Origin of the sequence: Aquipuribacter sp. SD81, assembly GCF_037153975.1 — a bacterium.
Lineage (GTDB): Bacteria > Actinomycetota > Actinomycetes > Actinomycetales > JBBAYJ01 > Aquipuribacter.
Genome location: NZ_JBBAYJ010000011.1, coordinates 1 through 115,343 on the forward strand (window position 1 = coordinate 1; position 115,343 = coordinate 115,343).

Here is a 115,343-nt window from a genome sequence, read left to right on the forward strand (position 1 = left end):
GGCCCCCGCACCCGGCAGCGCCACGAGGCGGCCGGGGTCGGGCGCGCCCGCGGCGCCGGCGGCCTCGACGAGGACCGCGGCCCACGCCGTCATCGCGGCGTCCGCCGACGGCAGGGACGCCGCGGGCACGCCGAGGTCGCGGCCGCTCGCCTGCACGGGGCCGTGACGCCCCACGAGGGGGCTGTCGCGGTCCGTCGCGAGGACGAGCTCGACGCCGGTGAGGCGCTCGCGCAGCAGGGCCAGGTGGGCCACCTCGCCCGGGGTCCGCTGGGCCGCGGCGGCGAGGCCGGGAGGCGCCGGGTCGGCGTGGCCCGTCCCGTCGAGCAGCGTCTCGGCGAGCCCGGTGAGCAGGCCCGCGCCGCCGTCGAGGACGCCCGCGCGCCCCGCGCCGACGACGACCCGCTCGGCGCCGGTCCCGACGGCTTCGCCCACGAGCCGGCCCGCGCCCCGGCTGGTGCGTCGCAGGACGCCCGCGGCGTCACCCGCCGGCGCGTCGACGACGAGGTGCTCGCCGAGGGCGTGCGAGAGGTCGACGTACGCGCTCGCGCGCCCGCTCGGGTCGTCGGCCGCGGCCACGAGCAGGACGGCGGCCGGCACGGGCGCGCCGTCGGGTCCGGGCACAGTCACCTGCACCAGGGACCCGGGCAGCGCCGCCCGGACGGCCTCGACGACGCCGGCCCCGCCGTCGGACATCGGCACGAGCGTCACCGTGTCGTCGGGCGCGTGGCGGCGCCAGCCGTCCGCCATCGCGGCGGCGGCCTCGGGGGCGCTGAGGGTGCCGCGGAAGCTGTCGGGGGCCATCACCACGTGCACGCCCTGCAGTGTGCTGCACTGGTGCGCGTGACCAGCACGCCCACCGGCACCGCGCTGCCGACGACGCTGCCGACACCCGGGGTGCGGCGTGCGGACGGCCCGACCGCCCCCGGCTCGCTGCTGCTCCTCGGCCGGGGCCGCGACCTCGCGAGCGAGCGGGGCGTGGAGTGCCCGGGCGACCTGCCGGCCCCGTCCGACCCCGACCTGGTCGCGCGGGCGCAGCGGGCCCGCGCCGCCCTGGGCGACCGCGCGTTCGTGCTCGGGCACCACTACCAGCGCGACGAGGTCATCGCCTTCGCCGACGTCACCGGCGACTCCTTCAAGCTGGCCCGCGACGCCGCCGCGCGCCCGGAGGCGGAGTACGTCGTCTTCTGCGGCGTCCACTTCATGGCCGAGAGCGCCGACCTGCTCACCGCGCCGGGCCAGGCCGTGGTCCTGCCGGACCTCGCGGCGGGCTGCTCCATGGCCGACATGGCGGCGATCGGCCAGGTCGAGGACGCGTGGCGCGTGCTCGCCGACGCCGGCGTCGCCGACCGCACGGTCCCCGTCAGCTACATGAACTCCTCCGCGGCGATCAAGGCGTTCACGGGGCGCAACGGCGGCACCGTGTGCACGTCGAGCAACGCCGAGCAGGCGCTCCGCTGGGCGTTCGAGCAGACCGGCGCGGTCGAGTCCGAGGGCCCGGCCGCCGGCAAGGTGTTGTTCCTCCCCGATCAGCACCTCGGCCGCAACACCGCGGTCCTCGCGCTCGGGCTGTCGCTGGACGACTGCGTCGTCTACGACCCCTGGAAGCCCGGCGGCGGGCTCACGACCGAGCAGCTCGAGCGGGCCCGGATGATCCTGTGGCGCGGGCACTGCTCGGTGCACGGCCGCTTCAGCGCCGAGGCGGTCGACGCGTACCGGGAGCGCATCCCCGGCGTCAACGTGCTCGTGCACCCGGAGTGCCGGCACGAGGTCGTCACCCGCGCCGACGTCGTCGGCTCGACCGAGCTCATCATCCGCACCCTCGAGCGGGCCGAGCCCGGCTCGTCGTGGGTGGTCGGCACCGAGCTCAACCTCGTCAAGCGGCTCGCGGCGCAGCACCCGGACAAGCAGGTCCACTTCCTCGACCGCGACGTCTGCTACTGCTCGACGATGAACCGCATCGACCTGCCGCACCTCGTGTGGGCGCTGGAGTCCCTCGCCGACGGCCGGGTCGTCAACCGGGTCGTCGTCGACGACGAGACCGCGCACTGGGCCCGGGTCGGCCTCGACCGCATGCTCGCGCTGCCGGGACCGACCGCGAAGGACTGACCCCGGTCACGCGCACCCGCCGTCATGATCCTTGCGGGTACGGCACGCTCACCCCGCCGTGCGCGCGTCTCACGTCATGATCCATGCCGCGGCGACACGCGGGGCGCCCGTGCGCGCGCCTGACGTCATGATCCTTGCCGTGGCGACACGCCGGGCGGCCGTGCGCGCGCCTCACGTCATGATCCATGCCGCGGCGACACGCGGGGCACCCCAGTCCGTCAGCGCGGCGTCAGCGCCTCCAGCAGCAGCGCCTCGGCGACGCACGCCCGCGCGAACTCGCCGAGGTGCAGCGACTCGTCGATGCCGTGCGCACGCGAGTCCGGGTCCTCGACGCCCGTGACGAGCACGGTCGCGCCGGGCAGGACCCGGTCGAGGTCGGCGATGAACGGGATCGACCCGCCGACCCCGATGTCCACCGCGTCCCGTCCCCACGCCGTCGCGAGCGCCCACCGGGCCGCCGCGAAGGACGGCGAGGAGGTATCGGCGGCGAACCCGTGGCCCTGCTCCTCGGTGTCCACGAGCACCTCGGCCCCGCCCGCCGGCTGGGCGAGCAGGTGCGCGCGCAGCGCGTCGAAGGCCGCGGCCGGGTCCGCGCCGGGGGGCACGCGGACCGAGACCCGGGCGCGCGCGACCGGCTGCACGGTGTTCGACGCGGTCGCGACCGACGGCAGGTCGAGGCCGATGACCGTGACGGCCGGCCCCGCCCACACGCGGGCGGCGACGTCGCCGGGCCCGCCGGCGAGGTCGACGCCGTCGAGCACCCCCGCCTCGGCGCGGAACCGGTCCTCGGGGTAGGCCTGCTGCGCCGCGACCGCCTCGGCCGCGTGCGGCGGCAGGTCGCCGAGGCCGGGCACGGAGACCGAGCCGTCCGGACCGTGGAGCGAGGCGAGCAGCCGGACGAGCGTGACGGTCGGGTCCGGGACGGCGCCCCCGAACATGCCGGAGTGCAGCGCGTGGTCGAGCGTGCGCACCTCGACGCGGGCCTGCACGAGGCCGCGCAGCGTCGTGGTGAGGGCGGGCACGCCCACGGCGGCGTTGGTCGAGTCGGCCACCACGAGCACGTCGGCGCGCAGCAGCTCGGCGTGCTCGGCGAGGAAGGCGGAGAACGACGGCGAGCCGACCTCCTCCTCCCCCTCGACGAACACCGTGACCCCGACCCCGCCGTCGGGGCCGTGCGCGTCGAGGTGGGCCCGCACCGCGGCGAGGTGCGCGCAGACGCCCGCCTTGTCGTCGGCGGCGCCGCGCCCGTACAGGCGCTCGCCCCGCCGGGTCGGCTCGAACGCCGGGGACGTCCACTGCGACGCGTCTCCGGGCGGCTGCACGTCGTGGTGGGCGTACAGCAGGACGGTCGGCGCGCCGGGCGGCGCGGGCCGGCGCGCCACCAGCGCGGGGGCCCCGGGCGTGCCGTCCGGGCGGGGTGCGCTCAGCCGACGGACGTCCGGCAGGCCCGCCTCGCGCAGCAGCCGCTCGACGGCGTCGGCGGAGCGCTCGACGTGCGCCTGGTCGAAGGCGGCCGCCGACACCGACGGGATCCGCACGAGCGACTCCAGCGCGGCGACCGTCTGCTCCAGGCCCGCCTCGACCGTCTCGCGGGTGCGGCGGACCGCGTCGTCGTCGGGGACGGTCCAGGTCGCGCTCGGGCCGGGCTGCGAGGAGGTGTCGGGCACGGGTCCCGACCGTAGCGCCACCGGGCGGGGCTCCCGGCGGGATACCCTCGGCACCATGTTCGGCCGCGCCAGGACCCCCACCGAGGACACCCCGACCCCCGTCGCGGACCGGCCCGGCGCCAAGAACCGTCCGACCCCCAAACGCTCCGTCGCCGAGGCGGCCAACCGCCGACCGCTCGTGCCCGACGACCGCAAGGTCGCGCGGACGCGCGAGCGCGACCAGCGGCGGGCGGACCAGGCGAGGACGCTCGAGTCGTACCAGACCGAGGACCAGCGGTACCTGCCCGCGCGCGACCGCGGGCCCGTGCGGCGCTACGTGCGCGACCTCGTCGACCGCCGGCGCAACGTCGGGCAGTACTTCCTGCCCGTCGCGTTCCTCGTGCTGTTCCTCACCCTCGTGCCGGACCCGACGTTCCGGGTCGTCTCCGCCGTCACCATGTACGTGGTGCTCGGCGTGCTCGTGCTCGACTGCCTGCTCCTGGCGCGGACGGTCAAGACGGCCGTGGCCGAGCGGTTCGGCGAGGAGGCCGCCCAGGAGCGGGGGCTGCGCATGTACGCCGTCATGCGCGCGACCCAGATGCGGCGCATGCGCCGGCCGGTGGCCAAGGTCGGCCACGGGCAGCCGCCGCGCCCCTGACCGGTCCCCGACCGGCCCCTCATCGGCTCGCCGGCCCCGGTCCCCGCCCCGGTTCGCGGGACCGCAGACGCGTCGTGTGTGATCGACGCATGGACTACCGACACCTCGGCCGCAGCGGCCTCGTCATCAGCGAGATCATCTACGGCAACTGGCTCACGCACGGCTCCCAGGTCGAGAACGACGCCGCGACCGCGTGCGTCCGCGCCGCCCTGGCCGCCGGCATCACCACCTTCGACACCGCCGACGTCTACGCCAACACGGCGGCGGAGAGCGTCCTCGGCGACGCGCTGCAGGGCGAGCGCCGCGAGAGCCTCGAGATCTTCACGAAGGTCTACTGGCCGACCGGCCCCAAGGGCCACAACGACACCGGCCTCGGCCGCAAGCACGTCATGGAGTCGATCGACGGCTCGCTGCGACGGCTGCGCACCGACTACGTCGACCTGTACCAGGCGCACCGCTTCGACGTGACGACGCCGCTGGAGGAGACGATGAGCGCCTTCGCCGACGTCGTGCACTCCGGCAAGGCCCACTACATCGGCGTGAGCGAGTGGACCGCCGAGCAGATCCGGGCCGGCGCCGAGCTCGCCCGCGAGCTGCGCATCCCGTTCGTCTCCAGCCAGCCGCAGTACTCGATGCTGTGGCGGGTCATCGAGGACGAGGTCGTGCCGACCTCGCGCGAGCTCGGGCTCGGCCAGATCGTGTGGTCGCCCATCGCCCAGGGCGTGCTCACCGGCAAGTACGTGCCCGGCCAGCCGCTGCCCGAGGGCTCGCGCGCCACGGACGAGAAGGGCGGCGCGAACATGATCAAGCGGTTCATGCGCGACGAGGTCCTCGAGCGCGTGCAGCAGCTGCAGCCGGTCGCCGACGAGGTCGGGCTGTCCATGGCCCAGCTCGCCGTGGCGTGGGTGCTGCAGAACGACAACGTGTCCGGCGCCATCATCGGCGCGTCCCGCCCCGAGCAGGTCACGGAGAACGTGAAGGCCGCCGGCGTGCGGCTGCCGGCCGAGGTCATGGCGCGCATCGACGAGGTCCTCGGCGACGTCGTCGAGCGCGACCCCGCCCGCACCAAGGAGGGCATGCCGCGGGGGCGCAGCGTCGCCTCCTGACGGGTCCGACCCGGGGGACGTGGCGCGGGGCTCAGCCCTCGGCGGGGTGCAGGCTCATCGGCCCGTACACCACGTCGTCGCCGTGCAGCAGCGAGACGGCGTCGACGCCGGCGTCGAGGAGCTCGCGCCACGTCTCCCCCACCCAGGCCTCGGCCTCGGCCTGCGACGGGAACACCGCGCGCGGCAGGGAGGCGTCCTCGAGCACGGCGCCGCCCGTCGCCTCGTACCGCCACGACCAGGGACCCGGCTGAGCCGTCCGCTCCGTCATGCACCAACCCTAGGCAGAGCGTGACGGTCCGCCTCCCGACGCGCCCGGACAGCAGAGGACCGGGCGGGGCCTGCGCCCCGCCCGGTCCTCGGGCTCTCGTCCCCGGGCGCTGCCCGGGGGGAGGATCAGCCGTCCGTCGGCTCCATGGTGGCCATCGGGTCCTCGGTCATCATGCCCGGGTCCATGGTGTCCTCGACCGCCGGGTCGTCGACCGCGGGGTCCTCGGTGGTGGCCCCGTCGTCGGCGCAGCCGGCGAGAAGGGTGGCGCTGGCGAGCGCGGCGATGGCCACGCCGGAGATGGTCCTGCGCATGTTTCCTCCCGAAATGTGCGCGGGTTCCCCGGGCACGCCCGGGGTGCCGTCGGCGACGGCGGTGTGACGTTAGGGGCCTACCCACCCCTGCGCACGTCCACACCTCGTGACGAACCCGACATGTCAGGTGCTGGACGTCGGCCGCGACCCCGCGGGGGTCACGACGTCGCAGGTCAGCGGCCGTCGACAGCCCCCGCAGGCCCTGTGTCGGCACCGCGGCGACGCGCCGGGCACACTCTCGGACGTGACGAGCGCCACTCCCGCGGAGCCCCCGGACGACCTCGTCGAGGCGACGGGCCCCGACCTGCACGGCCTCGCCACGGGCGTGCGGCCTCCGTCCCGGGCGGCCGAGCAGCGCGCGCGGGCGCGCCTGGACACCCTGCTCCTGCCGCCCGACGGCCTCGGCTCGCTGCAGCGCCTGGCGCTGTGGTGGGCGGCCGTCAGGGACGACGAGACGGCGCCTCCCCCCGCCTCGGTCGAGGCGGTCGTGCTGGCGGCCGACCACGGCGTCGCCGTCCGGGGCGTGTCCGCGCTGCCGCTCGGGCACACGGCCGTCTCGGCGCGCGCCCTGCGCGACGGCCGGGCGGCGACCAGCGCCGTGGCCGGCCGTTGGGGCGTACCGGTGCGGCTCGTGGCGGTCGACGTGGCCGGTCCGCACGGACCGGAGGCCCGCCCGCTCGACAGCGGCGACGTCATGGACACCGGGCTGCTGTCGCGCTCGGTGGCCCTGGGCAGCGAGGTCGCGGACGAGCTCGTGGCCGCCGGCCGCGACCTCGTGGTGCTCGGCGACCTCGGCGTGGGGTCCACGACGACGGCCGCCGCCGCGGTCGGGGCCGTGCTCCGACGTCCCGTGCTCGACGTGGTCGGGCGCGGCAGCGGCGTCGACGACACCGCGTGGATGCGCAAGGCGGCCGCGGTGCGCGAGGGGCTGCGCCGTGCGCGGGCGCGCAGCCGCGACGTGACCACCGTGCTGCGGACGGTCGGCTCCCCCGACCTCGCCGCGGCGGTGGCGCTGCTGCTGCGCTGCAGCGCGGCCGGGCTGCCGGTCGTCCTCGACGGCCCGCTCGTGGTCGCCGCGGCCGTCCTCGCCAACCGCGTCTCGCCCACCGCCCGGCAGTGGTGGCTCGTCGCGGAGCGCACCGACGAGCCGTGCGTGCACCGCGCGCTGGAGACCTTCGCGATGACGCCCGTCCTCGACCTCGGGGTCCGCGCCGGCAGCGGGCTGGCCGGCCTGCTCGCCGTGCAGGCACTGGGCGCGGCGGTCGCCGTGCAGCACGGGACCGTCACGAGCGCCGAGGCCTGGCCCGCCGTCGAGACGCCCGAGGAGCCGGACGGGTACCCGGACCGGCAGCCGGATAGTCAGCCGGACGACGACGCGGACGGGCCCGAGGGGTCCACGACGGCCTAGCCGCGACTCGGAGCGGCGGCCGCAGGCGACCGCACGGTCGCCTCAGTCGCGCACGTGCGAGGGCACGAAGGGCGGGCGCTGCACCCGGCACACGAGCACGCGCCCGCGCACGTCGACGGCGACCTCGTCGCCCTCGCCGACGCCCGCGCCGGTGTCGAGGAGCGCGAGCGCGATGCCGGTCCTGGCGGTCGGCGAGTACGTCCCCGACGTCGTCGTCCCCACCCGCTCCCCCAGCGAGGGCGCGCCGCCGTCGCCGCTCGCGAGCCGGTGCACGGCCATGCCGGCCCGCGGCACACCGCGACCGGTCGCGAGCAGGCCGGTGGCGCGGCGGCGCGGACCCGCCGCCTTCTCCGCGGCGACCGCCTCGCGCCCGGTGAAGCGCTCCTTGCGCCAGCCGACGGCGAAGCCGAGGCCGGCCTGCACGGGGGTGACGTCCGGGCCGATGTCGTTGCCGTGCAGCGGGTAGCCCATCTCGGTGCGCAGCGTGTCCCGCGCCGCGAGCCCCGCGGGCAGCCCGCCCTCGGCGGCCACCGCCTCGCGCAGCCGCGCCCACAGCGCGGGTGCCCCCTCGGCCGGCACGAGCACCTCGTACCCGCGCTCGCCGGTGTACCCCGTGCGGCACACGACCGTGCGGTGGGCGCCGTCGACCGACGACCCCTCACCGGACGCCTCGTCGACCACGGTGAACGACATGTAGTCGTGGCCGTGCGGCAGCCCCGCCGCGGCGAGCACCGCGTCGGCGCGCGGGCCCTGCACCGCGAGCACGGCGACCTCCCGGTGCACGTCGACGACCTCGACGCCGGCGGGGGCGCCGTCGCGCAGCCGGCGCACCACCTCGGCGGCGTTGGCGGCGTTCGGCACGAGGACGAGGTCGTCGTCGGCGACGCGGTAGGCGATGAGGTCGTCGACGATGCCGCCGTCCTCGGCCAGGCACAGGGTGTACTGCGCCTGACCGGACCCCACCCGGTCCAGGGAGTTGCTCAGGACGGTGTCGACGTGGGCGACGGCCCCGGCGCCGCGCACGAGGACCGTGCCGAGGTGGGAGACGTCGAAGAGCCCGACCCGCTCGCGCACGGCGGCGTGCTCGGCGAGGGTGCCGGCGCCGTACTCCACGGGCATCGACCAGCCGCCGAACTCGGCCCGACGGGCGCCCGCCTCCTCGTGCAGCGCGTCCAGCGGCGAGCGGAGCAGGGCAGAAGAGGTGTCGGCCACCCGAGCACCGTAGTCTCGGCGCGCAGCCGGGCCCGTGCCGTCGCCCGCACCCGCTGGTGCCGCGTCGTGACGGGTCGTCGAGGACCACCCGGACGTCCCGCGCAGCGCGCGGGAGGAGAGGACGCTCGTGAGCCCCACCGCCACCCCGTCGGCCCAGCAGGGCACCACCAGGGACGCGCTCCCCGCCGTCACCGCGAGCACGAGGAAGCTGTCCGGCGTCACCGCCGACGCGGCCGTCGTCGGCATGGTGCAGGGACCCGACGGCGCCACCGTGGCGGTCGAGGACCTGCCCGAGGACAGCGTCCACGCCCTCGAGGCCGCCGCGGCCGCGCTCGACTTCACGGGCAAGGCGTCCACCACGCTGCGCCTGCCCGGCGTCGAGGGCCTCGAGGTCGACCAGGTCGTCCTCGTCGGCCTCGGCCGTCCGGACGGCGACGACGTGACCCCGGACACCCTGCGGCGGGCCGCGGGTGCCGCGCTGCGCGCGGTGAGCCGCGCGAGCACCGTCCTCGTCGTCCTCCCGACCGAGGAGGCGGAGCACGCGCGGGCCGTCACCGAGGGCGCGCTGCTGGGGGCCTACCGCTTCACCGCCTACAAGTCGGGCCTCGCGTCCGGCGCGACGACGGCCTCGCGGGACAAGGACGCGAAGGGCAAGGACGCCAAGGGCGCCGACGGCCGGGACGGCGTCACGGAGCTGCTCGTGCACGTCGGCGCGCGCCGCGACAAGGACGTGCGCGCCGCGGTGGAGCGCGGGCAGGTCGTCGCCGCGGCGGTCGCGCTCGCGCGCGACCTCGTCAACACGCCGCCGCTGGACCTGCACCCGGCCACGTTCGCCGACCGCGCCGAGCAGGCGGTGCGCTCGCTGCCGGTCAAGGTCCAGGTGCTCGACGAGAAGCAGCTCGCGCGCAAGGGCTACGGCGGGATCCTCGCCGTCGGGCAGGGCTCCTCGCGCCCGCCGCGGCTCGTCACCCTGTCGTACTCGCCGTCACGCGCGAAGGGCCACGTCGCCCTCGTCGGCAAGGGCATCACCTTCGACACCGGCGGCATCTCGCTCAAGCCGCCGGCGTCCATGCCCGGCATGAAGGCCGACATGAGCGGCGCCGCCGCCGTGCTGTCCACGGTCGTCGCCGCCGCGCGCCTCGGCCTGCCGGTCGCCGTGACGGGCTACCTCGCGCTCGCCGAGAACATGCCCGGCGGCGCCGCGCAGCGCCCGAGCGACGTCATCACGATGTACGGCGGGCGGACCGTGGAGGTCCTCAACACCGACGCGGAGGGCCGGCTCGTCATGGCCGACGCCATCGTGACGGCGCTCGAGCAGTCCCCGGACGCCGTCATCGACGTCGCCACCCTCACCGGCGCCCAGGTCGTCGCCCTCGGCAGCCGCGTGTCGGGCGTCATGGCCAACGACGACGCCCTGCGCAGCGAGGTCGTCGCCAACGCCGACGTCGCGGGCGAGGAGATGTGGCCCATGCCGCTGCCGGCGCACCTGCGCGCGACCATGGACTCCACGGTCGCCGACATCGCCAACATCTCCAGCAAGCGCGACGCGGGCATGCTGACGGCCGGCGTCTTCCTGCAGGAGTTCGTGCCGACCGGCGGCGAGCAGCACGTGCCGTGGGCGCACGTCGACATCGCGGGGCCGGCGTTCAACGAGGGCGGGCCGTTCGACCACGTCCACAAGGGCGGCACGGGCGCGGCGGTCGCCACGCTCGTGCGCCTGCTGGAGAACCGTTCGGTCTGAGGTGGTTGGATTGCCGACGACCGCCAGGAGCACAGCCGCCCCGCGGGGCGGGGAACCGGGAGAACGCAGTGGCTGAGGGCACGGGCCAGTCCGGCGAGTACGACGTCGTCATCCTCGGCGGGGGCAGCGGGGGCTACGCCTGCGCGCTGCGGGCCGCCGAGCTCGGCATGAACGTCGCGCTCGTCGAGAAGGACAAGCTCGGGGGCACCTGCCTGCACCGCGGCTGCATCCCGACGAAGGCGCTGCTGCACGCGGCCGAGGTCGCCGACAGCACGCGCGACTCCGAGCACTACGGCGTCAAGGCGACGCTCGAGGGCGTCGACGTGCCCGCGGTCACCAAGTACCGCGAGGGCGTGGTCGGCCGGCTGTACAAGGGCCTGCAGGGCCTCGTGAAGAGCCGGAAGATCACCTACGTGGAGGGCACGGGCCGCCTGGCCGACGCCCGCACGGTCGAGGTCGACGGCCAGCGGCTGACCGGGCGCCACGTGGTCCTCGCCACCGGCTCGTACGCGCGCACCCTGCCCGGGCTGGAGGTCGGCGGGCGCATCGTCACCAGCGACGGCGCGCTGGCCCTCGACCACGTCCCGGACAAGGTCGTCGTCCTCGGCGGCGGGGTCATCGGCGTCGAGTTCGCCAGCGTGTGGCGCTCCTTCGGCTCGGAGGTGATGATCGTCGAGGCCCTGCCGCGGCTCGTCGCGGCCGAGGACGAGGCCGTCTCCAAGGCGTTCGAGCGGGCGTACCGCAAGCGCGGGATCGCCTTCAAGACGGGCGTCAAGTTCACCGGCGCGACCCAGGACGACGACGGCGTCACCGTCTCGCTGGAGAACGGCGAGGAGCTGCGTGCCGACCTGCTGCTCGTCGCCGTCGGGCGCGGGCCGGTCACCGAGGGCCTCGGCTACGAGGAGGCCGGGATCACCGTCGACCGCGGCTTCGTGCCCACCGACGAGCGCCTGCGCACCGGGGTGGAGAACGTGTGGGCGGTGGGCGACATCGTCCCCGGCCTGCAGCTCGCGCACCGCGGCTTCGCCCACGGCATCTTCGTGGCCGAGGAGATCGCCGGGCTCAACCCGGCGCCCGTCGTCGACGTCAACGTCCCCCGCGTCACGTACTCCGAGCCCGAGGTCGCCAGCGTCGGCCTCACCGAGAAGCAGGCGAAGGAGAAGCTGGGCGAGGACCGGGTCGCCACCTACGAGTACAACCTCGGCGGCAACGGCAAGAGCCAGATCCTCGGCACCACGGGCTTCGTCAAGCTCGTCCGCGAGGTCGACGGGCCGGTCGTCGGCGTCCACGCCGTCGGCACGCGCATGGGCGAGCAGATCGGCGAGGGCCAGCTCATCGTCAACTGGGAGGCGTACCCCGAGGACGTCGCCTCCCTCGTCCACGCGCACCCGACCCAGAACGAGGCCATGGGCGAGGCGCACCTGGCGCTCGCCGGCAAGCCGTTGCACTCGCACTCCTGACGCACGCACCACGCGCACCAGCACCGCCCGCACCCGCACCACACACCCGTCACAGCCACACGGAGGACGACCAGTCATGGCGAACCCGGTCAACATGCCGCCCCTCGGCGAGAGCGTCACCGAGGGGACGGTCACGCGATGGCTCAAGCAGGTGGGCGACCGGGTCGAGCAGGACGAGCCGCTGGTCGAGATCGCGACCGACAAGGTCGACACCGAGATCCCCTCCCCCGTCGCGGGCGTGCTGCTGGAGATCTCGGTGCCCGAGGACGAGACGGCCGAGGTCGGCGCGCAGATCGCCGTCATCGGCGAGGAGTCCGAGGCCGGTGACGGCGGTGGTGACGGCGGGTCCGACGAGCCGCAGCAGTCCTCCGCGGACGAGGGCGGGCAGGACGACGCGGACGAGGGCGCCGGCGACGGCGGCCCCGGTGACGAGTCCGCCGGCCAGGACTCGGCCGACGAGCCGGCCGAGACGCCCAGCCAGGACGCCGACGCGCCCGCCGAGAAGCCGCACGCTGACACGAAGCAGTCCGACGGCGGCACGGAGATCGTCATGCCGGCGCTCGGCGAGAGCGTGACCGAGGGCACCATCACCCGCTGGCTCAAGTCCGAGGGCGACACGGTCGAGGTCGACGAGCCGATCGTCGAGGTCTCGACCGACAAGGTCGACACCGAGGTCCCGTCGCCGGTCGGCGGCACGGTGCTCCGCATCCTCGTGCAGGAGGACGAGACCGCCGAGGTCGGCGCCCCGCTCGTGGTGGTGGGTGACGCCTCGCAGGCCTCCGGCGGCTCCGACGGCGGGTCCGACGACGCGTCCGGCTCGTCCGACGGCGGGCAGGAGCCCACGCCGCCGGCCGACGCCGAGGACGCCGCGGCCGGGTCCGAGCCGACCGAGATGGCGGCCCCGACCGACACCTCAGGCACGGACGACCCGAGCCCCGAGCAGACCCCCGGCACCCCCGAGGCGAAGGAGCAGGCCGAGGACGCGGCCGGCGAGGGCGACCGCGGGCCCAGCGCGGAGGAGTCCGAGGCGGCGCAGTACACCTCCGCCGACCCGCAGGTGCCCTCGGGCGGTCAGGGCGACGGGCAGGGCGACGGGCAGGGCGGCGGGCAGGGCATGTCCGCCGTCGGCGACCAGAGCGGCTACATCACGCCGATCGTGCGCAAGCTCGCCGCCGACCGCGGCGTCGACCTCAGCAGCGTGACCGGCAGCGGCGTGGGTGGGCGTATCCGCCGTCAGGACGTGCTCGCCGCGGCCGAGGCCGCCGAGAAGGCCGCCCAGGCACCCGCCCCCGCGCAGGAGGCCCCCGCGGCCGCCGCGTCGCAGGCGCCCGCCCAGCAGGAGGCGACGCAGGGCGGCGCGGCCGCGAAGCAGCCGGCCGCGGTGTCCGCCAAGCGCGGCACGCGGGAGAAGATGAGCCGGCTGCGCAAGGTCATCGCGCAGCGCATGGTCGAGTCGCTGCAGGTGTCGGCCCAGCTCACGACCGTGGTCGAGGTCGACGTCACGCGGGTGGCCGCGCTCCGCGCCCGCGCCAAGGACGCCTTCGCCGAGCGGGAGGGCGTCAAGCTGTCGTTCCTGCCCTTCTTCGCGCTCGCGACCGTCGAGGCGCTCAAGCAGTACCCGGTGGTCAACGCGAGCATCGAGGGCGAGGAGGTCGTCTACCACGGCGCCGAGCACCTCGGCGTCGCGGTCGACACCGAGCGCGGCCTGCTCGTGCCCGTCATCAAGGACGCCGGCGACCTCAACATCGCCGGCATCGCGCGCAAGATCGCCGACCTCGCGGCCCGCACGCGCGACAACAAGGTGAGCCCCGACGAGCTCGGGGGCGGCACGTTCACGCTGACCAACACCGGCAGCCGCGGCGCGCTGTTCGACACGCCGATCCTCAACCAGCCGCAGGTGGGCATCCTCGGCACGGGCGCGGTCGTCAAGCGGCCGATGGTCGTCAAGGACGCCGACGGCAACGACTCGATCGCGATCCGGTCGATGGCGTACCTCGCGCTGTCCTACGACCACCGGATCGTCGACGGCGCCGACGCGGCGCGCTTCCTCACCGCGGTGAAGGAGCGCCTCGAGGCGGGCGCGTTCGAGTCCGACCTCGGGCTCTGACGGACCGGACGGCGAGAGGGAGGTGACCGGGTGAAGGTCGCTGTCACGGGTGCCTCCGGTCTCATCGGCTCGGCGCTGGTCCCGGCGCTGCGGACGTCGGGCCACGAGGTCGTCCGGCTCGTCCGGCGCGCGGCGCGGGCCGCCGACGAGGTGTCGTGGGACCCGGAGGCCGGCACGGTCGACCTCGCGGGCCTCGCCGGCACCGACGCGGTCGTCCACCTGGCCGGCGCCGGGGTCGGCGACAAGCGGTGGACCGCGGCGTACAAGGAGACGATCCTCCGCTCGCGCGTGGACGGGACCCGCACCGTCGTGCGCGCGGTGACGCAGCTCGACCCCGCCCCCCGGGTGCTCCTGTCCGGGTCGGCCGTCGGGTACTACGGCGACCGCGGCGAGGAGGTGCTTCTCGAGGGCGCGGCCCGTGGCGACGGCTTCCTCGCCGACGTCGTCGAGGCGTGGGAGGCGGAGACCGCCCCGGCGGCCGCCGCGGGCATCCGCACGGTGTGCCTGCGCACCGGGCTCGTGATGGCACCGGGCGGCGGTGCGTTCGGGCGGCTGCTGCCCATCCTCAAGGCCGGTGTCGGGGGCCCGATCGGCGACGGCCGGATGTGGTGGCCGTGGATCACGCTCGTCGACGAGGTGAGGGCGATCGAGTTCCTGCTCGACGCCGACGTGTCCGGGCCCGTCAACCTCGGCTCCCCGGAGCCGGCCCGCAACGTCGACGTGACGAAGGCCGTCGCGCGCGCCCTCGGCCGCCCGGCGGTCGTGCCCGTCCCGGGTGTCGCCCTCAAGGTCGTGCTCGGCGAGTTCGCCGACGACGTGACGTCGAGCCAGCGGATGGTGCCGCGGGTCCTCCTCGACGCCGGCTTCGACTTCGTGCACGCCGACCTCGACCACGCCGCCCGCTGGCTCGCGGAGCAGTAGCGGCACCAGCGACGGGCCTCATTCGCCGCCGTCCGGTCCCGCCCCGGTGGGAGCCGGGGCGGTCCGCACGTCGGCGAGCAGCCACCGGCCGCCGTCCTCGACGAGCCGCACCCGCACCCGCTCCGGGACGGCCGCGCCACCGCCCCACCGCGTGAGCAGGCCGACGTCCGCGACGTCGTCGGCCACCGGCACGACCGACGTCACCTCGAAGCGCACGTCGAGCGGCCCGCGACCGGTGAGCCGCTCGTCCGCGCCCGCGAAGGCCGTGCCGGGCACGTGCACGCGCGCGGCGGCGGCCGCGTCACCCCGGCGCAGCGCGGCCTCCCGTGCCCCGACGAGCCGGGTGACCCGCGCGTGCAGCGGCTCGGTGGCGGTGGGCCCGACCGGGCCGTCGGGTGACCGGGGCGCCGGGACGGCAGGCACCGGGGAGGGCGCGGCAGGGCCCGGGGGCGTCGCGACGAGGGCCGTGGGCGTCGTGGCGGGGGCCGGGTGCGGTGCGGCAGGCGCCGGGAGCGGGGCGGCGCGGGGCGCGTCACCGCCGACCGGCGGGAGCACCCCGGCGAGGCCCGCCGCGCACGCCGCGAGCGCCACGAGGGCGGCGGCGGTGAGAGCCGCCACCCGCCACCCCGTCCCGCGGCGCCGGCCACCCCCGCCCGGGGACCAGCCGTCGACGCGGGACGTGAGCGCCTCCTCCGCGGGGACCCCTCGGGCCGCGGCGGGGACGAGCCGGACGGGCCGGGCGGGTGCCGCGGCGCGGGCGCGACGGGCGACGTCGGCGGGCGCCGGCCGCCGCGCCGGGTCGGGGTCGAGCATCGCGAGGACGAGGTCGACGAGGCCGTCCGGGCACTCCGGTGCCAGCAGGCGCAGCGGCAGCCGGTCCCCCGCCACCGGCGGCGCCGCGCCCGTGAGCGCGAGCCACGCGACCGCCCCGAGGCCGTGGACGTCCGCCGGGCCGCTCGGCGGCCCGCCGGCCAGCACCTCCGGGGCTGCGTAGCCGGGGGTGCCCGGCACCGCCCCGCGCCGTCGGCCGCGCCGGGCGGCGGAGGCCGCGCCGAGGTCGGCGAGCACGGGCCGGCCGAGGTCGACGAAGAGGACGTTGCCGCCGCTCACGTCGCCGTGCACGACGTCCCGGCGGTGCAGGCCGGCGAGAGTGTCGGCGAGCGGGAGCAGCACCGTCACGACCTCCCCGGCCTCGAGCGGGCCGCGGGCCCGCACCTGGGACGCGAGCGAGCCGCCCACGGCGAGCTCGGTGACCACGGCGGGCGGGTCGGTGCCGACGCGGCGCAGCGCGAGCAGGTGGGGCAGGTCCACCTCCTGCAGCACCCGCGCCTCCGCGGGCCAGCGTCCGGACGAGGCGGTGGCGTCGCGCAGCAGCTTGACCGCGACGCGCTCGCCCGTCGCCTCGTCGGTGCCCGCCCACACCGAGCCGCTCGACCCCGAGCCGAGCCACGACGTCAGCCGCACGCCGGCGACGACCGAGCCGAGGGCGCCGCCGTCCCCCGCCTCGTCCTCGTCCCCGCGCGCGCCCGCGTCGCCCGCCGCGTGCCGGTGCGCGACCGGCCGTCCGCCCACCTGGTCCCCGTCCACCCCCCAAGCCCAGCACGGACGGCCGCTCCCCCGCGGGCGTCGTCCACAGGCCTGCGGCTACGGTGCTCGTCGTGCCCGCCGTGCCGTCCGAGCCCGACGCCGCCGTCGCGGCCGACGGCCCCCGCGCCGCCGGCCTGGCCGGGGCCTACGGTCCGGGCGCCGCCGTGCAGGACGCCCGCGCCGGCGGCCTCCCGGTGCAGGTGGACGTCGTCGTGGTCGGGGCGGGGCTCGCCGGTCTGGCGTGCGCGCGCGCCCTCATGGGCTCCGGCCTCGACGTGCACGTGCTCGAGGCCGCCCCCGTCGTGGGTGGCCGCGTCCGGACCGACGTGGTCGACGGCGTGCTCGTCGACCACGGCTTCCAGCTGCTCAACCCGACGTACCCCGTGCTGCCGTGGTTCCTCCACGTCGACGACCTCGGGCTGCAGCCGCTCCCGGCCGGCGTCGCGACGGCGCGGCCCGGCCGGCCCACCACCCTGCTCGCCGACCCGGTCCGCGAGCCGCGGGCCCTGCCGGGCATGCTCCGCTCGGGCCTGCTCGCCCCACGGGACGTGCTCGGTCTCGTGCGGCTCGTGGCGCGCGCGGTCCTGTCGCCGGTGAGGTCCCTCGCCTCGGCGCCGGACACCGGCTGGCACGCGGCCTTCGACGCCGCGGGCCTCACGGGACCGCTGCGGCGCGAGGCCGTCGAGCCCTTCCTCACCGGCACGCTCGCCGACGCGGAGGGCACGACGTCACGCCGGTACGTCGACCTGCTGCTGCGCTCGTTCGCGGCGTCCGCGCTGGGCCGCGCCCCCGGCCTGCCCCGCACCGGCATGCAGGCGCTGCCCGACACGGTCGCCGCCGCCCTGCCCGCGGGCACGGTCCGCACGGGCGTCCACGTGGACGCCGTCACCCCGACCGCCGACACGTGGCAGGTGCACGCGAGCGCCGACGGCGCCGAGCACGTCGTGCGCACCCGGTGCGTCGTGCTCGCGGGCCACGTGGCGGCGACCGCGTCGCTGCTGCAGCGCCCGGTGCCCGCCGAGCGCGCCCTCACGACCGTCTGGCACCTGACGCCGGAGCCGCTGCCGCTGGGCCGGCGGGGCCGCTACCTCCACGTGTCCGGGGACGGGTCGCACCGGCGCCGCCTCGGGGTCGTCAACACCGTCGCGCTGTCCCGCTCCGCCCCCACGTACCTCCCGCCCGGGCTGCGCGGGCGCTCGGACCTCGTGGCCACCACCGTCCTCGGGGTGCTCGGCGAGGACCGCCGCGCGGCCCTCGCGCACGTCCGGACCGGCGCGGCCCGCGTGCTGGGGGTCGCCCCGGAGGCGCTCGGTCCGGACGTCGCGGTCCACGAGATCCCGCACGCCCTGCCCCGGGCGACGCCGCCCCTGCCGCTGCGCCGGCCCGTCGACCTGACCGACGGCCGCTTCGTCGTGGGCGACTCCCGTGACACGCCGTCGATCCAAGGTGCGCTCGTGTCCGGACGGCGGGGGGCCACGGCGGTGCTGCGCCACCTCGGCCTGCACCCTCCCGGCTGACGGCCCGCGCCGGAGGCCGTCCGCGACCACCACCATCGCCTCGAACGCCACCACCACGACCACCACCACCCGGAGGACCGCCGTGCCCGCCGACGCCCCCACCATCGTCGCCACGTCCGGGGGCTGGGTCCCCGGCCACCGCTCGCGCGTCGCGTTCGGTCCCCTGCTGCACCACTGCGTGGAGCTCGCGGGCGTGACCGGGAGGGCCCCCCGCGTCACCGTCCTGCACACCGCCAACGGCGACCAGGCGCACTGGCTCGCGTGGGCGGCCGAGGCCGGCCGCGCGGCCGGCGTCGACCTCACGAACCTCACGCTGTTCTCCATGCCCAACGTCGACGACGTGCCCGGCCACCTGCACGCCGCCGACGTCGTGTGGGTCAACGGCGGGTCCGTCGTCAACCTGCTGGCGGTGTGGCGCGCCCACGGCCTCGACCGCACCTTCCGCGACGTGTGGCAGGCCGGGGTCGTGCTCGGCGGGGTGAGCGCGGGGTCGATCTGCTGGCACCGGGGCGGCACGACCGACTCCTTCGGTCCCGACCTCGACCCCGTCACCGACTCCCTCGCCCTGCTGCCGTACGACAACGGCGTCCACTACGACTCCGAGGCCCGCCGCCGCCCGCTCGTGCACCGCCTCGTCGCCGACGGCACCCTCGGCCGCACGTACTGCACCGACGACGGCGCCGGCCTCGTGTACCGCGGCACCGACCTCGTGGAGGCGGTCGTGGAGCGCGACGGCGCGGGCGCCTACGTCGTCGAGCGCGGCGCGGACGGCACCGCGGTCGAGGAGCGGCTCGACGTGCGCCGGCTGCCGCGGTGAGCCGGGCGACGACGCCGCCCGACACCCGCGCGGTCCCCGCCCCCGACGCCGCCGCCGCCGCGGCCGCCGCGGACCGCCTCGCCGCGCTCGCCACGCCCCCGGGCGCACTCGGTCGCCTCGGCGACCTCGCCGTGTGGTGGGCGGGGGTGCGGGGCCGGGCGACCCCGCCACCGCCGCGCCACGTGCACCTGCACGTGGTGGCGGGCGACCACGGCGTCGTCGCGCGCGGGGTGTCGGCCTTCCCGCCGACCGTGACGCCGCTCATGGTCCGTGCGTTCCTCGACGGCCGGGCGGCCGCCACCGTGCTCGCGCGCCGTCTCGGGGTGCACGTGCGCACCCACGACCTCGCCGTCGACGTCGACTGGCCCGACGGCACCGACCCGGCGCTGACCGCGCACAAGGTGCGCCGCGGCTCGGGCAGCATCGACACCGACGACGCCCTCACCCCGGCCGAGCTCGACGCCGCCCTCGCCGCCGGGGCCGACCTCGCCGACGACTCCGTCGACGCCGGCGCCGACCTGCTCGTGGTCGGCGACATGGGCATCGGCAACACGACCCCGGCCGCGGCGCTCGTCGCGGCCCTGCTCGGGCAGGACCCTGCGGGCCTGACCGGTCGCGGCACCGGCGTCGGCGACGACGCCCTCGCCCGCAAGCGCGAGGTGGTGACGACCGCGGTCGCACGCGCCCGCGACGCCCACGGCGAGGACCCGCGGGCCCTGCTCGGCGCGCTGGGTGGGGCCGACCTCGCCGCCATGGCCGGGATCTGCGCGCAGGCCGCGCGGCGGCGCACCCCCGTCCTGCTGGACGGCGTCGTCGTCACGGCGGCCGCGCTGGCGGCCGAGCGCGCGGCCCCGGGTACGGCGGCGTGGTTCGCCGCCGGGCACCGCTCGGCCGAGCCCGCGCACGCCCCTGCTCTCGACGCCCTGGGGCTGCAGCCCCTGCTCGACCTCGGCATGCGCCTCGGGGAGGGCAGCGGCGCCCTCGCGGCCCTGCCGCTGCTGGGGGCCGCCTCGGACCTGCTCGCCGAGACGGCGCTGCTCGCCGACCTGCTGCCGACCCCGGCGCAGTGACGGCGGCGGCGTGACGGCACCGGCCCGACGACCCCCGCGCGAGGTCCTCCTCGACGGCCTGCGGCTGTCGTTCGGCACCCTCACCGTGCTGCCCGTGCCCTCCCCGCGAACGGTCGACCGCGGCGCCGCCGCCGTCGCGATGCTCGCCTCGGTGCTTCCCGGAGCCGTCCTCGGTGCGGTCGCGGGCGGTACCGCCGTCGCCCTGGCCGGCGCCGGGGCGCCGCCGCTCGCCGCGGGCGCCGCCGCCGTGGCCGCGGGGGCGCTCGCCACGCGGGTGCTGCACCTGGACGGCCTCGCCGACACCGCCGACGGTCTCGCCGTGCACGGCCCCCCGGAGCGGGCGCTGGAGGTCATGCGACGCGGCGACGTCGGGCCCGCCGGGGCGAGTGCGCTGCTGCTCGTCCTGCTCGCGCAGGCGGCCGCCGTCGCCGCCGTCGTCGGGTCGGACGGGCCGTGGCCGACGCGGCTCGGCACCCTCGTCCTCGCGTGGGCGGTGTCGCGGGCGGTCCTGCCGCTGCTCACCGCGCGCGGCACGAGGCCCGCACGGGCCGGCGGCCTGGGCGCGGGCGTCCTCGGCAGCGTCCCGCGGTCGCTGGCCGGGCTGCCCCTGCTGCTCCTCGCCGTCGCCGGGGCAGCCCTGGCCCGCGGCGGCGCGGTCACCGCGGTCGTAGCCGTCGCGGGCGGGGCGCTCGCGGCGGCGCTCGTCGCCCTCGTCGCGTACCGGCGACTCGGCGGGCTGTCCGGCGACGTGCTCGGGGCCGGCGTCGAGGTGTCGCTCGCCACCGCGCTCACCGTGCTCGCCGCCGGGTAGCGGTCCCCACCGGCGGGCGCCCGGTCGGGCGGCGCCGGTCAGGCGACGGGCTCGGCGGCCCGCTCCTCGACGTGGCGCCCGTGCCCGGCCGCCGCGAGCTCACCGGGCGCGTCGGCGCGGCTCATGCGGTGCGGCCACCAGATGCGCCGGCCGATGTCGTAGCCGAGGGCCGGCACGAGCAGCGAGCGGACGACGAAGGTGTCGAGGAGCACGCCGAAGGCGACGATGAAGGCGATCTGCGCGAGGAACAGGATCGGCAGGACCCCGAGCGCCGCGAAGGTGGCCGCCAGGACGATCCCGGCGGACGTGATGACCCCGCCCGTCACCGCGAGGCCCGACAGGATGCCCGGCCTCGTGCCGATCCGCTCCGACTCCTCCCGCACCCGCGTCATGAGGAAGATCGAGTAGTCGATGCCGAGGGCCACGAGGAACACGAAGCCGAACAGCGGCACCGCCGGGTCCGCACCCGGGTAGTCGAGCACGTAGTCGAACACGAGCGCCGAGGCACCGAGCGTCGCGGCGAAGGACAGGATGTTCGCCGCGAGGATGAGGGCGGGCGCGACGAGGCTGCGCAGCAGGAGCGCGAGCACGACGAAGATGACGGCGAGGACCACCGGGATGATCCGGTAGAGGTCGGCGGTCGACACGTCGAGCACGTCGAGCTGCTGCGCGGTCTGCCCGCCGACGAGGGCGTCGACCGACACGGCGTCGAGATCGGCCCGCAGCCGCTCGACGGTGTCCTGGGCGGCGAGGGAGTCCGCGGGGTCGGCGAGCACGGCTTCGACCTGCACCAGGCCGTCGCTCACGAGCACCTCCCCCGGCTGCGTCGGGTCCGGGCCCGGTGCCCGCGTGAGGTCCGCCGAGGTCACGCCCGGCTCGGCGCGCACGACGTCGAGGACCGCGTCGGCGTCCACCTCGTCGGCCACCACGAGGGTCGGGGAGTCCGAGCCCGCCGGGAAGTGCTCGGCGAGCACCTCCTGGCCCTGCACCGACTCCACCTCGACGAGGAACACGTCGGACTGCGCGACGCCGTCGGCCTCCAGCAGCGGCAGGCACGCCGCGAGCACACCGAGGACCGCGACCGTGCCCAGCCACACGGCGCGGGGGCGCCGGCCGACGAGAGTGGCGACGCGCGCCCACACCCCGCGGCCCTCCGCGCCGGTCTCGCCCAGGTGCGGCTCGGCGGGCCAGAACACCCACCGGCCCGCCCCGAGCGGCTCACCGGCGGCGGCGCGGCGGGCCCGGCGGCGGCGCAGCCGGAGCGCCACGAGGACGACGAGCGCCACCGCCAGCGCCGCCCCGACGACCGCGGCGACCGCGACGGCGCCCGAGGGCGCCCCGGCCAGGCCGGCCAGGGCGGCGGGCACGCCCGCGCCCGCCCCGACCGCGAGCAGCACGACGAGCGGCCCCGGCAGGAGCAGCGCCGCGGGCAGGAACGTGAGCGCCGACAGCATCGCCATGACGATGCCGACGGACGCGACCGGGCCGAGGCCGCGGTTGCTGCCGAGGTCGGACAGCAGCAGGCACAGCAGGCCCAGCACGACCGTCGTGCCGGAGGCGAGGACCGGCTCGACGGCCCGGCGCCACGCGACGCGCATGGCGGTGTACCGGTCGTCGTGGCGACGCAGCTCCTCGCGGTAGCGCGCCACCAGCAGCAGCGCGTAGTCGGTCGCGGCCCCCACGACGAGGATGAAGAGGATGCCCTGCGACTGCCCGTTGAGGTCGACGAGCCCCTCCCGGGCCAGCAGGTAGACGACGACGCTGGCGGCCGCCAGGGCGAACACCGAGGAGAAGATGACGAGGAACGGCAGCGAGGGGCTGCGGTAGACGAGCAGGAGGATCACGAGGACGGCGGCCAGCGCGACCCCGAGGAGGATGCCGTCGATCTCGCCGAAGGCGGCCGCGAAGTCCGCGAGGGTTCCCGCGGGGCCCGCGACGTAGGAGGCCAGCCCGTCGGGCAGGGCCTCGTCCGCCTCGCGGACGGACTCCACGACGACGGTGAGCGCGGTCTCGCCGTCGGCCAGGGGCTCCTCGATCGCCGACGCGTCCACCGGGAGCAGGAGGAGGACGGCCTCGCCGTCCTCGGACGGGACCACCGCCACCGGGCCCTGGCCGGGCGGCCCGGCCGTCGCGGCGAGGAAGTCGCCCACCACGAGGTCGGGGAGGTCGTCGTCCGTGGTGCCGACGACGACGGGCGCGTCCGGCACCTGCTCGGCGAAGGTCGCCACGGCCTCGAGGTCCTCGGGGGTGAGCGGGCCGTCCTCCCGCTCCACCACGACGAAGGCGGGGAACGTGTCGCTGTCGGTGAAGCCCTCGGCGAGCTCGGTGACCCGGGTCGACTCGACCCCGTCGGGCAGGAACGCGGCGCTGTCGTTCTCCTGCACCTCGGCGAGCCGGCCCTGGAACGGGCCGCCCACCGCGGCCACGGCCAGCCACACGACGAGGAGGACGGCGGGCACGAGCCAGCGGGCGCGGGACGTGCCGTCGCCCGAGGTGCCCCGACCGGGCCCCGCCGGGTCGGACGGGACCTCGTCGTCGGCAACCGGTGCGGCACGGTGGGACGGCTCGTGGGACACGGGCTCCTCCTGGCGGTACTTCGTGTGCGAATGGTCAGCAGGCGTACGATATAGGGATGAGCCGTGGAGGGCACTCCGGACCGGTCGGCCGTACGGTCTGCCCGTGGTGAGCGCTCCCAGCACCCCGGCAGGCGACCGGGGCCCCGACGTCGTGCGCGACCCGGCCGGCGACGACGTGACCGCGTGGCCGACGGGCAGGCTGCTGTCGACGGCCGCCCGGGTGGTCGAGCACCGGTGGAACGAGGGTCTCGCCGCCTTCGGCCTCACGCACGCGGGCTTCGGCGTGCTCGCGCACCTCATGGCCGGTCCCATGTCGCAGCACGAGGTGGCAGGCCTCACGCGCGTGGAGGACCAGACCATGTCGCGGACGCTCGACCGCCTCGAGCGCGAGGGGCACGTGGAGCGCGTCCAGGACGTCCGTGACCGACGGCGCCGCCTGGTGTCGCTCACCCCGAGCGGCAGGGAGACGTTCGTGTCGGTCGCGGGCTCGGGCCTGGACCTGCGCCTGGTCGACGAGGAGGTCGCCCGCCACTGCGACCTCGACGCCTTCCGCGCCGCGCTCGTCGCGCTCGTGTCGGTGCTCGAGCGCCCCTGACCCCCGGTCCGCCGGGTCCGCCGGGTCCGCCGCACCGTCGCGTCCCGCACGGTGCGACCATGGGACGGTGAGCGCGAGCACCCTCGGCACGCCTGCGAGCACCGGTCACGTCGTCGTGGACCGCCTGACCGGCCACGTGCCGTACCTCGACGGCTGGCAGCGGCAGCGCGAGGAGCACGAGCGCGTGGTCGCCGGCGGGCCGGGGCGGCTGCTGCTGCTCGAGCACGAGGCCGTCTACACCGCGGGGAAGCGGACGAGCCCGCACGAGCGCCCGAGCGACGGCACGCCCGTCGTCGACGTCGACCGCGGCGGCAAGATCACGTGGCACGGCCCGGGCCAGCTGGTCGGCTACCCGCTCGTGCGGCTGCCCGAGCCCGTCGACGTCGTCGCCTACGTCCGTCGGCTCGAGGGCGCCCTCATCGCCGTCTGCGACGCGCTCGGGCTCGCGACCGAGCGGGTCGACGGCCGCTCGGGGGTGTGGGTCCGCGGCGACGGCGGCCTCGGGGCCGGCGGCCGGGACCGCAAGGTCGCGGCGATCGGCATCCGGGTCGCGCGCGGGGTGACGATGCACGGCTTCGCCCTCAACTGCGACTGCGACCTGTCGTGGGCGGCGCCGATCGTGCCGTGCGGCATCCCCGACGCGGGCGTCACGTCGCTGTCCGCCGAGCTCGGCCGGCCGGTGACGGTCCAGGACGTCCTGCCGCTCGTCGAGCGCGAGGTGCTGGCCGTGCTCCCCCACGCGCCCGCCGGGGCCGTCGCGCCTCAGCCGTAGCGGGCCAGCAGCACGTCGACCACGTGCCCGGCGAGAGCGGCCGCGTCCACCCGCTCGACGACGTCGACGTCGTAGAAGCCCTCCCCCGGCGGCCCGCCGTGGGCGCGGCGGTCGACGACCGTGGCGCCGCGCGCCGGTCCGTCGCCCACGTGGACCGCCACCGGCCGCCGCACGGACGTGGCCAGGTCGGGTCGCGCGAGCGCGGCCACGGCCCCGGCGTCGCCGAGCGTGCCCTCGGCGAGGCCCTGCTTCGCGGCGCTCGCGCGCAGCAGCCGCGCCGCGAGCCGGCACGCGCGGCCCCCGGCCGACTCCAGCCGGCGGACGTCGGCCTCGGCCACCCGCACCTCCTCGAACACCTCCAGGCCGTACATGACGACCCGGGCGCCGCTGCGCACGACCGTGTCGGCGGCGGCCGGGTCGTGGTGGACGTTGAACTCCGCGGCCGGGGTGATGTTGCCGCCCGTGCCGCCGCCACCCATGAAGTGGATGCGGTCCAGCGCCGCGACGGCCTCGGGGTGACGGCAGACGAGCTCCGCGACCGTCGTCTGCGGCCCCAGCGGCACGAGGACGAGGGGCGGGCCGCCGGTCGTGGCGAGGCGCGCGACGGCCTCGACGGCGTGCTCCGCCGAGACGGCGGGTCGCTCGAGGCCCTCGAGGTCGGCGGCGGCGGGCCGCAGCCCCATCAGCCCGTCCGCACCGTGCCAGCGCTCCCCCACCTCCACCGCCGGGCCGCTCGTCGGGTGGGGCTCACCGGCGTGGACGGGGACGCCGGTCGCACCCGCGACCGCGAGGACGGCGGTGGTGTTGGCGAGCACGTCGGGCAGGTCGGTGTTCCCGCCGACGCACGTGACCGCCCGCAGGTCCAGGCGCGGCTCGGCGACGGCGTACAGCAGGGCGAGGGCGTCGTCGACGCCGGTGTCGACGTCGAGCACGACGGGCAGCACCGACCGCGCCGTGGCTGCGGAGGCTGCGGAGGGTGCGGCCGTCGCGCTCACCGGACGTGCGGCAGGACGGCCTCGGCGACCTCGCGGACGTGGTCGAGGTCGTGCACGTCGAGGAACTGCACGTACACCCGCTCGCAGCCGATCCCGGCCCACCGCCGGAGCGTCGCGACCGCCTCGTCCGGCGCGCCGGCGACGCCGCCCGCGCGCAGCCCGTCCGGGTCCTTGCCGATGGCGGCGGCCCGTCGACGCACCGTCTCCTCGTCGGAGCCGACGCACACCGTCAGGGCCGCCGAGAACGTCATGGTCGCCGGGTCGCGGTCGACGGCCTCGCACGCGGCGCGCACCCGGTCGAACTGGGCCCGCGCGTCCTCGAGCGACGCGAACGGCAGGTTGAACTCGTCGGCGTAGCGGGCCGCGAGGCGCGGCGTCCGCGCCTTGCCGCCGCCACCGATGATCACGGGCAGCCGCTCCTGCGCCGGCTTGGGCAGGGCCGGGCTGTCGACGAGGCGGTAGTGCTCGCCCTCGTAGGAGAACGTCGCCCCGACGGGCGTGCGGAACAGGCCTGTCACGACCGCGAGCTGCTCCTCGTAGCGGTCGAAGCGCTCCCCGAGCGGCGGGAAGTCGAGGCCGTACGCCTCGTGCTCGCGCGCGAACCAGCCCGAGCCGAGCCCGAGCTCGACCCGGCCGCCGGACATCCGGTCGACCTGCGCGACGGAGATCGCGAGCGGCCCGGGGTGGCGGAAGGTCGCCGCCGTCACGAGAGTGCCGAGGCGGATGGTGCTCGTCTCGCGCGCGAGCCCGGCGAGCGTCACCCACGCGTCGGTGGGCCCGGGCAGGCCGTCGCCGTCGCCCATCGCGAGGTAGTGGTCGGAGCGGAAGAACGCGCCGTAGCCGCACTCCTCCGCGGTCCGGGCGACGGCGAGGAGGTCGTCGTAGGAGGCCCCCTGCTGGGGCTCGGTGAACACGCGCAGCTCCATGGCAGGGACCCTAGGCCCGGCCGGGCGCACGCCCACCGCGGGCGTACCGTTGTGGCGTGACAGTCGCTCCCGAAGGTCGCCGCATGCTGCGGGTCGAGGCGCGCAACGCCTCCGTCCCCATCGAGAAGAAGCCGTCGTGGATCAAGACCCGCGTGCGGACCGGGCCCGAGTACACGGCCCTGCAGAAGCTCGTGAAGGACGAGGGCCTGCACACCGTGTGCCAGGAGGCGGGCTGCCCCAACATCTTCGAGTGCTGGGAGGACCGCGAGGCGACGTTCCTCATCGGCGGCGGGCAGTGCACGCGGCGCTGCGACTTCTGCCAGATCGACACCGGCCGGCCCGAGCCGCTGGACCGCGACGAGCCGCGGCGCGTGGCCGAGAGCGTGCAGCGGATGGGCCTGCGCTACGCCACCGTCACCGGCGTCGCCCGTGACGACCAGCCCGACGGCGGCGCCTGGCTGTACGCGGAGACCATCCGGCAGATCCACGCCCTCAACGCCGACACCGGCGTGGAGATCCTCGTCCCGGACTTCAACGGGGTGCCCGAGCTGCTGCAGCAGGTCTTCGACGCCGCCCCCGAGGTGTTCGCCCACAACGTCGAGACGGTCCCGCGGATCTTCAAGCAGATCCGCCCGGCCTTCCGGTACGAGCGGTCCCTCGACGTCCTCACCCAGGGCCGCGACGCCGGGCTGGTGACGAAGTCGAACCTCATCCTCGGCATGGGCGAGACCCGCGAGGAGGTGTCGCAGGCGCTCGTCGACCTCCACGAGGCCGGCACCGACCTCATCACCATCACCCAGTACCTGCGCCCGACGCCGCGGCACCACCCCGTCGAGCGCTGGGTGAAGCCGGAGGAGTTCGTCGAGCTCGAGGCCGAGGCGCGCGAGGTCGGCTTCCTCGGCGTCATGTCCGGGCCGCTCGTGCGGTCCAGCTACCGCGCCGGGCGCCTGTACCGCGAGGCGGTCGCGGCGAAGGCGGAGCGCGCCGAGGTCGCCTGACCCGACCGTCGGCTCCCGACCCCGGGAACGGCTGACCACCGGGTGCTTGCGCGGACCCCGACCCCGGTGTTTACATGTGCGAACGTTCACGTCCGCAAACGCCAGGGGGACCCATGCACCGCTCCGTGCTCGCACCTGCCGCGCTCGCTGCGCTGTCGCTGCTCGTCGGGTCCGTCCCGGCCGCCTCGGCGGTCGGCGCCCCGAGCTCGTCGGAGGCGCCGGAGGTCGTCGTCGTGCTCGACAGCTCCGGCTCGATGGCCGAGGCCGACGCCGGCGGCGGCCAGACCCGGATGGACGCCGCGAAGCAGGCCGTCACCGAGCTCGCGCGGAGCACGCCGGAGGGCACCCGGCTCGGGCTGCGCACCTACGGCGACGGCGTCGACTCCGAGGCGCCCGGCTCCTGCGAGGACACGACGCTCCGCGTACCGGTGGGCCCGGTGGACGCCGACGCCGTCGCCGCCGAGGTCGCCGACCTCGCCCCGCGCGGTGACACGCCGATCGGCACGGCCCTGCTCGCCGCGGCGGAGGACTTCACCGGGGACGCCGCGCAGACCGTCGTGCTCGTCTCCGACGGCGAGCCCACGTGCGACCCCGACCCCTGCCCCGTCGCCGCGGACCTCGCCGCGCGTGGCATCGACCTGCGCATCGACGTCGTCGGGTTCCGCGTCGACGCCGAGGCGCGGGAGGTCCTGCAGTGCGTCGCCGACGCCGGGGGCGGCACCTACGTCGACGCCGCCGATGCCGCCGAGCTGAGCGCCGCGCTCGACACCAGCGCCCTGCGAGGGTTCCGGGTCTACCGCCCGGAGGGCACGCCGGTCGAGGGAGCGCTGGAGGCGACCGGGGCCCCGCTCGTCGAGGAGGGCCAGTACCTCGACGAGATCCGGTCCGACGAGCCCCGGTACTACACGGTGGAGGTCCCGCGCGGCTGGACGGTACGAGCCGGGGCGACCATCACCCGGGGTGACGACCCGCAGCGGCGCGGGGTGCGAGGCATGCTCGTCACCTCCGTCCTCGCACCCGGGGAGGAGCCGCAGTGCGCCTCCAGCATCGACTTCCCCGACAACGCCCGGGGCTCGGCGCCCCTGAGCGGGGGTGTCCTGTCCGGCCCCGACGCGCTGCGCGTCCAGGCGCCTGAGACGTGCCTCGCCGGCGGTCCCCTCCTGGTGCGGGTCGAGTGGACGGGTACCGACCAGCCTGTCGCGCTGCCGATGGAGCTCGTCATCAGCCTCGAACCCCCCGTGCGCGGTAGCGAGGGCCTCGGCGAGGCGGGCGACCGGACGACCGTGTTCCCCGAGCCACCGGCGGTGCCGGACCCGGTCGCGGTGGACGGCGGTCCGAGCTTCAACGACGCGACCGAGCTCCGGCCCGGGGCGTGGTCGGACTCGATGCGCCGGGGGGAGACCGTGTACTACCGGGTGCGGGTCGGCTGGGGGCAGCAGCTCGCGCTGCGCGTCGACTTCCCGAGGCAACCGCCGGACTCCGCGCTGCGGGACTCGCTCCGCGCGGGCACCTACGCCAACGTCCTCGTCTTCGACGAGAACCGCCTGCCGGCGTTCCCCGAGGGAACCAGGAGCAAGCGGTACACGGAGTTCCGCGACGGCGAGGCCCAGGACATGTACATCACGACGCACGCCGTGACGTGGGCCAACCGTCGCGAGCTCGACCTCTACGCCGTGCGCAACGTCAGCCGGGCCGGTGACTACCTCGTCATGCTGTCCCTCGACGGCGACTCGTCGTCCGTCGAGGACGAGGGGCTGGCGATCCCGTTCACGCTCGGCGTCGACCTCCTGGGGGAGGCCGAGCAGGGCCCGCAGTACGTGACCGACGGAGCCGCCGTGCCCGCCTCGGACCCGGCCGCCCCCTCGCCGGCGGCGTCCGAGGAGGCCGCGACCGCACCGTCGACCGGGGCGAGCCCGGAGGCCGTCGCCACCGCCGACGACGTGGCGCCGGCGTCCGGCCGTGCGCTCCCCGCGGTCGTCGTGGTGCTCGTCGGGCTCGCCGTCCTCCTCGTCGCCGTGCTGGCAGCGCTGGTGCTGTGGGGCCTGCGCAGGCGCGCGGGCCCGGACGGGCCCGCCGACCCAGGGCCCTGAGGGGTCAGCCCGCGAGGAGCACGCCGAGGGCGCTGAGCACGAGCAGCAGGAGACCGGCCGTCGCGCCGAGCACCGGCCGGTACCAGCGGGGAAGCCCGCGCCCGCTGTGCCCTGGGGCGCTCGACGGACCCGCCGTCGTCCGCGCGGGCGAGCGACCGGCCGTGGGCCCGTCCGCCTCCCAGCCGTCCGGCAGCGGCGGCAGGTGACGGAGGACGGCGACGGTCCCGTCCCCACCGGGCCGGACCCCGCCGTCCGTGGCCACGGCGGGGAGGGCCGAGCGTGCCGTGGCCGCGTCCGGCGGCCGGCGCTGCGGCGCCTCCTCGAGCAGGCCGCGGACGAGCTGCAGCAGCGGCCACGGCGCGGCGGCACCGTCGAGCGCGGCACGCAGGGAGGCGGCGGACGCGTCCGGCGGCGGGCGCTGCCCCGTCAGGAGCTCCACCGCCACCGCGCCGACGGTGTACAGGTCGGCCGCGGGCGCGGGGTCGGCCCCGGCGAGCACCTCCGGCGCGACGTAGCCGCGGGTGCCGACGACCTCGGCGGCCGTCGTGAGCCGGGGCAGGTCGGAGCGGACGGCGACGCCGAAGTCGGACAGGAGCAGGTGCGGCGGCCCGTCGCCGGTCGCCCGCAGCAGCAGGTTGCCGGGCGTGACGTCGCGGTGGACGACCCCGGCCGCGTGCACCGCCTGGAGCGCCTGGAGCAGCTGGTCGAGCAGGGTGACGACCAGGGGCGCGGGCAGGGCGCCGTAGTCGCCGACGAGGTCGGCGACCGACCCGCCGTCGACGAGGTCCATCGTGAAGAGCACCTGGTCGTCGTCCGCCGCCCAGCCGGTCGGCGTCAGCACGTGAGGGTGCCGAACGCGGGTGCCCTGCTCCGCGACGAAGCGGAGCAGCGCGTCGGCCCGCTGCAGCCGCAGCACCTTGGCCGCTGCGTAGCGGTGCTCGCGCTCGTCCCACACCCGCCACACCGCGCCCATGCCGCCGGAGCCGAGCAGGTCGACGACCCGGAACCGGCCGGCGAGCAGCCGCGGGCCGTTCGTGGCCGTCACGCGCGCGCGGCGGCGCGCAGGAGGTCGGCGAGGTCCGGCGCGTCCGGCTGGGCCGCGTCGGCCAGCCGCTGCAGCACCGGGCCGGGCGCGAGCTGCGCGAGCCGGCGGGCCAGCGGCGCGTCGTCCGTGCCGGCCTGCGTGAAGGCCGTCGTCTCGGAGCGGACGGTCTCCGCCTGCTGCAGCGCCGCGGCCGCGTCGAGGTCACCCGCCGCCACCCGCTCCCCCAGCACCATGAGCTGCTGCAGCCGGTTCGCGGCAGCGGGGTTCGCGATCTTCGCCCGTTGCGCGTTGCGCAGCTGCGACACCATGGCGGGCGACAGGCCCAGCAGCCGCGCGAGCGCCGCCTGCGAGACCTCCAGCCGCGTGCACAGCCCCTCGAACACCTCAGCCAGTGGTGCGCCGTACCAGTCGCGCTGCTGCTGCAGCACGCGCTCCCGCCCGGCGTCCACGCCGTCATCGTAGGCGGGTCGCGCCCGTATCCTGGCGGGCATGGCCCGCACGGACAGCACCGCCGCCGACCCCGCCAAGCAGGGCCGGCTCAAGCAGTTCCTCGCCGTCTACCGCCTGACGGTCCAGTACGACAAGGCGGCACCGCTGTGGGTCTTCGGCTCGGTCGCGCTCGTGCTGCTCGTCGGCATCGGCATCACGCTGCTCGTGTGGAACGGCAGCGTCCTCACGCTCGTGCTCGGCATCGTCACGTCGCTGCTGACCGCCCTCGTCGTCGGGCTCTTCGTGCTGACCCGCCGGGCCGACAAGGCGCTGTTCGCGCAGGTGGAGGGCCGGCAGGGCGGCACCGCGATCGTCATGCAGCAGCTGCGCCGCGGCTGGACCACCTCGCAGGAGCCCGTCGCCGCCGATCCGCGCACCGGTGACCTCGTGTTCCGGGCCGTCGGCCGCCCGGGCATCGTGCTGCTCGTCGAGGGCCCGCTGCCGCGCACGCTGCGCCTGGCCGAGGCCGAGCGCAAGCGCCACGCGCGCGTCGCCTCCGGCGTGCCCGTCCACGTCCTGCACGTCGGCACCGGCGAGGACCAGACGCCGCTGCGCAAGGTGTCGCGGCGGCTCCTGCGCCTGCCGCGCACCCTGACCGGCGCGGAGGTCAGCGCCGTCGTCAAGCGCATGCAGGCCCTCGGCGGACTCAAGGCGCCGGTGCCCAAGGGCATCGACCCCTACCGTGCGCGCGCCGACCGCCGGGCGATGCGCGGCCGCTGAGCCCGCGCTCCTCCTACCGCGCCCCGGTCGGGGGACGTCCCGCACGCCGTCGGCGACACGACCGTGCGCGTGGTCCCACGACGCGGCGGGGTCTGCCGGCCGGGGGACGTCGGGCACGCGTCTTGGCCGGGCCCCGGTGCGCGCCGTCCCACGACGCGGGGCGGGGACCCGTCCTCAGCGGCGGAGGACGACCGTCCCGGCGGCGCGGTCGTGGAGGCCGCGTGAGTCGGCGTCGAGGACCACGGCCGGGATGACGAGGACGAGCAGCGCGGTCCGGATGAGCGCGGCGACCGGCCCCGCCGGTCCGGCGCCGACGCGGGCGACGGTGAGCCCGGCCACGGCGTGACCGATCGAGAAGCCGATCGTGCCGACGAGCACCACCTGCACGACCGCGAACACGAGCAGCGGCCCGAAGGAGCCGAGCCCGTCGAGGAACGTCGTGGCGACGAGGACCGCGAGCAGCCAGTCGACGAGCAGGCCGACGGCGCGGCGGCCGATCGAGGCGACGGAGCCCGGACCGCTCGGCGGGAGTCCCAGGCGCTGTCCCGACCAGCCCTCCGGGGCGCCCTCCGTCACGTCCCCAGCCTACGAGCGCCGACCGGTCGGTCGTGGATCGCCCGGCTGTCGGGCACCCGGCCCCGCCGCTAGCGTCGCCGCAGCCGACGAGGAGGTCCACGATGGTCAGCAGCGAGCGGGCCGACGACGAGGCGGTGCGGGCCCGGGCGCTCGACCTGCTCGCGCGGCTGAGCCCGGCCGAGAAGGCAGGCCAGCTCACGCAGTACTTCTACTTCGGCGGCCTGTCCGACGCCGACGCCGGTGACGGCCCGCCACCGTCGCAGCAGGCCGCCGCGGTGGAGGCGGCGCTCGCGCGCGGGGAGGTCGGCTCGCTGCTGTTCGTCACCGACCCGGCCGAGACCAACCGGCTGCAGCGCCTCGCGGTGCAGGGCAACCGGCACGGCATCCCCGTGCTCTTCGGCTACGACGTCATCCACGGGCTGCGGACCGTCTTCCCCGTGCCCGTGGCGATGGCCGCGAGCTGGGACCCGGCCGCGGTCGAGGCCGGGCAGGCCGTCGCGGCGCGGGAGGCGCGTGCCGTCGGCATCCAGTGGACCTTCGCGCCGATGGTCGACATCGCCCGCGACCCGCGCTGGGGGCGCATCGTCGAGGGGGCCGGTGAGGACCCGCACCTCGGCGCCGCGATGGCGGCGGCGCAGGTGCGCGGCTTCCAGGGCGACGGCACCGACCTCGGCGCCGACAGCGGACGGGTCCTCGCGACGGCGAAGCACTTCGCCGCCTACGGCGCCGCTCTCGGCGGGCGCGACTACGAGGAGGCCGACGTCTCCGACGCCGCGCTGTGGAACGTCTACCTGCCGCCGTTCGAGGCCGCGGTCGCCGCGGGCGCGGGCAGCGTCATGACGGCGTACATGCCGCTGAACGGCATCCCCGCGACCGCCAACCGCTGGCTGCTGCGCGACGTGCTGCGCGGGGCCTGGGACTTCGACGGGTTCGTCGTGAGCGACGCGAACGCGGTGAAGAACCTGCAGACGCACGGCGTCGCGCTCGACCCCGCCGAGGCCGCCGCTCTCGCGCTCGGCGCGGGGTGCGACATGGAGATGGCGATGGCGGACGCCGCCTACGGCACGCTCGAGGAGTCGGTCGCGGCCGGCCGGGTCGACCTCGCCGACCTCGACGCCGCCGTCCTGCGCGTGCTCGAGGCGAAGGTCCGGCTCGGGCTGCTCGACAACCCCTACGTCGACGAGACGCGGGCCGCGGAGGTGCTCGCCGACCCCGCCCACCGCGCGGCCGCCCGCACCGCCGCGCAACGGTCCTTCGTGCTGCTGCGCAACGAGGGCGACCTGCTGCCGCTGCGCGCCGAGGACCTGCGGCGCGTGGCGGTGCTCGGGCCGCTCGCCGACTCCGCCCGCGACACCCTCGGCCCCTGGTGCTTCGACCACGACCTCGCCGAGACCGTCACGGTGCACGCCGGGCTCCGCGAGGCGCTGCGGGAGGCCGGCGTCGCGGTCGAGCACGCGCCCGGCGTCCGCCCGTACCTGCGGCCGACCCCCTCGATCTTCGACGCGCACGGCGGCAACCAGCCGACCGTCCCCGAGGACTTCGACGACGACGCCGAGCTCGAGCGGGCCGTCGACCTGGCCCGCGACGCCGGCGTCGCCGTCGTGGTCGTCGGCGAGTGGCAGAACCTCGTCGGCGAGCAGGCGTCCCGGTCGTCCCTCGACCTGCCCGGCCGCCAGCTCGAGCTGCTGCAGGCCGTCGTCGCGACCGGCACCCCGGTCGTGCTGCTCGTCATGAGCGGCCGGCCGGTCGACCTCCGCTGGGCGGTCGAGCACGTGCCGGCCATCGTGCAGGTCTGGTACCCCGGCAGCCAGGGCGGGGCCGCGGTCGCCGACCTGCTGCTGGGTGCGGTGCCACCCGGCGGCAGGTTGCCGTTCTCCTGGCCCCGGACGGTCGGGCACGCGCCCGTCATCGCCGGCCACCAGCCGTCCTTCGAGCCCGAGAACCAGGACGCGCGCTACTGGGACTCCCCCAGCACCCCGCTGTTCCCCTTCGGGCACGGCCTCGGCTACGCACCGGTGGAGTACGGCAGCCTCGCCGTCGGGCCCGCCGAGACGGCCGTGGGCGGGACCGTCACGGTGCAGGCGGTCGTGCGCAGCACCGGCTCGCGCACGACCGACGAGGTCGTGCAGGTGTACCTGCGTCAGCGGCACGGCTCGGCCTCGCTGCCGGTGCGCCGGCTCGTCGCCTTCGAGCGGGTGACGCTCGCCCCGGGCGAGGAGCGCAGGCTCGACTTCGAGGTCGGCCCCCGGCACCGGCGGCACTGGAACGCGGCCGTGCGGGACTGGGTGGAGGACGCGACGTCGTTCGACGTGCTGGTCGGCGGCAGCTCCGTGACGGCGCTCGAGGGGACGTTCCGGACGACCGCGACCTGAGCGCCCACGCCGCGTCGTCGCGTCACGCACTCGTCACGAGAGGCCCCCGCTCGTCACGTGCCCGAAACACATGGGACACGGGTGCGTCACGCCGCCTGTCTAGCGTGCCGGACGACGCGGTGGTCCGTAGCCTGCCACGCGGCCGGCGACCGTCCGCCACCTGCCCGAGCCCCTCAGCGACAGGAGACCTGATGTTCAGCTCGTCCGACGAGGTCCTGAAGTACATCGCGGAGGAGGGTGTCGAGTTCGTCGACGTCCGCTTCTGCGACCTGCCCGGCATCATGCAGCACTTCACGCTGCCGGCCGCCGCCTTCGACGCCTCGGCCTTCGAGGACGGCCAGATGTTCGACGGGTCGTCGATCCGCGGCTTCCAGGCGATCCACGAGTCCGACATGAAGCTCATCCCGGACCCGGCGACGGCCTACGTCGACCCCTACCGCGCGGCGAAGACGCTCGTCATCACGCACTCGATCGTCGACCCCTTCACCGGCGAGCCCTACAGCCGCGACCCGCGCCAGGTCGCGACCCGGGCCGAGGCGTACCTCAAGGGGACGGGCATCGCCGACACCGCGTTCTTCGGCCCCGAGGCCGAGTTCTACGTCTTCGACGACGTGCGCTTCGAGACGAAGCAGAACACCGGCTACTACGAGATCGACTCCGAGGAGGCCCAGTGGAACACGGGCCGCTCCGAGGAGGGCGGCAACCGCGGCTACAAGACGCGGTACAAGTCGGGCTACTTCCCGGTCTCCCCCACCGACCACCAGGCCGACCTGCGCGACGACATGGTCCGCACCCTGGGCCAGGTCGGCCTCGAGGTCGAGCGCGCCCACCACGAGGTCGGCGCCGCGGGCCAGGCGGAGATCAACTACAGGTTCAACACGCTGCTGCACGCCGCCGACGACGTCATGAAGTTCAAGTACGTCATCAAGAACACGGCGTGGAAGCACGGCAAGACCGCGACGTTCATGCCGAAGCCCGTGTTCGGCGACAACGGCTCGGGCATGCACTGCCACCAGTCGCTGTGGAAGGACGGCGAGCCGCTGTTCTTCGACGAGGCCGGCTACGGCGGGCTGTCGGACACCGCCCGCTGGTACATCGGCGGCATCCTCGCCCACGCGCCCGCGCTGCTCGCCTTCACCAACCCGACGGTCAACAGCTACCACCGTCTCGTGCCGGGCTTCGAGGCGCCGGTCAACCTCGTGTACTCCGCGCGCAACCGTTCCGCGGCGATCCGCGTGCCGATCACGGGCTCCTCGCCGAAGGCCAAGCGCATCGAGTTCCGCGCGCCGGACCCCTCGAGCAACCCGTACCTCGCGTTCGCAGCCATGCTCATGGCGGGCATCGACGGCATCAAGAACCGCATCGAGCCGCCCGCGCCGGTCGACAAGGACCTCTACGAGCTCCCCCCCGAGGAGCACGCCGACATCGCGCAGGTGCCGACCACGCTGCCCGAGGTGCTGAAGGCGCTGCAGGAGGACCACGAGTTCCTCACCGAGGGCGACGTGTTCACCCCCGACCTCATCGAGACGTGGGTCGACTGGAAGACGCAGAACGAGGTCCTGCCGATCCAGTCCCGCCCGCACCCGCACGAGTTCGAGCTGTACTACGACATCTGACGGTCCGACGGTCCCGCGCGAGCCGGGCGCTGCCTCCACGGCGGCGCCCGGCTCTCGCCGTCCGAGCGGGGTCAGGCGGGGACGCCCGCCCTCGACGCGGCGGCGGTCGCGGGAGCCCCGGTGCGCGGCCACGCCCACGCGTACCGCAGCACGAGCACGAGGAGGACGGCCTCGAGCGCGAAGCCGAGCCCGTAGAACCACACCCACGTCTCGCCCACCACGTTGAAGGCCGCGAACGGCAGCTGCAGGGCCGCGACGACGAGGTTCACCACCCGGCCGGCGCGGGCGGGCAGGGTGACCGACAGCACGACCATGAGGATCGGCAGCGCCATGAGGGCGAGCGCCGTCGTCGCCCACGTCTGGGTGATGGCGAGCTCCCAGACCCTGCCGTCGAGGATGTCCTCGACCGTGCCGGGCCGGTAGAAGGCGAGGATGTCGACGTAGACATAGAGGAGCATGACGCCGGTCCAGAGGGCGGCGAGGACCGCTCGGACGGGGACGCGCTGGTCGTCGAGGGCGCGGACGTCGGTCTGTCGTGTGCTCATGCGGGGCTCCCGGGTCGTGGTGGAGGTCGTACGGTCCACGGTGGACGGGCGCGGTCACCGGGGCATCGGTCCGGAGGTCGGTCCTCGCTCCGCCCGGGGCACGACCCGGGTCTCGTACTTTCGGCGGGTACGCCGACGGGTGCCGGTCCCTAGGCTCGCCGTCGTGGTCGACGTCCGGCGCGCGGTGCGGCAGACGCCGCGGCCTGCCGGTGCCGCGCCCGTCGGCCCGCTCGACCGTCTGCTGGCCGGCGGGTACGCGGTCGCGGTCCTCACCGAGGCCCTCCTCCGCCCGGACGTCGAGTGGCGGGTCCTCGTGACGACCGTCGCGCTCGCGGTCGCCCCCGCCCTGCTCGTGCGACGGACCCGCCCGCTGCTGGCCGCCTCTGTCGGGTGGGGCGCCACGGCGCTGCTGTCGCTCCTGCAGCTCGCGGCCGGCACCGGCGACCTCGGGCTGTGGTCCATGACGGCGGTCCTCCTCCTGCTCTTCTCGCTCGTGCGGTGGGGCTCCGGCCGGGAGACGGTTCTCGGGACGGCCGTCGTCGCCGGCGCGACCGCGCTCGGCATGTACGCCTCGGCGACGGGACCGACCGAGGTGGTGGGCGGCACCGTCCTGCTGCTGCTCGTCGCCGCCCTCGCGGTCGTGTTCCGCTACCGCGCCGAGGTGTGGGAGCGGCGCCGGCGCGAGGTCCGCGACGAGGAGCGGCTGCTGCTGGCCCGCGACCTGCACGACACCGTCGCGCACCACGTGTCCGCCATCGCCGTGCAGGCGCAGGCCGGCGGGGTGATCGCCGCCCAGCAGCCGGCGCGGGCGGCGGCGGTCCTCGCCGCGATCGAGGCGGAGGCCTCGCAGACGCTGGCGGAGATGCGCTCCATGGTGCGGGTGCTCCGCGACGAGGACGTCGCCGCGTACGCACCCGGGCCGGGCGTGCCCGACCTGCAGCGGCTCGCCCGCGCTGACGGCCTGCCTGCCGTCGAGGTGACGCTGGACGGACCGTTCACCGGCCTCCCCGGGCCCGTCGGGGCCACGCTGTACCGGCTCGCGCAGGAGTCCCTCACCAACGCCCGGCGGCACGCCCGCGACGCGACCCGTGTCCGCATCGACGTGCGCCGGGCGGGCGGCACCGTGCGGCTGCGCGTCCACGACGACGGTCGCGGCGACGCCACGCGGGCGCCCGCGCCCGGCTACGGGCTGCGGGGCATGGCCGAGCGTGCCCGGCTGCTCGGCGGCTCGCTCCACGCCGGGCCCTGTCCCGAGGGCGGCTGGGCGGTCGAGGCGGTCCTACCGGTGGACCAGCGACCGTGACGGTGCGCGTCGTCGTCGCCGACGACCAGGACCTCGTGCGCACGGGGCTCACGATGATCCTCGACGCCCAGCCCGACCTCGAGGTCGTGGGGCAGGCGGCGGACGGGCACGCGGCGCTCGAGCTCGCGGCCCGGCTGAGACCCGACGTGCTCCTGGTCGACATCCGCATGCCCGGGCTGGACGGCGTCGAGGTGACGCGACGGCTGGCGGGACCGGCCGTCGCCGAGCCGATGGCCGTGGTCGTCATCACGACCTTCGACCTCGACGCGTACGTGCTCGGGGCGCTGCGCGCCGGGGCGCGCGGCTTCCTGCTGAAGGACGCCGGGCCGGACCTGCTCGTGCAGGCGGTCCACGCGGCCGCGGCGGGCGACGCGCTCATCGCTCCGAACGTCACCCGCCGCCTGCTCGCGACCTTCGCCCGGCAGGCACGGGCGGCACCGGTGCAGCCCGTCGACCCGCTGACCGAGCGCGAGGAGGAGGTGCTCGCGCTGGTGGCGCGGGGCCGCACCAACGCCGAGATCGCCGCGGAGCTGTTCGTCGGGCTCAGCACCGTCAAGACCCACGTGGCCTCGCTCATGACCAAGCTCGGCGCGCGCAACCGCGTCGAGGTCGCGCTGTGGGCGTACGAGGCGAGGTCGGTCGGTCCGGACGGCTGAGGTGCCGTCCGGCCGGCACCGGACCGTGCCGCGCGACGGTCAGCCGTCCCCGGGCCGCTCGACCCCGAGGAACCGGCGCAGCACCGCCGCTCCCTCCGTTCGTACCTCGGTCTCGGGTCGGCGGAACGTCTCCGGCGTCACCGACACCCGCTGCTCCTCGACGCCCACGTCGCCGTCGCGGGTGTGCTGCACGATGCGGCGGCGACCGTCCTCGACGTACCCCACCTTGCGGCTCACGGCGGCCGAGGCCGCGTTCCCGACGACGTAGCCGGACTCGCAACGCCCGGCGTCGAGCTCGTCGAAGGCGAACCCCACCACGAGCCGACGCATGAGGGTGCCGGTCCCCAGGCCGTGGTGCGCCCGCCCGAGCCACGAGCCGGTGAGGACGGTTCGCGTGAGGGGGAAGCCGACGGCGTGGAGGTCCTGCATGCCGACGACCTGGCCGTCGCGCCGCACGACGAGGGCGAGCCGCCACTCGTGGGGCGCGATGGTCGCGCGCTGCGTCCACCACCACGCGAGCGAGGTCGAAGGGAAGCCGTCGGGCTCACCCGGCGCGAAAGGTGCCTCGTGCCACGCCGACAGGAACGGCATCGGCAGTCCTGGCGCCTGGATGCCGCCTCGTACGACCTCTACGAGCTCGGGCAGGTCGTCGTCGCGCAGCACCCGCAGCTCCACCGGGCCGCAAGCGATGCGCAACGCGTACGGCGGGAACACCTCCTCGAGCGTGAGCACGCCTCATCCTGCCCGCCGCCGTGCGCCTGTGCCGGCGTTGCCGTCGGCCACGAGGACTACGGTGCCGGGCATGGCGCCACCCTCCACGCCCTGGCGGACGCTCGACGGCGTCCCGACCGCGTGGTTCGGGGCGCCGTCGCTCGTGGCCGGCGCCGCGGCCGCGGCCGCGGTGACGGGCAGCCGGCCCGAGGCCGTGGTCGACGTCCGGGCCACCGGCGTCCGGGTGCGCCTGCCCGACGGCCCGGACGACGGCTCGGTGTCGGACGCCGTCCGGGGCGCCGGCCTCGAGCCGGACCCGTCGGTCCTGCAGCAGGTGCGGGTGGTGTGGGAGACCGCCGACACCGGCGCCCTGGTGGCGTTCTGGTCCGGCGTCCTCGGGTACGACGTGGCCGCCGACGTGCTCCGCGACCCGCTGCGTCGCGACCCCGACCTGCTCCTGCGGCCCGCGACGGAGCACCGCCCGCTGCGGGGACGGTTGCATCTCGACGTCGTGCGTCCCACCGCCGTCGTCGAGCGGGTGCGGCCTGGTTCGCCGGCCGGACCGTACGCCGTCCGCCACGCCGACCCCGACGGCAACGAGGTCGACCTCGTGGCGGGTGACCCGCTCGGCGACGACCCGGCCACCGCTGACTGGTGCACGGTCTTCAGCGCGATCGCCTGCTACCGCGTCAGGTCGACCGCCCAGCAGCAGGACCTGGCCGGGAACGTCGCCCGGCTCGCGCACGAGGCTGGCTTCCCGCTGCAGGTCGACCTGCGGCCGGGCCTCGTCGTGCTCGACAGCGGCAAGGACCGGTGGGAGGCGGACGCGCACGGGCTGCCGCTCGACTTCGTCGACCTCGCAGCGGGCCTGCAGACGACCGCCCGCGGATCCGGCGCGGCGGTCGAGCCGGACCTGCCGCGCTTCGCCCAGCTGTTCCTCGACGCCGTCGACGTCGTCGCCGTCCGTGCCTTCTGGCAGGCGGCGCTCCGCTACGAGCCGGACCGTCGGGAGGGCGTCACCGACCTGCACGACCCGCGAGGGCTCGGCCCGACGCTCGTCCTGCAGGACATGGACCCGGCGGAGACGGACCGGCGGAGGCAGCGCGACCGCGGCCACGTCGAGCTCCTCGTCCCGGCCGAGGCGGCCGAGGCCCGCGTGCGCGCCGCGCTGGAGTCAGGCGGACGGCTGCTGGCTCAGGGCGACGGGCGACGGCTCGTCGCCGACCCGGAGGGCAACGAGCTCGCGGTCGTCGAGGAGCCCTGAGGTGTTCGTCCTCTTCGGCGTCGGCGACTCGCGTGACGAGCTGGGCCCGGGCGCCACGCGCACCTGCCCGCGCTGCCACAACACGACGACGTGGACCCGGGTCCGGACGTCGCGTCGCCTGACGGTCTTCTTCGTGCCGGTGCTCCGCTGGAGGCGCCGCGAGCTCGAGGTCTGCGGCATCTGCGGGACCGCGACGGAGGTGGGGCCGGCGTGACGGCGAGGCGAGCGTGAGGCCCGAGCGCCTCCTCGCCGCGTGCGAGAGCGCCCTCCTCCGCCCGGAGCACGCGCACGTCGTCGCCCTCGGGGTGAGCGACGGCACGCGGCGCCTGGTGGCCGGCCCCGACCCGGACGCCACGGGCGACGTCTTCTCCGTCACCAAGTCGGTGACCGCGACCGCGGTGCGCGCCGCGCTCGCCGACGGCGTCCTCGCCTCGCTCGACGACCCGCTCACCGTCCTCGACCGCGCGCCGGGCGTCACCGTGCACCGGCTGCTGTGCATGCGGCAGGCGTGGCGCGAGGACCCCGACATGGACGCCCTCGCCGGCACGGCCGCGGACCCGCTGCCCGCGATCGGGGCGGCCCTGGCGTCCGGAACCGCGGCGGACGGCAGGCCGCGCTACGTCAACGCCGCGGCCCACCTGCTCGTGCGCGAGCTCGACGCGCGCACCGGGTCGGCTGCTGGCTACCTCTCACGGCGCGTCCTGGCACCGGCCGGCGTCGGCGAGCACGAGTGGGAGCGGGACGCGACCGGTGCCCCCTGGGGCCACGCCCACCTGCACCTCGGGATCGCCGACCTGCTGCTCCTCGGCGAGACGTGGGCAGCAGCACGGCCGGACCTGCACCCGGGCACCTGCGCGCTCGGGCCGCCGGTCGCACCGGAGCACCTCGCCTACGGCGGCGGGTTCTGGCACGGGGAGGACGTCCTGCTCGCCGCCGGATGGGGCGGGCAGTGCGTGCTCGTGCACCTGCCGACGGGCACGGTGCTCGCGGCGCTCACCCGCACCGGCTGGACGCGCGAGTCCGGCACCGACACGCTGCCGAGCGGCTGGGCGAGCGGACGGCGGCTGTTCGAGGAGCACGCCCTCCCGCTGCTGCGCGGGAGCCCGGCGGGCCACCGGCCCGCCGACGACGAAAGGGGCACGAGGTGACGGAGCAGGACGGCGAGCACCTGCTGCGTACCTACCTCGCCGCCGGCGACGCGAGGGACTGGGGCGCTCTCGACGACGTGCTCGCCGACGACGTCGTCACCCGCTCCCCCGGCGGCAGCGTGCTCCACGGGCGAGCGGCGGCGGTCGAGGCGTGGCGGGCCGGGCACGCCGGCCTGAGCCGGCTGCGGCACGACGTCCTCACCGTCGTCGCGGCCGGGGACCACGTCGCCGCCCGGGTCCTCGTGACCGGCCACCACACCGGCCGCTTCCTCGGCGTGGAGCCGACCGGCGCCCGGGTCGCGGTCGACCAGGCCGTTTTCGCCCGGATCGCGCTCGGCCGCGTCGCCGAGGTGTGGGAGGTCGTCGACACCGGCAGCGGCCTGCAGCAGCTGGGGGTGCTCGGCGCGCGCCCGCTCGCGCCCGGCCGGGACTGAGACGGTCGGAGCCGCCCCGCGCCGGTCGCCTCAGTGCGCCGGCTGCGCCTTGCGCCCGCCGCGGGCCCGCTTGATGCCCGTCACCACCGCGACGACCACCGCGCCCGCGACGGCTCCGAGCAGAGCAGAGCCGAGCGTGTTGGTCAGCCACGCGAGCACGCCGCCGACCGCGCCGGTCGCCTCGCGCACGGCCTCCTCCGCCGCGTGGACGAGGTCGTACGGCCCGGTGAGGCCGAGCTCGTCGAGTCCGACGAGCAGGATGTGCCCGCCCACCCACAGCATCGCGACGATGCCGACGGTCGCCAGGAACGCGAGCACGCGGGGCATGAGTGCGACGAGGCCGCGACCCACCCGCTGTGCCGCGGCGCTGTCGCGCTCGGCGAGCCGCAGGCCGATGTCGTCCATCTTCACGATGAGCGCCACCACGCCGTACACGAGCGCGGTGATGCCGACCGCGACGACGAGGAGGATGACGGCGCGGGACAGCAGCGGCTCGTCGGTCACCTCGTCGAGGGCGATCACCATGATCTCCGCGCTGAGGATGAAGTCGGTGCGGACGGCGCCCTTGACGACCGTCGCCTCGTGCTCGGGTCCGGCGGCCGCGGCGGGCGTCGCGGGCGCGTGCTCGTGGTGGGCGATCTTCTCCCAGATCTTCTCCGCGCCCTCGTACGAGAGGTAGAGCCCGCCGAGCATGAGGATGGGGGTGAGGAGCCAGGGCAGGAACTGGCTGAGCAGCAGCGCCACCGGCAGGATGACGAGCACCTTGTTGATGAGGGACCCGCGGGCGATCCTGCCGATGATCGGCAGCTCGCGCTGGGCGGCGAGGCCCTGCACGTAGCGCGGGGTGACGGCGGTGTCGTCGACCACGACGCCCGCGGCCTTGGCGCTCGCGCGCCCGGCGGCGGCACCCACGTCGTCGACCGACGCCGCGGCCAGCTTGGCCAGGGCGGCCACGTCGTCGAGCAGCGCCACCAGTCCACCCGGCACGGCGGTACCTCCCGGTCGTCGGTCTCGTGCGCGAGGAGCCTAGACGCACGCGCCCCCGTCACCGCACGGGTGACGGGGGCGCGTTGGCCGGAAGGCGGGTCAGAGGCCCTTGCGTCGCAGCAGCCCGCTCAGCAGGCCACCGCCGCGCGCCGAGCCGGTGGTGGTGGCGGGGCGACGACGCGTGCGCCGCGTGCCTCCGCTCGAGGCGGCGGGGCCGGCGGCCCGTCGTGCCGTGCCGAGAACCTGTCCGATGATGCCCATGTGCGCTCCTCGTGTCGGGGTCGTGGGACGGACGTACCCGCCTGCGGGGGCGTCCACACCTCATCCCCCCACGACGTCGAGGACACCGAGCGCGACGACCACGGCACCGAAGCCGAGCGCAGCGAGCGACTGCGCCACGCGTCGCGGCGCGGGCAGCCGGACCTCTCCCGTCGAGGGGTCGCGTACGAGCGACACCTCGTCGCCGGTCCGGTACGCCTCCGGACGGTGCCCGTCCGGGGTCAGCACCCGGCGCTCGCCGGTCGCCGGGTCGCGGTACTCGACGGTCACGGCGTGGAGCCGTCGACCGTCGCTGGACAGGCTCGACCTCTTCTCCTGCACCGAGACGACCGTGCCGCGCAGCGTCTCCCCGCCCCTCGGCAGCGCGGTCGTCCGGGCGAAGTGGACGCCCGCGGCCACCACGAGAAGGCCGCAGACCACGAGCACCACGGGACCACTCCCTCCGTGCGGGGACCGTCCGCGCGCTTCCGTCGTCGGTCCAGGTCCTGCGAGCCGGCGTGGGTCAGGTGAGCGACGGCGGGCCGTTCCGGGCCCGCTTGAGCTCGGAGAAGGCGCTGGTGCCGGCCAGCAGGCGCAGCCCGTCGAAGAGGTCGAGACCCTCCTGGCCGCGGGCGACCGGCGTCATGACGGGACCGAAGAACGCGCGGCCGTCGACCGAGACGACGGGCGAGCCGACGCTGTCGCCGACCGCGTCCTGACCGGCCTGGTGCGACTCGCGGACCGCGGCGTCCAGCGACTCGTCGTCCTGTGCGTCCGCGAGCCCGACGTCCAGGCCCGCCGCCGCGACCGACTCGGTGAGGACGTCCGTCGTCAGGCCGCGCCCGCCGTCGTGGGCCCGGGTCCCGAGCTCGGTGTACAGCCGTCCGACGGCCCCGGCGCCCTCGCGCCGCCCGGCGGCTGCGAGCACCCGAAGCGCCCGTCCCGCCTGCCCCATGGCCTCGCGGTACTGCTCGGGCACGTCCTGCCCCTCGTTGAGGATGCCCAGCGACATGACGTGCCAGCCGACGTCGAACCCGCGCGCCTCCGCCACGTCGACCAGCCAGCGCGAGGTCAACCACGTCCAGGGGCAGGACGGGTCGAACCACATCTCGACGCGCTCCGGTCCGTCGGTCGTGGTGGGCGCGTCGGTGCTCGGCGTCGACATGCCTCGACGCTACGCGCGGCGAGCGGGACCGGCACGATCGGGAAGCCGTCCCCCCCGGCTCAGGGGTTGTACAACAGCGCCAGCGTCGTCAGCGCACCGAGCACCCCGAGGACACCCGTGAGGCGGTCGACGCGCGCGGGACGGTGCCGCGCCGCCGCGACCGCGGCCCCGGCGAGCAGGAACGCGGGCACGAGCCACCAGCCCAGCACGCCGTGCTCCTCCCACGGCCAGTGGGACACGTTGCCGGTTCGCACCACCTGCGGGGTGAGGCCGACGACGGAGACGAGCGGCCCGACGACGGCGAGCAGCAGCGCGAGGATGGTCAGGGACCGCCGGCGGGAGCCGCCGGCGGGGGCCCGGTCGCGGGCCGCCGGGACCCCCGCCGCACGCACCACGGCCGCAGTCTCACCGCTCCCCCCGCTCCCGCACCATGGACCCAGGTCCCTCCCGTCGGCCCGGAATAGATTGACGCGTCAATCGTTCGGACGGGCGTGACGACCGCACGTGACGCCCGGACCGCCGTCCCCCTGCACCCGCTGCTGGCCAGCCGCTGGAGCACCCGCGCCTTCGACCCCGCCGCGGAGCTGACCGCGGGCCAGGTGACCGCGCTGCTGGAGGCCGCCCGGTGGTCGCCGAGCGCGTCGAACACGCAGCCGTGGCGCTTCGCGGTGGCCCTGCGCGGCACGCCCGGTCACGACGCGCTGCTCGGGACCCTGGCGCCGGGGAACCGCGCCTGGGCGGACACGGCGTCGGCGCTCGTCCTCGTCGCGGCCGTGACGACGGGCCCGGACGGCGCGGAGCGGCCGTGGGCCGTCTACGACGCGGGCCAGGCCGTCGCGCACCTCACCGTGCAGGCCGAGCACGAGGGCCTGGCGGTGCACCAGCTGGGCGGCTTCGACCGCGACGCTGCGGCGCGGCTCCTCCCGGCGGAGGCCGGCACCCCGCTCGTCGTGCTGGCCGTGGGTCGCCACGACGCCGCGCTGCAGCTCGCGGAGCCGTTCGCCTCGCGCGAGACCGCTCCCCGGACGCGGCTCCCGCTGGAGGAGATCGAGGTCCCCCTCACGACCGGGTCCGCGGCAGCGCACCGCGCCGCCTGAGGCACGGGTGGTGCGCCCGCCTCAAGTGCCGCAGTACGTGACGTAGTCGCCGGTGCCGTCGGGTGCGGGTGCCGCGTACCGCTCCCGGCCCGGCTGCTCCTCGAACGGTCGGCGCACCACCTCGAGCAGGGTCCGCACCGGGGCCAGGTCCCCCGCGGTGGCCGCCTCGAGCGCCTCCTCCACGAGGTGGTTGCGCGGGACGTACACCGGGTTGACGGCGTCGGCCCGCGCCGCCTCCGGTCCCAGCGCGCGCCAACGAGCCAGCCAGTCCCCCGTCGCCGGAGTCGCCGGCAGGAAGCCGCGGACCGGGCCGTCGTCCCCCCGCGCGGCGGCCCCGAGGGCGCGGAAGGCGCCGGTCAGGTCGCCGCGCCGCTCGTGCAGCAGGCCGAGGAAGCTCTCCCCCAGCTCCGCCGCCTGCGCCGGCTCGACGTCCGCGCCGAGCCCGAGCTTCGCTCGCACGCCCTCGGCCCACGCCGCGCGGTAGCGGTCGGCGAACACCTCGACGAGCTCCGTCACCTCGGCGACGGCCTGGTCCACGGCGGTCGCGTCCTCCGGGTCGCGGGCGATGAGCGGCAGCAGCGTCTCCGCGAGACGGGCGAGGTCCCACTGGGCGACCGCGGGCTGGTTGCCGTAGGCGTACCGGCCGCCGGTGTCGATGGAGCTGTAGACGGTCGCCGGGTCGTAGGCGTCGAGGAAGGCGCACGGGCCGTAGTCGATCGTCTCGCCCGACACCGTCATGTTGTCGGTGTTCATGACGCCGTGGACGAAGCCGACGAGCATCCACCGGGCGACGAGCGCGGCCTGGGCGGACACGACGGCGTCGAGCAGCGCGAGCGCCGGCCGCTCCGCCGCGGCGGCCGCCGGGTGGTGCCGGTCGACCGCGTGGTCGACGAGACGGCGCAGCAGGTCGAGGTCGCCCGTCGCGCGGGCGTACTGGAACGAGCCGACCCGCAGGTGGCTGCTCGCGACGCGGGCGAGCACGGCCCCGGGCAGCACGCGCTCGCGGCGCACCGTCCCGCCGGTCGCGACGACAGCGAGCGAGCGGGCGGTGGGGATGCCGAGGGCGTGCACCGCGGTGCTCACCACGTGCTCGCGCAGCATGGGCCCGACCGCGGCCAGACCGTCGCCGCCACGGGCGAACGGCGTGCGGCCGGACCCCTTGAGGTGCAGGTCGCGCGGGCGGCCGGAGCGGTCGGTCAGCTCGCCGAGGAGCAGCGCCCGGCCGTCGCCGAGGCGGGGCGACCAGCCACCGAACTGGTGGCCCGAGTACGCCTGCGCGACCGGCTGGCTCCCCTCGGGCACGACCGTCCCGGTGAGCAGGCCGAGGCCCGCTCCGCTCCGCAGCCACGCGGGGTCCAGGCCCACCTCCTGCGCCAGGTCGTCGTCGAGGGCGAGCAGCCGCGGCGCCGGCGGGGTGACGGCCCGCCACGGCACGGCCAGCTCCGGCAGCTCGCGCGCGAAACGGCTGCCGAGGGGCACGTCGAGGGTCGGGGCGCTCACACCTGCGGCAATACCCCGCGTCGCCGTCCCATTCCGTCCCGCCCCCCCACCGCCCGCCGGTCGGGTCGGAGTACACGGAACCGGTTGTGGCGGTGGGCCCGGTCGCACCACGCTGCCCACGTGCGTCGAGGGGAGCGGTCATGAGCTGGCTGTCGAAGGTGCTGCCGGGTCGCGGGCCCACCGCGCACCCAGGTGCCGTGGCGCTCGCCGCGGTCCTGCGGGAGGGCCTGGGCCAGCTGTCCCGACCGGACGAGCTCGCCGCGTGGGTCGTGACGGGCCACCCTCACGACGGGCTCACGACGGCGACCTCCGACCCGGCGTGGCCGGACTCGCTCGTACCGACCCTCGTCAGCACGGGGCAGACCTGGGTGAGCCCGGTGCCGGGCGTGCAGCGGCACGCGCTCGCCGACCTGCCGCCCGACGTCCTCGACCGGCTGCTCGACCTCGTCGAGACGGCCGCGGCCGCCGTCCCGTGGGCGGCCGGGCCGGGGCGGAGGGCCGGCCTGCCCGCGTGGACGGACGCGCTCGTGCCCGGCACGACGGTCCTCACCCGCGCGCTCCTGGTGGACGCCGGGAGCCTCGAGGACCTCGAGGTGCGGCGCGGGCTCGCCGCCGGCGCGACGCTGCGGGCGTACGCGCTCCCCGCGACCGTGCCGTCCTGGCAGCAGTCGCAGCACCGCGCGCTGCTCGGCCTCCCCGGTCTCGCCGGAGCCCTGGCGCGGCACGTCGAGGCGGTGAGGCCGGCGCTGGGTGCCGGCGACCCGCCCACGCGGCTGAGGCTGCTCGACCTCCTCGGCCTCGCCGACGACCGGACCCTCGCGACACTGGCCCCGGAGCTCGCGGCGGAGGCGACGAGCGGCAACGCCAGGGTGCGGACGGCCGCGCGGGCGCTGCTCGTGCGCGCGGCGGCGTGCGGACCGGAGCAGGTCGCGGCACTCGACGCCCTCGCCACGGACGGGACCCCGGCGGTGCGCGCCCACGCGTTCCTCCTGCTGCACGAGCTCGGGGACGACGAGGCGCGCCGCGGCGTGCGCGAGCGGGCCCTGGCCGACCGCGCCGCAGGCGTCCGCGAGCTCGTGGAGCGCTGGGACGCCGCCGCGGCGGATGCGGTCGAGCGCGGGTCCGAGGGACCGGGGACCGGCGGGAGCGTCGACCCGGCGGCCCTCGGCTGGTCCCCGCCCGTCCGCCAGGATCGTGGGGCGGAGTGGGCGGTGCCCCTCACCGCGGACGTCGAGCGCTGGGTCGACGACGTCCTCAGCAGGCTCGCCCAGCTCGACCAGCAGTACTCCGGCCGACGGACGCCGACCGTCGCCCCCGGGGACGCGCGTCGGCGGCGCGCACAGCTGCGGGCACACCTCGCGAGCACCGACGTGCGCAGCGGTGGTGCGCCCGCCACCGGTACCGACCCGTCGTGGCCGGTCGTCCACGCGGTCTCCCGCGCCACGCCGTCCGGGGTCCCGCTGGTCGCGGTCCTCAAGGCGCTCGACGTGCTCGGCGCGCTGCCGGCCGACGCCCGCGCCGCGGTGGCCGGCTCGTGGTCCGGCCCGGCGCGCGCCGTCGGGACCGCGGTGCAGCGCCTGCACGGCGCGGAGGGGCCGACGCTGCTGGAGGTCGCGGACGCGCTGGCCGTCATGGGGGTCGGCGCCGAGGTCGCCGGCCGCGCCTACGCCCTGAGGTGGCAGGGTCTCGGCGACGGCTGGCCCGAGGAGCACCTGCGCGGCTTCTTCGCCTGCTACGGCTCGACCGCCCTCGACCTGCTGGACGAGGACCGCGTGAGCTACGAGGTCGACCGGGCGCGCCTGCTCCGCGGGCTCGGCCTCGTCGAGCACCACCCGCGCGCCGTCCTCGAGCGGCTCGTCGCCCTCGCCGTCGGCACGCGCACGAGCGACCACGAGGCGGCGCAGGACGCGCTCGGGCGCGGTGCGACCGCTCGGGACCAGGCGGTCGCGGCGCTGCGTGAGCGCCGTGCCGGCGCCCGCCAGGCGGCCGCCCGCTGGTGCGCCCGCCTCGGTGACCCGAGCGCCGTCGACGCCCTGGAGGCGGCGTTCCGGACCGAGCGGGACGACCAGGTGCGCAGCGCACTGCTCGACGCGCTCGAACGGCTCGGCCGTCCCGCCCACCTCTACCTCGACCCGGCCTCGCTCGCCGCCGACGCGGACAAGGGGCTCCGCAAGGGGGTGCCGGCGTCGCTGGCGTGGGTGTGGTGGGACGGCCTGCCGCCGCTGCGCTGGGCCGCGGACGGCACCGAGCTGCCGCTGCCGGTCGTGCAGTGGCTCTGCCTGCAGGCGGTCAAGGCCCGCTCGCCCGAGCCCGGCGCGGTGCTGCGCCGCTACGGCGCGCTGCTCGAGGAGCGCTCCCGCGGCGCCTTCGCCGTCTCCCTGCTCCAGCAGTGGGTCGCGGAGGACACCCGCCCCGTCGACCCCGCCGACGCCGAGCAGGCCGCGCGGGCCGAGGCGGCCGGGCTGCACCGCGGCCTGCAGCAGTACCCCGGCTACTACCCGAACCACCCGATGCACGGGCGCAGCCTCGAGGAGGTCACCGCGTGGCTGCTCCCCGGGCACCTGCGCCGCCCGCGCGGGTCGGCGACCTCGAGCAAGGGCGTGCTCGCGGTCGTCGGGGCCACGGGCGACGAGCGGGTCGTGCCGGTCGTGCGCGCCTACCTCGCGGAGTGGTACGGCACCCGCGCCGCGCAGTGCAAGGCGCTGCTCGGCGTCCTCGCGTGGGTGCCCGCCCCGGCCGCCACCCAGCAGCTGCTGCAGGTGGCCGACCGCTTCCGCACCAAGGGGGTGCAGCAGGAGGCGGTGAGGCTCGCGCAGCAGGTCGCCGACGTCCGCGGCTGGACGACCGAGGAGCTCGCCGACCGCACCGTCCCGACGGCCGGCTTCGACGCGCGCGGCGAGCAGGTCCTGTCCTACGGCGAGCGCGCCTTCACCGCCGTCCTCGACGCCGACCTGACCGTGCGGCTCCGCACGGACGACGGCCGGACCGTCAAGGCCCTCCCGGCGCCCCGCAGCAGCGACGACGCCGAGGCCGCGGCCGCCAGCAAGCAGGCGCTCGCGGCCGCCCGCAAGGAGGTCAAGGGCGTCCTGCAGGCGCAGCGATCACGGCTGCAGCAGGCGCTGGTCAGCCAGCGCACGTGGGACGCCGACCTGTGGGCCGAGCACGTCGTCGCCCACCCCCTCGTCGGCCGGCTCGCCCAGGGCCTCGTGTGGGTGCTCGAACCACCGGGACCGGGGACGGCGGGGGACGGTGCACCGGCAGGGGCGGGGCCGCTCGTCGTCCGCCCCCTGCCGGACGGCAGCCTGACCGACGTCGACGACGAGGACGTCGAGGTGCCCGCCGGGTGGCGGGTGCGCCTCGCCCACGACGCCGTCGAGGGCCCGGAGGTCGCGGCACGCTGGCTCGAGCACCTCGCGGACTACGAGGTGACGCCGCCCTTCCCGCAGCTGGGCCGGCCCGTGCACCGCCCCGAGGACTCCGACACCGACGCCGTCACCGACGTCCGCGGCACGCTCGTCGCCTCGTCGTTCCGGCTCCGCGGTCGGGCCACCGCAGCGGGCTGGGCGCGCGGTGAGGTGGGCGACGGCGCGACGTGGACGGAGTACGTGCGCACCCTGCCGGGCTGGCGCGCCGAGCTGGAGCACTCCGGCCTGGTCGTGCCCGAGGAGGACCACCCCGTCGCGCTGCTCGCGCTCCGCTTCCGCGCCGTGGCGCCCGACGGGACGGTGGCGCCCACCGCCACCCCGCTCGGGAGCGTGCCCGCCGTCGTCTACTCCGAGTGCCTCACCGACGTGCGCGGCTTCGCGTCGCTCGGCGCCCACGACCCCGAGTGGCAGAAGGCGGCGGCGTGGTGACGGGCGGGGTGACAGGCGGAGCGGGGGACGGGAGCGACCCTGCGCTCGGCGTGCTCCGCGCGCCGGCGGAGGTCGTGCACGCCGAGGAGCTCGCGCGCCTCGCCGCGGCCGACACGGGTCCGCGTCCGCCCGGCTGGCGGCTGTCACCGCGCGCGGTGCGCGCGTTCGTCGTCGGCGACGAGCGGCTCGGGGTGCGCCGGAAGTTCTGGGGCGACGACCCTCTCGTCGACCGCTGCGTCGTCACGCTCATGAGCCAGCGCGGGCTGCTGCTCGTGGGCGAGCCCGGCACCGCCAAGTCCATGCTGTCGGAGCTGCTCGCTGCGGCGGTGTCCGGTCGCTCGGGTGTCGTCGTGCAGGGCAGCGCCGGCACGAGCGAGGAGAAGATCACCTACTCGTGGAACTACGCGCTCCTGCTCGCCGAGGGGCCGAGCGAGCGCTCGCTCGTGCCCGGCCCGGTGTACGAGGCGATGCGCGACGGGGTGCTGTGCCGCTTCGAGGAGATCACCCGGGTGCAGCCGGAGGTGCAGGACACCCTCATCGGACTGCTGAGCGACAAGGCCCTGCACGTGCCCGAGCTGGCCGGCGGTGACGCGGTCCTCTACGCCCGGCCCGGCTTCAACGTGCTCGCGACCGCGAACCTGCGCGACCGCGGCGTCCACGAGATGTCGAGCGCGCTCAAGCGACGCCTCGGCTTCGAGACGGTCCGGCCCGTACGGGACCGCGCCCTGGCCCGGCGCCTCGTCACCGAGCAGACCGACGCGCTGCTCGCCCGCGCCGAGGTGGACGTCCGGCTGCGGCCCGAGGTCGTCGACCTGCTCGTCACCGCCTTCCACGACCTGCGCGAGGGCATGACGGAGGACGGCACCGTCGTCGAGCGGCCGACCGCGGTCCTGTCCAGCGCCGAGGCGGTCGCCGTCGGGTACGCCGCGTGCCTGGACGCGTACTACCTCGGCGACGGCGAGGTCGACGGCGGGCACGTCGCCCGCCAGCTCGTGGGGACCGTCCTGAAGGACAACCCGGACGACGGCACCCGGCTGCGCCACTACCTCGACACGGTGGTGGCGGCCAGGGCGCGCCGGCAGCCGGTGTGGCGCCCCGCCCTCGACGCGCGTCGTGACCTCGACCGCTGAGGTCCGCCGCACGGCGGCGGACATGCTCGGTGAGGACCTCGTCGTCGTCCCGGTGCGGCACCACAGCCCGGGGTGCGCCCTGCAGGTGGGCCGCGCGGTGGAGCGGCTGCGACCGAGGGCGGTCCTCGTCGAGGGGCCGCGGTCCTTCACGGGCCTCGTCCCGCTGCTCACCGACCCCGCCACGGTGCCTCCCGTGGCGGTGTACGCGTGGGCGGCCGCCCCCGACGGCGTGACCCGGCACGGCGCCTACCACCCGTTCTGCGAGCACAGCCCCGAGCTCGTCGCCGTGCGGGCGGGTGCGGCGCTGGGCAGCGACGTCCGCTTCGTCGACCTCGACCCGACCGAGCAGTGGCTCCTCGACCGAGCGGGCCGCGGTGAGGCACCCGCGCCCGTCGACGAGCGCGCGGGGCGGCACGGCACCGGCCCGCGCGCGTCGGAGGGGCGGACCGGACCGCTGCAGGACGAGCGGCACCTGCGTCACAGCCGCTCGCTGTCGGCGCTGGCCGCCCGGCTCGGCTGCCGCGACCACGAGGAGCTGTGGGAGCACCTCTTCGAGGTCGACGCCCCGCACCTCGACCTCCGCCAGCACGTCGAGCGGGTCGTCGCCTACTGCCTGCTCGCGCGCACCGACAGCGACGGCGCCGCGCTGGAGCGCGATGGCACGCTCGCGCGGGAGGCGGAGATGGCGTGGCACGTCGCGCAGGCGCTCGACCGACCCGGCGACGGCCCCGTCCTCGCGGTGGTCGGCGGCTTCCACGGCGTCGTGCTGCCCGGGCTCGTGGCCGCCGTCCGCGGCGGCGCGCTCGCGCGACCGGCCGTGACCGTGCCCGCGGACGTCGTGGGCGGGCACGCCCTCGTCCGCTACTCCAGCGACCGCCTCGACCGCCTCCAGGGGTACGCCGCCGGCATGACGTCGCCGGCCTGGCACCGCCGCGTGTGGCGTGCGGTGCAGGAGGGGGCCGACGCGGGCGCCGCGCGGCGCGCGGTCGCCCTCGACGTCCTCCAGGACGTCGCCGACCTCGCGCAGCGGCAGTCCCGTCGCACCGTGCCGCTGCCGCTCGTGCAGGCGGGCTACGAGCAGGCGCTCGGCCTCGCGGCGCTGCGGGGGCGCGCCGGACCGGTCCGCGAGGACGTCGTCGACGCGTGCGGCAGCGCCTTCGTCTCTGGCGACGTCGACACCGACGGCGCCGGCGTGCTCGCCGCCCTGCGCTCGGTGCTCGTCGGCGACGACCTGGGCCGGGTGCCACCCGGGGCGGGCAGGCCGCCGCTGCTCGCCGACACCGAGGCGCGGGCCCGCGCGCTGCGCCTGCACGTCGACGACGTCGAGCGCCGGCGCGCGGACCTCGACGTGTACCGCCGCCCCGACCACCGCCGGACGAGCCGCTTCCTGCACGCGCTGGGCTTCCTCGGCGTCCCGTTCGCCGTCCGCCAGGCGGGCCCCGACTTCGTGCACGACGTCGACCTGCACCGCGTGCGCGAGCGGTGGGAGTACGCGTGGGGCGCGGCGACGGAGGCCGCGCTGGTCGAGCGGTCCGCATACGGCTCGACGCTCGCCGACGCCGTCCGGGCCCGCTTCGAGGAGCACGTCACGGAGACCGTCGCCGAACAGGCACCCGACGCGCTGCGCGGGGCCCGGACGCTCGTGCACGCGTGCGTGCTCGGCCTGCACGACGCGGTGCCCGACGTGCGCGCGCACGTGACCGCCGCGCTCGCGGCCGACCCGTCGTTCGCGTCGGTGGCCCGGGCCACCGCCACCCTCGCGGTGCTGCTGCGGGCCCGGGAGCCGCTGGAGGCCGACCGCGTGCCCGACCTGCAAGCGCTCGTGCGGGCCGCCGGCTCGCGCGCCCTCTACCTCGCGCGCGGTCTGGCCGCCGAGGAGCCCGCGGACACCGCGGCCGAGGAGGAGACCGCCGACGGGCTGGTGCGGCTGCGGGGCCTGCTGCTGGAGCCCGAGGCGGCGACGGCCCTCGACGAGGACGTGCTGTGGCAGGTCGTGGCCGCGGCGGCGGACGCCGTGGCGCAGCCGCTGCTGGCCGGTGCCGCGACAGGTCTCCTGCACGCCGCGGGGCGCCTGGCCCCGGGGGCCCTGGGGGCGCGGCTGGCCGGGCGCCTCGCCGGGGCCGGCGACCCCGCCGCCGCGGCGTCGTACCTGGTGGGCGTCCTCCGCACCGCGCGTGAGGCGGCCTGGCAGGACGACGACGTGGTCCGGGCCGTCGACGACCGGCTCGCCGAGTGGGACGACGTCACGTTCGTCGCGGCGCTGCCCCGGCTGCGGCTCGCCTTCACCGGGCTTACGCCGCGCGAGACCGACCGCGTCGCCGAGGCGGTCGCGGCCCGGCACGGTCGCGCCCGCCTGGACGTGTCGGTCGTCCGCGAGGTCACCGCCGAGGAGGCGGCCGGCGCGGCCGCGCTGAGCGCCGACGTCGTCGCCGCCCTCGACGCGCACGGCCTCGCGGGGTGGACGCGGTGAGCGACGCCGGACCCGCCCGGGTCGGTGCCCGGGGGCCGGCGGAGGCCGACGCCGAGGTCGAGCGGACGCTGCAGCGCTGGCGGCTCGTCCTCGGCCCGTACGCGGACCAGCGGCTGCCGCGCCTCGCGGCCGCGTCGACGGCGGAGCGCCTCGACGCGGCCCTGCACGCGCTGTACGGCCGCGAGCTGCACGGCCGCGGTGCACGCGGTGAGGGCGGCGCCGAGGAGGACGGGCCGCGCACCGGGTCGCTCGGCGGCTCCGCCCCCACGGTGGTGGCGTGGCTGGACGAGGTGCGCCAGCTCTTCCCGCAGCGCACCGCCGAGGTCGTCGAGGCCGACGCCCTGCAGCGCTACGGGCTCACCGAGCTCGTCACCGACCCGACCACCCTGGAGCGCCTCGAGCCGAGCCAGGAGCTGCTCGAGACGCTGCTCGCGCTGCGCGGGCACCTGTCGCCGGACGTCCTGCACCTCGTGCGCCGGGTCGTCGAGCACGTGGTGGAGGAGGTCCGACAGCGGCTGCAGAGCGAGGTGCGGCGCGCCCTCACGGGTCGCGCGAGCCGGACGAGCCACACGGTGCTGCCGAGCGCCGCGACCTTCGACGTGCACGGCACGATCCGCGCGAACCTGCACCGCTGGGACGCGGAGAACCGGCGCCTGCCCGTCGAGCGGCCGCTGTTCTTCGCCCGGAACGCCCGGCGCCTGCCGTGGGACGTCGTGCTGTGCGTCGACCAGTCCGGTTCCATGGCCTCCTCGGTCATCCACAGCGCCGTCATGGCGGGCATCCTCGCCGGGCTGCCGTCGCTGCGGGTGCGCCTCGTCGTCTTCGACACCGCCGTCGTCGACCTGTCCGACCGGGTGGAGGACCCGGTCGAGGTCCTCCTGTCGGTGCAGCTGGGCGGCGGCACCGACATCGCCGCCGCGGTCACGTACTGCGAGGGGCTGGTGGAGAACCCGACCCGGACGGTGCTGGTCCTCGTGACGGACTTCTGCGAGGGCGGCCCCGTCGGCCGGCTCGAGGCCGCCGTCGCCCGGCTCGCGGAGGCGCGGGTCACGATGATCGGCCTGGCGGCCCTGGACGGTCGGGCGGAGCCCGCGCACGACCGCACCGTCGCGGGTCGCCTCGCCGCCCGTGGCATGCGCATCGCGGCGCTGACGCCGGACGCCCTCGCCCGCTGGCTCGCGGAGGTCGTGTCGTGAGCGGGACCAGGGCCGCGGCCACCCTGGCCCGGCTCGACGACGAGGCGCTGGAGGTCCTCGCCAGCGCCGGTCTGCTGCGCCGTGCCCGCAAGGACCTGGCTCGCTCGCAGCCGCAGGTGCTGGAGGACGGCTCCGTGCTGCGGGCGGAGGTCGACGGGCACGAGGTCGTCGTGGGTGTCGCCGGGCCCGCCGCGGCCACGTGCTCGTGCCCCGCCGCGGGCACGTGCCAGCACGTGCTCGTCCTCGCGCTGCACGCCCGCACGGTGACCGCCGGCGAGTCGTCGGCGCGGCCCGGCGCCCCCTCGTCGGGCGGGACCGGCCGCGCCCCTACCGCCGCTCCCGACCCGCTCGGTCACCTGGCGGCGGTGCCGGTCGAGGACCTCCTCGCCCACGCAGGGCGCCCCGGCTACCGGTGGGCCCACGACGCCGTCGTCGACCTCGACCTCGCCGCGGACGTCCGGGTCCGTTCCGACCCCGACGGGTCGGTGACCGTGTCGCTGCTGCGGCCCCGGGCGACGCTGCGGTGGCTCGGCGGGCCCTGGCAGGAGGCCGTCGTCTCCCCCGCCGGGGGGCAGGCGGCCCGGTCGCGCGTCGCGGCGCTGCTCGCGGTACGGCGGGCCACCGGCGCCGACGTGCCGCCGCCGCCCGCCCCGGTCGCGCACCGCGGCGGCCCCGAGGACGACGCGGCCGGCCGGGGCGAGGTGGAGGCGCGCGAGCGGGCCCGGAGCGCAGCCGGCGACCTCCTGCTCGACTGCGTGGCGCTCGGTCTCGCCCACGTGGACGACGACGTCCGCGAACGGGCCGAGACCCTCGCCGTCTGGACGCAGACGGCCGGGTACCACCGGTTGTCCCGGGTGCTGCGGGCCGTCGCGGACCAGGTGGGCTCCCAGCTGCGGCGGCACGCCGCCGCGGACAGCGCTCGGCTGCTCGACACCCTCGCGACCGGTCACGCCCTCGTCGCGGCGCTGGTGGTCGCCGAGCAGGCGGCGCGTGACGGCGGGCCGGACGTGCCCGTCACGCTCACCGGCCGCGCCCGGGGGCGTTTCGTCGAGGTCGACCGGCTCGACGTCCTCGGCGTCGGCGGCGTCCCGTGGCGCTCCGCCACCGGCTTCGTCGGCCTCACCACCTACTGGTGGTCGCCGGCCCGACGGCAGGTGCTCTCGTGCACCGACGCCCGCCCGGAGACGTTGCGCGGCTTCGACCCGCGCGAGCGCTGGACCCAGCCCGGACCGTGGACCGGTCTCGTCTCCCCCGCCGCGGGCGCCGGCCGGCTGCTGCGCCTCACCGGGGCGCGCCTGTCCGACGACGGCCGGCTGTCCGCGGTCGAGTCGACCGTCGCGGCCGCCCTGCCGGCCCCGGCCGACCTGGCCGCCCTCGCCCTCGAGCCCTGCGAGCGGTGGGCCGACCTCCGCGCTGGGTCACCCCGCGCGACCCTGCTCGCGGACCCCGCCGCCGAGCAGCAGGTCGTGCTGGTGCGGCCCGCCGACGCCGGCGCGCCGGCGTTCGACCCGGCCCGCCAGGTGCTCGTGTGGCCGCTGGCCGACGCCGACGGCGACGTGCTCGGCGCCGAGGTGGCGTGGGGACCGTACGGGGCGGCGGCGGTCCGTCACCTCGAGGCGGTCGGTGCCTCCCTGGCGACCGGGACCCTCGTGTGGGCCCGGGTGCGCAGCCGCGCCGGGACCGCGGTCCTCGAGCCGGTCTCCACGTGGCCCGGGCCGGGCGGCGACGTCGAGTCCGTGCACCTGCCCACCTCCGGCTCGCCGAGCCGACCGTCGGGACGGTCTGGCCCGTCGGGTGACGCTCCGGGCCCGACGCCACGCGCTCGCGGGGCCGACGGGGCCGACGGGGCCGAGCCCGACGGGGCCGAGCCCGACGCCCCGGCCGTGCCCGCGGCCCTCGCCGCGCTGCGCGGGTGGAGCGTCGCGACGGCCGAGCGCGGCACCTCCCCCGCCGCGACCGCGCGGGCGTGGCAGGAGGTGGCACGGCTGCGCCGCCGCGCCGCGGACGCCGGCTGGACGGCGCTGCCCGACCCGACGCGCACCCCGGTGGGCGACGCGAGGGCAGCCGCCGCGGCCGTCCTGCGGACGCACGCGGTGCTGCTGCAGCACGAGCGGCTGCTCGGGCGCGCCGCGGGACTCTGACGCCGTCGACCCGCTCAGGACAGGTCGAGCGGGACGCGCTCCCCCGTGACCAGCCGCACCACGCCGACGTCGTGACGGTCCGTCCCGCCGCTCGCGTCGCTCCCGTCGCGGCCCGGGCGTCGCGTCACCCACCACACCGCCCCGCGTCCCACGACCGTCGCCGTGCCGTCGACCACGGTGACGGCGGTGTCCTCGTCCACGGCCAGCACCCGGTCGAGGTGCCCCGCGGTGACCGCCGCGACCGCCCGGCCGAGCGTCCCCCAGGCCCCCGCGTGCACGTCGATCCCGAACGGGACGAGCCCGAGGCCGTCGACGACCGACACGTGGTCGAGGTCCTCCGACGCGTCCTCCGGGCAGACCGGCACCCCGCCCTCCCGCCAGCCGCCGACGAGGGCGCGGTCGGCGGCGACGGCGGCACCGGCGGAGAAGCCCGCGTACGGCCGGTCGTGGTCCGCGAGCCAGTCGCGGACGCCCGCAGCGGCGGGCGCCAGCGCGGCGGCGTAGGCGGGCGTGAGGCCACCGCACACCAGCAGCGCGTCGGCGTCGGCGAGCGCGGCGACGTCGAGCCGGCCGCCCTCGGGCACGAGCACGGGCACCGGCTCGCAGGCGCCGGTGGCGCGCAGGACCGTCTCCCAGCGGGCGAACTGCGCGGGGCCGTCCCCTTCGTCGAGCACGACGCACGCGACGGTCGGCCGCCGGCCCCCCGCCTCGAGGAACGGGCCCCAGACCGCGTCGCGTGCGTCGTCGCGCCACCCGCCGCCGATCAGCTGCACGAGCACGCGGCACGCCCCTCTCCGGCCCGCGCGACCGGCGGGCGCCCGCCGCACGCTACAGCGGGCGGGTGTCCGAGGTGCCGCCTACCGTCTGCTGCATGACCGACGCACCCACCGACAACGGCAACGACGGAACCCCGAGCGGGGCCGAGAAGCCCGTCGAGGACTGGGCGACCGGCGACGAGCCGGCCACCGGGCCCCAGCTGTCCTACCTGCACACGCTGGCCCGCGAGGCCGGCCGCGACGTGCCCGACGACATCACCAAGGGACAGGCGTCGCAGATGATCGACGAGCTGCAGCAGCAGACCGGCCGAGGGGCGTAGGAGGCACCGTGCGGGACGAGGAGATCCTCGCCGAGATCCACCGCATCGTCGACGACGAGCACCGCACCCGCGAGGCCGCGCAGCGCGACGAGCTCACCCCGGAGCAGGAGCGGCAGGAGGTGCAGCGCCTCGAGGTCGCCCTCGACCGGTGCTGGGACCTGCTGCGACAGCGCCGCGCCCTGCGCTCGGCCGGTGAGGACCCCGACCGGGCCGAGACGCGCTCGGAGCAGGTCGTGGAGCACTACCGGCAGTGACCCCCAGCGCGCACGGCGGCGGAGCCGGTGACCCGTCGGGGTCCCGGCTCCCGCCCGTCGTCGGGCCCGGCGACCTGGCCGGCGTCGAGCCGCCGCCCGTCCTCGTCGACGTGCGCTGGTACCTGGACGGGCGCTCCGGCGCCGACGCCCACGCAGCGGGCCACCTGCCGGGAGCCGTGTTCCTCGACCTCGACCGCTGGCTCGCCGCGCCCGCCGGCGGCGGCGGCCGGCACCCGCTGCCGGACCCCGGGACCTTCACCGAGGGCCTCGCCGCGGCCGGGATCGGCGACGACGACCACGTCGTCGCCTACGACGACGCCGGCGGGGCGGTGGCCGCCCGGCTCGTCTGGCTGCTGCGGGTCACCGGCCGCTCGGCGGCGCTGCTGGACGGCGGGCTGCGTTCGTGGACCGGACCGCTGCAGTCGGGGTCCGTCGAACGGGCCCGCACGGCACCGCAGGTGAGGCCGTGGCCGCCGGCGGCCGTCGCCGACGCCGCGGCCGCCGCCGGCAGCGGCACCGTGCTGCTCGACGCCCGGGCATCCGAGCGGTACCGCGGTGACGTCGAGCCCGTGGACCCGCGCGCCGGTCACGTCCCCGGCGCCCGGAACCTGCCCGCGACGGACCTGCTCGACGACGACGGTCGGCTGCTGCCGGTCGAGCGACTCGCCGCCGCGTTCACGGGTGTCGGCGCCGGCGCCGACGCCGACGTCGTCGCCTCGTGCGGGTCCGGGGTCACCGCGTGCCTGCTCCTCGTGGCCCGTGAGCACGCCGGGCTGCCGCCGGGCAGGCTGTGGCCGGGCTCGTTCTCCGAGTGGTCCCGCGACCCGGCCAACCAGGTCGTCACCGGTCCCTCGCCCAGCGCCTGACACCGTTGGGAGGCCCCGTCCGTGGCTCGGCCCGGCGCCGTTCCGCGCTGCGGCCGACCGTGCCGTCAGGTGCCCGGCGAGTCCGGGCCCGTGGTGACGTCGGCGACCCGGGCGTCGACCGCCTCGAGCAGCTCGTCGGCGTCGACGACGACCGCGACCCCGTGGGCGCCCGCACCGATCGAGACCTCACCGGCCCCGGTGAGCGAGGCGTCCGCGACGACCGGCCACGCCCGCAGCGACCCCAGCGGCGTGATGGTGCCGCGCTCGTAGCCGGTCGCGTCCCGCGCGGCGGCGGCGTCCGGCATCGACAGCCGGTTGACGCCGAGCAGGCCGCGCAGGTCCGGCCACGAGATCTCCCGGTCGCCGGGCACCAGCACGAGCAGGAAGTCGTCGTCGCCCCGCCGGACGACCAGCGTCTTGACCACCGCCGCAGGCGTCACGCCGCGCGCCTCGGCGGCCTCGGCGAGGGAGCGGACCGGGCCGTGGCGGACGACGCGGTAGCGCAGCCCGAGCGCGGCCGCCGCCGCCAGGGCCCTCCGCTCGCCGTCACCCGGTCCGTCCGGCTGGTCCGCGGGCTCCGTCGTACCCGTCACCCGGTCCGTCACGGGGCCCGAGCGTAGGGAACCCCGCCGGTCCCGCGCACGCGGACCGGGGTCGAGCCTCGGCCGCAGCGACGTCCGTGTTCCCGTCCGCGTCCCTGTCCGCGTCTCTGTCCGTGAGGCCGCCGGGGATAGGTTCGCACTGTGACTGTTACTGCGACCGGTGACGTGGTGGGGACGGTCGCCGCGTTGTGGCGCTACCCGGTGAAGTCGACGTCGGCGGGCGAGCACGTGACCCGCGTCCACGTCTCGGCCCGCGGCCTCGACGGCGACCGGCTGTGGGCGGTCCGCGACGGCGACGGCGACGGCCGGCTCGGCAGCGGCAAGACGACACGACGCTTCCGCCGCACCGAGGGCCTGCTCGCCCTCGTGAGCAGCTACGACGGCGACGTGCCGGTGCTGCGGTTCCCGGACGGTCGCCGGCTCCGCGGCGACGACCCTGCCGTGCACGCGGCGCTGTCGGCGTACGCGGGGCGCGACGTGCGGCTCGCGGTGGAGGACGACGTGCCGCACGCCGACGAGGGTCCGGTGCACCTGGTCACCACCTCGACGCTCCGGCACCTCGACGCGGCGCACGGCGCCCCGGTCGACGCCCGCCACCTGCGGCCGAACCTGCTCCTCGACACCCCGGGCAGCGGCCTCGTCGAGCCGGGCTGGGTGGGGCGCCGCCTCGCGGTCGGCGTCGACCTCGTCGTGCAGGTGCGCGAGCCCATGCCCCGGTGCGTCATGGTGACGAGCGCCCAGGACCGTCTGGACGCCGACCCGGACCTGCTGCGCACCGTCACCGACGTGGCCGACGGCGAGGCCGGCGTCGTGCTCGACGTCGTGACCCCCGGTGAGGTCGCGGTCGGCGACGAGGTGCGCCTCGCCGACGGCTGAGCCCCCCCGACCCGCGCCCGTCAGGAGCGGTTCGCGTCCGGGACCCACGGACCCGAGCGCCGCTCGAGCCGGCCAGCGGGCCTCAGCGCTGCACGGGGACCGTCGCGGCCAGGGAGCGCCCCCACTCCCGGGCCCGGCCCAGCTCGCCGTCGGACAGCGGGCCCACCGTGCCCTCGACCGCGAAGGAGTGCGGGTGAGCGACGACCGAGCCGCCGAGCCGGCGCAGCCGCCTCGACGCCGCGTGCGAGGCGTGCCCCGGCAGGTCCGGGTGGCGGACGTGCGTGTCGAACGCGGCCACACGCGTGCCCGTGCGCAGCTCCCCGCTCCCGAGCCACTCGCGGATCCCCGGGCCGGTGGAGACGACGGGTCCCTGGCGCGCGGCGTCCGCGCGCGTGCCGGCCAAGCTCATGCCAAACGCGTGGGTCGGCCCGCCCACCACGAGCAGCTCGGTGTCCACCGCGTCCAGCGGCGGGGCGTGCCCCACCTCGACGACGAGGACGCCCTCCTCGGGTGGGCCGTCGGCGAGACCGCCCTCACGCAGGCCCTCGGCGACCGCCTCCGCCACGTGCTCCGTGCACCCGAACATCGACTCGTAGACCACCATGGCGCGCACCGAGCCCACCTCCGCGACGAGAACGGCCGGCACGGTCGCCCCGTCCGGTCCGATAGCCCATGGTCGTTCCGGCGGCGGCTGAGGTACCGGGACCTTCGTCCTCACGGGCCTGCCCGGCGCTCGAGCTGCTCGGCCGGCACCCACGCCTCCACGAGCGTCGGCTCCCCCTGGTCGTCGACGACGTACGCCACCCGGCCCTCCCACCCGACCGAGCGGCGCCACTCCACGAGCAGGCCGGGTGCGCGGGCGCCGCTCGGGTCGACGACCCAGCAGTGCCGGACAGGGCGCACCTCCTGCGCGGCCCGCGGCGCCTCGACCCGTTCCGCAGCCACGTGGGGTGGCGCCGGGGCGTCGGCGCCCGTCCGGCTGGCCAGCGACCGGGACGGCCGCGGGCCGCGTCGGTCGAGGCCTCCGGACATGCCGCCAGGATGGCACAGGCGTCGTACACGTGTTCGACCGAGACAAGAACGCAGACACACGTGGCGTCCGTCGACAGGAACGCAGACGTACGCGCCGCACGTCGACACGAACGCAGACACACGCGCCGTACGTCGACAGGAACGCAGACGTACGCGCCGCACGTCGACACGAACGCAGACGCACGCGCCGTCCGTCGACAGGAACGCAGACACACGCGCCGCACGTCCACACGAACGCAGACGTACGCGCGGTGCGACGTCAACCGGCCAGGAAGCTGAGGCGCACCCGACGGTCGGGGTTGTCGGCGTTGGTGTCGACGAGCACGACGCTCTGCCACGTGCCGAGCTGCGGCCGGCCGCCCAGGACCGGGACCGACAGCGACGGCGCGACGAAGGCGGGGAGCACGTGGTCGCGGCCGTGGCCGGGTGAGCCGTGGCGGTGCACCCAGCCGTCGTCGCGGGGCAGCAGGAGCTCCAGCGCCCGCTCGAGGTCCGGCTCGCTGCCCGCGCCGGTCTCGATCACCGCGACGCCTGCCGTCGCGTGCGGCACGAAGACGTGGACCAGCCCGTCCGACTCGTCCCCGGCCCGGCAGAACCGGACGACCTCGTCGGTCAGGTCGGTGACGACGCGCGACCCCGTCCGTACCTGCAGCAGCTCAGACCTCACTGTCGCGACGCTACCGAGACGTCACCCGACGGTCATCCGCTCGTCACCGAGGGGCGGCCGTTGTGTCCGGCACGTCGCCTACGCTTCCGCGCGGACCGGACGAACCCGGACCGAACCGTCACTCCCCCCATCTCCGACACCTCACGAGGGGACGCGCATGCGTCGCACAGCACTCCCGACGGCCCTGGCCGTCGCCCTGGCCGTCGGCACCGTCGCCACGGCCGCGACCACCACGGCCGCCGCCGCACCGGGCGGACCCGGGCGGGCCACCCCGGACCAGCTCGAGCTCACCGTGCTCGCCACGACCGACCTGCACGGGCGCGTGCAGGACTGGGACTACTTCCGCAACGCCCCGTACTCCGAGCGCTCCGGCGACGCGACGGGCCTCGCCCGGGTCGCCTCGGTCGTGGAGTCGGTCCGCGCGGAGCAGGGCGAGGACCGCGTCCTCGTCGTCGACAACGGCGACTTCCTCCAGGGCACGCCGCTCACGTACTTCTACGCCAAGCAGCAGCCGGTGACCGAGACCGGTCTCGAGCACCCGATGGCGGCGGCGTACGACGCGATCGGCTACGACGCCCAGGTGGTGGGCAACCACGAGTACAACTACGGCCTCGACCTGCTGCAGGCGTACGAGGACGACGTCGAGCACCCGGTGCTCGGCGCCAACGTCGTCGACGCGGAGACCGGCGAGCCGTACCACGCGCCGTACACCTTGAAGCGGGTGTCGGTTCGGGGCCACAAGCCGGTCACGGTCGGCATCATCGGCCTCACCACGCCCGGCTCGGCCATCTGGGACAAGGGCAACGTCGAGGGCCGGGTCGAGTTCCGCGACATGGTCGAGACGGCCCGCGAGTGGGTCCCCGTCGTCGACGCGCGCGCCGACGTCGTCGTCGTCCTGTCCCACGCCGGGGTCGGCGGGGGCTCGTCGTACGGCCCGGAGCTGCCGCCGGAGAACCCGTCCGACGTGGTCGCCCGCACGGTGCCCGGCATCGACATGATGGTCGTCGGGCACACCCACCGCGACGCGCCGTCGCAGGTCGTGGTCAACGAGGTGACCGGCGAGGAGGTCCTCCTCACGCAGCCGTACCGCTGGGGCGCGACCGTGTCCCGGGTCGACATCTCGCTGGAGAAGGTCCGCGGCCGCTGGGACGTCGTCGCGAAGGACGCGACCGCGATCCGCACGAAGGACTACCCCGAGCACCCCGCGGTCCTCGCGGCCACCGACGAGTACCACTCGACGGCCGTGGAGTACGTCAACCAGGTCGTCGCGACCTCGAGCGAGGAGCTGTCCGCGGTCACGAGCCGCTACGAGGACACCGCGATCCTCGACTTCATCCAGCAGGTGCAGACCGAGACCGTCGAGGCCGCGCTGGAGGGCACCCCGTACGCCGACACCCCGGTGCTGTCTATCGCCGCGCCGTTCAGCCGCGAGGCCGTGTTCCCCGCCGGCGAGGTGACGATCCGCGACATCGCGGGGCTGTACATCTACGACAACACGCTCGAGGCGGTCGAGATGACGGGCGCGCAGCTGCGGGACTACCTGGAGTACTCCGCCAGGTACTTCGAGCAGGTGCCGGCCACCGGTGACGTCGACCCGGAGTCGATCACCAACGCGGGTGGCACGCCGGACTACAACTACGACCAGCTCGCGGGCGTCGAGTACGACCTCGACGTGAGCCGTCCGGCCGGGCAGCGCGTCACGCGCCTCGTCCACCCCGACGGCACCCCGGTGGCCGACGACGACGTGTTCGTGGTGGCGGTGAACAACTACCGACGCTCCGGTGGCGGCAACTTCCCGCACGTCTCGACGGCCCCGGTCGTCTACAACGAGCAGCAGGAGATCCGTCAGCTCCTCATCGAGTGGGCGCAGGCGCGCGGGGTCATCGACCCGGCCGACTTCGCCGACGAGTCGTGGTGGCTCGTGCGCGACGGGCAGCGCCTGCTGCCCTGACCGGAGCCCCCGACAGGCGTGGGCCGGGCGGGTGAACCCGCCCGGCCCACGCCGCTGCCGTCCAGTGGCGGCGCGGCCGTGCCGATGAGCACCCCGTGAGCAGACGCCGCACGCCGGCGGAGGACCAGGTCGCGGACCTCCTCCGGACCGCCAAGGAGAGCCTCCGCCTGCCGGTGGCGTTCCTGTCGCGGCTCGACGGCACGACCCAGACCCTCGAGGTCGTCGAGTCCGACGTGCCGGTGCTGTTCCGCGAGAAGGTGACCCAGGTGCAGGCCACGAGCCTGTGCCAGCGCGTGCTGGACGGCGAGCTGCCGGCCGTCATGCCCGACGTCCTCGCCGAGCCCGCCGCGCGGGGCCTGCCCGCGACGAAGATCCCCCACATCCGCAGCTACCTGACCGTGCCGGTCCACCTCAGCGACGGCTCGCTGTACGGCACGTTCTGCGCCGCCGGCCTCAGCCGCCGCCCGGACCTGCTCGCCCGCGACCGCACGCTGCTCGACGTGCTCGCCCGCGCCGCCGCCCTCATCGTCGAGCCGGAGATGCGCGCGCAGCAGCAGCGCGACGACGTGCTCACACGGCTGGAGCCGGTGGAGCGTGCCGGCGGCCCGCGCGTGCTCCTGCAGCCGATCGTCGACATCGCGACCGGCCGGCGGGTCGGGGCGGAGGCGCTCAGCCGGTTCCCGGCGGAGTGGCAGCTCACCCCCGACGTCGTCTTCGCACAGGCGCACGGCGTGGGGCGCGGGCACCACCTGGAGCTGCTCGCGCTGCAGCGCGCCGCCGCGCACCTGGCGGCCGTGCCCGGCTACGTGTCGATGAACGTGTCCCCGGCGACGCTGCTCACCCCCGAGCTGCTCGCGCTGCTCGAGGGCATGCCGGTCGAGCGGGTGCTGCTGGAGCTGTCCGAGCACGACGCCGTGGAGGACTACGACGCCCTGCGGGCGGCGCTGCGCCCCCTGCGCCGGCGCGGCATGCGGCTGGCGGTCGACGACGTGGGCGCCGGCTTCTCCTCGCTGCGTCACATCGTCGTCACCGAGCCCGACGTCATCAAGCTCGACCGCAGCATCGTCGACGGGGTCTCCCGCGAGCCGGTGCTGCGCAGTCTCGTGCGCTCCCTCGTCGACTTCGCCGCCGGTCTCGGTGCCGTGGTCGTCGCCGAGGGCGTCGAGGTGGCCGAGGACGCCGCGGCCCTGCACGACCTGCGGGTCGGTTACGGGCAGGGCTGGTTCTGGGGCCGCGCGGTCCCGGCGGACCTGCTCGACGAGACCTACGCCACCGGGCGCGATGAGCCCGTCGCGGCGGCCCCGGCCGTCGAGCCGGCCGCGCTCGTGCCGCAGCAGACCCGCGCGGACAGCCCCGCCGCGGTCTGAGCCGCTACTGCCAGCCGAAGAAGACCCGCTCCACCACCGTGCGGGCGTGGCGCGCGGTGCGCAGCCAGTCGTCCTCCAGGTGCGAGGCCTCGCCGGGGCCGTAGCCCATGAGCCGAGCGGTGCCGTCGAGGTCGCGGCGGTCCGTCGGCAGGACGTCGGTCGGTCGGCCCCGCCACAGCGTGAGCGCGTCGCGCAGGCGCGACGCGGTGCGCCACGCGACCTCCAGCGTCCCCGCGTCGTCGGCGCCGACGAGGCCGGCGTCGCGGGCGGCGTACAGGGCGCCGGTCGTCGACGCGGTGCGCAGCGCCGCCACCTCGTGGGCGTGCTGCAGCTGCAGCAGCTGGACGGTCCACTCCACGTCGGCGAGGCCGCCGCGACCCAGCTTCACGTGCCGGCGCGCGTCGGTGCCGCGCGGCAGCCGCTCCGCCTCGACGCGCGCCTTGATGCGCCGGATCTCCATGACGGCCTCGGCGCTCGGCCCGCCCGGCGGGTACCGCAGGGGGTCGACGACCTCCTGGAAGCGCCCGGCGAGACCGGTGTCGCCGACGAGCGGGACCGCCCGCAGCAGCGCCTGGTGCTCCGAGGGCACCGACCAGCGCCCGTAGTACGACCGCACGGCGTCGATCGTGCGGACGAGCTCGCCCTGGCGGCCCTCGGGCCGCAGCCCGGCGTCGAGCTCGACCGCGGGCTCCCCGCTCGGGGAGCGCAGCAGCTGCCGTGCGCGTGTCACCACGTCGCGGGCGGCGGTGGTCGCGGCCTCGAGCTCGACGCCCTCGCGCGGCTCGTGCACGGCGACCACGTCGGCGTCGCTGCCGTAGCTGCTCTCGTGCCCGGCGAGGCGGCCGAGGCTGACGACGAGCAGACGGGTGGGCAGCCGGTCGAGGACGTCCTCGAGCGGGTCGTCCGCGCCGGCCTCCCCGCGCTGCTGCAGCCAGCCGCGGGCCGCCACGAGGACGGCGACCTCGACCGCCACGGCGGTGCTGGTGGCGAGCGCCCGGCCGACGGCGTCGCCGTCGAGCAGCCCGACGATGTCCCCGACCCCGGTGCGGACGATCTCCCGGCGCCGCACGGCCCGCACCGCCGTGACGGCCTCCTCGGCGTCGGCGTGGCGCCGGGCGACCGCGAGCACCTCCGCGCGCAGCGAGTCCTCCGTCGGAGGGCGCAGCCGCTCGTCGGAGTCCAGCAGCGCCGTCGTGCCGGGCGAGCGCTCCATGAGCTGCGCGACCAGCCGACCCGAGGCGAGGACCGCCGCGAAGCGCTCCGCGGCGCCCGCGGAGTCGCGCAGCATCTTGAGGTACCAGTGCGTGGTGCCGAGCTCGTCGGAGATGCGGCGGAAGGCGAGCAGCCCCGCGTCGGGGTCGGCGGCGTCGCCGAACATGCCGAGCATGGCCGGCAGCAGGGTGCGCTGGATGGCGGCGCGCCGGCTCACCCCGCCCGTCAGGGCCTCCATGTGGCGCAGCGCGCCCTTGGGGTCGCGGTACCCGAGCGCCTCGAGCCGGCTCGCGGCGGCGGCGCTCGTGAGGCGGACCTCGTCGGTGGACAGCGACGCGATCGCGGTGAGCAGCGGGCGGTAGAACAGCTTCTCGTGCAGCCGCGCCACGGCCCGGTTCACCTCGCGCCAGCGGGCGCGCAGGTCGTCGGCGTCCGCCCCCGGCCGCAGCACGAGCCGCGCGAGGCGCCGCCACCCGTCCGGACGGTCCGGCAGCACGTGGGTGCGGGCGAGGCGCTGCAGCTGCAGCCGGTGCTCGAGCACCCGCAGGAACCGGTAGGCGCGGTCGAGCTCCGCGCCGTCGTCCCGCCCGACGTAGCCGTGGGCGGTGAGCGCCTCCAGCGCGACGAGCGTGCCCGCGGCCCGCAGGCGGGAGTCGGTGCGGCCGTGGACGAGCTGGAGCATCTGCACGGAGAACTCGACGTCGCGCAGCCCGCCCCGGCCCAGCTTGAGCTGCCGGTCGGCCTCCTTCGCGGGGATGTGCTCGACGACGCGCTGCCGCATCGCGCGGGAGGCCTCGACGAACCCCTCCCGCTCCGTCACCTGCCACACCATCGGCCACACGGCCTCGCGCCAGCGCTCGCCGACCTCCGCGTCGCCCGCCGCGACGCGCGCCTTGAGCATCGCCTGGAACTCCCAGGGCTCCGCCCACCGCTCGTAGTAGGCGACGTGGCTGGCCACGGACCGCGTGAGCGGGCCGGCCTTGCCCTCGGGGCGCAGGGCGGCGTCGACCTGCCACAGCGACCCCTCCGCGGTGACGCCCCCGCACACCTGCCCGATGGCGGCGGCCAGCCGGGAGCCGACGGTCTGCGCCTGGGAGTCGTCGAGCGCCTCCGCCCCGTCGGCGGCCTCGGCCGGCTCGCACACGTAGAGGACGTCGACGTCGCTGATGTAGTTGAGCTCGCGCGCGCCGGTCTTGCCGAGCGCGACCACGGCGAGGCGCACCCGGTCCGCGCGCGGGACCTCGCGGGAGGCGAGGTCGTGCGCGGCCACGAGGGCCGCGTCGGCGAGGTCGGCGAGCGCCTCCCCCACCCGGGGCAGTGCCGCGGTGGCGTCCGCGGCGCACAGGTCTGTCGCCGCGACCGCGAGCAGCTGGTCCCGGTAGGCGGCCTTGAGCCGGTCGCGGGCCTCGTCGCCGGTGCGGTCCCGCACCGCCTCGAGCAGGAGCATGCGCCGCTCCTGCGCGCTCGTGGCGAGCCCGTCGACGGCTGCCAGGCGCCAGCTGTCCGGGTGGCGGACCACGTGGTCGGCGAGCGCGCGGCTCGCGCCGAGGACGCGCGCGAGCCGGCGCAGCGGCCCCGCGCCGTCGTCGTCGCCGGGCCCGCTCGACCCGCCGCCGGGGCCGCAGGGGCGCTCGCGGTCGTCGACGACGACGTCACGGAGCCGACCGCTGAGCTCGCCGTCGGCGACCTCGGCGAGGCGGACCATGCCGAGCAGGGCGAGGTCGGGGTCGGCGGTGTCGGCGAGGAGCTCGCCGAGCGCGACGGCACCCTCGTCGGAGCGCGCGAGGTCACCGAGCCGGGCGACAGCCTGGTCGACCTGCGTGAACCCCAGCCTCGTGACGCTCGCGCGCACGGACGACGCGCGCGCCTCGCCGGCCGTCACCGTCGCCGTCCGGACGGGCTCGCGCCCGCCCGCCGGTCCGTGTGCGCCGTGCGCGCCCGCCGCCTCACCGTCACAGCAGCGGCAGGTACCGGCGCCGCTCGAAGGGCGTGATCTCGCGGCGGTAGTCGTCCCACTCCTGCCGCTTGTTGCGCAGGAAGAAGTCAAACACGCCCTCGCCGAGGGTGTCCGCGACGAGCTCGGAGCCCTCCATGACCGCGACGGCCTCGGCGAGGCTGCCGGGCAGCGGCTCGATGCCGAGGGACCGGCGCTCGGAGTCGGTGAGGCCCCACACGTCGTCCTCGGCGCCCGGCGGCAGGTCCAGGTCCTTCTCCACGCCGTCGAGGCCTGCCTCGAGCATGACCGCGAAGGCGAGGTAGGGGTTCGTCGCGGGGTCCAGCGCGCGGTACTCCACGCGCGTGGACTGGCCCTTGCTCGGCTTGTACATGGGCACCCGGACCAGCGCGGAGCGGTTGTTGTGGCCCCAGCACACGTAGCTCGGCGCCTCGCTGCCGCCCCACAGCCGCTTGTAGGAGTTGACCCACTGGTTGGTGACGGCGGTGATCTCGCGCGCGTGGTGCAGCAGCCCCGCGATGAACGAGCGGCCGACCCCGGACAGCTGGTACTCCGCGCCGTCGGCGTGGAAGGCGTTGGACTCCCCGGAGAACAGCGACAGGTGGGTGTGCATGCCGGAGCCGGGCAGGCCCGCGAGCGGACGCGGCATGAAGGAGGCCTGCATCTGCTGGCTGAACGCGACCTCCTTCACCACGGTGCGGAAGGTCATGATGTTGTCGGCGGTGCTGAGCGCGTCCGCGTAGCGCAGGTCGATCTCGTTCTGGCCCGGCCCGTTCTCGTGGTGGGAGAACTCCACCGAGATGCCGAGCGCCTCCAGCATGGTGATGGCCTCGCGACGGAAGTCGTGGGCCACGCCCGCCGGCACGTGGTCGAAGTAGCCGGCCTGGTCCACGGGCACCGGCACGCCCTGGCTGTCGAGGTCCTTCTCGAAGAGGTAGAACTCGATCTCGGGGTGCGTGTAGAACGCGAAGCCCTTCTCGGCGGCCTTGGCCAGCGAGCGCTTGAGGACGTGGCGGGGGTCCTGCGGCGCCGGCTCGCCGTCGGGGGTGAGCACGTCGCAGAACATGCGCGCGGTGCCCTGCCGGCCGTCCGGCCCGCCGCGCCACGGCAGCACTGCGAACGTCGACGGGTCCGGCCGCACGAGCATGTCGGACTCCACGACGCGCGCGAGGCCCTCGATGGTCGAGCCGTCGAAGCCGATGCCCTCGGTGAAGGCGGCCTCGAGCTCGGCCGGCGCCACCGCGACCGACTTCAGCGAGCCGAGCACGTCGGTGAACCACAGGCGGACGAAGCGGACGTCGCGCTCCTCGACGGTGCGGAGGACGAACTCCTGCTGGCGGTCCATGCCAGAACCGTAGTAGGTCGCCTGACGCTGCGCCGTGGCCGCCACCCGCCGTCATCAGGCGCTGTGCCTCCGCCCCGGGAGGCAGCCGTACGCGGCACGTACTCTCGGGCCGTGGCAGCCGGGGGAACCGCAGCGGGACGCGTCCGGAGTCGGTGGGTGCTGCCCGCCGTCGTGCTCGTGACGGCTGCGCTCACGGTGGCGGCGGCCGGTGCCGCCTGGTGGTACCTCTGGTACCCGCACGACCGTCCGACGCTGCGCGCCGGGGAGTCGCTCGGCCTCGACGTCAGCAACCACCAGGGCCCGATCGACTGGCCCGCGGTCGCCGCCGACCCGGACGGTCTCGCCTTCGCCTACATCAAGTCGAGCGAGGGCGCGGACTGGGTGGACGCGAGCTTCGCCACCAACTGGGCCGGCGCGGAGGAGGCGGGGGTGCGGCGTGGCGCCTACCACTTCTTCACCCTCTGCACGCCGGGGCGCGAGCAGGCCGTCAACTTCCTCCGCACCGCGCCGCCGGACGCGTCCGCCCTGCCGCCGGCCATCGACCTCGAGCTCGCCGGCAACTGCAGCGCCCGCCCCGACGCCGCGGCGGTCGACGCCGAGCTCGACGCCTTCCTCACCGAGGTCGAAGCGGCGTGGGGCCGTGACGTCCTGCTCTACGTCGGGGAGGACTGGGAGGACCGCTACCCCGTGCTGGAGCGCTCCGAGCGACCGAGGTGGCTGGTGAGCCACGTCGGACGGCCGGCCCGGGACTGGACGGTCTGGCAGTTCCACTGGATGGGCCAGGTCGACGGCATCGAGGGCAGGGTCGAGGTGAACGTCGCCCGGCTCGAGGAGCTGACCGGCACGTAGCCGGGCGGTCGCTCGCCCCGTCGCCTCCCGCCGCGTGCGCCGTAGCCTGGGCGCGTGCCCCGCCTGCGTCTCGCCCTCGCCCAGGTCGACACCGTGGTGGGTGACCTGCCCGGCAACGCCGCCCGCCTCCGCGCGGCGGTCGCCGAGGCCGCGGCCGCCGACGCCGACCTGGTCGCCCTGCCGGAGATGGCGCTGACGGGCTACCCGGTCGAGGACCTCGCGCTGCGGCCGGCGTTCGTGAAGGCGTCCCGCGAAGCCGTGGAGGACCTCGCTCGGGCCGTCGCCGAGGACGGCCACGGCGACCTCGTCGTCGTGGTCGGCTACCTCGACCAGGACGTCGACGCCGCGGGTCAGGACCCGAACCGGACGGGGCGCTCGCCGCTGGCGAGCCAGAACTGCGCGGCCGTGCTGCACGGCGGCGAGGTGGTCGCGCGCTACGCGAAGAACCACCTGCCGAACTACGGCGTGTTCGACGAGCGGCGCATCTTCGTGCCCGGCACGCACGGGCAGCGGGTCAACGTGCGCGGCGTCGACGTCACGCTGCTCGTGTGCGAGGACCTGTGGCGCGACGGCGGCGTCACCGCCCAGCTGGCCGAGGCCGAGCACGACCCCGGCCTCGTGCTCGTCGTCAACGCGAGCCCCTACGAGCGCGGCAAGGACGACGTCCGCTTCGAGCTGTGCCGCTCCCGCGCGACGGAGACCGGGTGCGCGGTGGCGTACGTCAACGCGGTCGGCGGGCAGGACGAGCTCGTCTTCGACGGCGACTCCATGGTCGTCGGGCCCGACGGCGCGCTCCTCACCCGCGCCCCGCAGCTCGTCGAGCACACGCTGGTCGTCGACCTCGACCTGCCCGAGGGCGCCGACGAGGCGGGACCGGGTCGGCTGTACGACCGGGTGACGCTGCGCCCGGACCGACGCCCGACCGACGGCCCGGCCGTCGTGCCCGCCGCGGCGGAGCCGCTGCAGGAGTGCGAGGAGGTCTACCGCGCGCTCGTGCTCGGCCTGCGGGCGTACACGACCAAGAACGGGTTCTCCTCCGTCGTGCTGGGGCTGTCCGGCGGCATCGACTCCGCCCTCGTCGCCACCCTCGCCGTCGACGCGCTCGGCGCGGACGCCGTCCACACCGTCGCCATGCCGAGCCGGTACTCCTCGGGGCACTCCGTCGACGACGCCGCCGAGCTCGCCCGCCGGCAGGGCACGCGGCACCGCGTGGAGCCGATCGCCGACCTCGTCGCGCCGTTCGTCGACCAGCTCGGGCTCACGGGGCTGGCGGAGGAGAACGTGCAGTCCCGCGCGCGCGGCGTCGTGCTCATGGCGATCAGCAACGCCGAGGGCCACCTCGTGCTCGCGCCCGGCAACAAGAGCGAGCTGGCCACCGGCTACTCGACCATCTACGGCGACGCCGTCGGCGGCTTCGCGCCCATCAAGGACGTGCCGAAGACGCTCGTGTGGCGCCTCGCGCGCTGGCGCAACGAGGAGGCCCGCCGTCGCGGCGAGACCCCGCCCGTGCCCGAGGCGAGCATCGACAAGGCGCCGTCGGCGGAGCTCGCACCGGGCCAGCTCGACAGCGACTCGCTGCCGGACTACGAGGTGCTCGACGCCGTCGTCGACGGCTACGTCGTCGGCGACCTCGGCCGGGCCGACCTGGTGGCCCGCGGCGTGCCCGAGGAGGTCGTCGACCACGTCGTCCGCCTCGTCGACCGGGCGGAGTGGAAGCGCCGGCAGTACCCGCCGGGCCCCAAGATCAGCCCCAAGGCGTTCGGTCGGGACCGGCGGCTGCCCGTCACCACCCGTTGGCAGGAGCGCGGCTGACGCTCTGGGACCATGAGGCCATGGCCGCCCCTGCCGTCGTGCCCCCCGAACGCCCTGCTCACCAGCCCCGGCAGGTGCGGACCGTGCACCTGCAGCGGTGGAAGGACGAGGGCCGTCGTTGGGCGATGCTGACCGCCTACGACGCCATGACGGCGCGTGTGCTGGAGGAGGCCGGGATCCCCGTGCTCCTCGTCGGGGACTCCGCCGCCGGCGTCGTCTACGGCTACGACACGTCCCTGCCGGTGACGATGGAGGAGATGCTCCCGCTCGTCGGGGCCGTCGCCCGCTCGACCGTCCGCCCGCTCGTGGTCGCGGACCTGCCCTTCGGCAGCTTCGAGGCCTCCGACGCCCAGGCCGTGGAGTCCGCGGTGCGGCTCATGAAGGCCGGCGCCAACGCCGTCAAGCTCGAGGGCGGCGAGGCGCGCGCGTCGCGGGTGGCCGCCATCGTGACGGCCGGCATCCCCGTCATGGGCCACGTGGGGTTCACCGCGCAGGCGGAGAACGCCATCGGCGGGTACCGGGTGGCCGGGCGCGGCGAGGCCGCCGCCGAGCAGGTCGTCGCCGACGCCGTCGCGGTCGAGCGCGCGGGAGCCTTCTCCATGGTCGTGGAGATGGTGACGGCGCCGGTCGCCGCCCGGCTGCACGAGGCCGTCGGCGTGCCGACCATCGGCATCGGCTCCGGCCCGGACATGGACGCGCAGGTCCTGGTGTGGCAGGACATGGCCGGCCTCAACGACGACCGCCGCTTCAGCTTCGTCAAGCGCTACGCCGACCTGCGCGGCGAGCTGCGCCGCGCCGCCGAGGCGTACGCCGCCGACATCGAGGCCGGCACGTTCCCGGGTCCGGAGCACTCCTTCGAGCGGTGACGGCCGGGCGCTGCAGGGCCGGTCCAGCGGCGCCTGCCGCGACGCCACGTCCGTCATGATCCATGCCGCGCGAGGCGACACCGGCCCCGCACCCGCGACTCGCGTCATGATCCATGCCGCGCACGACGGAAGGTGCCCCGTACGCGCGACTCACGTCATGATCGATGCCGCGCGCGACGGCCGGCCGCACGGCCCCCGCGGCCCGCAGGGTCAGCTCCCGCCGCGGTCCCAGCGGTCGTCCTCGTCGTCCCAGCGCTCGTTGCGGGCGGCGGCCGTCTCCAGCGCCGCCGCGGCGGCCTCGCGCGTCGGGTAGGGCCCGATGAGGTCGGTGTAGTGCGACTGGCGGCCCTCCTCCACCTGCTTGGTGCGGGTGTTGAACCAGAACTCGGTCGCGTCGTCGGCCATGGGCAGGAGTGTGCTCCCGTCACCCCGCCGCGCCACCGGGGACGACCACGCCGTGCGCGGACGCCACCTCGCACCCGCAGCGGTGCTCGGCGGGCACGCGGGTGGAGACGCGAGACGGCCCGTGCCGGGAATTGAGCGGACCCGACTGAGGTTGGCTTGAGCATGACCCGCTCAAGTTCTACACTCGTCCTCGTTCCCGGACAGGCCGGGACGCAGCGCTACAGGAGGTCCGTCATGGCTCTCGGTCGCCCCTTCTTCACCGACATCGACCGCGTCTTCGAGGACATGACCCGCGGCATGGCCGCCCCGGTGGGGTTCGGCGCCGTGGACGCCGCCCTCGACGTCGACTCCGGTCGTCTCACCGCCCGCTTCGACCTGCCCGGCGTCGACCGCGACTCGCTCAGCGTGCGGGTCGCCGGTGACGCGCTCGTCGTGGAGGCGCTCCGCTCCCCCGTCGAGCTCGGCAGCCGCCACAAGGTGCTCGCCGCCGAGCGCAGCACCGGGCAGGTGCGGCGCGTGTTCCGCACCGGGCTCAACCTCGACGCCGACACCGTCACCGCCCGGTTCGAGGACGGGGTCCTCCTCGTCGAGGCCGGCACCCGCGCCCCCGGGCGCACCGTGCAGGTGAGCTTCGGCGGCAGCAGCGGCGGCGAGCAGCCGTCGATCGTCCAGGGCGAGCAGGCCACGCAGCAGGGCTGAGTCCACCGTGACGGAGGGGCGGGTCGCCACGACCCGCCCCTCCGCCGTGTGCGCACCTAGACTCCCCGCCATGGCCACGACGACCCAGCGCCCGCCACTGAGGCCGGGCCGCGTCAGCCCGAGGCGGTCCGTGCCGCCGCACATCCGACGACCCGAGTACGTCGACCGGCCCCGCGCGGCCCGCTGGACCGGCGGCGAGGTGAAGGACGCCGCGACCGTCGCGGCGATGCGGCGCGCGTGCACCCTCGCCGCCGACGCGCTGCAGGCGGTCGGGCGCGCGGTCGCCCCCGGCGTCACCACCGAGGAGCTCGACGCGGTCGGGCACGACTACCTCGTCGAGCGCGGCGCGTACCCCTCGACGCTCGGCTACCCCGGCCACGGCTCGCCGGCGTTCCCGAAGTCCCTGTGCACGAGCGTCAACGAGGTCGTGTGCCACGGCATCCCGGACGACACCGTCCTGCTCGACGGCGACATCGTGAACGTCGACATCACCGCCTACCTCGAGACCGACGGCATCGCCGTCCACGGCGACACGAACGCGACGTTCCTCGTCGGCGGCGAGGACGCGGTGAGCGAGGACGTCCGGCTGCTCGTCGAGCGCACGCGCGAGGCGACGCTGCGCGGCATCCGCGCCGCCCAGCCGGGACGTCGGCTCAACGTCGTCGGCCGCGTCATCGAGAAGTACGCGACACGCTTCGGCTACGGCGACGTCGCCGCCTTCACCGGCCACGGCATCGGCGAGGCGTTCCACTCCGGCATCGTCGTGCCGCACTACGACGCCGCCCCCGAGCACGACACCGTCATCGAGCCGGGCATGACCTTCACCGTCGAGCCGATGCTCACCCTCGGCGCCTCCGAGCACCGGATGTGGGACGACGGCTGGACCGCCGTCACCGTCGACGGGTCGTGGACGGCGCAGTTCGAGCACACCGTCCTCGTCACCGAGCACGGCCCTGAGCTGCTCACCGTCCCCAGCGACGGCAACCCCCCCGGAGGCCTGCTGTGACTGCCCGCAAGGACCCCAGGCTCGCGGTCGGCGTCGACATCGGCGGGTCCGGCATCAAGGCCGCCGTCGTCGACGTGGACGCCGGTGAGCTCGTCGCGGACCGCGTCCGCCACAAGACGCCCGAGGGCGGCAAGCCGGACGACGTCGCCGAGGTCGCGGCCACCGTCCTCGCCGAGGTGCTGCAGGCCGGCCCGGAGCCGACCACCGGGGAGACGGTCGGGGTCGGCTTCCCCGCCGTCGTCCAGCACGGCGTCACCCGCACCGCGGCCAACGTCCACGAGGACTGGGTCGACGCGCCTGCCGCGGAGCTGTTGACGAAGGCCCTCGGGCGCCGCGCGGTCGTCGCGAACGATGCGGACGTCGCCGGGCTCGCCGAGGTGCGCTTCGGCGCCGGGCGCGACGTGCCCGGCGTCGTGGTCGTCACGACCCTCGGGACCGGGATCGGCAGCGCGCTGTTCGTCGACGGCACGCTCGTGCCGAACACCGAGTTCGGCCACCTGGAGATCGACGGCGAGGACGCGGAGAAGCGTGCGGCCGACAGCGCCCGCGAGCGCGAGGACCTGTCGTGGAAGGACTGGGCGAAGCGCCTGCAGCGCTACTACACGCTGCTGGAGCTGCTGCTGCAGCCCGACCTCGTCGTGGTCGGCGGCGGCGTGAGCAAGAAGCACGACAAGTTCCTGCCGCTGCTCGACCTGCGCGCGCCCATCGTGCCCGCGCAGCTGCGCAACGAGGCGGGCATCATCGGCGCCGCCGTCATGGCCGCCGAGCTGGACGCCGCGGGACCGACCGCGGGCACCCCTGCGAAGGAGACCGCGTGAGCGAGCAGCCGAACCCCGGTCCGGGCCACATCCGCGTCACCATGCCCGACAAGCTCGCAGGCGGCGACTACGCCGACTTCGTGCGCGTGTGGCACGGCAAGGACATCTTCACCCTCGACTTCGCCGCGCTCGTGGGCCCGATGGGCGCGGACGGCACCACGGCGCGGGTCGTGTCCCGGGTGCGGATCCCGCCTAGCCAGGTCTTCGAGATCATGAAGGCGCTCGAGCGCTCCCTCACCGCGTGGGAGAAGGAGCACGGCTCCCCGGGCTGAGGTGCACCGGACGGCGTTGACGCACCCGTCCGGGGGCGGCTGCGCGTCGACGCTCACGTCGCGTGCCGACGTGCCGATCCGGAACCCGGGTCATCGACGCGCCGTGCCAACGGCGCGCCCGGGAGGAGCAGGCGTGGACGTGACGGCGGGTGCGGCGCGAGCCGTCTCAGGCGTCCCCCGCCAGGCCGAGGGGCCGGTCGACCCGCGCAACCCGCCGGTCGACCCGCCGGTCGACGGCGCGGTCGAGCGCCGCCGCCTGGAGGAGGCGTACGCGCTGACCGGCCTCGCGTGGTGGGAGTGGGAGACCGAGACGGGCCGGCTCAGCTGGTCGGAGGGCATGCGCCGCCTGGCCGGGCTCGACCACCTCGAGCGCCCGCCCACCATCGACGACTGGGCGCCCCTGCTCGACCCGGTCGACCAGGCGCGCTCCGCGGAGCTGGAGCACGCGGCCCTCACCGAGGGCACCCCCTACCGCCACGTCTTCCGCATCCGCACCCCCGCCGGCGAGCTGCGCCACCTGCAGTCGTGGACCGGTCCGCTGCGCGACGGGTCCGGCCGCGTCGTCGGTCTGCGCGGGGCCACGCTCGACGTCTCCGAGCGGGAGAGCGCCCAGCGCGCGCTCGCCGCGAGCGAGGAGCACTTCCGGGTGGTCTTCGAGGGGGCGCCGCACGGCATGGCGATGATCTGGCTGCGGGAGCCCGACGTCGGGCGGCTGCTTCGTGCCAACGACGCCTTCGCCCGGCTCATCGGCTACGAGCGGTCCGACCAGCTCGCCGGCATGACGCTGTCCGACTGGACGCCCGACAGCGAGCGCGCGGTGTCCGACGCCCGGCTGCGGGCCATGGTGGGCGGGCGCTCCCCCGGCAGCGCCTACGCCCGGGAGTACCTGCGCCGGGACGGCACGACCGTCCACGCGTGGGTGACGACGGCCGTCGTGCGCGGCGAGGACGGCGCACCGGAGTTCGCCATCGCGCACTGCATCGACGACACGGCCCGGCGCCGGCACGAGCTGGAGCTCGAGCGGCTCGCCCACACCGACACCCTCACCGGGCTCGCCAACCGCGTGGTGGTCGACAAGGCGCTGAGCCACGACCGCGACCCGGGCCGACCCTCGGTGAGCGGGCTGCTGCTGCTCGACCTCGACCGCTTCAAGGTCATCAACGACTCGCAGGGCCACCCCGTGGGCGACGCGCTGCTCGTGCAGGTGGCCCGGCGGCTGCGCCGCGCGGTGGCGCCGCAGCACACCGTCGCGCGCCTCGGCGGGGACGAGTTCGTCGTCGTCGTCCACGGCGACGACCGCTGCGTCCCGACCGCGGTGGCCGAGCGGCTGCTGCACGCGCTGCGCGAGCCGTTCGACCTGCCCGGCGGCGAGCGCGTGACCGTCACGACGAGCGTCGGGGTCGCCCTGCCGCTGGAACGGGCCGACGGCCCCGCCACCGAGGACCTCCTCACCCGCGCCGACGTCGCGCTCTACGCCGCCAAGGACGTGGGTCGCAACCGGGTCGCGGTGTACGACGACGGCATGCGCGAGGCCAACGAGCGCAAGCTGCGCACGGAGGCGCACCTGCGCGCCGCGCTGCGCGAGGACCGTCTGGAGGTGCACCTGCAGCCCGTCGTCGACCTCGCGAGCGGCCGCACGGTGAGCGCGGAGGCCCTCGTCCGCGTCCACGACGACACCGGCGCGCCGCTGCCCGCCGGCGACGTCGTCGGCGTCGCGGAGGACACGGGCCTCGTCGTGCCCCTCGACCTCGCCGTGCTGCACGAGGTGGCCCGGCTGCTCGCGGTCGACGAGTCCCGTCGCGCCGAGGGCGCCGAGCCGCTGCTGCCCGACCGCGTCGCGGTCAACGTCTCCGCCCGCACCATCGAGGACCCCGACTTCGTCGAGCACGTGCGTCGCACGCTGGCCCGGGCGGCGGTCCCGGCCGGCCGGTTGTCGGTGGAGCTCACCGAGACCTCGCTGCTGCACGACAGCGGCACCGTCGAGCAGGCCGTCGAGGCGCTCGTGGGGCTCGGGGTGAGCGTGGGGCTCGACGACTTCGGCACCGGCTACTCCGCCCTCGCCTACCTCCCCCGCTTCCCGCTGTCCTTCCTCAAGATCGACATGTCGTTCGTGCGACGGCTCGGCACGACCCGCCGCTCCGACGCCGTCGTCGCCGCCATCGTCGAGCTCGCGCACGCCCACGAGCTCACCGTCGTCGCCGAGGGCGTCGAGACCGCCGAGCAGGCCGCGGCGCTGCGCGCGATGGGCTGCGAGTCGGGCCAGGGCTGGCTGTTCGGCCGGCCCGCGCCGGTGCGCGCGGCAGGACCGGCGCCGTGGGGGCAGGACGCGACCGGCTCCTAGGGTGGGGCGGTGACCGACAGCGCCAGCCGCACCCCCGTCCCGGCCGACGGCCAGCCGCACGCCCTGCCCGCCGACAACCCGTTCGCCGCACCGAGCCCGCTGCCCTACGGCCTGCCGCCGTTCGACGTCATCCGCCCCGAGCACATGGCCCCGGCGCTCGAGGCGGGCATGGCCGAGCAGCGAGCGCAGTGGGAGGCCGTCGCGACCGACCCGGCGCCGCCGTCGTTCGCGAACACCGTCGAGGCGCTGGAGCGCAGCGGCGCGCTGCTCGACCGCACCCGGGCCGTCGTCTCCGCGCTGTCGAGCGCGCACGCCACCCCCGAGGTGCGCGCCGTCGACGAGCAGTTCGCCTCGCGCCTGTCCGAGCACCACGACGCGCTCGTGCTGGACGCCCGCCTGTGGCAGCGGCTGCGCACCGTCCACGCCGCGCGCGGCACCGCCGGGCTCGCACCGGAGCAGCACCGGCTCGTCGAGCGCTACCACCTCGACTTCGAACGCGCCGGGGCCGGGCTGGAGGAGGCGTCGAAGCAGCGGCTGCGCGCGCTCAACACCGAGCTGGCGACCCTCGCCCAGCGCTTCAAGACCCTCGTGCAGGACGCGTCGAACGACGCCGCCGTCCACGTCACGGACGAGGCACGGCTCGCCGGCCTCGGCGAGGCCGGGCGCGCCTCCGCCCGCCTCGCCGCGCGGGAGCGCGGCCTGGACGGCTGGCTGCTCACGCTCGTGCTGCCGACCCCGCAGCCGGCGCTCGCGGTCCTGGAGGACCGCGGGCTGCGTCGCGAGCTGCTCGAGGCGGCGACGGGTCGCGGCCTCTCCGGCGACACCGACACCCGACCCGTCCTCACGCGGATGGCGGCGCTGCGGGCCGAGCGGGCCGCGCTGCTCGGCGCGGACAGCCACGCCCGTCACGTGCTCGCCGACCAGACCGCCGGCTCCCCCGAGGCCGTCGAGCAGGTGCTGCTGGGCATGACCGGCCCCGCGGCGCGCAACGCCGCGGCGGAGGCCGCCGAGCTGGAGGCCGCCATGGCCGCCGCGGGCGCCGAGGGACCGCTGGAGGCGTGGGACCACGCGTTCTGGACCGAGCGCGTGCGCCGGGAGCGCTTCCGCGTCGACGCCGACGACCTGCGTCCCTACCTGGAGCTGGACCGGGTGCTGCGCGACGGCGTGCTCCGCGCGGCCACCGACCTGTACGGGGTGCGCTTCACCGAGCGCCCCGACCTGCCCGGCTACCACCCGGACGTGCGCGTGTTCGAGGTGCACGACACCGACGGCAGCGGTCTGGGCCTGTTCGTGTGCGACTGGTTCGCGCGCGACACCAAGCGCGGCGGGGCGTGGATGACGACCTTCGTCGACCAGTCCGACCTGCTGGGCGAGCGCCCCGTCGTGACGGTGTGCCTCAACGTGCCCCGCCCGCCCGACGGGCAGCCGGCGCTGCTGAGCCCCGGCGAGGTGGACACGGCCTTCCACGAGTTCGGCCACGCACTGCACGGGCTGTTCTCCGCCGTCACCTACCCGCGCTTCTCCGGCACGTCGGTGCCGCGCGACTTCGTGGAGTTCCCCTCGCAGGTCAACGAGATGTGGGCGTGGCACCCGGAGGTGCTGCCGCACTACGCGGTGCACCACGAGACGGGCGAGCCCCTGCCTGCGGACCTGGTGGCCCGGCTGCAGAACGCGCTCGGCTACGGCGAGGGCTTCCGCACCACCGAGTACCTCGCGGCCACGGTGCTCGACCTCGCGTGGCACTCGCTGCCGGCGGGCGAGCAGGTGGCGGCGGCGGACGTCGAGCGCTTCGAGGCCGACGTGCTCGCCCGGTACGGCCTGGACGTGCCGAGCGTGCCGCCGCGCTACCGCTCGACGTACTTCGCGCACGTGTTCGCGGGCGGCTACAGCGCCGGCTACTACGGCTACATCTGGAGCGAGGTGCTCGACGCCGAGCTCGTCGACTGGTTCGGCGAGAACGGCGGCCTCGTCCGCGCGCTCGGCGACCGGTTCCGCGAGGAGCTGCTGTCGCGCGGCGGGTCGGTCGACCCGATGGCCGCCTTCGAGTCGCTGCGTGGTCGCCCGCCCGCCCCGGAGCCGCTGCTGCGCCGGCGCGGCCTGCTGCCCGCCGCCTGAGCGCGCGCGGCATGGGCTTCGAGCCGTTCGGCGACACGCGTCCCGCCGACACGCCCTGGCCGTCGCTGGTGTGGCCGGTGCCGGCGGGCACCGTGCTCGGCGACGGCCGGGTCGAGCTCTCGGCGCTCGACCCGGACCGCGACGCCGCGGAGCTGCACGCCGCGCTCGACGACGACCGCGTGTGGCGGCACCTCGCCGGGCGCGCGGCCGACCCCGCAGGGCTCGCCGCGGTCCTGCGCGAGCGCCGGGACCACCTGGGCTGGCACCAGTGGTGCGTCCGCTCGGCGGTCACCGGGCAGGTGCTCGGCACCACGTCCTACCTGGAGGTGTCCGTGCCCGACGCGCGTCTGGAGGTCGGCGCCACCGCCTACGCCCCGGCCGTCTGGGGCACGGCGGTCAACCCGGCGTGCAAGCTGCTCGTGCTCGGCCACGCCTTCGAGGTGCTGCGCGCGGGGCGCGTGCAGCTGAAGACGGACGTGCGCAACGAGCGGTCCCAGCGCGCGATCGAGCGGCTCGGCGCCCGTCCCGAGGGGCTCCTGCGGCGCTACCAGCGGCGCGCCGACGGCACGGTGCGTGACACCGCACTCTTCTCCGTGACCGCAGAGGAGTGGCCCGCCGTCCGGGAGGGCCTGCGCCGCCGTCTCGCCTGAGCGCGGCCGTGTGCGGCCCGGCGCCGCGGACGGCAGGGTGCCAGGGTGCAGCTGCTGACCTCCGGTGCCCCGTGGCCTCTCCTGCCGAGCATCGTCGGTCTCGTCGTCGCGGCGGTCGTCATCGTCGTCACCGGCACGCGCATCACCGCGGTCGCCGACGAGATCGCCGACCGGACCGGCGTCGGGGAGGCGCTCGCGGGGGCGGTGCTGCTGGGGGCGGTGACGAGCCTGCCCGGGCTCACGACCATCGCGGTCGGCGGGCTCGCGGGCGACGCGCAGTTCGCCTTCGCCAACCCCATCGGCGGCATCCTCATCCAGACGGTGTGGCTCGCGATCGCCGACCTCTACTACCGCAGGGTCAACCTCGAGCACGCCGCGGCCTCCAGCGAGAACATCATGCAGGCGCTCGTGCTCGTGGGGCTCCTCACGCTGCCGGTCATCGCCTTCTCGACCCCCGAGGTCGCCGTCCTCGGCGTCCACCCGACGACCTTCGCCATCCCCCTGCTGTACGTGGGCGGGCTCGTGCTCGTGCGCGAGCAGCGCAACGACCCGATGTGGGAGCCGGTCCAGACCGACGAGACGGTCCGCGACGAGCCGCAGGAGGGCACCGACCAGAGCAACCGGCGCCTCGCGATGTCATTCGTCGTGCTCGCGGCGAGCATGGCCGTCGCGGGCTGGGTCGTCGGTCGGGCCGGGCTCGGGGTGGTGGAGGCGACCGGCGCCTCCGGCAGCCTCGTCGGCTCGACCGTCACCACGGCGGTGTCGTCGATGCCGGAGCTCGTCACGCTCATCGCCGCGGTGCGGATGCGCGCCCTCGCGCTCGGGGTCGGCGACATCGTCGGCGGCAACGTGTTCGACGCCCTGCAGGTCGCCGTCGCCGACGCCTTCTACCGGGACGGCTCGCTGTACGCCGACGTCGGCCCGACGGGGCTGCTGCTCACCGCGGCGGGGCTGCTCATGAGCGTCCTGCTCGCCGCGGGTCTGCTGCTGCGCGGCCGGCGCGGCATCGGCTTCGAGGGGGTCGGCATCCCGCTGGTGTGGGTCGCGGCGATCGTCGGCGTCGCGGTCCTGCAGTAGCCCTCGCTAGCCTCGGGCATGCCCGACGCCGCGCGTGTCCCGAAGAAGCGGTACGAGAAGGAGCTCCTGCGCCTGCAGGCGGAGCTCGTCACGATGCAGGAGTGGGTGCGCGCGACCGGTGAGCGGCTCGTCGTGGTGTTCGAGGGACGCGACGCCGCCGGCAAGGGCAGCACCATCAAGCGGGTCACGCAGTACCTCAACCCGCGGGTCGCGCGCATCGTGGCGCTGCCCGCGCCGACGGAGCGCCAGCGCGGTCAGTGGTACTTCCAGCGCTACGTCGAGCACCTGCCCGCGGCCGGGGAGGTCGTGCTCTTCGACCGGTCCTGGTACAACCGCGCCGGCGTCGAGCGGGTCATGGGGTTCTGCACGCCGGAAGAGCACCGGCGCTTCCTCCACCAGTGCCCCATCTTCGAGCGCCTGCTCGTGGAGGACGGGATCATGCTGCGCAAGTACTGGTTCTCCGTCAGCGACGGCGAGCAGGAGGCGCGCTTCCGCTCGCGCCTGGAGGACCCCATGCGCCGCTGGAAGCTGTCGCCGATGGACCTGGAGTCGATCAGCCGCTGGGAGGACTACTCCCGGGCCAAGGACGAGATGATGGTCCACACGGACATCCCCGAGGCGCCCTGGTGGGTGGTCGACAGCGACGACAAGCGCCGGGCGCGGCTCAACATGATCGCGCACCTGCTGTCGACGGTGCCGTACGACGCGAGCGCCGCTCCCCCGCCGCTCGTGCTGCCGGAGCGGCCGCCGTCGCGCGGGTACGAGCGCCCGCCCCGCGACACGCAGAACTACGTGCCGGACCACGCGGCGACGCTGCTGGCGTGAGGAGTCACGCCAGCAGCGTCGGCACCTCGTAGGCGGGCAGCCGACGATCACGTGTGACCAGCACCAACCCCTCGATCGCCGCCTGGGCGACGAGCATTCGGTCGAAGGGGTCACGGTGGTGATGGGGAAGACCGGCGACGGCACGCACGTGCTCCGGCTCGACGCCCAGCAGGGCGAAGCCCATGGCGACGGCGGCGTCACCGGGGTCCTCCGGCGGAGACAGGCGACCGAGCCCCTGCTCGATGGCGATCTCCCACAGCGAGGCCATGCTCACGAGGACGTCGTTGGCCGGGTCCGCGAGCGCCGTCCGCGCGCTGCTCTCGACCGGTTCGTCCGTGAGCAGCCACAGCAGCACGTGCGTGTCGAGGAGGTACCTCACTGCTCGTCGAAGTGCTCGGTGAGGTCGTCCTCCCACCCGTCACGGAACACCTCTGCGGCACGCCACCGCCCGAACACGCGGGGAGCCGTCCTGTCCGGTACGGCCACGAGCCGCGCCCGAGGTCGCCCGTTCTTGGCGATGACTATGTCCTCGCCGGCCGCCGCGCGCTCGACGAGGTCCGACAGCCGCGTCTTGGCCTCGTAGAGGTTGACCTGCGTGCTCACCGGACAAGGGTGCGACCTCTTGACCAGGTTGGTCAAGCAGGGGCGCCGTCAGCGGGTTGGGGACGAGCCGGCCTGTAAGCCGGGGACAGTTCCCGCAGTTCTCTGACCTGCCCGATCAGCGCTCGCTTCCGCTCTGACCTGCACTTATGCCGTTGGTCAGCGTTGAGTGCCGTTGGTCGCAAACGATGATCCTGCGGACTATCTGCGGACTGACCGCGGACCGCACAGCGTCACACCAGACCCGTGGAAGGGACCAACCATGAACGTAAACACCACAACCGCCGAACCGCTCGTCGTCACCGACGGCGCGCCGGACGACCTGACCATCGACGACGACACCCTGACGGTCGAGCAGATCGCCGAGCTGCCCGACGTGCAGCAGGTCGTCGTCGTGCGTGACCCGTCCCGGCCGGCAGGCCTGCACTCCGGCACGGTCGAGGGCTGGCGTCGGGTCGCGGTGCTGCGGGTGCCGGACCAGGCGACCGCCGACCGGCTCCTCGTGGGGCTCGCAAACGACGGCGGGGTCCTCGTGCCCCGGCCGCTGCTGGGGTGCCCGTCGTGGTGCGACCGCACGCCGGGCCACGGCTGGGACGACATCCTGTACGGCGAGGGCGAGGGCGGCGCGCTCGTCGTGGAGCGCACTCACGAGGGGAGGGTGCTCGCCGAGCCGTGGGCGCGGGTCGAGCTGCACCGGACCGACCGCTGGGAGGTCGCGCAGCAGCCGCAAGAGCGGGTGCTGTACGGCTCGCGAGTGCTGGTGACCGACATCGGCCTCGACGGGCAGGGCTACCTTCACGACCCGGCCCACATCGAGCACCTGGGTGCCGCCGTGTCCGAGGCGTCGCGGCTGCTGGCGCAGGGCCGCGAGCACGGCGACCCGCTGCCAGGCCCCGGCAACGAGGGTCCGCGGCTCGGCGAGCGTGTCGTCGTCGACGAGAGGGTGCCGTCCGGCTACGTCGCGGTGAGCGACGTCGGGGGCCGCCCGGTGGCTGTGGTGTCGGGTCGGGACTCGCGTCCCACGCACGCGCGCCTGTTGCGGGCGGCCGGTTGGGAGCCCGGCGAGGACGGGTGGGGGCCGGCCCGGCAGGAGTAGCGTCCGGCGCACCCTTCCCTGCCAAACGGCACGAACCGCCCCGTTCGCCAGACAGGCGAGCGGGGCGGTTCTAGGTTTCGGGGATGCAAGCTGACTCGCGGTTCTCTATCCGCGTTACCAAGATCGAATCAAGGTCCGAGATCGCCGAGCTGGCAAAGTTCGCGAGCCTCGCCCGCTACGACTTCGAGCTGACGCCCCCGCTCGCCGACAGTGATGTCGTCACCTTCTCCGCCAAGTTCGTGACTCCTGCCGACGAGGACCACACGCGAGGACTCGTGCACGACCTCACGCGACTCGTCGCGCTCGAGTCGATGACTTCCGGCCGCGCAGTGCAGGACGTTGTGGCCCAGCTCGTGGACAATCTCAAGCGGTGGGATGCGCCGCTGGATCGGCCCTTCTCTGACGGTCCGGGCATCGGCGAAGCCGATGGGCCTGCAGCTGGGGCCTCTTGACGCCCCCTATGGACGCATTTTTTCGAGAACTTCGAGCCACTAGCACAGTCGGACTGCAGTACCTCGGCTTATGCATGACGTTGACCGTTCCGGACATCTGCGGCGCCCTAACCGCCACGAACGGGAGAGCCAGTAAGGACCGGTACATCAGGTGGGTTGAGGAACGTCTCCATGGTTATGCCGATTGGGCAAGCGACCTATACAGCTTCCGTTGCTCACTGTTGCATCAAGGGAAGGCAATGCCCATGCACGGCCCACGCCTGCTCTTCGTCGAACGAGACGTGGCTAAGGGGTACGGCCACTTCCATATGATCACAATCGAGCAAGACGCTGGCAAGCCTGCGGCGCGGATAGTTGACGTGCCTCTGTTCATCGAAGATATGTGCAATGCCGCGGAGGTGTGGCTTTCCGAGGTACGTGACACCGAGCCCTTCGTGACGAACTACACCACCTTTGCGCGTCGGCACCCCGAGGGCGTGCCGCCATTCGTTGTCGGGGGTCCCGTTTTTGGCTAAATCTAGCCAACGATGAACTCCACCACGCCGCCCGTCACCCGCACACCCTGCACAACCCCCTCCCGAGTCTCGTCGTCGAAGAGCACGCAGACGGGCATGGAGGGTGGCAGTGCAGACAGGACAGTTAGGACCCAGGCGACCGTCCCCTGACGCTCAAGGTCATCTCGACTCATAGACCAACACCCCAAGCCGCACCCAGCGCCGCGATCTCACGCTCAGCGCGCAGTGCCTCCCTCACGACCCGGCCGGCCAGCTCGGTGCCGTCAGTCTGGACGTTCACGTTGCGGTTGATCGTCACCGCCCCGCCCACACCAACGGCGGTCGCCGGGGTGGTCGGGATGACCGTCTCCGGCTTGCCCGTGCCGTTGTAGGTGAAGCCCGGCAGCAGCGGGCCACCCGCGTCCCGTACGTGCGGGTTGAGGAGGCTTCCGCGCTCCGGCACGACACCGCCCCGAGCGAGACCAAGGTGCAGGTGGTCGTCGTGGTCGGTCCGGCCGCCGATCTCCCGGTAGTAGACCTGCCGGAAGCTCGCCATCTTGAGGACCGTCGGAAGGATGCCGCGGACGAAGGCGTTCTCGATCGAGTTCGCCCCGCCCGGGCCGTAGTTCACGTCGATGGCGCGGTTTCGGTAGTGCAGCGACGTCGGGGAGTGCGCGCCAGGGGTGACACCACCGAACGCGGGATGCCCCGAGACGCGAGCACCCTTGGACTGCAGCCACTTGCCGATCGACACGAGGTCGCCGCCGGCCGGGACGTTCGCCGCGAGCCACTTCGTCACCGCCGCGTAGGCGGCGCCCATCGTGGCCTGCGCGCCCGTGCTCAGTGGCGTGCGGAACGGGTCGGTGGAGTACGGCTTCGGGACGCTGCTCGCGGTGGTGAAGCCACCCGCGATGACCCCGCCCGTCGCGTACGCCTCGTACACCTCGGGGATGGGCCGCCCGGACCGCGCGGCGGCGTTGGCCCGGGCCACATAGTCCGTGCCGACGGCCTTCGTCCACTCCGGGCGCATGACGGCCTCACCGCCGGACAGGTCCAGCCGGCCGCCCGTCGCGCTGTAGAACTGATGCACGTCCCGGCCAGGTGACCAGCCCGGCATGACACCGCCCGTGGCGTAGCCGTTGGCCCGCTTGGTGTCGTCAAACCGGATAGGCGTCTTGCCGACCGCGGACAGCACCGGGTTGACGCCGGACACGAGGGCAATCCCGTACTTGTCGGCGATGCGGCGGACCTCTTCCGCGCCGATGCCCAGCTCCTCGGCGATGCCCTCAGCGGTGTTCTTGGCGCCCTTGCGGCCCAGGCGCTCCATGACCTCGAGCTCGGCGACAACACCCTCACGGCCGAACTGTGCGTCGGCGATGAGCAGGTCGGCCATGCGCTGGAACTCGGCGTCGGTGGCGTCGGCCATGTCGGCGGTGATCTGTGCGCCCTCGGCGCCCATGTCGGCGAGGATGCCGGCGACCTCGAGGCCGCCGCGCTCGGTGACGGTGACGAGGTTCGCGCGCCACTGCTCCTGGTCGGCGATCTGCTGCTCGAGCATGTCGGCGTACTCGGTGAGGGTGAGGCTGACGCCCTCGTAGTAGTCCTGCCATGAGTCCTCGGCGTCCTCGGTCGCGGCGGCTGTCGCCTCGGCGGCCTGCCGCTCGGCCTCCTCCTTATCGGCGAGGAGCTGCTGGTAGGCGCTCAGCGGCTCGACGAACGCCTCGGCGATGCCGGCCATGCTGCGTCGCCACTCCTCGAGGCGGTCTGCCGCGGTGTCGGCCTGCTCGCCGGAGTCCGCGATGGCGCCCGTCATGGGGTCGATCGCGCCAGCCGCGCCCGCGGCGGCCTCGGTCATGGCGTCGATGCCGCCGCGAGCCTCGTAGTACTCGGCGGCGGCCTTGCTGACGGTGCCGGCGGCGACCTCCTCGGCGGCGGCCAGGCGGCGGGTCTGCTCCTGCGCGTCGCCGAGGGCAGCGGACTGCTGACCGAGGACGTCCCGCAGCCGCTCAAGGTCAGCCTCAGTCTGGTTGTTCATGCCGGAGGTCGCCATCTGCGCCTCATTCAGCGCGGCGTTGGCCTCCGACATGCGGTTGATCCGCTCGGTGACGTCCTCGTACGCCTGGCCGCCCTCGGTGATGGCGGTGACGAGGTCGGACGTGCTGACGCCGAGCCGTTCGGCGGCCTCGAGCGCCCCGCGGTCCTCCAACGCCTTGGCGGCGACGGTGCGGGAGGCGTCGGTGACCGCGCCAGTTAGCTCGTCGAGGCTGCTGGCGTAGTCGTCCACGGCCTGCTTCTGGTCGACCCAGGAGTCGATGAGGACGTACCCGACGGTGCTCAGTCCGGCCAGCGCGAGACCGATAGGCCCGGCCGCACGCCCGGCAGCCCGCAGACCGCCAGCGGCGGCGTGACCCGCGGGACCCATCTTGGCGAGGCTCACGACGCCGGCCTCGAGCCGCGGAATGGTGATGAGCAGCCCGCCGCCGAGCAGCCCGACCCCGGCCGTGACGAGGCCCACGGCGGTGACGGCCTGCTGGGCGCCGTCGGGCATGTCCCCGAAAACGTTCACGAGGGTGGTGGCGTCCTGCGTGGCCTCGCGCAGCGGGCCGTTGCTGGCCTCGCCGAGACCGATGAGGGAGGTCTCCACGGAGCCCAGGAACTCCTCGGCGTCCCCGCGCAGGTTGTCCATCTTGGCGGCGGCCTGCTCGGCGGCGAACCCCTGGTCGTCCACGGCGCGGGTCCACGTGGCGATGCCCTCAGCGCCCTGCTGGTAGATCACTGACGCGGCACGAACGGCGTCCGAGCCGAAGATGGTCGCCAGAGCACTGTTGCGCTGCTCCGGCGTCAGGTCGGCCAGGGAGTCGCGCAGGTTGCCCGCGAACGCCTCGAGCCCGACGAACTCCCCGCCAGCGTCGTAGGCGCTGATGCCGAGCTCGTTCATCAGGTCTCGGGCCTCGGCGCTCTGCGGGGTGAGGCGCTGCAGCATGCTCTTGAACGACGTGCCCGCGTCGGAACCGAGCAGCCCGGCGGACGCGAAGGCGGTCAGCGCGCCGGTCGTCTCCTCGATCGTGAGGCCGGTCTGTTCGGCGACGAGGCCGGACTGCCCGAGCGCCTGCCCGAGGTCGGACACGTCGCCCTGCGCCTTGCCGGCGCCCGCGGCGAGCAGGTCCGCCACGTGCGTGACGTCCTGCCCCTCGAGCTTGAACTGCGTGAGGGCGGTGGCGGCGATGCCGGCGGCGTCGGCGACCTCGAGCCCACCAGCCGACGCCAGGGCGAGGGCGCCGTCGAGCCCACCGTCGAGGATGTCCGCGGCCGAGACACCGGCCTTGCTCAGTTCGGTGATGCCCGCGGCGGCCTCCGTCGCGCTGAACGCGGTGTCGGCGCCGGCCTGGATGGCGGCCTCGCGGAGGTCGTCCAGCGTCTTCCCGGTCGCGCCGGTCGCGGCACGCACCTGCGACATCTCGGCGTCGAAACGGGAGAACGCGACCGCAGTGGCAGTCAGGCCGGCGCCGGCCGCGAGGCCCACGCCCAGGAACGCCTTGCCGGTGTCGGTCCACGCCTTCTCGTTGTCGTGCGCGTGCTGCGCCAGCCGGGACATAGCACCGCGAGAGCGCTTCTCGGCGTCCTCGGTCTTCTTGCCGACGTCCTCGGTGGACTTCTCGGCGGTCCGCATCGCGCGGACGTACTCGCTGACGTTCGCCATCAGGCGGATGAGCACGGTCCTGTCGGCCATCTACTTGTCCTCTCCTCGGAAGGCGGCCTCAGCACGCCTCAACTTGTTGGCGTGCGGTGCGGGGGTGGCCGCGTACCGCAGCTCGTCCAGCAGGACCGCCATGGCCTCCATGAGCCCGCAGGCGGCATCGCCGTCGTACGTCTCGGCGACGCGCCGGCCCATGTCGCGCAACGCGCCGGCCATGACGGACTTCTCGCGCTGCGACAGGCCCGCGGCGGCGCGCACCACGGCCCGGCCGGCGTCGTCCACGGCGCTCATGCGGTGCCTCGGCTCGTTCGGGCTCGGTCGAGGGCGCCGGACCAGCCCGGGCTGCGCTGCAGGATCGCGTAGACCTGGGGCCAGTCGCCCGGGTCGACCCCGTGCTCGGCGAGCCATGCGGCGCGGGCGCGCATCCGGTCGGCGTAGGCCCCCGGGGACTCCTGCACGCCACGCGGCGCGCAGAGGTGGGCCGGGAGGACGAGGAGCCCGCCTGCGGGTGTCGTGACGGTTCTACGCCGTGCCACGGGCCGCACCTCCCCAGCGGGCGGCGTGCCCTCGTCGTGAGCGGGCACGCATCGGGCTGACGACCCCGCCGTCCTCGTCGGGCAGGTCGAGCTGCGACAGCAGCCGGCCCAGCGCGAGGCGGTGCTGGCGGACCTCGGCGAGGGCGGGGTGCACGCGCGGTTGTCCGGTGCTGCCGCGGACGGTCGTGCCGTCCTGCTCAACCGAACGGCGCAACGCGTCGATCTCGTCGAGCAGTCGGCAGCACTCCGCCAGCAGCTCGGCCTCGGCGTCGCTGAGGTCGAACGTGCCGAGCGTCGTCGCCCAGAACCGCCGGCCACGAGCCCCGAGGGCCGCCGGGGCGCGGCGTGGGGCGCTCACGGGGCCACCCCGGGAAACCGGGCGCAGGCAGGTCGCGGGCTGCGAGCGACCTCACCAGCGGTTCGAAGTGATGGGGTCGCTTGGCCCCCTCGCCCGGGGTGGTGGGCGCGACCGGCCGGCGCAGCCGAGGTCTCGGCGGTGCGAGAGCTCACGCTCGCTCGGCTTCGTGTCCGTGGTCCACGGTCCCCGTCGTGCGTGCCGTGGGCGGTGACGTTGACGCCGGTCCGGTCGCGGGTGCTCATGGTGGTGTCCTTCCGTCGCTCAGCGGTGGGAGTGGAAGCGCTCGCGCCAGGCGGCGGCGCGAGCCTCGAGGCTGCGGGCGAGGCGCTGCGGTGCCCCGGGGTCTTCGGGGTTGGCGAACTCCTCGCGCCAGTGCCGGGCGCCTGCGCGGCTGCGGTGGGTGTTGGCGTCGCGCGCGTACTGCTCGACGGCGCCGTTGGTCGCCTGCACCTGCGCGGGCGTGGCGACCCGCGGCAGCGCCTCGGGGTGCTGGGCCTGCCAGAGCATCGCCTCGAGTGACAGCCAGTCCTCGGGCCACGGCGCCGGGCGTGCGGGTCGAACGGTCCCGTCTGCGTCCTCGACCTTCAATCCGTAGCGGTGCGCCACGAGGTCGGGCCACGCGGCGAGCGGGTCGCCGAGGTACAGCGTGGCCTGCCGGAGGTCAGCGCCGGTCGTGTCGGCCGCCTTGTACAGCTGCTGGCCGCTGACTCGCACGCGGCGGTACTCCTCGTGCAGGCGGGCCAGGTGCTGCCACTGCTCGACCTTGCCGTGAGAGATGGCCGCCTCGGCGTCACTGACACCGGCGAGGCTCCGGGTCGCTTCGCTCACTCGCTCGAGGACGTCGGTGAGCTGGGCGTCGACGTAGCCGAACAGGACCCCCGACTCGATCGCGTCGCGCAGCGCCTGACCGACTGCACTGGACAGGGTGGAGCGCTGGCGGGTGACGGCGGCCACGACCGCGGTGCGGGCCTCGTACTCCGCGATCTTCGCCCGGGCGGCGCTGACAAGCGCCTCGACGTCGACCGGGCGCCCGGACGCGATGGCCTCCTGCACCACCTCGTCGGACGCGACGACGACCGGGTCCACGCCTCCGGCGCCGAGGCCGGGCTGCCGCGGTCCGAGGGCTACGAGGGCGGCAGCGGCGGCCTGGTAGTCCCCCACGCCCGCGAGTGCGTCGGCGACGGGCGTGTCGGTCTGGGCGTAGAACGTCCGCAGGGTGGGGTCCTGGCCGTGGAAGTCCAGGGCGGCCCGCAGCTCGGTGGGGTTCACCGGACGCCGCTGCGTGCGTCGCCGGCTGGTGCTGCTCGTGGCGGGCTCGGTCGTCGTGGTCATGGGCGGGTCTCCTGCTCTGTCTGGCGCCGGAGGGCGGCGAGTCGCTTGCGGGCGGTACGGGATCGGTTACGGCGGCGCATGCGGGCGCGGTGTCGGTGGCGGGGCCACTGCCCGCCATCGCGGCGGACGTAGCCGGCCGGGGGCACGAACAGGTCGAGGTCGCTCACGCGCTCCTCCTCGTGGTGGCGGGCTGAGCCGTGCGGTCGCGGCCGCCCCACACGCCGGCCCGCTCGCGGTTGGTCGCGGCGTACTCGTGGCAGGCGGCGGTGTGGGGGCAGTAGCCGCACGCCTCAGCGGCCTGCTGGCGGTCCTCGTGGTCCTCGCTCGTCCAGAGGTCTGCGTCGGTGCCCTGGCACGGCGGGCGGTGGTCCTGGCACGCGTCGAGCAAGGCAGCGAGCAGAGGCACGGCAGCGGGACGGAGGCCCAGACCGCCCGCGGGGCTGGGGGCGCGGCTCACGCGGCCTCACCACCGAAGAGGTCGTACGGCGGGTCCTCGGTTTCGCTGGTTTCGCTGGTTTCGCTGTCCTCGGGGGGCGGAGGGAGGTAGCGGGACCAGGCGTCCTCGAAGTCCTCTCGGCGGTAGCCCTTGCGGTTGATCGCCTTGATCTGGTGGCTACCGATGTCGTACTTCCGGAGACGTTGGGCTAGCCCTCGTCCGTCGAGGCTCTTGCCTCTCAGGTCGTCCCAGGGACTCTCCTCAAGGGCGTGAAGAGCGCTCAGCAGCTCGTCGGTGCCCATCCAGTCGGCGTCCTGCTCGGTGAAGACACCGCGGAGGTCTCGGAGCAGTCGGACGTTGAGGCTGACTGCCTCTCCGTCCCCCCGGGACTGCGAAACCAGCGAAACCGCCGAAACCCTGGCGCGCTCCGGCCAGTCCCCGCCGGCCGCGTCGGCGACCGCGAGCAGCGCCTCCCATACGTCTGCGGCGCGGTCCTCGATGCCCGTGGGCATGTCGGGCCAGGCGTCGGTCAGCGACGGGGTCTTGGCCTGCATCCAGGCCGCCAGCCGCAACTGAAGGTCGGTCCCGGTCTGCGCGTGCAGCCGGTGCCGGAACGGTTCGACCCGCTCGCCCGGTGCCCGGCGCCTCATGCGGATGACGACCGAGCGGGACATGATCGTGTCAGGCAGGTCGTCTAGGCCGGCCATCGCGACGGGGGCGTAGGCGGGGAAGGTGTCGACCTCCACGGCCTTGCCCTTGACCACGCAACGGTGGGCCTGCGCGCCGCGACGGTGCCCGGCGTTGATGAACCCGCGCAGGTCCTCGTGGTCCTTCGCGGCTCGAGGACCGAAGATCGTGTCGGCCTCGTCGAGCAGGATGGTCGGCACCCCGTCGTCGCCGCTGACGAGTCGGAACAGGGCCGCGGTCGAGCTGTTGAGGCTGAACAGGGCGCGGGGCACCAGGAGCTCGAGCACCTCCAGCACGCGGGTCTTTCCCGACCCCGGCTCAGGGCTCAGCACCGCCAGGCGGGGGGTCGACTCAAAGGCGCTGAGGGCGTGGACGTGCGCGGCCCACAAAGTCACCGCGGTGGCGCACTCGGGCGAGGGGAAGGCGACAAAGCGACGCAGGTACGTCTCCACGTCGGTCAGGAGGTCTGCACCATTCACGCGACCACCTCGGCCCGACGCCAGGAGTACGCGACCTCGGCCGCGATCTGTGCCGCAGTCTTCGGGGCCGGCTTGTGCGCGTAGGACCGCGCATCGGCCACCGCGGACCGCTGCCGGGCGAGGTAATCCTCTAGCCACTGCGGACTCGGCAGGGGCGCCACGGTGACACCGGACACCGCGCAGGCGTCCGCGTAGCCGTCGAGCCATCCCCAGCGGTACAGCGGCTCGGAACGGACCTCGTCGGGGGTGTCCACGGCGGTTGCCTCGCCGAAGGTGCGCGGGTACGTCACTGGCGCACCTCCCGCGGCGAAGCGGCAGACCAACAGCAGACGGTGGGACCAGCCGCCGCCGCGCGGATAACCTCGGCGCCGGCCCAGCCACAGCCGTCCTGCGCCGCGCACAGCTCGCGCAGGTGGTCGCGCTCGAGGTCGTGGGGGACGACCACCAGGCCGCTGCGTGCGTCCACAACCGAATGGCGGTCGTCGCGCGTAAGGTAAGGATTGACGTAGCCGCTCGCCCGCTGTTCCGTCCTCGACGCCTCACGGTCGGTCCCCGTGGGGCGTCGGTCGTTGCCGGGCATCAGGCAGGCACCGCCGCCTCGGCGCGCTCTCGCTCGATCAGCCAGGCGTCTACTGCCTCGCGGCGGTACAGCCGACGCTTGCCGAGCCTGACGCTTGGCGGGGCCACGCCCCGGTGCACCCAGTAGTGAAGCGTCGCCTCAGGGATGCGCAGGTGCTCGGCAACCTCCGGCGTCGTCATGATCTCCGGCTCATCTGCGGCCATCTCGACTCCCGTTCGCGTCGGTCGCTGCGGGTTGCCCCACAGTTGGTGTTGACAGCGTGCCTTGCCAGTTGGCAAGGTGTCCTCGTCAGGGGTCGTCGATGTGTTGGCGAGGTTGATGGGGTTGCCAGAGCGTGAAGTGACGTGGCGTTGGTCGAGCAACTTCGTGCAGCTCGGCGGTGGCGACACCTTCGTGCCAGATTCGGCTCACCTTGTTGGCCGCGCCCTCGACGGCTCGCCGGACCTAGAGGCGCGCTTCGAGGTACGTCAGGGCGTCCCGGAGTGCGTGGACTTCCGCCTTCGCGCACAGCCCGGCGGTCGGGCAGTGAGGAGCTCAGACTTGCGGCTCTTCAACCTTCATGGCTTCACGCTGAACGCCTTCATGCCCGCCGCGAGGCGACGTAGCCGCGAGCACAACGGCACAGCCGCCCCACCCGAGCGGGGAACCCCGGAGTGGCACGCGGCCTGGTCTGACTTCGACCGCGCGCAACATGCCGCAAAGACGCGAGACCGTTCGGACGAGCTCGCCGAGGTCGCTCGGGTCTACCGCGCCAATGTCACCGGCAACCCGACTGCCGAGGTTGAGCGGGAGATGCACTACACCCGGCGTACCGCGGCTCGCCGGGTACAAGAGGCCCGCAAAGCCGGCCTTCTGCCACCCACGACTCCGGGCAAGAAGAAGGGGTGACCGCATGAGCAGCATCGCCAAGCGCCCGGACGGCCGGTGGCGCGCTCGCTATCGCGGCCCCGACGGCAGGGAGCGCGCCCGGCACTTCGACCGCAAGGTCGACGCCACACGTTGGCTCGACGAGGCCACGGCGGGCATCGTCACGGGGCAGTGGGTCGATCCCCGCGCCGGCCGCCAGACGTTCCGGCAGTACGCCGAGCAGTGGCGCGCGGCGCAGGTGCACCGGCCCTCGAGCGCGGCCCACGTCGAGACCATGCTGCGGCGCCACGTTTACCCGGTCCTCGGCGACCTGCCGCTGTCCTCCGTCGTGCCGAGCACGGTGCAGGCGTGGGTCAAGGGCCTGGTGCTGGCGCCGAGCACGGTGCAGGTGGTCCACGGCATCGTGGCCGGAGTCTTCCGCGCGGCTGTGCGGGACCGACGCATCGCGTCCAATCCGTGCGAGGGCACGCGCCTGCCCAAGCGCGAGCGGCACCGCGTCGACCCGCTGACTGTCGAGCAGGTCGCCGCGCTTGCCGAGGCAGCCGCACCGCAGTGGCGTGCGTGCGTCGTCCTCGGAGCGGGTGCAGGGCTGCGCAACGGTGAGGCGCTGGGACTGACGGTCGACCGGGTCGACTTCCTGCGTCGCTCGCTGCTGGTCGACCGCCAACTCGTCACAGTGCCGGGTACTCCACCGCGGCTCGGCCCGCCCAAGACGGCCGCCAGCGTGCGCACCGTGCCGCTGCCCTCAGTCGTCCTCGACGAGCTCGCCCGGCACGTCGAGCGCCACGGCACCGGACCTGACGGGCTGCTCTTTGTCGGCGCGCAGCGGCAGGCAATGACCCGCACCGCGTTCGGCAACCTCTGGCGTCCGCTCGTGGCCCGTTCAGGGCTGCCGGACGGCACGAGGTTCCACGACCTTCGCCACCACTACGCCTCACTGCTCATCCGTCACGGGGAGAGCGTCAAGACGGTCCAGGCACGGCTCGGGCACGCCTCGGCGGCCGAGACGTTGGACACCTACAGCCACCTCTGGCCGGACAGCGACGACCGGACACGAGACGCCGTACAGGGCGCCCTCGGTGCGGCCCTGGCCGGAGATCTTGCGGACCAGGCGCGGACTAGGGAGGTGGTGCAGACCTGAAAGCGCAGGTCAGGTGCCGTTTAGGGGACGAGCCGGCCTGTAAGCCGGGTTCTGTACCGGTGCTCGCGCACCGGCGGCGACCATCCATCTAGGACCGCCGTCGCCGACGGTCTCGTGCGGTCTACCCGGACGCTCGGGCGGGCCGCCCTCGGACGCGTCCTGTCTGACCTTGCTCCAGGTGGGGTTTGCCTAGCCGCACCGGTCACCCGGCACGCTGGTGGTCTCTTGCACCACCCTTTCACCCTTACCGCCGTCCCGGTCTCCCGGTCCGGCGGCGGTCTTCTCTCTGTGGCACTGTCCCGCGGGTCACCCCGGGTGGGCGTTACCCACCACCTCGCCCTGCGGAGCCCGGACTTTCCTCGGCGGGCCCGGAGGCCCGACGCGGTCGCCCGGCCGGCTCGTCCGGCGCCAGCGTAGTGCGCCGCGGACGGGGGACGGGCCGCTGTCGGTCGGCCCGTCCCCCCTTTCCTCGGCTCGCGGGGTCAGTCCGCGAGGTCGATGACGCCCCGCACCGCGGCGGTCGAGCGGGCGATGGTCGCGATCGCGTCGTCGTCGCCGCGCAGCTGCTTCTCGGCGATGACGTCGGCCTGGCGCATCCACCGGCCGGCGGCCCTGAGGTCGCCGGCGTCTGCGGCGTCCTGCGCGCGCCCGACCCGCTCGGTGAGCCGGTCAGCGGCGCGGGAGTCGAGGCGGCCGTCGGACACGCGGGCCCCGACCAGCTCGAGGACGTCGGTGTACCAGGCCGGGTCCTGGGCGAAGCCGTCGTGGAGGTACCCGGCCTCGACCGCGTCCGCCGTGGCGTCGACGACCATGTCGACGTAGTCCGCCTCCGACGGGTACCAGTCGGCGAGCGTCGCGTCGTCGACCGGGACCGAGCTGCCGTCGAGGAAGCAGAACCCGGGCCCGCTGTTGAGCCCGGAGTTCAGGCGGACCGGCACGTCCTGCTGAGCGAGCCGGATGCCGCCGAGACCGAGGCCCAGCTCGTCGCGCGCGACGGTCCCGCCGCTCAGCACGATCGGCTCCGCCGACGGCGGGGCGACACCGTCCGCGACCCAGGCCGCGACGTGGTCGTAGATCGTCGACTGGACCATGTGCTGCGGGATGCGCGAGCCCGACGGATTGTCGCACGTCTGCGGCGTGCCGGGGTAGCCACCGGGAGCGGTGCCGATGTCACGGATGCGAAGCCGGCCGTAGTCGGTGATGAGCTTCCAGTCCCCGTGCGAGGCGCCGGAGACCTCCCACGTGCGCAGCACGTCGCTGTCGGGCTGCCGCTGCGCGGCGCCGATGAGGTTGATGGCCACGTCCGTCTCGCTGTTGATCTTGAAGACGGGCGTGTCGAGGTCGGTCCGCATGAGGCCGCCACCGCCGTGCAGCACCACCGCGTCGACGACGTCGGCGAGCGGGTCGACGGAGTTGACGTAGCCGTGGAGGCGACCCGCGGACTGCGAGTGTCCGGTGGCGACGACCCGCTCGGCCTCCAGCGGGCCGAGCGGCGCGGTCCCGGCCGGGTCGCGGACCGCCTGCACGGCCTGGGAGAAGATGTCCCACGACAGCGTGTCGTCCATGACGGTGCCGCCGTCGGTGACGTCGAGGTCGCCGTACCGCTCCGGGCTCCAGGCGCGCAGGCCTGTCGCGGAGTGGACGCCCGCACGCTGCGCCGAGACGCCGACCCACGCGTAGCCCTCACGGACGAGGTGCTCGTGGGTCTGGAACCAGTCGACCTCCTGGTCCCACTGGTTCGACACGTTGTACCACTCGGCGATCACGGTGCCGTTGAAGTCCTCGGCGTCCACGGGCCGCCGCACGGTGATCCGGGTCGTGTACTCGTGCCCGGTGCTCAGGACCGTGGCGTCGGTGGTGGCGTCGACGCGGTAGCGCGTCGCCTCTCCCGACACGAAGTACTCCTCCTCGACGTAGCCGTGGCCGGCGAGGTCGTAGTCGGTGGCGAGGAAGGTGTAGCCGTGGCCGGGGTCGCCGACCTCCGTGGTCCACGGCACCGGCCCGCTGACCTCGGGGTCGGGCACGGCGGCGGAGGCCGGGGCCGGGACGGCCAGCACGGCGAGGGTCGTGGCGGCCGCGGCGACGACGGCGGCGGCGGTGCGGGAACGTCCCGGTCTCGGGGTGCGGGGCGTCAGGGTCTGCTGCATCGGGGCACATCCTCGGTCGGCGGTGACGGTCGGACGGCCGGTCCCGGGGCATCGGTGAACGGGCCGGTCGGACCGTAGTGCCGAATCCGGACTTTTGTCGAGACATGCGACAAAAGATGGACACGAGTCCCAGGGCATCAGCGCACCCGACGCCGAGCGCGCTAGTGGACGACCTCGAGACCGACGACGCAGCCCACGATGCCGAGCAGCAGCAGGACCTTCACGACCGAGAACGCCTCCGCGCCGGTCGACATCGCCCAGCCGACCGTGAGGGCGGCGCCGATCCCGACCCACACCGCGTAGGCGGTGCCGACCGGCAGACCGCGCATGGCGAACGCGAGCCCGGCCATGCTGAACGCGAGAGCGGCCCCGAAGACGACGGTCGGACCGAGACGGGTGAAGCCCTCGGTGCGCGAGAGCGCGGTGGCCCAGACCGCCTCGAGGACGCCGGACGCGATGAGAACGAGCCAGTGCACGGGTGTCTCCTCTGTGCCGTCGTGTCGCTGGCCGGGTACGGCACCCTCGTCCGGAGACCTCGTGCGGTCCTGGTAGGACGTTCTCAAGGTGCCCGGGCCCCGGGCAAGCCCGGCGGCGGTGACCCTCGTCTCCGACCGACCGTCGGCGACTCAGAACAGGGTCGGTGCCGCGTCCGGCGGCACGTGCAGGCCGACGCCGTCGACCTCGGCCCCACCGTCCGGCCAGTGCCGGGTCGTCGTGAGGCTGCCGGGCGCGAACCGCAGCCGCCCCAGCGCCTGCTCGCCGGCGTCGAGCAGCCGGCGGACGACCGAGCGGATCGGCGTCATGTGGCACACGACCGCCACCGTGCCGCCCTCGTGCTCGCGCAGCAGGTCCGTGAGCGCGTCGGCGACCCGGGCCTCCAGGTCGCGCATGGACTCACCGCCCGGCGGGCGCACCCCCGGGTCGCCGAGCCACCGCCCGAACAGCTCGCCGTCGCCGCGGGCCGCGACCTCGGCGGCCGTGAGGCCGTCCCACGCGCCGAAGGCCATCTCCGCCCAGCGCTCGTCGACGCTCGGGCGCGGCCAGCCCAGCCGCTCGCGCAGGAGCTGCTCGGTCTGCACCGCCCGCAGCAGGGGCGAGGTGACGACGGCGTCGACGCGGAGCCCCGACAGGTACGGCACCGCGCCGACGGCGTCGAGCCGGCCGACGTCGGTGAGCGGCGCGTCGTCGCCTCGCACGCCGGAGAAGCGGCGCTCCTGCGTGAGCCGGGTCCGCCCGTGGCGCACGAGCAGCACCGTGGTCGCCGGACCGAGGTCCGGCTGGCTCGCGCCCTGCGGCACGGCCAGGTCGGGCGCGCTCCCGCCGCGGCCCGGCGAGGGGTCCGGCGCCGGGTCGACGGCGCCGACGGGGTCCGTCGGGTCGTCGGGCGAGGCCGGGTGCGGGTCGGCCGCGAGCGCGGCGATCGCGTCCTCGACGGGCCGCTCCCGGCCGTCCATCGCCTCGTTGGCGAGCCGGTCCGCGGCGGCGTTCTGCGCCCGCGGCACCCACGTGTACCGGACCCGGGAGCGGTCGAAGGCGGCGCTCGCCTGCGCGGCGATCCCGGCGAGCCGCCGGTCCTTGATCTTCCACCGGCCCGACATCTGCTCGACGACGAGCTTGGAGTCCATCCGGACCTCCACCGTCGCCGCCGGGTCGACGGCGTGCGCGAGCCTGAGCCCGGCCACCAGGCCCGAGTACTCCGCGACGTTGTTGGTCGTCCGCCCGCAGCGCTCCCCCGCCCGGGCGAGCACGTCGCCGTCCGCGTCGCGCACGAGCGCGCCGAAGCCCGCCGGTCCCGGGTTGCCGCGCGAGCCGCCGTCGGCCTCGACGACCAGCCGGCGCCCGCTCACGCCGTGGTGTCCGCGCGCACGAGGATGCGCTCGCACTCCGGGCAGCGCAGCAGCTCGTCGGCCGGCTTCGAGGTGAGGGCGTGCAGGTCCGACGGGGACAGCGGCATGCGGCAGCCGTCGCAGCGGCCCTCCACGAGCGGCGCGGCACCGCTCCCGAGGCGGTCGCGCAGCCGCTCGTACACCTTGACCACCTGCTCGGGCATGCCGGTCGCCGCGGCGCGGCGGTCGTCGCGCAGCGCCTCCTCCTGCGAGGCGAGGTCCGCGAGACGGCCATCGCGTGCGACGACGACGTCCGCCAGCTCGGCCTCGGTGCTCGCGAGCCGGGCCTCGGTGGCCTCCAGCAGCGTCGACTGCTCCTCGCGGCGCTCCATGACCTCCAGCTCGGCGTCCTCCAGGTCCGACTGCCGGCGCGCGAGCGACGTGAGCTCGTGCTGCAGCCCGACGAGGTCCTTGGAGCTGCCCTGGCCGGCCTCGAGGCGGGCGCGGTCGCGGTCGGCGCGCGCACGCACCGCCTGCACGTCGCCCTCGACGCGGGCCACCTCGCGGTCGAGGTCGGACACCTTGGTGCGCAGCAGCACGACGTCGTCGCGCAGCGTCCGCAGCAGCGCCTCCAGCTCCTGCGCGCGCGCCGCCTCGGGCAGCGTCGTCCGGGAGTGCGCGAGCTGGTCCAGGCGGGTGTCGAGCGCCTGCACCTCCAGGAGCCGCAGCTGGACGGTGGGGTCGACGGTCACCACGGTGTGCTCCTCGCTGTGCTGCTGTGGGTGGTGTGCGTGCGGCTCGACGCCGCGGGCGGTCGTCAGGCGCGCGACGTCCACGGGTCCGTCACGGTACGGGACACCGCCACGTCCAGGCGCTCCCCGGTCGGGTCGAGGGCCGCGAGCACCCGCTCGCGCGCCCCGATGAGGAACGGCCACTCGCTCGCCCAGTGCGGCACGTCGACCAGCCACGGCCCGCCGACCTCCATGGCGTCGGCGACGGGGTGGTGCCGCAGGTCGGCGGTGACGAGCACGTCGGCGCCGGCGGCGCGGGCCGCCCCGATGAGGGAGTCCCCCGCCCCGCCGCACACGGCGACGCGCTCCACCTGCGCGTGCACCGGTCCGGCGATGCGCACCCCGCCGTTGGTCCGCGGCAGGACGCGGGCGACGTGCTCGGCGAAGGCCTGCAGGCTCATCGCCGACGGCAGCTGTCCCACCCGGCCGAGCCCCTCGGCCCCCTCGGGCGGCACGGTCGTGAGCAGCTGGAACGCGGGCTCCTCGTAGGGGTGGCTCGCGCGCAGCGCCGCGACGACGGCCCGGGCGGCCGCGGCCGGCACCACGACCTCGAGCCGGTCCTCGGCGACCTCGCTGCGGCTCCCGACCTCGCCGGTGCTCGGCTGCGCACCGGGCTGCGGCTCGAAGGTGCCCGTCCCGCCGGACCACCAGCCGCAGCGCTCGTAGTCGCCGATGCGGCCCGCGCCGGCGGCGGCGAGGGCGTCGAGGACGCGGTCGCGGTGCTCGGCCGGCACCTGGGTGACGAGCAGGTGCACGGGCTCCCCGCCGCGCGGGCTCAGCGCGCTCAGGCCCTGCAGCCCGATGACGCGCGCCAGCGCGTCGCTCACGCCCGGCACGGCGGTGTCGGCGTTGGTGTGCGCGGTGAACAACGCGCACCCGCCGCGCACGAGCCGGTGCAGCAGGCGCCCGCGGAAGGAGTCGGTGCCGACCCCGTGCACGCCGCGCAGGAACAGCGGGTGGTGGGCCACGAGCGCCTGCACGCCGCTGTCGAGCGCCTCCGTCACCACGGCGTCGGTGACGTCGACGCTCAGCAGCACCGACGACACCTCGTCGTCGAGGTCACCGCACACCAGGCCGACGGCGTCCCAGTCCTCGGCGAGGTGCCGGGGGTAGGTGGCGTCGAGCACGGTGACGAGGTCGCGCAGGGTGACCGTCATGCGACCGGAGGCTAGTGCGTCACGGGGCGCCCGCGGCAGGGCGCCGGGCCGACGGCGCAGGGTGGGCCCGGCCGGGCTCGAACCGACGACACCCGCGGTGTAAGCGCGGTGCTCTGACCAACTGAGCTACAGGCCCTGCTGCCGGAAGGGTAACCGGGTCCTACAGCGCGGCGACGGCCTCGCGGTACGCGCCGAGGTCGCGGGCCGCACCCGGTCCCTGCACGACGGACCAGCGGAGGACGCCGTCGCCGTCCACGAGGAAGCTGCCGCGCGTCGCGAAGCCGAGCGTCGGCAGGAAGACGCCGTAGCGCGTCGCGACCTCGCCGTGCGGCCAGAAGTCGCTGAGCAGCGGGAAGCGGTAGCCCTCGGCGTCGCCCCAGGCGCGCAGCGCGTGGACGGGGTCGCACGAGACCCCGACGACCTGCACGCCCTCGTCGGTGAACGACGACAGGTCGTCGCGCAGCGCGCACAGCTCCCCGGTGCACGTGCCGGAGAACGCGAACGGGTAGAACACGAGCAGCACGGCCCGCGTGCCGTCGCCCAGCAGGTCGGGCAGGTCGATCGTCTGCCCGTGCTGGTCGGTGAGGGACAGCGCGGGAGCGGGCTCCCCGAGGCTCGGGACGGTCCCGGCGAGCGGCAGTCCGATGTCGGGACCGGCGCTCACCGCCGCCCCTTCGGGCTCGCCAGCCGCGTCCCCGACCAGTCGGGTGACGCGCTGATGCTCGAGGTCGCGTGCAGGCCGGCGGTCGGCGCGGACTCCTCGATGTCGCCCGGCTCGACGTGGTCCGGGCGGCCCGCCTTGGGCGTGAACAGCCACACGACCCCGCCGTCGCCGAGGTTGGTGAGCGCGTCGACGAGCGTGTCGACGAGGTCGCCGTCGCCGTCGCGGTACCAGACGAGGACGACGTCGGCGACCTCGATGGAGTCCTCGTCCTCGATGGGCTCGCCGGTCGCCTGCTCGACGGCGGCGCGCAGGTCCTCGTCGACGTCGTCGTCCCAGCCGTACTCCTGGACGACCTGGCCCGCGGTGACGCCCAGCCGCCGCGCCAGGTCCGTGTCCGCCGGTCGGTCGGCGGTGGCAGACATCTGGTTCGTGCTCCCTCGTCCACGGCCCCCAGGCCCCTGGTCCGGCGCGGGTCCGCGCCGGTCGATGTAGTCCACAGCACCTGCCACGACCCGCGCAAGCGAACCGGGCCGGACCGACCCCCGGACCCTCGTGTTGGACGGTGCTGCCCGAAGGGCCAGGATGGGACCGGTACGGCACGGGCGACCCCCGGGCCGCCCCCGACGACGAGGGCCCGCACCGGGTCCGGAGACGACGCTGTGGAGGAACCCGTGGCTGACGACGCCGCACCGATGCTCGACGGCCTGCTGGCCCAGCTGCCGGACGTCGACCCCGAGGAGACCGCGGAGTGGCGCGCGTCCCTCGCGGCCGCGGTCGAGGCCGGCGGCAAGGAGCGCGCGCGCTACCTCATGCTGCAGCTGCTCCACGCCGCCCGCGAGCAGCACCTCGGCGTGCCGAGCCTCACGGCGACGGACTACGTCAACACCATCCCGCCGGAGAGCGAGCCCATGTTCCCCGGCGACGAGGAGACCGAGCGGCGCTACCGGCGCTGGATCCGGTGGAACGCCGCCGTCATGGTGCACCGCGCGCAGGCGCCCGGGATCGGCGTCGGCGGCCACATCTCGACGTACGCGTCGTCGGCGACCCTGTACGAGGTCGGGTTCAACCACTTCTGGAAGGGCCGCGACCACGAGGCCGGCGGCGACAACGTCTTCATCCAGGGCCACGCCTCACCCGGCGTGTACGCCCGCGCCTACCTCGAGGGCCGGCTGAGCGAGGAGCAGCTCGACGGCTTCCGGCAGGAGAAGTCCTCGCCGGTCGGCGGGACCTCCAGCTACCCGCACCCGCGGCTCATGCCGCAGTTCTGGGAGTTCCCCACCGTCTCCATGGGGCTCGGCCCGCTCAACGCGATCTACCAGGCGAGCTTCGACAAGTACCTGCACGCCCGGGGCATCAAGGACACCTCGCAGCAGCACACGTGGGCCTTCCTCGGCGACGGCGAGATGGACGAGCCGGAGAGCCGCGGCCTGCTCCAGGTGGCCGCGTCGGAGGGCCTGGACAACCTCACCTTCGTCATCAACTGCAACCTGCAGCGCCTCGACGGGCCGGTCCGCGGCAACGGCAAGATCATCCAGGAGCTCGAGTCGTTCTTCCGCGGAGCCGGCTGGAACGTCATCAAGGTCGTGTGGGGTCGTGACTGGGACCCGCTGCTCGCCAAGGACCGCGACGGCTCGCTCGTCCGGCTCATGAACGACACCCTCGACGGCGACTACCAGACCTACCGCGCGGAGAACGGCGCCTTCATCCGCGAGCACTTCTTCAACCGCGACCCGCGCACGAAGAAGCTCGTCGAGGGCATGAGCGACGCCGACATCTGGCACCTGCGCCGCGGCGGGCACGACTACCGCAAGGTCTACGCCGCGTACAAGGCAGCCACCGAGCACGACGGCCGCCCGACCGTCATCCTCGCCAAGACGGTCAAGGGCTGGGGCCTCGGCACGAACTTCGCCGGGCGCAACGCGACCCACCAGATGAAGAAGCTTGCGCTGGACGACCTCAAGAACTTCCGCGACGGGCTGCGCATCCCGGTCTCCGACGAGCAGCTGGAGAAGGACCCGTACCACCCGCCGTACTACCGGCCCGAGGACGGCGACGAGACGCTGGAGTACCTGCGCGAGCGCCGCCGCGTGCTCGGCGGCGGCCTGCCGAGCCGCAAGGGCTCGCGGGGGCCCATGAAGCTGCCGGCCGACGACGCCTACGCGGTCGCCAAGCGCGGCTCCGGCAAGCAGAACGTCGCCACGACGATGGGCTTCGTCCGCCTGCTGCGCGACCTCATGCGCGACAAGGAGTTCGGCCGCCGCGTCGTGCCGATCATCCCCGACGAGGCGCGCACGTTCGGGATGGACTCCTTCTTCCCGACGGCGAAGATCTACAACCCGAAGGGCCAGAAGTACGTCTCCGTCGACCGCGACCTCATGCTGTCGTACAAGGAGGCGAAGGACGGCCAGATCCTCCACGTCGGCATCAACGAGGCCGGCTCGCTCGGCGCCTTCACCGCCGCCGGGTCGTCGTACTCCACGCACGGCGAGCCGATGGTGCCGGTCTACATCTTCTACTCGATGTTCGGGTTCCAGCGCACCGGCGACTCCATGTGGGCCGCGGCCGACCAGCTGGCGCGTGGGTTCTTCCTCGGCGCGACCGCCGGGCGCACGACGCTGACCGGCGAGGGCCTGCAGCACGCCGACGGGCACTCCCCGCTGCTCGCCTCGACGAACCCCGCGGTCGTCTCCTACGACCCGGCCTACGTCTACGAGATCGGCCACATCGTCAAGGACGGTCTCGAGCGCATGTACGGCGACCGCGGCCCGGACGGGCGCGGCGAGGACGTCATGTACTACCTGACCGTGTACAACGAGCCGTACGTGCAGCCGGCCGAGCCCGAGGGCCTGGACGTCGAGGGCGTGCTCAAGGGCATGTACCGGCTGCGGGAGGGCTCCGGCGACGGCCCGCGAGTGCAGCTGCTCGCCTCGGGCGTCGCGGTGCCGTGGGCGCTGGAGGCCGCCGACCTGCTCCGCGAGGACTGGGGCGTCGTGGCCGACGTGTGGTCGGTGACGAGCTGGTCGGAGCTGCGCCGGGACGGCCTCGACGCCGACGCGGCCGCCTTCGCCGACCCGTCGGCGGAGCGGCGCACGCCGTACGTCACGCAGCGCCTGCAGGACGCCCCGGGTCCCGTCGTCGCGGTGACCGACTACATGCGGGCGGTACCGGACCAGATCGCGCAGTACGTGCCGGACCCGACGCGCTTCGTCTCGCTCGGCACGGACGGCTTCGGCTTCTCCGACACGCGCGCCGCCGCCCGGCGCTTCTTCAAGGTCGACGGCCCGAGCATCGCCGCCCGTGCGCTCGCCTCGCTCGCCGCGCGCGGCGAGGTCGACGGCGACGCCGCGGCCAAGGCGCACGAGAAGTACGCGCTCGACGACGTCACCGCCGGCAGCACCGGCAACGCGGGCGGCGACGCCTAGAGCCGTGCCTCGTCGCGGTCGTGGGACGCCGCGCACCGTCTCCCCCGGCGGGAGCGTGCGCGAGGTCCCACGACCGGGTCGGCCCGCTGCGTCGTGGGACCCCGCGCACCCGGTTCCGGCCGGGTGGGTGCGCGGGGTCCCACGACCGCTCGCGCCACGGGCTCGGACACGACTCGGCCGCGCCCCCCGGAGGGGCCGCGGCCGACGTGCGTGCGGGCGTCAGGGCCGGCGGGCGCGCTCCGCGGCCGTGATGGCCCGCTCGAGGTCGCGGCGCATGGCCGCGACGCCGGTGGCGTCGGGGTGCGCGCCCAGCGCGTCGAGGTGACGGCGGGCCTCGGCGAGGCGGTGGGCGTCGACCGCGGCCGACACCATCTCCCGGCCCGCACCGAGCGGGTGCTCGGTGGGGCGCCAGTGGCCCATGCCGAGGGACAGCGCGCCGTCGTCGTCGCCGGCCTCGCGCAGCAGCACGAGCCCGTGGGTGAGCGCCGTGCCCGACGGGTCCCGCTCGGCGGCGACGCCGAGGCGGCGCAGGGCCGCCTCGCGGTCGTCGGCCAGGGACAGCCGGGCGAGCTCGACCAGCGGGTACCACGACCGGGAGTCGTGGGCGAGCTCCTCCGCGAGCGCCCACACCGCGTCGGCCTGGGCCCTCTCGGGGTCGCCCCCGGCGTGCCCCTCCGCCGCGCGGCGACGCACGACGTTCGCCATCTCCGCGAAGCGGACCTCGTCGTTCGGGTCCTCCTTGAGCAGCGCGTGCAGGCGCTCCTCGTCGACGGACTCGTGCACGGTCGAGACGTGCTCACTCGTCGTCCCGACGTCCTTCGCGGGCACCTCGGCCCGGTCACGGCGTCGGAGCAGGCGGTTCCGCCAGCTACCCAGCGCAGCCACGCATCACTCCCCTCGTGGTCGTGCCGCCACAGTATCCGAGGGGTCGGTCACGGGCTCGCGGCCGCACGCCGCAGGCGACGGCAGGGCGTCCGGCACCCGCGCGGGCGGGCTACCGTGACGGCCATGGCGACGGCGCAGCGCGAGGTGCCGGCCCTGCTCAGCGAGGACTCGCTGCGGGCGCTGGAGTGGGCCGCCTCCGCCATCTCCGCCCGCGCCACCGCGCGGATGGACACCGAGCTGCCGTGGTTCCCCTCGCTGCCGCCGGAGGCGCGCGCCTCGGTCGGGCTCGTCGCGCAGTCCGGCGTGGCGGGGTTCGTGCGCTGGTGCCGCGACGGCGCGCCGGTCGGGCCGACGCTGCGCGGCATCGACCTGTTCGGGGCGGCGCCGCGGGAGCTCACTCGCCTCATCACCCTGCACCAGACCGTCACGCTGGTCCGGACCGCGATCGACACCTCCGAGCAGCTGCTCGAGGACACCATCGCGGGCGAGGAACTGACCCGCGCCCGGGAGCTGCTGCTGCGCTACGCGCGGGAGGTCGCCTTCGCCGCCGCCGAGGTCTACGCCCGCGCGGCGGAGAACCGCGGCGCGTGGGACGCCCGGCTGGAGGCCCTCGTCGTCGACGCGCTCGTGCGCGGCGAGGCCGACGACGGCCTCGCCTCCCAGGCCTCCGCGCTCTCGTGGCCGGTGGAGGCGCCGACGACCGTCGTCGTCGCGCCGGGCGACCCGCCGGCGCCCGCGCACCTGCTGCGCCGTGCGGCCCGCGCCCACGGCGTCGAGCTGCTCGTCGGCCAGCAGGCCGACCGCCTCGTCCTCGTGCTCGGCGGCGACGCCGACCCGATGACGGTCGCCACGGACCTGTGCGAGCACCTGGGCGAGGGGCCCGTCGTCGTCGGCCCCACCCGTCCCGGCCTGCCGAGCGCACCGCGCTCGGCCCGGGCCGCGCTGGCCGGCACGACGGGCGCGCGCGCGTGGCCCGGTGCGCCCCGGCCCGTGCTCGCCTCGGCCCTGCTCCCGGAGCGGGTCCTCGCCGGTGACGTCGCGGCGCGGCGCGCGCTCGTCGACCTCGTCCACGCGCCGCTGGTCGCCGCGGGCAAGGACCTCGTCGACACGGTCCAGGCCTACGTCGACTGCGGCGGCGGGCTAGAGGCGACGGCCCGCGCCCTGTTCGTGCACGCCAACACCGTCCGCTACCGCCTGCAGCGCGTCGAGCAGGTGACCGGCCTGCTCGCGACGGACCCGCGTGAGCGGTGGACCCTGCAGATGGCGCTGGCGCTCGGCCGCCTCGCGGCGCCGCCCCGGCGACCGGGGCCCGGCTGAGCGCCGATCAGCCGGGGCCGGGGCGTTTGTAGGGTTCCTACAGACAACCCACGGGTTTGTCGTGCCCGCCGTCCTGCCGGTGCACCGACGGCGTGCGCCAGTGTGACGACGTGCTCATCGTCGTCTGCCCCGGGCAGGGCTCCCAGAGCCCCGGCTTCCTCTCCCCCTGGCTCGAGCTGCCGGGCTTCGAGGACCGGCTGCGCTGGCTGTCCGCCGTCGCCGGCGTCGACCTCGTCGCCCACGGCACGACGTCGGACGCCGACACCATCCGCGACACCGCCGTCGCGCAGCCGCTCATCGTGGGCGCGGGCCTCGTGTCGCTCCTCGAGCTCTTCCCCCACCCCTCCGACGCGTTCCGGCTGACGGCCGCGGGCGCCGGGCACTCCGTCGGCGAGATCACCGCTGCCGCCGGCGCCGGGGTCATGACGGCGGAGCAGGCGATGGTCTTCGTGCGCGAGCGGGGCCGGGCGATGGCCGAGGCGAGCGCCGTGCGCCCCACGGGGATGAGCGCCGTGCTCGGCGGCGACGCCGAGGACGTCGCCGAGGTGCTGCGGCGCCACGGCCTCACGCCCGCCAACATGAACGGTGCCGGGCAGGTCGTGGCCGCCGGCACCCTCGAGCAGCTGCAGGCCCTGCGCGACGACCCGCCCGCCAAGGCGCGCGTCGTGCCGCTGCAGGTGGCCGGCGCCTTCCACACCGAGCACATGGCGCCCGCCGTCGGGGTGCTCCAGCAGTACGCCCGCGCGATCACCACCCACGACCCGCGGAGCCGGCTCGTGTCCAACGCCGACGGCACCGTCGTGCACGACGGCCGGGTCGTGCTGGAGCGGCTCGTCGCCCAGGTCGCGCGGCCCGTGCGCTGGGACCTGTGCATGGAGACCTTCCGTGACCTCGGTGTCACCGGCGTCGTCGAGATCCCGCCGGCGGGCACGCTGTCGAACCTCGCCAAGCGGGCGCTGCCCGGCGTCGAGGTGGTCGCCCTCAAGACCCCCGACGACCTGCCCGCGGCCCGCGCGCTCGTCGCCGAGCACGGCGGGCAGACCAGCCCGCTCGCCGTCAGCCCCACGTGGCGGCTCGTCGTGAGCCCGGCCAAGGGCCTCGTCACCATCGGCGACCACCCCGAGGGCGCGACGGTCGGCCCCGGCAGCGTCGTCGCGCGCGTCGAGGGTCTCCGCGACTCCTACGAGGTCACCGCCCCGCACGGCGGCACGGTCGTGGAGTGGATCGTGCACGACGGCGACCCCGTCTCCCCCGGCCAGCCGCTCGTGCGGCTGCACCCGGTCGGCAGCGCGGGCGGGGGCATGGCGTGAGCGGGACAGCGAGCACCCCGGTGAGCACGCCGGTGAGCAGCCCCGGCCGGCTGGCACCGCCCGTCGGCGCCGCGCACGCGCGCATCCTCGGCATCGGCGCGTACCGCCCGGAGCGCGTCATCACCAACGAGGAGGTGTGCACGTGGATCGAGTCCTCCGACGAGTGGATCCGCGAGCGCAGCGGCATCGTGGAGCGCCGGTGGGCCCGGCCTGACGAGAGCGTCGTCGACATGTCGCTCGCCGCGTCGCTCGAGGCGCTGCAGCGCGCGGGCGTGGCCCCCGCCGACGTCGACGCCGTGATCTGCGCGACCGTCACGTGGCCGTACGCGACGCCGTCGGCCGCCGCGGTCCTCACCGAGCGGCTCGGCGCGACCCCCGCCGCCGCCTTCGACGTGTCCGCGGCGTGCGCGGGCTTCTGCCACGCCGTGGCGCTCGCCAACGACATGGTCCGCGGCGGCAGCGCCCGCCACGTGCTCGTGGTCGGCGTGGAGAAGCTCTCCGACTGGACCGACCGCCACGACCGGGGCACCGCGTTCCTGTTCGGCGACGGGGCGGGCGCGGTCCTCGTCGGCCCGTCCGACCGGCCGGGCATCGGTCCCACCGTGTGGGGCTCCGACGGCGCGCAGTGGGAGGTCATCTCCCAGCGGACGGCGTGGACGGACATGCGCAGCGAGGACGGCGCCCGGGTCGACGGCGAGTGGCCGGCGCTCGTCATGGCCGGGCAGACGGTCTTCCGCTGGGCCGTGTGGCAGATGGCGCCCGTCGCGCAGAAGGCGCTGGACGCCGCGGGCGTGAGCATCGACGACGTCGACGTGTTCGTGCCGCACCAGGCGAACGTCCGCATCATCGACGCGATGGTGAAGCAGCTCGGCCTGCCCGCCCACGTGCCCGTCGCCCGCGACATCGTCACCAGCGGCAACACCTCCAGCGCGAGCGTCCCGCTCGCCCTGCACCGCCTCGTCGACGAGGGCGTCGCCAGGAGCGGCGACCTCGCGCTCCTCATCGGCTTCGGCGCCGGCCTGGTCTACGCCGCGCAGGTCGTCGAGGTCCCCTAGGCAGCACCACCCGCACCACCCGGCACGAACCCGCACGTTCCCGCACGTACCCGCACCTCAACCCACGCACGTCCAACAGGAGGAACCCCCATGGCAAGCGAGCAGGAGATCCTGAGCGGCCTCGCCGAGATCGTCAACGAGGAGACGGGCCTGCCCACGGACGCCGTCGAGATGGACAAGTCGTTCACCGACGACCTCGACATCGACTCGCTGTCGATGATGACGATCGTCGTGAACGCGGAGGAGAAGTTCGGCATCCGCATCCCGGACGAGGACGTCAAGAACCTCGCGACGGTGCGCGACGCCGTCAGCTACATCTCCCAGGCGCAGGGCTGACCGAGCGTCCCGGCGGGCCGGGGACCCCGTGTCCCCGGCCCGTGCCCGCCCCCTCCCCCACCCCCAGGAGCAGACGATGAGCCCCACCCCCGTCAGCGTGGTCGTCACCGGTCTCGGCGCCACGACCCCCATCGGCGGCGACGTGCCGAGCACGTGGGAGGCCGCGCTCAAGGGGACCTCGGGCGCCGCGACCTTCACGGGGCCGTGGGTCGACGACTTCGAGCTGCCCGTCACCTTCGGTGCGCAGGTCGCCGTGCCGCCCTCGGACGTGCTGGAGAAGGTCCAGCTGCGCCGGCTCGACCCGAGCTCGCAGTACGGCCTCATCGCCGCTCGCGAGGCGTGGGCCGACGCCGGCAGCCCCGACGTCGAGCGGACGCGGCTCGGCGTGTGCATGGCCAGCGGCATCGGCGGGCTGTGGACGCTGCTCGACAACTGGGACGCGATGAAGGAGAAGGGCCCGCGCCGGGTCTTCCCGCTCGCGATCCCCATGCTCATGCCGAACGCACCGGCCGCGACGGTGAGCCTCGAGCTCGGCGCCCGCGCCGGCGCGCACACTCCCGTCAGCGCGTGCGCGTCCGGCGCCGAGGCCATCGCGATGGGGCTGCAGATGATCCGCAGCGGCCGCGCCGACGTCGTCGTGTGCGGCGGTACCGAGGCGGTCGTCCACCCGCTGCCCATCGCCGCGTTCGCCGCGATGCAGGCGCTGTCGACCCGCAACGACGACCCCGAGCGCGCCTCGCGCCCCTACGACACCGGCCGCGACGGCTTCGTGCTCGGCGAGGGCGCGGGTGCCGTCGTGCTGGAGTCCGAGGAGCACGCCCGCGCCCGCGGCGCGACGGTCCACGCCCGGCTGCTCGGCGCCGGCATGTCCTCCGACGCGCACCACATCGCCGCGCCCGAGCCCGAGGGCATGGGCGCCGCGCGCGCCGTCGAGCTGGCGTTGGCGGACTCCGGCCTGCAGCCGGGCGACCTCGACCACGTCAACGCCCACGCGACGTCGACGCCGGTCGGCGACACCGCCGAGGCCCGCGCCATCCGCCTCGCGCTCGGCTCGGCCGCCGACTCCGTCGCGGTGTCCGGCACGAAGTCGATGACCGGGCACCTGCTGGGCGCCGCCGGGGCAGTCGAGGCCGTCCTCGCCGTGCTCGCGGTCCGGGAGCGCCTCGCCCCGCCGACGATCAACATCACCGACCTCGACCCCGAGGTCGACCTCGACGTGGTCCGCGACGAGCCCCGCGCGCTCGGCGACGGCGAGCGCGCGGTCACCGCCCTCAACAACTCCTTCGGCTTCGGCGGCCACAACGTCGCCCTCACCTTCCGGAGCGCCTGATGACCGCCGCCACGACCCGTCCGCAGACCGCCCCCGCGACCGACACCCTCGAGGTCGACGCCGACCCGCGCGACCCCGTCGTGCGCCTGCAGGCCTTCGCCGACCCGGGCTCGGTGGAGCTGCTGAGCCCGCAGGACGACTCCGGCATGCTCGCCGCGCGCGTCCTGGTCGACGGCGCCCCCGCGGTCGTGTTCGTGTCCGACGCCCGCACCATGGGCGGCGCGATGGGCGCCGCGGGCTGCAAGGTCATCGTCGCCGCGTACGAGCGCGCCCTGGCCGACGAGGTGCCGGTCGTCGGGCTGTGGCACTCCGGCGGCGCCCGGCTCGCCGAGGGCGTCGTCAGCCTCGACGCCGTGGGCCAGGTGTTCGCGATCATGACGCGGGCCTCGGGCAAGGTCCCGCAGATCAGCGTCGTCATCGGCCCCGCCGCCGGCGGCGCCGCGTACGGCCCGGCCCTCACCGACGTCGTCGTGCTCGGGCCGGACGGTCGCGTGTTCGTCACCGGGCCGGACGTGGTCCGCAGCGTGACCGGCGAGAAGGTGGACGCGCTGCGCCTCGGGGGACCCGAGCCGCACGGCCGCCGCTCCGGGGTCGTGCACGTCGTCACCGAGACCACCGAGGACGCCTACGCCCGCGGCCGCGACCTCGTGACCCTGCTCGGTCGGACCGGCACGGTCGACCCGGCGGACGTGACCGACCGGGACCTCGGCCGGCACCTGCCGGAGAACCCCAAGCGCGCCTACGACGTGCACCCGATCGTCGCCGACCTGCTCGACGCCGACGGCGAGCAGCTGGAGCTGCACCCGCGGTGGGCGCCGAACGTCGTCACGACGCTCGGCCGGCTCGGCGGCGGGACGGTCGGGGTCATCGCCAACAACCCGATGCGGCTCGGCGGCTGCCTGGACTCCTCCTCGGCGGAGAAGGCGGCCCGCTTCGTGCGCATGTGCGACGCGTTCGGCATCCCGCTGCTCGTGCTCGTCGACGTGCCCGGCTACCTGCCCGGCGTCGGGCAGGAG

The 115,343-nt window shown here is 75.5% G+C and carries 107 protein-coding genes, 1 tRNA gene, 1 other RNA gene and 1 riboswitch (1 of these 110 running past the window's edge); of the genes, 60 read left to right on the plus strand and 49 right to left on the minus strand.

The annotated features are described in order from the left end of the window. Positions 1-813, minus strand: an 813-nt coding sequence (locus WAA21_RS08205; RefSeq protein WP_336922294.1) for a glycerate kinase, incomplete at its 3' end; no start/stop codon positions are given. A gap of 66 nt (positions 814-879) precedes the next feature. On the opposite strand from WAA21_RS08205, the gene nadA reads away from it, so the two are divergent. Beyond that, positions 880-2,106, plus strand: coding sequence for a quinolinate synthase NadA (nadA, locus tag WAA21_RS08210; protein WP_442893251.1), 1,227 nt, complete (start codon positions 880-882; stop codon positions 2,104-2,106). A gap of 218 nt (positions 2,107-2,324) precedes the next feature. Here the strand turns inward: nadA and WAA21_RS08215 are convergent, their stop codons facing one another. Continuing rightward, positions 2,325-3,773: a dipeptidase gene (locus WAA21_RS08215; RefSeq protein WP_336922295.1), complete on the minus strand. Its 1,449-nt coding sequence runs from the start codon at positions 3,771-3,773 to the stop codon at positions 2,325-2,327. A 55-nt stretch (positions 3,774-3,828) separates the two neighbouring features. On the opposite strand from WAA21_RS08215, the gene WAA21_RS08220 reads away from it, so the two are divergent. Continuing rightward, positions 3,829-4,410: a DUF3043 domain-containing protein gene (locus WAA21_RS08220; RefSeq protein WP_336922296.1), complete on the plus strand. Its 582-nt coding sequence runs from the start codon at positions 3,829-3,831 to the stop codon at positions 4,408-4,410. A gap of 89 nt (positions 4,411-4,499) precedes the next feature. Beyond that, the gene (locus WAA21_RS08225) at positions 4,500-5,516 is read left to right on the plus strand and encodes an aldo/keto reductase family protein (protein WP_336922297.1); all 1,017 of its coding nucleotides are present in this window, start codon (positions 4,500-4,502) and stop codon (positions 5,514-5,516) included. A 31-nt stretch (positions 5,517-5,547) separates the two neighbouring features. Here the strand turns inward: WAA21_RS08225 and WAA21_RS08230 are convergent, their stop codons facing one another. Together WAA21_RS08230 and WAA21_RS08235 are read right to left on the minus strand one after the other, a co-directional pair. Beyond that, entirely contained in the window at positions 5,548-5,784 is a 237-nt protein-coding gene (locus WAA21_RS08230; protein WP_336922298.1) for a hypothetical protein, read from the minus strand. 125 nt (positions 5,785-5,909) lie between these two features. Beyond that, entirely contained in the window at positions 5,910-6,095 is a 186-nt protein-coding gene (locus tag WAA21_RS08235; RefSeq protein WP_336922299.1) for a hypothetical protein, read from the minus strand. Between the two features lie 244 nt (positions 6,096-6,339). Between WAA21_RS08235 and WAA21_RS08240 the strand changes: the two genes are divergently transcribed. After that, positions 6,340-7,503: a nicotinate-nucleotide--dimethylbenzimidazole phosphoribosyltransferase gene (locus WAA21_RS08240; RefSeq protein WP_336922300.1), complete on the plus strand. Its 1,164-nt coding sequence runs from the start codon at positions 6,340-6,342 to the stop codon at positions 7,501-7,503. A gap of 42 nt (positions 7,504-7,545) precedes the next feature. Here WAA21_RS08240 and gcvT read toward each other — a convergent pair whose 3' ends face one another. Then, positions 7,546-8,715 carry a glycine cleavage system aminomethyltransferase GcvT gene (gene gcvT, locus WAA21_RS08245; protein ID WP_336922301.1) on the minus strand — a complete coding sequence of 390 codons (1,170 nt, stop codon included), beginning with the start codon at positions 8,713-8,715 and terminating at the stop codon, positions 7,546-7,548. A gap of 127 nt (positions 8,716-8,842) precedes the next feature. On the opposite strand from gcvT, the gene WAA21_RS08250 reads away from it, so the two are divergent. From WAA21_RS08250 to WAA21_RS08265, 4 genes are all read left to right on the plus strand, one after another. Then, complete coding sequence (locus tag WAA21_RS08250) at positions 8,843-10,456, plus strand: leucyl aminopeptidase (RefSeq protein ID WP_336922302.1); 1,614 nt, start codon at positions 8,843-8,845, stop codon at positions 10,454-10,456. Between the two features lie 68 nt (positions 10,457-10,524). Then, positions 10,525-11,916, plus strand: a complete 1,392-nt coding sequence (gene lpdA, locus WAA21_RS08255; RefSeq protein ID WP_336922303.1) for a dihydrolipoyl dehydrogenase — start codon at positions 10,525-10,527, stop codon at positions 11,914-11,916. Between the two features lie 76 nt (positions 11,917-11,992). After that, complete coding sequence (gene sucB, locus WAA21_RS08260) at positions 11,993-14,023, plus strand: 2-oxoglutarate dehydrogenase, E2 component, dihydrolipoamide succinyltransferase (RefSeq protein WP_336922304.1); 2,031 nt, start codon at positions 11,993-11,995, stop codon at positions 14,021-14,023. A 30-nt stretch (positions 14,024-14,053) separates the two neighbouring features. Continuing rightward, entirely contained in the window at positions 14,054-14,944 is an 891-nt protein-coding gene (locus tag WAA21_RS08265) for a TIGR01777 family oxidoreductase (protein WP_336922305.1), read from the plus strand. An 18-nt stretch (positions 14,945-14,962) separates the two neighbouring features. On the opposite strand, the gene WAA21_RS08270 is transcribed toward WAA21_RS08265, so the two are convergent. Further along, complete coding sequence (locus WAA21_RS08270; RefSeq protein ID WP_336922306.1) at positions 14,963-16,516, minus strand: serine/threonine-protein kinase; 1,554 nt, start codon at positions 16,514-16,516, stop codon at positions 14,963-14,965. An 86-nt stretch (positions 16,517-16,602) separates the two neighbouring features. Here WAA21_RS08270 and WAA21_RS08275 point away from each other — a divergent pair, with 86 nt between their 5' ends. The 4 genes from WAA21_RS08275 to WAA21_RS08290 all read left to right on the plus strand — a co-directional run bounded on the left by WAA21_RS08275 (position 16,603) and on the right by WAA21_RS08290 (position 20,746). Beyond that, complete coding sequence (locus WAA21_RS08275; protein ID WP_336922307.1) at positions 16,603-18,048, plus strand: FAD-dependent oxidoreductase; 1,446 nt, start codon at positions 16,603-16,605, stop codon at positions 18,046-18,048. Positions 18,049-18,130: 82 nt separating this feature from the next. Next, on the plus strand, positions 18,131-18,865 hold the full coding sequence (locus tag WAA21_RS08280; protein WP_336922308.1) for a peptidase E: 735 nt from the start codon (positions 18,131-18,133) through the stop codon (positions 18,863-18,865). Further along, positions 18,862-19,935, plus strand: a complete 1,074-nt coding sequence (gene cobT / locus WAA21_RS08285) for a nicotinate-nucleotide--dimethylbenzimidazole phosphoribosyltransferase (RefSeq protein WP_336922309.1) — start codon at positions 18,862-18,864, stop codon at positions 19,933-19,935. The genes WAA21_RS08280 and cobT overlap by 4 nt, the downstream gene beginning before the upstream one ends. Before the next feature lie 10 nt (positions 19,936-19,945). Further along, a complete protein-coding gene (locus WAA21_RS08290) occupies positions 19,946-20,746 on the plus strand; it encodes an adenosylcobinamide-GDP ribazoletransferase (protein WP_336922310.1) in 801 nt (266 codons plus the stop codon). A 38-nt stretch (positions 20,747-20,784) separates the two neighbouring features. Here WAA21_RS08290 and WAA21_RS08295 read toward each other — a convergent pair whose 3' ends face one another. Further along, the gene (locus WAA21_RS08295; RefSeq protein ID WP_336922311.1) at positions 20,785-23,322 is read right to left on the minus strand and encodes an MMPL family transporter; all 2,538 of its coding nucleotides are present in this window, start codon (positions 23,320-23,322) and stop codon (positions 20,785-20,787) included. Between the two features lie 103 nt (positions 23,323-23,425). On the opposite strand from WAA21_RS08295, the gene WAA21_RS08300 reads away from it, so the two are divergent. Next, positions 23,426-23,917: a MarR family winged helix-turn-helix transcriptional regulator gene (locus WAA21_RS08300; protein WP_336922312.1), complete on the plus strand. Its 492-nt coding sequence runs from the start codon at positions 23,426-23,428 to the stop codon at positions 23,915-23,917. Between the two features lie 115 nt (positions 23,918-24,032). Next, positions 24,033-24,689 (plus strand): lipoyl(octanoyl) transferase LipB, encoded by a 657-nt coding sequence (lipB, locus tag WAA21_RS08305; protein WP_442893252.1) that lies wholly within the window; start codon positions 24,033-24,035, stop codon positions 24,687-24,689. Here lipB and WAA21_RS08310 read toward each other — a convergent pair. Both WAA21_RS08310 and WAA21_RS08315 read right to left on the minus strand, forming a co-directional pair. Beyond that, positions 24,680-25,633, minus strand: coding sequence for a nucleoside hydrolase (locus WAA21_RS08310; RefSeq protein WP_336922314.1), 954 nt, complete (start codon positions 25,631-25,633; stop codon positions 24,680-24,682). The genes lipB and WAA21_RS08310 overlap by 10 nt on opposite strands. A 47-nt stretch (positions 25,634-25,680) precedes the next feature. Next, entirely contained in the window at positions 25,681-26,610 is a 930-nt protein-coding gene (locus WAA21_RS08315; RefSeq protein WP_336922315.1) for an LLM class F420-dependent oxidoreductase, read from the minus strand. A 56-nt stretch (positions 26,611-26,666) separates the two neighbouring features. Between WAA21_RS08315 and lipA the strand changes: the two genes are divergently transcribed. After that, on the plus strand, positions 26,667-27,608 hold the full coding sequence (gene lipA / locus WAA21_RS08320) for a lipoyl synthase (RefSeq protein ID WP_442893250.1): 942 nt from the start codon (positions 26,667-26,669) through the stop codon (positions 27,606-27,608). 113 nt (positions 27,609-27,721) lie between these two features. Next, a complete protein-coding gene (locus tag WAA21_RS08325; RefSeq protein ID WP_336922316.1) occupies positions 27,722-29,698 on the plus strand; it encodes a VWA domain-containing protein in 1,977 nt (658 codons plus the stop codon). A gap of 4 nt (positions 29,699-29,702) precedes the next feature. Here WAA21_RS08325 and WAA21_RS08330 read toward each other — a convergent pair whose 3' ends face one another. After that, positions 29,703-30,743, minus strand: a complete 1,041-nt coding sequence (locus tag WAA21_RS08330; protein ID WP_336922317.1) for a serine/threonine-protein kinase — start codon at positions 30,741-30,743, stop codon at positions 29,703-29,705. Continuing rightward, a complete protein-coding gene (locus tag WAA21_RS08335; protein ID WP_336922318.1) occupies positions 30,740-31,192 on the minus strand; it encodes a hypothetical protein in 453 nt (150 codons plus the stop codon). Before WAA21_RS08335 ends, WAA21_RS08330 begins: the two co-directional genes overlap by 4 nt. A gap of 40 nt (positions 31,193-31,232) precedes the next feature. Here WAA21_RS08335 and WAA21_RS08340 point away from each other — a divergent pair, with 40 nt between their 5' ends. Continuing rightward, the gene (locus WAA21_RS08340; RefSeq protein ID WP_336922319.1) at positions 31,233-31,952 is read left to right on the plus strand and encodes a DUF4191 domain-containing protein; all 720 of its coding nucleotides are present in this window, start codon (positions 31,233-31,235) and stop codon (positions 31,950-31,952) included. Positions 31,953-32,126: 174 nt separating this feature from the next. Here the strand turns inward: WAA21_RS08340 and WAA21_RS08345 are convergent, their stop codons facing one another. Beyond that, positions 32,127-32,528: an RDD family protein gene (locus WAA21_RS08345; RefSeq protein WP_336922320.1), complete on the minus strand. Its 402-nt coding sequence runs from the start codon at positions 32,526-32,528 to the stop codon at positions 32,127-32,129. Positions 32,529-32,629: 101 nt separating this feature from the next. Between WAA21_RS08345 and WAA21_RS08350 the strand changes: the two genes are divergently transcribed. Together WAA21_RS08350 and glnA are read left to right on the plus strand one after the other, a co-directional pair. Then, positions 32,630-34,900: a glycoside hydrolase family 3 N-terminal domain-containing protein gene (locus tag WAA21_RS08350; RefSeq protein ID WP_336922321.1), complete on the plus strand. Its 2,271-nt coding sequence runs from the start codon at positions 32,630-32,632 to the stop codon at positions 34,898-34,900. Positions 34,901-35,091: 191 nt separating this feature from the next. Beyond that, on the plus strand, positions 35,092-36,516 hold the full coding sequence (gene glnA / locus WAA21_RS08355) for a type I glutamate--ammonia ligase (RefSeq protein WP_336922322.1): 1,425 nt from the start codon (positions 35,092-35,094) through the stop codon (positions 36,514-36,516). 71 nt (positions 36,517-36,587) lie between these two features. On the opposite strand, the gene WAA21_RS08360 is transcribed toward glnA, so the two are convergent. Beyond that, positions 36,588-37,061: a DUF6326 family protein gene (locus tag WAA21_RS08360; protein ID WP_336922323.1), complete on the minus strand. Its 474-nt coding sequence runs from the start codon at positions 37,059-37,061 to the stop codon at positions 36,588-36,590. Positions 37,062-37,224: 163 nt separating this feature from the next. On the opposite strand from WAA21_RS08360, the gene WAA21_RS08365 reads away from it, so the two are divergent. Continuing rightward, a complete protein-coding gene (locus WAA21_RS08365; protein WP_336922324.1) occupies positions 37,225-38,364 on the plus strand; it encodes a sensor histidine kinase in 1,140 nt (379 codons plus the stop codon). Beyond that, the gene (locus WAA21_RS08370; protein ID WP_336922325.1) at positions 38,361-39,020 is read left to right on the plus strand and encodes a response regulator transcription factor; all 660 of its coding nucleotides are present in this window, start codon (positions 38,361-38,363) and stop codon (positions 39,018-39,020) included. Before WAA21_RS08365 ends, WAA21_RS08370 begins: the two co-directional genes overlap by 4 nt. A 39-nt stretch (positions 39,021-39,059) precedes the next feature. On the opposite strand, the gene WAA21_RS08375 is transcribed toward WAA21_RS08370, so the two are convergent. After that, entirely contained in the window at positions 39,060-39,752 is a 693-nt protein-coding gene (locus tag WAA21_RS08375) for a GNAT family N-acetyltransferase (protein WP_336922326.1), read from the minus strand. A 70-nt stretch (positions 39,753-39,822) separates the two neighbouring features. On the opposite strand from WAA21_RS08375, the gene WAA21_RS08380 reads away from it, so the two are divergent. Genes WAA21_RS08380 through WAA21_RS08395 form a run of 4 tightly spaced genes read left to right on the plus strand, consistent with a single transcriptional unit; the run spans position 39,823 to position 42,577 of the window. Next, entirely contained in the window at positions 39,823-40,995 is a 1,173-nt protein-coding gene (locus tag WAA21_RS08380) for a VOC family protein (protein WP_336922327.1), read from the plus strand. A 1-nt stretch (position 40,996) separates the two neighbouring features. Further along, on the plus strand, positions 40,997-41,209 hold the full coding sequence (locus WAA21_RS08385; protein ID WP_336922328.1) for a zinc-ribbon domain-containing protein: 213 nt from the start codon (positions 40,997-40,999) through the stop codon (positions 41,207-41,209). Between the two features lie 13 nt (positions 41,210-41,222). Further along, positions 41,223-42,143, plus strand: a complete 921-nt coding sequence (locus WAA21_RS08390; RefSeq protein ID WP_336922329.1) for a serine hydrolase — start codon at positions 41,223-41,225, stop codon at positions 42,141-42,143. Continuing rightward, on the plus strand, positions 42,140-42,577 hold the full coding sequence (locus WAA21_RS08395; RefSeq protein WP_336922330.1) for an ester cyclase: 438 nt from the start codon (positions 42,140-42,142) through the stop codon (positions 42,575-42,577). Before WAA21_RS08390 ends, WAA21_RS08395 begins: the two co-directional genes overlap by 4 nt. A 30-nt stretch (positions 42,578-42,607) precedes the next feature. Here the strand turns inward: WAA21_RS08395 and WAA21_RS08400 are convergent, their stop codons facing one another. From WAA21_RS08400 to WAA21_RS08420, 5 genes are all read right to left on the minus strand, one after another. Then, positions 42,608-43,564 carry a DUF808 domain-containing protein gene (locus WAA21_RS08400; RefSeq protein ID WP_336922331.1) on the minus strand — a complete coding sequence of 319 codons (957 nt, stop codon included), beginning with the start codon at positions 43,562-43,564 and terminating at the stop codon, positions 42,608-42,610. Positions 43,565-43,663: 99 nt separating this feature from the next. Beyond that, a complete protein-coding gene (locus WAA21_RS08405) occupies positions 43,664-43,825 on the minus strand; it encodes a hypothetical protein (protein WP_336922332.1) in 162 nt (53 codons plus the stop codon). Between the two features lie 60 nt (positions 43,826-43,885). Further along, a complete protein-coding gene (locus WAA21_RS08410; protein WP_336922333.1) occupies positions 43,886-44,272 on the minus strand; it encodes a DUF3592 domain-containing protein in 387 nt (128 codons plus the stop codon). A gap of 73 nt (positions 44,273-44,345) precedes the next feature. After that, the gene (locus tag WAA21_RS08415) at positions 44,346-44,987 is read right to left on the minus strand and encodes a mycothiol-dependent nitroreductase Rv2466c family protein (protein ID WP_336922334.1); all 642 of its coding nucleotides are present in this window, start codon (positions 44,985-44,987) and stop codon (positions 44,346-44,348) included. Between the two features lie 59 nt (positions 44,988-45,046). Then, entirely contained in the window at positions 45,047-45,382 is a 336-nt protein-coding gene (locus WAA21_RS08420) for a hypothetical protein (protein WP_336922335.1), read from the minus strand. Between the two features lie 96 nt (positions 45,383-45,478). On the opposite strand from WAA21_RS08420, the gene WAA21_RS08425 reads away from it, so the two are divergent. Next, the gene (locus tag WAA21_RS08425) at positions 45,479-46,084 is read left to right on the plus strand and encodes a nitroreductase family protein (RefSeq protein WP_336922336.1); all 606 of its coding nucleotides are present in this window, start codon (positions 45,479-45,481) and stop codon (positions 46,082-46,084) included. 21 nt (positions 46,085-46,105) lie between these two features. Here the strand turns inward: WAA21_RS08425 and WAA21_RS08430 are convergent, their stop codons facing one another. Next, the gene (locus WAA21_RS08430) at positions 46,106-47,584 is read right to left on the minus strand and encodes a protein adenylyltransferase SelO (RefSeq protein ID WP_336922337.1); all 1,479 of its coding nucleotides are present in this window, start codon (positions 47,582-47,584) and stop codon (positions 46,106-46,108) included. A gap of 140 nt (positions 47,585-47,724) precedes the next feature. Here WAA21_RS08430 and WAA21_RS08435 point away from each other — a divergent pair, with 140 nt between their 5' ends. The 5 genes from WAA21_RS08435 to WAA21_RS08455 are packed head-to-tail and all read left to right on the plus strand — an operon-like array spanning position 47,725 to position 58,375. Then, positions 47,725-51,438, plus strand: coding sequence for a DUF4132 domain-containing protein (locus tag WAA21_RS08435; RefSeq protein WP_336922338.1), 3,714 nt, complete (start codon positions 47,725-47,727; stop codon positions 51,436-51,438). 50 nt (positions 51,439-51,488) lie between these two features. Further along, positions 51,489-52,568 (plus strand): ATP-binding protein, encoded by a 1,080-nt coding sequence (locus tag WAA21_RS08440; protein ID WP_336922339.1) that lies wholly within the window; start codon positions 51,489-51,491, stop codon positions 52,566-52,568. Continuing rightward, entirely contained in the window at positions 52,552-55,038 is a 2,487-nt protein-coding gene (locus tag WAA21_RS08445; protein ID WP_336922340.1) for a DUF5682 family protein, read from the plus strand. The genes WAA21_RS08440 and WAA21_RS08445 overlap by 17 nt, the downstream gene beginning before the upstream one ends. Continuing rightward, entirely contained in the window at positions 55,035-56,234 is a 1,200-nt protein-coding gene (locus WAA21_RS08450; protein ID WP_336922341.1) for a VWA domain-containing protein, read from the plus strand. The genes WAA21_RS08445 and WAA21_RS08450 overlap by 4 nt, the downstream gene beginning before the upstream one ends. Then, positions 56,231-58,375 carry a hypothetical protein gene (locus WAA21_RS08455; RefSeq protein ID WP_336922342.1) on the plus strand — a complete coding sequence of 715 codons (2,145 nt, stop codon included), beginning with the start codon at positions 56,231-56,233 and terminating at the stop codon, positions 58,373-58,375. The genes WAA21_RS08450 and WAA21_RS08455 overlap by 4 nt, the downstream gene beginning before the upstream one ends. Before the next feature lie 14 nt (positions 58,376-58,389). On the opposite strand, the gene WAA21_RS08460 is transcribed toward WAA21_RS08455, so the two are convergent. Next, positions 58,390-59,154, minus strand: a complete 765-nt coding sequence (locus tag WAA21_RS08460; RefSeq protein WP_336922343.1) for a peptidase S51 — start codon at positions 59,152-59,154, stop codon at positions 58,390-58,392. 92 nt (positions 59,155-59,246) lie between these two features. On the opposite strand from WAA21_RS08460, the gene WAA21_RS08465 reads away from it, so the two are divergent. Genes WAA21_RS08465 through WAA21_RS08475 form a run of 3 tightly spaced genes read left to right on the plus strand, consistent with a single transcriptional unit; the run spans position 59,247 to position 60,591 of the window. Next, positions 59,247-59,471, plus strand: a complete 225-nt coding sequence (locus tag WAA21_RS08465) for a DUF3072 domain-containing protein (RefSeq protein ID WP_336922344.1) — start codon at positions 59,247-59,249, stop codon at positions 59,469-59,471. Between the two features lie 8 nt (positions 59,472-59,479). Next, a complete protein-coding gene (locus WAA21_RS08470; protein ID WP_336922345.1) occupies positions 59,480-59,725 on the plus strand; it encodes a DUF2630 family protein in 246 nt (81 codons plus the stop codon). Continuing rightward, positions 59,722-60,591 (plus strand): sulfurtransferase, encoded by an 870-nt coding sequence (locus tag WAA21_RS08475; RefSeq protein ID WP_336922346.1) that lies wholly within the window; start codon positions 59,722-59,724, stop codon positions 60,589-60,591. Before WAA21_RS08470 ends, WAA21_RS08475 begins: the two co-directional genes overlap by 4 nt. A gap of 65 nt (positions 60,592-60,656) precedes the next feature. Here the strand turns inward: WAA21_RS08475 and WAA21_RS08480 are convergent, their stop codons facing one another. Beyond that, positions 60,657-61,184: an aminoacyl-tRNA deacylase gene (locus tag WAA21_RS08480; protein WP_336922410.1), complete on the minus strand. Its 528-nt coding sequence runs from the start codon at positions 61,182-61,184 to the stop codon at positions 60,657-60,659. Between the two features lie 150 nt (positions 61,185-61,334). On the opposite strand from WAA21_RS08480, the gene WAA21_RS08485 reads away from it, so the two are divergent. Continuing rightward, entirely contained in the window at positions 61,335-62,069 is a 735-nt protein-coding gene (locus WAA21_RS08485; protein WP_336922347.1) for an MOSC domain-containing protein, read from the plus strand. 82 nt (positions 62,070-62,151) lie between these two features. On the opposite strand, the gene WAA21_RS08490 is transcribed toward WAA21_RS08485, so the two are convergent. The 3 genes from WAA21_RS08490 to WAA21_RS08500 all read right to left on the minus strand — a co-directional run bounded on the left by WAA21_RS08490 (position 62,152) and on the right by WAA21_RS08500 (position 63,768). Beyond that, on the minus strand, positions 62,152-62,715 hold the full coding sequence (locus WAA21_RS08490; RefSeq protein ID WP_336922348.1) for a flavodoxin family protein: 564 nt from the start codon (positions 62,713-62,715) through the stop codon (positions 62,152-62,154). A 68-nt stretch (positions 62,716-62,783) separates the two neighbouring features. Beyond that, positions 62,784-63,101, minus strand: a complete 318-nt coding sequence (locus WAA21_RS08495) for a hypothetical protein (protein WP_336922349.1) — start codon at positions 63,099-63,101, stop codon at positions 62,784-62,786. Positions 63,102-63,360: 259 nt separating this feature from the next. Next, on the minus strand, positions 63,361-63,768 hold the full coding sequence (locus WAA21_RS08500; RefSeq protein WP_336922350.1) for a YjbQ family protein: 408 nt from the start codon (positions 63,766-63,768) through the stop codon (positions 63,361-63,363). A gap of 157 nt (positions 63,769-63,925) precedes the next feature. Between WAA21_RS08500 and WAA21_RS08505 the strand changes: the two genes are divergently transcribed. Both WAA21_RS08505 and WAA21_RS08510 read left to right on the plus strand, forming a co-directional pair. After that, positions 63,926-65,719 carry a bifunctional metallophosphatase/5'-nucleotidase gene (locus WAA21_RS08505; RefSeq protein ID WP_336922351.1) on the plus strand — a complete coding sequence of 598 codons (1,794 nt, stop codon included), beginning with the start codon at positions 63,926-63,928 and terminating at the stop codon, positions 65,717-65,719. 95 nt (positions 65,720-65,814) lie between these two features. After that, positions 65,815-67,086, plus strand: a complete 1,272-nt coding sequence (locus WAA21_RS08510; protein WP_336922352.1) for an EAL domain-containing protein — start codon at positions 65,815-65,817, stop codon at positions 67,084-67,086. A 4-nt stretch (positions 67,087-67,090) separates the two neighbouring features. Here the strand turns inward: WAA21_RS08510 and WAA21_RS08515 are convergent, their stop codons facing one another. Beyond that, the gene (locus WAA21_RS08515) at positions 67,091-70,180 is read right to left on the minus strand and encodes a bifunctional [glutamine synthetase] adenylyltransferase/[glutamine synthetase]-adenylyl-L-tyrosine phosphorylase (RefSeq protein WP_336922353.1); all 3,090 of its coding nucleotides are present in this window, start codon (positions 70,178-70,180) and stop codon (positions 67,091-67,093) included. A gap of 70 nt (positions 70,181-70,250) precedes the next feature. Beyond that, the gene (locus WAA21_RS08520) at positions 70,251-71,597 is read right to left on the minus strand and encodes a glutamine synthetase family protein (RefSeq protein WP_336922354.1); all 1,347 of its coding nucleotides are present in this window, start codon (positions 71,595-71,597) and stop codon (positions 70,251-70,253) included. 111 nt (positions 71,598-71,708) lie between these two features. Between WAA21_RS08520 and WAA21_RS08525 the strand changes: the two genes are divergently transcribed. Genes WAA21_RS08525 through panB form a run of 3 tightly spaced genes read left to right on the plus strand, consistent with a single transcriptional unit; the run spans position 71,709 to position 75,124 of the window. Continuing rightward, complete coding sequence (locus WAA21_RS08525) at positions 71,709-72,446, plus strand: GH25 family lysozyme (RefSeq protein ID WP_336922355.1); 738 nt, start codon at positions 71,709-71,711, stop codon at positions 72,444-72,446. Between the two features lie 54 nt (positions 72,447-72,500). Then, positions 72,501-74,258 carry an NAD+ synthase gene (locus WAA21_RS08530; protein WP_336922356.1) on the plus strand — a complete coding sequence of 586 codons (1,758 nt, stop codon included), beginning with the start codon at positions 72,501-72,503 and terminating at the stop codon, positions 74,256-74,258. 20 nt (positions 74,259-74,278) lie between these two features. Next, complete coding sequence (gene panB / locus WAA21_RS08535) at positions 74,279-75,124, plus strand: 3-methyl-2-oxobutanoate hydroxymethyltransferase (RefSeq protein WP_336922357.1); 846 nt, start codon at positions 74,279-74,281, stop codon at positions 75,122-75,124. 210 nt (positions 75,125-75,334) lie between these two features. Here the strand turns inward: panB and WAA21_RS08540 are convergent, their stop codons facing one another. After that, positions 75,335-75,529: an SPOR domain-containing protein gene (locus WAA21_RS08540; protein ID WP_336922358.1), complete on the minus strand. Its 195-nt coding sequence runs from the start codon at positions 75,527-75,529 to the stop codon at positions 75,335-75,337. A gap of 234 nt (positions 75,530-75,763) precedes the next feature. On the opposite strand from WAA21_RS08540, the gene WAA21_RS08545 reads away from it, so the two are divergent. From WAA21_RS08545 to ppk2, 9 genes are all read left to right on the plus strand, one after another. Next, positions 75,764-76,228: an Hsp20/alpha crystallin family protein gene (locus WAA21_RS08545; protein WP_336922359.1), complete on the plus strand. Its 465-nt coding sequence runs from the start codon at positions 75,764-75,766 to the stop codon at positions 76,226-76,228. Positions 76,229-76,298: 70 nt separating this feature from the next. Further along, the gene (map, locus tag WAA21_RS08550) at positions 76,299-77,234 is read left to right on the plus strand and encodes a type I methionyl aminopeptidase (RefSeq protein WP_336922360.1); all 936 of its coding nucleotides are present in this window, start codon (positions 76,299-76,301) and stop codon (positions 77,232-77,234) included. Continuing rightward, positions 77,231-78,052 carry a polyphosphate--glucose phosphotransferase gene (gene ppgK / locus WAA21_RS08555; protein WP_336922361.1) on the plus strand — a complete coding sequence of 274 codons (822 nt, stop codon included), beginning with the start codon at positions 77,231-77,233 and terminating at the stop codon, positions 78,050-78,052. The genes map and ppgK overlap by 4 nt, the downstream gene beginning before the upstream one ends. Beyond that, entirely contained in the window at positions 78,049-78,324 is a 276-nt protein-coding gene (locus WAA21_RS08560) for a DUF3467 domain-containing protein (protein WP_336922362.1), read from the plus strand. Before ppgK ends, WAA21_RS08560 begins: the two co-directional genes overlap by 4 nt. Positions 78,325-78,457: 133 nt before the next feature. Next, complete coding sequence (locus WAA21_RS08565; protein ID WP_336922363.1) at positions 78,458-80,665, plus strand: putative bifunctional diguanylate cyclase/phosphodiesterase; 2,208 nt, start codon at positions 78,458-78,460, stop codon at positions 80,663-80,665. Between the two features lie 9 nt (positions 80,666-80,674). Further along, positions 80,675-82,780: a M3 family metallopeptidase gene (locus WAA21_RS08570; RefSeq protein ID WP_336922364.1), complete on the plus strand. Its 2,106-nt coding sequence runs from the start codon at positions 80,675-80,677 to the stop codon at positions 82,778-82,780. 11 nt (positions 82,781-82,791) lie between these two features. Beyond that, a complete protein-coding gene (locus WAA21_RS08575; RefSeq protein WP_336922365.1) occupies positions 82,792-83,430 on the plus strand; it encodes a GNAT family N-acetyltransferase in 639 nt (212 codons plus the stop codon). A gap of 45 nt (positions 83,431-83,475) precedes the next feature. Beyond that, complete coding sequence (locus tag WAA21_RS08580) at positions 83,476-84,507, plus strand: sodium:calcium antiporter (protein ID WP_336922366.1); 1,032 nt, start codon at positions 83,476-83,478, stop codon at positions 84,505-84,507. Positions 84,508-84,525: 18 nt separating this feature from the next. Beyond that, entirely contained in the window at positions 84,526-85,332 is an 807-nt protein-coding gene (gene ppk2, locus WAA21_RS08585) for a polyphosphate kinase 2 (RefSeq protein WP_336922367.1), read from the plus strand. A gap of 4 nt (positions 85,333-85,336) precedes the next feature. Here ppk2 and WAA21_RS08590 read toward each other — a convergent pair whose 3' ends face one another. Both WAA21_RS08590 and WAA21_RS08595 read right to left on the minus strand, forming a co-directional pair. After that, entirely contained in the window at positions 85,337-85,711 is a 375-nt protein-coding gene (locus tag WAA21_RS08590; protein ID WP_336922368.1) for a type II toxin-antitoxin system VapC family toxin, read from the minus strand. Next, positions 85,708-85,935 (minus strand): type II toxin-antitoxin system Phd/YefM family antitoxin, encoded by a 228-nt coding sequence (locus WAA21_RS08595; RefSeq protein ID WP_336922369.1) that lies wholly within the window; start codon positions 85,933-85,935, stop codon positions 85,708-85,710. The genes WAA21_RS08590 and WAA21_RS08595 overlap by 4 nt, the downstream gene beginning before the upstream one ends. A 259-nt stretch (positions 85,936-86,194) precedes the next feature. On the opposite strand from WAA21_RS08595, the gene WAA21_RS08600 reads away from it, so the two are divergent. Both WAA21_RS08600 and WAA21_RS08605 read left to right on the plus strand, forming a co-directional pair. Next, positions 86,195-87,028 carry a hypothetical protein gene (locus tag WAA21_RS08600; protein ID WP_336922370.1) on the plus strand — a complete coding sequence of 278 codons (834 nt, stop codon included), beginning with the start codon at positions 86,195-86,197 and terminating at the stop codon, positions 87,026-87,028. Between the two features lie 83 nt (positions 87,029-87,111). Then, positions 87,112-87,480 (plus strand): hypothetical protein, encoded by a 369-nt coding sequence (locus tag WAA21_RS08605; protein WP_336922371.1) that lies wholly within the window; start codon positions 87,112-87,114, stop codon positions 87,478-87,480. A 684-nt stretch (positions 87,481-88,164) separates the two neighbouring features. Here WAA21_RS08605 and WAA21_RS08610 read toward each other — a convergent pair. The 9 genes from WAA21_RS08610 to WAA21_RS08650 form a co-directional block, all read right to left on the minus strand. Then, positions 88,165-91,704: a phage tail tape measure protein gene (locus tag WAA21_RS08610; RefSeq protein WP_336922372.1), complete on the minus strand. Its 3,540-nt coding sequence runs from the start codon at positions 91,702-91,704 to the stop codon at positions 88,165-88,167. Then, positions 91,705-91,962 (minus strand): hypothetical protein, encoded by a 258-nt coding sequence (locus WAA21_RS08615; RefSeq protein ID WP_336922373.1) that lies wholly within the window; start codon positions 91,960-91,962, stop codon positions 91,705-91,707. After that, a complete protein-coding gene (locus WAA21_RS08620; protein ID WP_336922374.1) occupies positions 91,959-92,207 on the minus strand; it encodes a hypothetical protein in 249 nt (82 codons plus the stop codon). Before WAA21_RS08620 ends, WAA21_RS08615 begins: the two co-directional genes overlap by 4 nt. Then, on the minus strand, positions 92,194-92,565 hold the full coding sequence (locus WAA21_RS08625; protein ID WP_336922375.1) for a P27 family phage terminase small subunit: 372 nt from the start codon (positions 92,563-92,565) through the stop codon (positions 92,194-92,196). Before WAA21_RS08625 ends, WAA21_RS08620 begins: the two co-directional genes overlap by 14 nt. A gap of 261 nt (positions 92,566-92,826) precedes the next feature. After that, on the minus strand, positions 92,827-93,897 hold the full coding sequence (locus WAA21_RS08630; protein ID WP_336922376.1) for a hypothetical protein: 1,071 nt from the start codon (positions 93,895-93,897) through the stop codon (positions 92,827-92,829). A gap of 163 nt (positions 93,898-94,060) precedes the next feature. After that, positions 94,061-94,285: a WhiB family transcriptional regulator gene (locus WAA21_RS08635; RefSeq protein ID WP_336922377.1), complete on the minus strand. Its 225-nt coding sequence runs from the start codon at positions 94,283-94,285 to the stop codon at positions 94,061-94,063. Positions 94,286-94,350: 65 nt separating this feature from the next. Continuing rightward, on the minus strand, positions 94,351-95,472 hold the full coding sequence (locus WAA21_RS08640; protein WP_336922378.1) for a DUF3631 domain-containing protein: 1,122 nt from the start codon (positions 95,470-95,472) through the stop codon (positions 94,351-94,353). A gap of 23 nt (positions 95,473-95,495) precedes the next feature. After that, on the minus strand, positions 95,496-95,753 hold the full coding sequence (locus WAA21_RS08645; RefSeq protein ID WP_336922379.1) for a hypothetical protein: 258 nt from the start codon (positions 95,751-95,753) through the stop codon (positions 95,496-95,498). A 325-nt stretch (positions 95,754-96,078) separates the two neighbouring features. Continuing rightward, the gene (locus WAA21_RS08650) at positions 96,079-96,282 is read right to left on the minus strand and encodes a helix-turn-helix transcriptional regulator (protein ID WP_336922380.1); all 204 of its coding nucleotides are present in this window, start codon (positions 96,280-96,282) and stop codon (positions 96,079-96,081) included. A 337-nt stretch (positions 96,283-96,619) separates the two neighbouring features. On the opposite strand from WAA21_RS08650, the gene WAA21_RS08655 reads away from it, so the two are divergent. Next, the gene (locus tag WAA21_RS08655) at positions 96,620-96,967 is read left to right on the plus strand and encodes a hypothetical protein (RefSeq protein WP_336922381.1); all 348 of its coding nucleotides are present in this window, start codon (positions 96,620-96,622) and stop codon (positions 96,965-96,967) included. Positions 96,968-96,971: 4 nt separating this feature from the next. Next, positions 96,972-98,087 (plus strand): tyrosine-type recombinase/integrase, encoded by a 1,116-nt coding sequence (locus tag WAA21_RS08660; protein ID WP_336922382.1) that lies wholly within the window; start codon positions 96,972-96,974, stop codon positions 98,085-98,087. A 24-nt stretch (positions 98,088-98,111) separates the two neighbouring features. Here the strand turns inward: WAA21_RS08660 and rnpB are convergent. The 9 genes from rnpB to WAA21_RS08705 all read right to left on the minus strand — a co-directional run bounded on the left by rnpB (position 98,112) and on the right by WAA21_RS08705 (position 105,094). After that, an RNA gene (gene rnpB / locus WAA21_RS08665) (RNase P RNA component class A) lies at positions 98,112-98,488 on the minus strand. 81 nt (positions 98,489-98,569) lie between these two features. Continuing rightward, positions 98,570-100,234: an alpha/beta hydrolase domain-containing protein gene (locus tag WAA21_RS08670; protein ID WP_336922383.1), complete on the minus strand. Its 1,665-nt coding sequence runs from the start codon at positions 100,232-100,234 to the stop codon at positions 98,570-98,572. 161 nt (positions 100,235-100,395) lie between these two features. Continuing rightward, the gene (locus WAA21_RS08675) at positions 100,396-100,710 is read right to left on the minus strand and encodes a DMT family transporter (protein ID WP_336922384.1); all 315 of its coding nucleotides are present in this window, start codon (positions 100,708-100,710) and stop codon (positions 100,396-100,398) included. A gap of 10 nt (positions 100,711-100,720) precedes the next feature. Then, positions 100,721-100,784: riboswitch (guanidine-III (ykkC-III) riboswitch) on the minus strand. 76 nt (positions 100,785-100,860) lie between these two features. Beyond that, positions 100,861-102,081 (minus strand): bifunctional RNase H/acid phosphatase, encoded by a 1,221-nt coding sequence (locus WAA21_RS08680; protein ID WP_336922385.1) that lies wholly within the window; start codon positions 102,079-102,081, stop codon positions 100,861-100,863. Continuing rightward, entirely contained in the window at positions 102,078-102,896 is an 819-nt protein-coding gene (locus WAA21_RS08685) for a zinc ribbon domain-containing protein (RefSeq protein WP_336922386.1), read from the minus strand. The genes WAA21_RS08680 and WAA21_RS08685 overlap by 4 nt, the downstream gene beginning before the upstream one ends. Further along, positions 102,878-104,008: a Nif3-like dinuclear metal center hexameric protein gene (locus WAA21_RS08690; RefSeq protein WP_336922387.1), complete on the minus strand. Its 1,131-nt coding sequence runs from the start codon at positions 104,006-104,008 to the stop codon at positions 102,878-102,880. The genes WAA21_RS08685 and WAA21_RS08690 overlap by 19 nt, the downstream gene beginning before the upstream one ends. 62 nt (positions 104,009-104,070) lie before the next feature. Further along, positions 104,071-104,144, minus strand: a tRNA-Val gene (locus tag WAA21_RS08695). A 24-nt stretch (positions 104,145-104,168) separates the two neighbouring features. Further along, positions 104,169-104,672 (minus strand): peroxiredoxin, encoded by a 504-nt coding sequence (locus tag WAA21_RS08700; RefSeq protein WP_336922388.1) that lies wholly within the window; start codon positions 104,670-104,672, stop codon positions 104,169-104,171. Beyond that, the gene (locus tag WAA21_RS08705) at positions 104,669-105,094 is read right to left on the minus strand and encodes a DUF3052 domain-containing protein (RefSeq protein WP_336922389.1); all 426 of its coding nucleotides are present in this window, start codon (positions 105,092-105,094) and stop codon (positions 104,669-104,671) included. The genes WAA21_RS08700 and WAA21_RS08705 overlap by 4 nt, the downstream gene beginning before the upstream one ends. A gap of 270 nt (positions 105,095-105,364) precedes the next feature. Here WAA21_RS08705 and aceE point away from each other — a divergent pair, with 270 nt between their 5' ends. Further along, positions 105,365-108,094: a pyruvate dehydrogenase (acetyl-transferring), homodimeric type gene (gene aceE / locus WAA21_RS08710; protein ID WP_336922411.1), complete on the plus strand. Its 2,730-nt coding sequence runs from the start codon at positions 105,365-105,367 to the stop codon at positions 108,092-108,094. A 219-nt stretch (positions 108,095-108,313) separates the two neighbouring features. Here the strand turns inward: aceE and WAA21_RS08715 are convergent, their stop codons facing one another. Further along, positions 108,314-108,979 carry a hypothetical protein gene (locus WAA21_RS08715; protein WP_336922390.1) on the minus strand — a complete coding sequence of 222 codons (666 nt, stop codon included), beginning with the start codon at positions 108,977-108,979 and terminating at the stop codon, positions 108,314-108,316. 123 nt (positions 108,980-109,102) lie between these two features. Between WAA21_RS08715 and WAA21_RS08720 the strand changes: the two genes are divergently transcribed. The 6 genes from WAA21_RS08720 to WAA21_RS08745 form a co-directional block, all read left to right on the plus strand. Next, a complete protein-coding gene (locus WAA21_RS08720; protein ID WP_336922391.1) occupies positions 109,103-110,296 on the plus strand; it encodes a PucR family transcriptional regulator in 1,194 nt (397 codons plus the stop codon). 110 nt (positions 110,297-110,406) lie between these two features. Further along, positions 110,407-111,606 (plus strand): acyltransferase domain-containing protein, encoded by a 1,200-nt coding sequence (locus WAA21_RS08725; protein WP_336922392.1) that lies wholly within the window; start codon positions 110,407-110,409, stop codon positions 111,604-111,606. Between the two features lie 20 nt (positions 111,607-111,626). Further along, the gene (locus WAA21_RS08730; protein ID WP_442893253.1) at positions 111,627-112,661 is read left to right on the plus strand and encodes a beta-ketoacyl-ACP synthase III; all 1,035 of its coding nucleotides are present in this window, start codon (positions 111,627-111,629) and stop codon (positions 112,659-112,661) included. 90 nt (positions 112,662-112,751) lie between these two features. After that, entirely contained in the window at positions 112,752-112,997 is a 246-nt protein-coding gene (locus WAA21_RS08735) for an acyl carrier protein (RefSeq protein WP_336922393.1), read from the plus strand. A gap of 76 nt (positions 112,998-113,073) precedes the next feature. After that, positions 113,074-114,327, plus strand: coding sequence for a beta-ketoacyl-ACP synthase II (gene fabF / locus WAA21_RS08740; RefSeq protein ID WP_336922394.1), 1,254 nt, complete (start codon positions 113,074-113,076; stop codon positions 114,325-114,327). Continuing rightward, positions 114,327-115,343, plus strand: partial view of an acyl-CoA carboxylase subunit beta gene (locus tag WAA21_RS08745; protein ID WP_336922395.1) — the 5' portion only. 423 nt of this gene lie beyond the right edge of the window; only the first 1,017 of its 1,440 coding nucleotides appear in the window; the start codon lies at positions 114,327-114,329; its stop codon lies beyond the right edge, outside the window. Before fabF ends, WAA21_RS08745 begins: the two co-directional genes overlap by 1 nt.

Bases quoted from the DNA above. Each gene is read 5' to 3' on its own strand.
- WAA21_RS08220 (WP_336922296.1), top strand. From the start codon at position 3,829: ATGTTCGGCCGCGCCAGGACCCCCACCGAGGACACCCCGACCCCCGTC.
- WAA21_RS08225 (WP_336922297.1), top strand. From the start codon at position 4,500: ATGGACTACCGACACCTCGGCCGCAGCGGCCTCGTCATCAGCGAGATC.
- WAA21_RS08230 (WP_336922298.1), bottom strand. From the start codon at position 5,784: ATGACGGAGCGGACGGCTCAGCCGGGTCCCTGGTCGTGGCGGTACGAG.
- WAA21_RS08235 (WP_336922299.1), bottom strand. From the start codon at position 6,095: ATGCGCAGGACCATCTCCGGCGTGGCCATCGCCGCGCTCGCCAGCGCC.
- sucB (WP_336922304.1), top strand. From the start codon at position 11,993: ATGGCGAACCCGGTCAACATGCCGCCCCTCGGCGAGAGCGTCACCGAG.
- WAA21_RS08315 (WP_336922315.1), bottom strand. From the start codon at position 26,610: ATGGAGCTGCGCGTGTTCACCGAGCCCCAGCAGGGGGCCTCCTACGAC.
- WAA21_RS08325 (WP_336922316.1), top strand. From the start codon at position 27,722: ATGCACCGCTCCGTGCTCGCACCTGCCGCGCTCGCTGCGCTGTCGCTG.
- WAA21_RS08340 (WP_336922319.1), top strand. From the start codon at position 31,233: ATGGCCCGCACGGACAGCACCGCCGCCGACCCCGCCAAGCAGGGCCGG.
- WAA21_RS08350 (WP_336922321.1), top strand. From the start codon at position 32,630: ATGGTCAGCAGCGAGCGGGCCGACGACGAGGCGGTGCGGGCCCGGGCG.
- glnA (WP_336922322.1), top strand. From the start codon at position 35,092: ATGTTCAGCTCGTCCGACGAGGTCCTGAAGTACATCGCGGAGGAGGGT.
- WAA21_RS08360 (WP_336922323.1), bottom strand. From the start codon at position 37,061: ATGAGCACACGACAGACCGACGTCCGCGCCCTCGACGACCAGCGCGTC.
- WAA21_RS08380 (WP_336922327.1), top strand. From the start codon at position 39,823: ATGGCGCCACCCTCCACGCCCTGGCGGACGCTCGACGGCGTCCCGACC.
- WAA21_RS08405 (WP_336922332.1), bottom strand. From the start codon at position 43,825: ATGGGCATCATCGGACAGGTTCTCGGCACGGCACGACGGGCCGCCGGC.
- WAA21_RS08415 (WP_336922334.1), bottom strand. From the start codon at position 44,987: ATGTCGACGCCGAGCACCGACGCGCCCACCACGACCGACGGACCGGAG.
- WAA21_RS08435 (WP_336922338.1), top strand. From the start codon at position 47,725: ATGAGCTGGCTGTCGAAGGTGCTGCCGGGTCGCGGGCCCACCGCGCAC.
- WAA21_RS08465 (WP_336922344.1), top strand. From the start codon at position 59,247: ATGACCGACGCACCCACCGACAACGGCAACGACGGAACCCCGAGCGGG.
- WAA21_RS08495 (WP_336922349.1), bottom strand. From the start codon at position 63,101: ATGTCCGGAGGCCTCGACCGACGCGGCCCGCGGCCGTCCCGGTCGCTG.
- WAA21_RS08505 (WP_336922351.1), top strand. From the start codon at position 63,926: ATGCGTCGCACAGCACTCCCGACGGCCCTGGCCGTCGCCCTGGCCGTC.
- WAA21_RS08520 (WP_336922354.1), bottom strand. From the start codon at position 71,597: ATGGACCGCCAGCAGGAGTTCGTCCTCCGCACCGTCGAGGAGCGCGAC.
- panB (WP_336922357.1), top strand. From the start codon at position 74,279: ATGGCCGCCCCTGCCGTCGTGCCCCCCGAACGCCCTGCTCACCAGCCC.
- WAA21_RS08540 (WP_336922358.1), bottom strand. From the start codon at position 75,529: ATGGCCGACGACGCGACCGAGTTCTGGTTCAACACCCGCACCAAGCAG.
- WAA21_RS08545 (WP_336922359.1), top strand. From the start codon at position 75,764: ATGGCTCTCGGTCGCCCCTTCTTCACCGACATCGACCGCGTCTTCGAG.
- map (WP_336922360.1), top strand. From the start codon at position 76,299: ATGGCCACGACGACCCAGCGCCCGCCACTGAGGCCGGGCCGCGTCAGC.
- WAA21_RS08575 (WP_336922365.1), top strand. From the start codon at position 82,792: ATGGGCTTCGAGCCGTTCGGCGACACGCGTCCCGCCGACACGCCCTGG.
- ppk2 (WP_336922367.1), top strand. From the start codon at position 84,526: ATGCCCGACGCCGCGCGTGTCCCGAAGAAGCGGTACGAGAAGGAGCTC.
- WAA21_RS08600 (WP_336922370.1), top strand. From the start codon at position 86,195: ATGAACGTAAACACCACAACCGCCGAACCGCTCGTCGTCACCGACGGC.
- WAA21_RS08605 (WP_336922371.1), top strand. From the start codon at position 87,112: ATGCAAGCTGACTCGCGGTTCTCTATCCGCGTTACCAAGATCGAATCA.
- WAA21_RS08610 (WP_336922372.1), bottom strand. From the start codon at position 91,704: ATGGCCGACAGGACCGTGCTCATCCGCCTGATGGCGAACGTCAGCGAG.
- WAA21_RS08615 (WP_336922373.1), bottom strand. From the start codon at position 91,962: ATGAGCGCCGTGGACGACGCCGGCCGGGCCGTGGTGCGCGCCGCCGCG.
- WAA21_RS08630 (WP_336922376.1), bottom strand. From the start codon at position 93,897: ATGACCACGACGACCGAGCCCGCCACGAGCAGCACCAGCCGGCGACGC.
- WAA21_RS08650 (WP_336922380.1), bottom strand. From the start codon at position 96,282: ATGGCCGCAGATGAGCCGGAGATCATGACGACGCCGGAGGTTGCCGAG.
- WAA21_RS08660 (WP_336922382.1), top strand. From the start codon at position 96,972: ATGAGCAGCATCGCCAAGCGCCCGGACGGCCGGTGGCGCGCTCGCTAT.
- WAA21_RS08670 (WP_336922383.1), bottom strand. From the start codon at position 100,234: ATGCAGCAGACCCTGACGCCCCGCACCCCGAGACCGGGACGTTCCCGC.
- WAA21_RS08690 (WP_336922387.1), bottom strand. From the start codon at position 104,008: ATGACGGTCACCCTGCGCGACCTCGTCACCGTGCTCGACGCCACCTAC.
- WAA21_RS08705 (WP_336922389.1), bottom strand. From the start codon at position 105,094: ATGTCTGCCACCGCCGACCGACCGGCGGACACGGACCTGGCGCGGCGG.
- aceE (WP_336922411.1), top strand. From the start codon at position 105,365: ATGCTCGACGGCCTGCTGGCCCAGCTGCCGGACGTCGACCCCGAGGAG.
- WAA21_RS08720 (WP_336922391.1), top strand. From the start codon at position 109,103: ATGGCGACGGCGCAGCGCGAGGTGCCGGCCCTGCTCAGCGAGGACTCG.
- WAA21_RS08735 (WP_336922393.1), top strand. From the start codon at position 112,752: ATGGCAAGCGAGCAGGAGATCCTGAGCGGCCTCGCCGAGATCGTCAAC.
- fabF (WP_336922394.1), top strand. From the start codon at position 113,074: ATGAGCCCCACCCCCGTCAGCGTGGTCGTCACCGGTCTCGGCGCCACG.